We start from the raw sequence: 99,195 nt of genomic DNA, 5'->3' as shown, positions 1-99,195 counted from the left end.
GATGGTACTGCACCCGGGAGGGTGTGGGAGAGTAGGTCACCGCCGGAACACCATTCAGGTCGAGAGCCCCAACCACACGGTTGGGGCTCTCCCGCATTTAAACCACCAATACCAAAACCAACAGTTCCAACTCAGCTGGCCGGGTCGAACTGGAACTGCCTGACCTCTTGCGGGCAGCGGCAGGCGACGGCGATCTTCGCGGCCCACTCAAGTGCCGCCTCCCGCGACGGCAGCTCCAGCACGGTGTAGCCGCCGTTGGGCACCTTGTGGCCCGGGTACGTGCCGCCGGTGACGGTGCCGTCACCGGCGACGAGTACAGGGTCTACGTCCTCATCGATCCCGCCGGCGAAGACGTACACGCCCGCCGCCTTGGCCTCCTCGATGACGGCATGCGACGCTTCGACCACCGACTCGAATTCCTCCTCGGGGACTACCATGGCCTCACCGGGGAACGAGATCAGGTACTTCGTCATTCGAGGACTCCTTTGCTCCGGCGGCGCCAACCGCTGGCTAGTCTATGGGGCACCGCAATTGTGCCCAGACCGATTATGGCCCCGGCGCCCGACATGTGGTCAAGAGAGAGCGTCGGCGAAAAGCCCGCAGGAAGTGAGAGAGCGTCGGGGGAAAAGCGCGCAGGAAGTGAGAGAGCGTCTGACGGGGTTGGAACCCCTGGTGCGCCGCCGTCGTTGTACTGACTGGGCTTCGGGACGCCGGCTATCGGCACGTTCCATCAATGATTGGGAGACACTTCATGACGGCACGAACCATCGTTATCACCGGAGCGAGCGACGGCATCGGCGCGTCCGCCGCGCGGACGCTGGCCAAGGCAGGGGAGCGGGTAGTCGTCGTGGGGCGTTCCGCGGAAAAGACCGAGGCGGTGGCACGCGAGATCGGCGCTGACTACTTTGTCAGCGACTTCGCTGACCTATCCCAGGTGCGCACGCTGGCGAGGCAGCTGAAAGAGAAGTACCCGCGGATCGACGTGCTTGCGAACAACGCCGGCGGGATCATGGGCAAGCGAGAGCTGACCGTGGACGGACACGAGAAGACCTTCCAAGTGAACCACCTGGCGCCGTTCCTGCTGACGAACGAGCTCATGGAAGTGCTGACGGCAAGCAACGCGACGGTCATCAACACGTCGAGCGCTGCGAACGCGTTCGGACACGTGGACATTGAGGACCTTGACGCGGCCGGCAAGTACTCCACCAACAAGGCCTACGGCACTGCCAAGCTCGAAAATATCCTCTTCACCACCGAGCTGCACTACCGGTACAACGCTGCCGGCATCGCCACGGCCGCCTTCCACCCGGGCGGCGTCGCCACCAACTTCGCGGCGGAATCGACCAGCTGGTTCCGTTTCGCCTACAAGACATTCATCAAGCGGTTCATGCTCACCCCCGATCAGGGCGCAGACACCCTCGTGTGGCTAGCGACCACTAAGCCGGGGCACGACTGGGTCTCCGGCGCGTACTATGCCAAGCGGGCGCTGGCCAAAGCCAACAAGCAGGCTTACGACGCCGGGCTGGCCCGGCAACTGTGGGACCGCAGCGAGGCGCTGGTCAGCACGGACAGGATCGACCAGCTGAGCTGACCCTGCGCCGGCGGCGCAGGGTCCATTGAGGCACTTTGGCGGGAACCTGTCTCCGCCTCAGGCCTCGAGGTGAACGCCCTGCAGCTCGTCAATGGCGTCCGCCGAGCGGAGCAGCGCAAGCTCCAACCCTGATTCCGGTTCCGGATGGGAAAACAGATACCCCTGCAAGGAGTCGCAGTTCAGATTGGTCAGGTAACCGGCCTGGGCCCCGGTCTCGATTCCTTCCGCTGTCACCGTCAGGCCCAGGCTGTGGGCCATGTTGATCATTGAGCTCAGGATGGGTAGTTTCTCCGCGCCGGTACGGACCATGGAAACGAAGGAACGGTCTATCTTCACCGCATCCACGGGAAGTTCCTGCAACCGCCCCAGCGAGGAGTAGCCGGTGCCGAAGTCGTCCAGCGCCACCCGCACGCCCGCGTCGCGGAGCGCGTTGAGTTGCCGGATCACGTGTGCGTCCGGATCAAAGAAGACGCTCTCCGTCACTTCCAGCACCAGCTGCCGCGGATCCGTGGCGCAGGAGGCCGCCAGGCGCAGGACGCCCTCGGCGAACTGGCAGTCCTTGAGCTGCACCCCCGAAATGTTGACCGCAACGGAGTGTCCGGGATCCTCAGACAGCCAGGGTTGCAGCTCAACGAAACTATGCCGCATGACCTGCATGCCGATCGCCGAGATCAGGCCGCTGCGTTCTGCCGTCGGAATGAACTGTCCGGGCGGAATCATCTCACCGTTGCGTTTCCACCGGGCCAATGCTTCGAACTGCACCACCTCGCCGAGTTTCGGTGAAATCACCGGCTGGTAGTGGACCATGATCTGCCCGGCGTCGACCGCTAGCCGGAGGCCGGCTTCCATGTCCGTCCGCTGGACCAGCGCCGTCATCATGTCCGGCTCGAACCTCATGTACCGGTTCTTTCCGGCCGCCTTCGCCGCATACATGGCGACATCAGCCTGGCGGAGCAGCTCGGAGGCCGCCACCGCGTCCTGGCCCGCCGAGGCCAGGCCCAGGCTGAGGCTGGGGCGAAGCATGGTTCCGTCGATCCACATGGGGACGTTCAGAGAGGCCACGATGGATTCCGCCACCGCATCCGGTTCAGGGGAGCCGGTCAGCAGGACAACGAACTCGTCTCCGCCGAGACGGGCCACCGTGTCGTCGGGACGGACGCAGGACCTCAGCCTGCGTGCCACTTCCGTCAGCATCTCGTCACCGGCATGGTGGCCCAGGATGTCGTTGACTTCCTTGAAATCGTCCAAATCCAGTAGCAGGACATCCACGGTCCCAGCCGGCCCGTCCCGGAGCGATTCAGCCAACTGGTCATGGAATAGCTTGCGGTTGGCAAGCCCGGTCAGGGGGTCCTGGAACGCCAGGGCCTTGAGCTGGGCTGCCTGCTCGGCCAGATCGGCCATCGCCCGCTTCGCCTGGTCCTGGGCAGCCAGCCTGGGGGTCACGTCGCGGAAGCTCCACACGCGTCCCACCACTTTTTCCGCCACCTTCTGCGGACGGGAGTACCGTTCGAAGGTCCGGCCATCGAGGAACTCCAGAACGTCGTTGCTCTCAGCAAGCGGGTGGGCATAGAGATCGTGCACTTTGTCCAGGAACCCTTGAGGATTCTTCAGGAGCCCGAGCACATAGCCGATCACCGCTTCATCATCGTGCGTCGTCAGCAGCCCGCGCGGAATGCCCCACATGGACACGAATTGCTCGTTGACACCGGCGATTTGGCCGTCCGTTCCGACAACGAGAATGCCGTCGGCCGTCGACTCAAGGGTGGCGCTCAGAAGGGATACGGCCTCGCGGAGTCCGTCGTCGGGTTCTTCACGATGGGTCATGTCCCGCACCGACACGGACATGCAAAGGCCGGCGGCTGTTTCCAAGACACCGCACGCTATCTCGCCCTTGAACTCCGTGCCGTCCTTCCTGAGCCCGTACGCCTCGAACGGCGAACCGAAGCCGGACTCCGGACCACCGACACGAAGGGCCTTGAAGAGGCGCTGGAATCCCAGGCGGTAGCCCTCAGCAAGAATGATTCGGTGATTATGGCCGACCAGTTCCTGCCGTGAGTAGCCGAACACCCGCTCAGCGGCCGGGTTCATAAGCACCACGGTGCCGTCCTGGGCCAGCACCAACAGGGCGTCGGGCAGCGAATCAACGATGGCCTGATAGTCCTGGCCTGAAACTGCCCCCGGTTCCGGGCTTCCCTGCGGCGCCATCACAGCACCGTAAAGACAAAATGAGACCGCAAATTCTTCATGGCATGTCCTCCCCTCCGCACATCATAGAGGGCGCCGGGAAGAACCGCTTGTCACATGGGAAGCGGCGTCAGTGCAGATGAAGAGGGCCGGCTCCGTGGCTTCGGCGCGGTCCATCCCCGCGGGCCTTGATCGCCCGCGCCAGCGCGTGGAACAGCCTGGCTGTGAACCGGTACAAGCCCAGGGCCAGTGCCCCCACCCCCATCAGCAGGAGTTGCACCGACCCGGCCACCAGCAGGAGCAGAAGGGCGGGAATCAGCACGGGCAGCAGTATCAGGAAGGCCAGGATTAAAGCCGCAACGTAGCCGGCGGCGTAACTGAGGATCGTCGCCTGGTCCACCTGTACTTCGCCCCCAAACCTGATCGGCATGCCCTATTACTATAATAAGTAGACTTATGAGTCTGGGCCAGAGGTAGCGCAGAGACACTTCCAAGCGGCGGGATCAACCGGGCTGCGAGGCTTCAGACCCTGACCGCCCGTATCCGGCAACCTCAACGGCGGCACCCGTAGTGAGCCCGGTTCCCAAACCACGAACCGTCCAGCCTTCCGCCTGCCATGCCGCCGCGTCCAGCACATTGCGCGCGTCCAGCACCGTCCGCCGTCGTACCAGCGTCCCTGCATCCTCGGGAGACAAAGAACGGTATTCGTCCCATTCCGTCAGCAGCAGCACCAGCTCGGCGCCCTCAAGAGCCCGGTTGGTGCAGGCCTCGAAGCGCAGCTGCGGGTACCGCATCCACGCATTGTTGATGGCTTTCGGATCCGTCACGGTCACGTGTGCGCCGGCCTCGGCCAGCTGCAGGGCGACATCAAGGGCAGGGGAGTCGCGGATGTCGTCCGTGTCCGGCTTGAACGCCGCACCCAGCACCGTCACCGTCCGCCCGGCCAGGCTGCCGCCACAGAGCTGGCGGGCGATGTCCGCTGTCCTCGACCGCTGGCCCAGGTTGATGGCATCCACCGTTCCCATCCAGTCGTCCACCGACCCCACACCCAGCGCCGCGGCCTGGGTCCGGAAGCTGCGGATGTCCTTGGGCAGGCAGCCGCCGCCGAAGCCCAGCCCGGCATGCAGGTACCGGCTGCCGATCCGCGGATCAAGCCCCATAGCCTCACCCAGTTCGGTGACGTCCGCGCCGGAGGCATCGCACAGCTCGGCCATCGCATTGATGAAGCTGACCTTCGTGGCCAGGTAAGCGTTCGACGCCGATTTGATCAGTTCCGCCGTGGCAAAGTTGCATACCAGCCGCGGAATCCCGGTGCGCAGCAGCGGCTCGTATACGGCATCCAGGGCTGCCGTCACACCGCGGCCGGCACCGTTTGTCCGGTCGAACGCCGCAGCGTTGCCGCCCGGCACGCCGTAGACCAGGCGGTCCGGCACCAGGGAATCCTTCACTGCGGTGCCCTGCCGCAGGAACTCCGGGTTCCAGCCGAGCACCACATCCGGGCGCCCGGAAAGGATGCCGGCCAGCACATCGACAGTCCCCACCGGGACCGTGGATTTACCCACGACGGCGGAATGCGGGCCAAGGTGCGGCAGAACACTTTCGGTGGCGGCGAGCAGGTAGCTGAGGTCGGCGCCGTCGGACGTCTTGGACTGCGGCGTACCCACACAGAGGAAGTGCACCTCTGCGCCGGCCGCGTCCGCGAAATCCGTGGAGAACGTGAGCCGGCCGGTGGTCCGGCCGTCCTGCAGCAGCTCGTCCAGGCCAGGCTCGAAAAACGGTGCGAAACCGCGGGCCAGTTGCTCCACCTTGGCGGCGTCGACGTCGATGCCCACCACGGTGTGGCCCATCGACGCCAGCGTTGCCGCGTGCACGGCGCCAAGGTAGCCGCAGCCGATGACGGAAATCTTCACAGTATTGCTCCTCGTTGGGTTTCGACAGGCTCAACCGCCGGCTCACCGGCGATCACCGCTCGGTAATGGCGGACCAGCTCCGCGCTCAGCGCCGGCCACGTCCGCCCCTGGACCGATGCGTGGGCTGCCGCGGCGAACGCGCGGCGCTTGGCGTCGTCGCCCATCAGGTCCATGACATGGGCACGCAGCCCGGCAAGGTCGCCCGGTTTGTAGAGCCAGCCCGTGCGGGAATTCTCCACCAGATCCAGCGGACCGCCGCGGCCCGTGGCCACCACCGGCACGCCCGATGCCATGGCCTCCTGGATGGTCTGGCAGAAGGTCTCGAACTCGCCCGGATGCACGAACAGGTCGAAGGACGCCACCGCCCTGGCGAGCTGCTCGCCGCCCAGGAACCCCGCAAAAACGGCGTTCGGCAGGGCCCCCTGCAGCGCCTCGCGCTGCGGGCCGTCACCGACGATCACCAGCCGGGTCCCCGGCACATCGGCCAGCACGGCCAGATCCTCCACCTGCTTTTCAACGGCCAGCCGGCCCACGTAGCCGATGATCCGCTCGCCGTCCGGGGCAACGGATGCCCGCCACCCGTCGTCGCGCTTTCCCGGCGCAAACCGCGCGGTATCCACACCGCGCCGCCACATGTCCACCCGCAATACCCCGCGGCCGCGCAGTTGGTTCAGCGCGAAAGTGGACGGCACCAGAGTCCGGGAAGCCAGCAGGTGGATGTTCTCCACCCGGTTCCAGGCCCAGTTCTCCATGAACGGCACACCGTAGCGGGCCGCGTAGCTGGGGACCTCGGTCTGGTAGATCGCCACTGTGGGAATGCCCAGTTGGTGGGCCGCCTGCACTGCCCGCCAGCCAAGTACGAACGGGGATGCGAGGTGGACAACGTCAGGCGCGTAATCGGCAAGGATTCTCTTGACCCGGTTCACACCGCCCAACGCCACCCGCACGTTCGTGTACCCGGCCAGCGGCACGGACGGGAGCCGGTGCACGAACGCGCCGTGCACCACATCCAGGACCTCTGTGTCCTGTGTCGACGGGGCGATCACCATCACGTCATCGCCCCTCTCCTGCAGATGCTCAAGCACCCGAAGGATGGAGTGTGTCACCCCGTTCATCAGTGGCAGGAATGATTCAGCAACAATTGCGATCCTCACACCTCCACGGTGCGGGCGGTGCGTTGCGCCGAGGGGGAGCGGGCATGACGGGCAAGGGAAGGTTGGGTTAACAGCGGGGCTGCCTTGAGGCGCGACGGCGGCGGCACACGACGGCGGCGGCACACGACGGCGGCGGCACACGACGGCGGCGGCGCTCGCCGCCGGGGGCTCCCAGTGGTAGCCGTCCTGGTGGGCCTCCGATTACATGACCCGGTAAATTACAGGGCCCGGATGCTGCCCCTTGACACCCCCAGGCAGACAAGGGACAGCATCCGGACCGGCCTGATGATCAGCGGCCTGCCGCCGAACCCGCCCGGCCCATGGGGTCGGGCCAGTTGCCGATGCGGGACTGCATGGGGTCGGGCCAGTTGCCGATGCGGGACTGGGCGGGTGCGGAGCGGACAATCACGGTGGCGCTGGAAAGCTGGGTGTGGACGGACATGACTTTTCTCCTGACTGAGTTTTCTATTCCGTACGCCGATGGCGTCGGTGGTGGCCATGTTCTGCCTGAAAAAGCGCAGAGGTGACCTGCTCAGTCGGGGGAAGACCCCGGATCAAATGACGGGCTCGCGGCCAGGATGAGGGCGGCGTCCGGCACGAGGCAGCGGCCGGCATCGTGCAGCAAGTCCCAGAACCCGTCGACGTCGCCCGACGCCTCGGCGCCGGCGCTGCCCGTGCCTGACGCCGAGCCGGACTGGTTCTGGACGCCCGCGAATCGGAACCCCCCTTCGCGGGCAGGTTCGTCAGCCGGCGTGGGCCCGGCGGAAACCACATAGCCGATGGTTGCTGCCAGCGCTCGCACAGCGTGCGTATTCGCCAGGAACTGCAGCGAAGAAAGCGCGCTCCTGACCAGCTGCGGCGCACCTCCTGCGGGCAGGACTCGGGCAACGCTGGAGGCTGCCTCAACGCCGCTGGTGGCTGCCGCCCGTTGTGAGGGAAACTCCGACGGCGGGACTCGGGTTCCGCTTAAGAGACCGGGCGCGGCCGTGTCCGGATTCTGCCCTGGAACCTGGGGCGGGATCTTTGGCCGTGGAAGTGTGGACACGGGCTCCGTCGGAAGGGGCGCCGTCGGCACATGGAGGTCCGGCAGGGTGGAAGCGAGGGAATCCACCACCGACCCGAGCTCGTCCACTGTGCCGGTCACCGAATCTGTGACCGTATCAACGAGCGGCGCGGCCGGAAGGAGCGGAGCGGCGGTGTCCATCACGTCGCTGACGACTTGAGTCGTCCCGCTGAGCACAGGATCCACAACGTCCACGACGATCGCAGCAGTGCGGACGGCCGGAGTTGGGACGTCATGGACAGCCTGAACGGGAGGTTCGTCGGGTTCCTGAACGGCTTGCGGCTCGGCGTACGGGACGATGTCCTGGACGAGCGACGCGGCCGCCTGCCCAATCCCGCCCAGCGGGTTCGGAGCATCAGAGGCGGCATTCGCCGGGCCGGCGGCCAACGCCAGCCAGGAACCGGTCAGAACGACGGCGAGCAGGAGCGGGCGCACGGAAGACCGGCAACGATCACGGAAAGTACGCACCATCCAGATCACCCCCCAGAGGCAATGGAAAATCAGGATACGCCCGGAGCTGTCTCACCGTCCAGACCTCCACGCTTGCGGACCGGAAGACGGCGGACCGGGAGCGTGCCACCGACCGGTGAGCGGGGTTCTCTGCAGCCGGATCGGGACGCCGTAAAATTGATAGCAGAGGTGTTCCAGTGATGTCCGGGCCAATCGTCGTCGTCCTGATTTTCCTTGCCGTCGTTGCCCTGCTGGGGGTGATCGGAACGGTGGTGGTGGTCCTGCGCGACGGCCGGGGGATCCTGCCGCGGGAGGAGTCCGAACGGCCCTGGATGGCGGGCAACCTGCCCAGCGTTCCGTACTCCCTCTGGAAGTTCTGATCCCGTCCGCGGATGCCGGCAGCCACGGTTGTCGGTCGCTCACGTCTGCTGGCCACAGGCGCCGAGCGGCGCCTGACGCGCGACTTACCGCCCGCCGTCGTGCCTCAACACCTCCGGCAGTTCATCCACATAGACCGTCTGCGGCGGATCAAAATAGATCACCAGCACTTCATCACCCACCGCATACACACTGGTCTTGTCGAACGGGTGTGCATGGAAAGCCATGATGCCGCCGAGGTAGGGCAGCATGACTTCGCCGATGGTGCCCGGGCCGATGCGCCCAGTCACCCGCCCGATCTTGCCGGTGAGGCTGCGGTCGACGTCCTTACGCATCAGGGGCTTTCGCCGGACGTTTGCCTTCCCTGCTGTTCCTCAGCGCCGAGGAGAGGGCCGGGAGGTAGTCGCCCACCTGGGCGAGGATGCCGCCGAGCATCTTGTTGACGCCTTCCCCGCCGTTGAGCACCGTCATCTGTCCCACGTGCGAGAACGGCTCCGCCGCAGCTGCGATGATGGCCGGCATGTTCTCGGCGAGCTGCTGCGAAATAACAGCGTCCTGGTTGGTCCCGAGGGCCTCGGCGCGTGCTTTGATGCCCTCCGCTTCCGCCAGCGCCTTCGCCTTGATGGCAGAGGCGGCCGCATCACCGCGCGCCCGGGTGGCTGCAGCTTCCGCCTCGCCGGTGACCTTGGTGGCCCCTGCCGCGGCCGCAGCAGCGGTGGCATTTGCCTGGGCCTGGAGTTCCGTCCGGCGGGCGTTCACCTGGGCTTCGAGTTCGGTGCGGCGGGCAAGCGCCTCGGCGGCGCTGATGTCGGCCGCCTTCTGGCCCTCGGCGTCCGTGCGCTTGGCGTAGGCCTTGGCGTCGGCGGGCTTGCGGATGGTGGTTTGGAGCTTCTGCTCTTCGCGGTCAGCCTCAAGCTTGGCCACCTCGGTTTCCTGGACCACCACCTGCTGCCGTGCGGTTGCATCCGCCAGCGGACCGGCCTGGGCGGCGTTGGCCTTGGCCCGTTCGGCGTTGGCCTGCGCCACGGACTGCCGGATGGCCGAGACACTCTGCGCATCGGCAATGAGTGCGGCGGCCTCCGCTTCCTTCTCCGCCGCCTCGCGGTTCCTGGTGGCCTCGGCAATCCGGGCTTCCATCTTCACTTGGGCGATGTGCGGCTTGGCGATGTTCTGGATATAGCCAGTGGGGTCCTGCAGGTCCTTGATCTGGAGCGAATCCACCACCAGGCCCAGCTTCTCCATTTCCACGCCGCTGGCGCTGCGGACCTGCGAACCGAGCTTGTCCCGCTCGCGGATGATTTCCTCCACAGTCATGCTGCCAATGATCGACCTCAGGTGTCCTTCAAAGACGTTATATACCTGGCTTTCCATTTTGGGTTGCTGGCCCAGAAAGCGCCTGGCCGCATTTGCAATGAAGGGCGGGGCGTCGCCGATTTTGTAAATAACAACACCCTCCACAATTACCTGTATGCCCTGCGAGGTAACACAGGAAACTTTGAGCTCAGTTTCGTTCAGGGTGAGTGACAGGGTCCGTACTGTCTGAAGCCCGGGAAATACCAGCGCACCCTTGCCGGTGACGATCTTGAAGTCCATTCCGGCCCGTGTTTCCAAGGTTCCGCGGGTCAAACCCGAGATGATCAGGGCCTCGTTGGGTTCGGCCACCTTCCACATCAGCTTTATAGCCACCCAGACAAAGCCGACGACGAGAACCGCCCCGATGATGGCGGCAATTAGCGGGAAGAATGCTGACAAGTCCGGCATGGCCAGGTCCTTTCGAGGGTGTGGATCAGGCATTGCGGTAAAGCCCCAATATTCCAGCTGTTCGTTCCTGGAAGGCCGGAATGCGGGTAATTCCGGACGGCCGGGCCAGCTGTTGTAGACAGTCTGATCGGCGCCCGCTGCGAAGTCCAGCAATTGGGCTCGACCGGGGGAAGAAGGCCCCTGTTGTGGTGCCTGCAGACGTGTAATGGTGGGACATGGGTCCGAGGACTGATCCGGAGAGGACACTTGCCATGCGTGGACTTTCCGGATGGACACTCCGGGTCGCGTGGGACACCTGGCGTGCTGAGCGCGGGGGCCCGGAGGCGATCAAACGCCTGCAGCAGGCCCGCCTTGCGGAACTCGTGGAGTTCGCCCGGTCCGCGTCGCCGTACTATCGCCGCCTTTACCGGGACCTCCCGGACACGGTCACCGGGCCGAACCAGCTTCCGCCGGTGGGCAAACGGGAGCTGATGGCGAACTTCGACGACTGGGTGACGGATCCGCACATCTCGTTGGCGAAGCTGAAGTCGGAACTGCTCTCCGACCTGTCACAGCTGGGCAGACTCTACGGCGGGCAGTACCTGGTGGTGACCACGTCCGGCACGTCAGGTGAGCCGGCTGTCCTGATCCATGACCGGTTCTCCTGGGTGATGGTGAACGTGGTGGTCCGGATCCGGGAACGCCGCACTCTAGTGAGGGCCTCGGAAGTGCGGCACTTTCTGCTCCGAGGGCTGCGGGCGGCGGCCCTCGTGGCGTCTGGCGGCCACTTCGCCGGCGTCGTGTTGACCGAAAACGCCCGACGTCGGGCCCCCGCCATTGCCCGGCGCCTCCGGGTCTTCTCGGTGCTGAGGCCGCTGCCCGAGCTGGTGGAGGAACTCAACACCTTTAGGCCGACCCTGCTGTTCGGCTATCCGAGCGCGGTGATCCAGCTGGCCGCGGAGCAGAAAGCCGGGCGCCTCGGGATCCGGCCCGTCCTGGCCATTTGTTCCGGCGAGAATCTGTCCGCAACCGGACAGGAATCCATCGAAGCGGCGTTCGGCTGCCGGGTCACCCAACGCTATCTTTCCTCGGAGGTCCCGGCACTGACCAGCCAGTGCCGGCACGGCGCTTTCCACATCAACACGGACTGGTACATCCTCGAACCCGTGGACGCGAACTACGTGCCGGTCCCGGCAGGCACCACCTCCCACACGGTGCTCGTCACCAACCTGGCCAACCGGGTGCAGCCGCTGATCCGCTACGACCTCGGTGACCGGGTAACGCTCGCCACGGAACCGTGCCCGTGCGGCAGCTCGTTTCCATCCGTTAGCATCGACGGCCGGACGGGAGACCTCGTCTCCTTTGCGGCACCGGACGGGACCGCCGTGACAGTCCTTCCGCTCGCACTCGGCACGGTGATCGAGGAGACGCCAGGCGTGCGCAGGTTCCAGGCCATCCGCACGGGACCGGGGAACCTGACAGTGCGGCTCGAGGCGTTGCCGGGTGCTGCCTTGGCCGGAGTCCGCTCGGCGGTGACGGAGCGGTTGGACGAGTACTTCGCTGCCGTTGGCGCCGGATCGGTGGCGATTGAGCATGCAGACGAGCCGCCCCGGCCCGACCGCAGCGGCAAGTTCCGGCAGGTTTGGTCCGCACGGTGAGGTGACGGCGGCTTAAGCGCGAACGGACAGTTGAGGCCCCGAACGGCGGGGCCTCAACTGTCCGTTCGCGCTGATTTAGTGGGTGGGTTCTGCCACCGGCTCGGCCGCCACCACGGGGTGGTCGCGGCCGAGGTTCCCGAGGGCGGAGGCACCCTGCGGCGAACCCAGCTCCTCGAAGAACTCCACGTTGGCACGGATGTAGTCGGCCCACTCATCGGGAACGTCGTCCGAGTAGTAGATCGCCTCCACCGGACACACCGGATCGCACGCACCGCAGTCCACGCATTCGGACGGGTGGATGTACAGCGAGCGTTCACCCTCGTAGATGCAGTCCACCGGGCATTCCTCGATGCAGGCCTTGTCCTTCACATCCACGCACGGCTGCGCGATCACATACGTCATGGTGCGCTACACACCGGTGTAAACGGTTTTGCCCCAGGTAAAGAAGTCCAGCGCGGACTTCCCCTGCTCGCGGAACGTGTTGGTGGAGGAGTCCTTCACGCCGCCGAACGGCACGTTCAGGTCCAGTCCCGCCGTCGGCCGGTTGACCTTGACCACGCCGGCCTGTGCCCGGGCGGAGAAGTCCGTGGCGAGCTTCAGCGAATCAGTACAGATGCCGGCGGTGAGGCCGTAGCGGGAGTCGTTGATGGCGGCCAGCCCGGCCTCGTAATCGGCAACTTCCAGGACCGCGACGACGGGGCCGAAGATCTCCTCGGTGACGGCGGCGTCGTCGAACGGCAGGTCCGTGAGCACGGCGGCGGGGAAGTACAGCGGACGGTCCGCGTCGCCGTCGTGCGTTTCGTCCAGGATCCCGGAGCCGGTCAGCAGCGTGGCTCCGCGTTCGACGGCGGAACGCACCGCCGCGGTGTTCTGCGCGAACTGCTGGCCGCTCACCACAGCCCCCATCGGAGCGTCCATGCCGTCGCCGGCGGTGTACTGCGCGGCTTCCTCGGTCAGGGCGTCAAGGAACGCGGTGCGGATGCCCGGGGTGACGTAGACGCGGGAGGTTGCGGTGCAGGCCTGGCCGGTGAGCCCGAACGCGCCGCCGGCAACCACCTTGGCGGCCTTGCGGGCGTCGGCGTCGTCGAGGACCAGGACGCCGTTCTTGCCGCCCATTTCCAGCTGCACGCGGGCGCGGCGGGCGTTCAGGATTTCCTGCAGTCCCAGCCCCACATTGGTGGAGCCGGTGAAGGAGAGCCCGGCGATGCGCGGGTCGCGGGCCAGGGCGTCGCCCACCACGCGGCCCTTGCCGTGCACCACGTTGAACACGCCGGCGGGCAGCCCGGCATCCTGCAGGGCGCGGGCGAGGTGCGTGGCGGAGAGCGGGGTGAGTTCGGCCGGCTTGATAACGACGGCGTTGCCGCTGATCAGCGCCGGTGCGGACTTCCAGGCCGGGATGGCGATGGGGAAGTTCCACGGCGTGATCAGCCCGACGACGCCGAGCGGCTCGCGACGGGTGGTGATGGTGGTGTCCGGCAGGCCGCTGGGCAGCACTTCGCCGGTGGCGGCCCAGCCGAGCGAGCCGAAGAAGCGCAGCACGTCCGAGGCACGCTTGACCTCGCCCTTTGCCTCGGCGAGGGTCTTGCCTTCCTCGCGGACCAGATCCTCGGCGATGGCGGTCTGGCGTTCGATCAGCAGGTTTCCGGCTGTGATGAGGATGGCGCCCCGGGACGGTGCGGGCAGTGCCGCCCATCCCGGCTGCGCTGCCGCGGCGGCCGTGATGGCGGCGTCCACGTCCGCGGCGGTGCCGCTGGGGGAGAGGGCTGCGAGTTCGCCCGGGCGGGCCGGGTTCATCCGCTCTGTGTCGGCCTCGCCGAGCCATTCGCCGTTGATGAGGTGCCGGGCGGTGATGAGTTCGCGGTCGGTGGAGGTGGTGACGTCGGTGGCTGTGGAAGTCATGGGGTTCCTTTGGGAATCGTGGGGAGGTCTGCGGAGCTACAGGCTGCGGATCAGGCCGCCGTCGCAGCGGAGTGCGACGCCGGTGATGTACGACGCCGGGGCGCTGCAGAGGAACGCGGCGGCGGCGCCGAACTCTTCCGGCTCGCCGTAGCGGCGGGCGGGGATGGTCTTGCGGGATTCGAGCTGGATGTCCTCCACCGTGGTGCCGCGGCGCTTGGCGGCGGCCTGGTCGAGCTCAGCCACCCGGTCCGTGGCGATGCGGCCGGGAAGGAGCATATTGACTGTGACCGAGTCCAGGGCCACCTCGGCGGCGAGGGTCTTGAGGTAGCCGGCCAGTGCGGCCCGGCCGGTGTTGGACACGGCCAGGTTGGGCAGCGGCGCCACCACTCCGCTGGACCCGACGGCCAGGATGCGGCCCCAGCGCCGTTCCCGCATGCCGGGAAGCACCTGCGAGATCAGGGCGTGGTGCGGCTTGACCAGCAGCTCGAACGCGGCGGCGATGTCCTCGGAGCTGAGCGTCGCCGCGGCACCGGGCTTGGGGCCCGGACCGTTGAGCACCAGGATGTCGATGGGGCCGAGGTCCGCCACTGTCTGGTCGACGGCGGACTCGATGCCTTCCGGCGTGGTGAGGTCCGCCTCGATGGCGATGGCTCCTGTGCCGTACGCCGTATGGAGGTCGGCGGCGATCTCCTTGGCGCGATCGCGGCGGCGGCCAATGACCGCCACGCGGACGCCCTCGGCGGACAATGCGCGGGCCACGGCGAGGCCCAGGCCGCCGGTGGAGGCGGCCACCAGGGCGGTTTTTCCGGCGATTCCGAGGTCCATCAGTAACTCCCTACAGTGGTGTGGCGGTTGGCTGCAGCTGACTCAAGCGCGGCGGCGGCTTCCCGCAGGTGCGTGAGCATGCTGTAGCGCAGCCTCTCGGGGAACTCCGCGGCAGGAGCCCGGACGCCCGAATCCTTGATGAGTCCGCGCTTCCGCAGGCACTCCTTCCGGACGGCCAGTGCGATTTTGGCCTGCTGCTCGAAGTTGACCAGAGGCAGGTACGGCAGCAGCTGGTCGCGGGCGGCCTCGTAGCCGTCGCGCTGCCAGGCGCGGACACAGGCAATCAATGCTTCGGGATAGGAGAACCCGGTCATGGCGCCCGCTGCGCCGGCCATGAGCTCGTCCAGCAGGCCCTGCCCGCCCAGCCCGCCGAAAACGGAAACCTCGACGGCGGCCGTCAGCTCCGCGATGGCCACGCTGGTGGGCGGCGCTTCGGCCTTCACCGCGACCACGAAACTGCACCACTTCACCGCGGAAATAAGGGCCGAGGTGCTGATACTGACGCCGCTGGCCAGCGGATAGTCCTGCAGGACCACCTTCGCGCCGGTGGCCCGGTGGATGGCGTCCAGGTGTGCGATCACCACTTCGGGCCGGGCGGAGTTGGCCTGCACCATGACGGCCGCAAGGCGCTCGCCGGCCACGGCCTGGGCTGCCTTGATTTCGTCGATGGCGGGCCGGGTGGCCAGCGCGGTGATGCCCACCACCAGCGGGAGGTCCGTGCATTCGATGGCGATGTCGAGCACCTGGCGGCGCTCCTCCGCGGTGAGGGCCGCGGCCTCGCCGAACACACCCAGGACCGTCAGCCCCGTGGCGCCGATGGCTTCGTAGTGCTCCACCAGTTCGGACAGGCTGTCCAGGTCCACGTCCAGGGTGCTGCCCTGGAACGGCGTTGCCACTACGCCCCAGACGCCGGGAGCCAGGGACTCGCGTTCCTGTGGTTCGCGGGGATCGTTCCCGGCTGCATCATTCTGTGGTTCGTTCATGGAATCCTCCTCGAAAATTGTTGGGGGTCAGCGGCCGGGCCAGACCGGCGGCCGCTTTTCCTGGAAGGCGCGGACGCCTTCGGCCGAGTCCTCGCTGTCGAGCGCCGCCATCAGGGCCGGCAGGCGGAGCCCGCGGGCCTCCTTGGCAGTGAGGTGCTGCGTCTGCGTGACCATCTGCTTCACGGCCCGGACGGAGGTGGGGGCGCAGGCAAGGATCTGGTCCACCCAGCGCTGCACCGCGGCGTCGAGCTCTTCTGCCGGGACCACCTCGTTGACCAGTCCCATGGACTGCATTTCCGCGGCGTCAGCTTTCCGGCCGGTCAGCAGCATGCCCATCGCCTGGGTGTAGGGGATGCGACGCACCAGCTGGTGGATGCCGCCGTCGAGCGCCAAACGCCCCACCCGGGGTTCCGTCAGCCCGAACCTGGCGTTCTCTGCCGCCACCACGATGTCCGCGCCGAGCACGATCTCCATGCCGCCGCCCAGTGCGTAGCCGTTCACCCGGGCGATCACGGGCACATCCAGCGATGTTCGAAGGCTAAGCCCGCCAAAACCGTTTGGGTCCAGGCCGGCCCAGTACTCCAGGCCGGTCTTGTCCACGGCCGAGGCGGACATGTCCGCCCCGACGCAGAAGGCACGCGTGCCCGCACCCGTGATGACCACGGCGCGGACGTCGGTGTCCTGCTCCAGCTGCGCCCAGATCTCGTTGAGCCGGGCCTGCGCAGTGCCGTCAACGGCGTTTAGCACGTGCTGCCGGTCGATCACCACCGTGGCCACATGGTTCTCGATGGTCAGGGTGACCTGGTCCACTGGTGAGGGGGCAGCGGAAGCGGCGCCCGCCGTCGTGCTTTCCACAGAAGTTGCCGTCACCGCAGGACCCCGAGTTCCTGAAGACGCTTGATGGTGGCCTCGTCGAAGCCGTTCTCCAGCAGGACCTCCACGTTGTGCTCGCCCAGCCGGGGCGCCACGCGGCGGACGGTAGGAGGGGTGGCGGAGAGCCGGATGGGCGCGTTGAGCATGCGCACCGTTCCAACTCCGGGGTGTTCGGCCTCGACGATCATGCCGTTGGCTTCGGTCTGCGCATCGGCGAGGGCCTGTTCCAGGGTGTGGACGGGGGCGTTGAGCAGCCCCTGGTCCTCCAGCTTGCCGGTCCAGTACTCGGTGGTGTTCGTGGCGATGCGCTCGCGGAAGATGGCCTGCAGCGCCGGCTTGTGCGCGAACTGCTGCTCCAGGTTTGCGAACTCGGGCCGCTGCGTCAGGTCCTCGTCCAGCCCGAGGGCTTCGGAGATGCGGGCCAGCGGGTCCGGGGTGAAACCGCCCACCATGCACACGGCACCGTCGGTGGTTTCGAACACGCCGCTGAGGGGCATGGCGCCCCAGTTGACCTCGTAGCCGCGGTTGAGCTGCATGCACGCCTCCTGCATCTGCAGGTGCAGCATGGAGTCGTACATGGTCACCTCCACTTTCTGGCCGACGCCGGAGGTTTCACGGGTGCGCAGCGCCAGCAGGATGCCCTGCATGAGGTGCATGCCGGTGATGTAGTCGCACAGCGTGGTGGGGTAGATGGACGGTTTCTGGTCGTCCGATTCCCGCCGCCACATCACACCGGAGTAAGCCTGCGCGATCGCGTCCTGGCCGCCCTTGTGCGAGTACGGTCCCACGGGGCCGAAGCCTGTGCCGGAGGCCCAGATAATGCCCGGATTCTCGGCCTTGAGTTCCTCGTAGCCGAATCCCATCCGTTCCATGACACCGGAGCGGAAGTTGCTGACCACCACGTCCGCGTCCGCCATGATGGCGTGCAGTACGTTCCGGCCTTCCTCGGTGCGCGTGTCGATCGAGACGCTGCGCTTGTTCCGGTTGATGGACAGGAAGATCGGGTTGTCCTGGCCGTCCTTGTCCGGGAACGAGTTGCGCGAGATGTCCCCGGCGCCGGGGCGTTCCACCTTGATGATGTCCGCGCCGTAGTCGCCCAGCATCTGCGTGCAGGACGGCCCCATGAACACCTGGGTGAAGTCCACGATCTTGATGCCGTCCAGCGGCAGCGGGGTAGTGGTGGGTTCAGCAGCGGCGGCCGGTGCCGCCGTCGTGCGTTCCAGCTCTGTCGTTTCCAAAGTCACCGTGCTCATGCCGGCACCGCCGCTTCGGCGTCAACGGTGGCGTTCGACGACGGGACGTCGCCCGGGTCGGCGCCGTGCCGGCGCATGCCCTGCTGGATGTCCAGCGCGGACACGTCGCGGACCAGGAGGCCGTTCTCCACAGCGAGGGCTGCGGCGACGCCGACGGCCTGGCCCATGGCCATGCAGGGCGGGATTTCGCGGGACATCTTCTGCGCCTCGGGGGTGGCGGAGTAGTGCCGGCCGGCGACGAGGAGCTGATCCACTTCCTTGGGCAGCAGCGAGCGGTAAGGGTAGTAGTAGTCGCGGCCGCGGGCCACGGTGTCGGCGAAGTGGCGGCGCTGCGTGACGTCGTCCTTGGTCATGACGTACTCGCCCTGCAGCAGCCGGGTCTGACGGACGCCCATCTGCGAGGCGACGTCCAGCATGTAGCAGTTTTCGAAGCCGGGCAGGTTGGCGCGGACGTAGTCCACGGCCTCGGAGATCCGGTCGCGGGCGGCGAACTCTGCGGCGGTCATGTCCGCCGGGTCCGTGCCGTCGAAGCCGGTCATGTGCGGGGCGTTGCACCAGACCACGCCGTCGATGGGGGTCTTGAGCCACCACAGTTCCCAGGCGCCGCCGAGGAGGCGCTTGATCTTGCGGTTGATGGCGCGGGCTTCCTTCGGGTTGGCCTGCTCGAAGGCTTCGGCGGCGTTCGTGTTCACGTTGCCCAGGCGGAAGACGAGCGTGGTGAGGTAGTTGTCCTTGGCGTAGCTGGCGCCGGCCCGGGAGGCGACGTCGATGTCGCCGGTGGTGTCGATGACGACGTCCGCCATGAAGGCCTGCGGGCCCAGTTTTGTTTCGCAGATGACGCCCTTGATCACGCCGTTGTCCACGATGGGGCGGGAGAACCAGGAGTGCAGGCGGAGGTCCACGCCGGCCTCGCGGACCAGGTCGTTGGAGACGCGCTTCCAGCCGTCCGGGTCGAATGCCGCGGCGTAGCAGATGGGCTTGGGGCTGGTGTGGGAGTGGAAATCGAAGGTGCCGTAGCGGCCCCACTTGTTCCAGAGTTCCTCGGAGGTCTTGCGGTCATCGGCCGGCGGGACGACGGCTAGGCCCAGCTTCTGCAGCCGTTCCACGTATTCGGAGACGATGCCCGTGACCGTGATTTCCTGGCCGTTGATCATGTCGTCCAGCACCAGCACCATGCCGCCGGAAGCGAGGCCGCCGAGGGATGAGTAGCGTTCCAGCAGGGTGACCTTGGCGCCGGAGCGGGCTGCGGTGACGGCCGCGGCCACGCCTGCGGGGCCGCCGCCGACCACGAGGACGTTGGAACGGGAGATGACCGGGGCGGTGAGGTCCGCCGTCGTGGTGCTGAGTTCCAGGGAGTTGAACGTTGCGGGGGAGGTCATGGGGAGTCCTTACTTTCCGACGAAGATGCCGTTGGAGCGGCGGGCGGCGAGGTAGAAAACGATGCTGAGGATGGAGAGAACGGCCACGTAGACCGGGAAGATCCAGCTGAGGTTCAGGGACTGGAACCAGACCAGCAGGTAGGAGGCGGTGCCGCCGAAGAGTGCGACGCCGATTCCATACCCCAGGGCTACGCCCGTGCCGCGGATGTTTTTGGGCATCAGGGAGGAGCTGACCACGTTGTAGAGGGTCATGTTCAGCACCAGGACGATGGAGCCGCCCAACAGGACTGCCGCGAAGCCGCCGATGCCCGGCTGGACGTAGAAGAGCATGAGGAACACCGACGGGATCGCCAGGATGCGGGTGATCAGGAACCAGCGGGACATCGACTTGCCGTCGGTCAGCTTGCCGATGATCCAGCTGCCTGCCACCAGGATGACGCCCAGGACCGTGGTGAGGGCGAAGACGGCGGTGGGGTCTTCCTTGAACCCGCTGCGGGCGGCGCTGGGAAGGCCAACGTTCCAGGCGTAGTTGTAGGCCTGTGCTGCGCCGACCACAAAGATGATGGCCAGCACGGAGAGCCAGTGCTTGCGGACTCCGGACCAGACGGCGCGGGGAGTGTTGCTGGCCATTTCCTCGGCCTTGAGGGTTTCCGGGAGCGAACGGCGGAGGTAGAGGACCACGAAACCGAAGAGGGCGCCGACGATGAACGGCACGCGCCAGCCCCACTCGGCCATGACGGCACCGCCCAGGACCAGGCTGCACAGGAAGCTGATCAGTGAGGCCAGCAGAATGCCGATATTCACGTAGAAGCTCATCAGGCCGGCGACATAACCTTCGCGGCCTTCGGGCGCCAGTTCCAGGGCATGGGACGTGGAAAGCGGGGCTTCGATGCCCGTGGAAATGCCCTGCAGCACGCGGCAGACCAGCAGGATGATGCCGGCCCACGCGCCGATCTGCTGGTAGCTCGGGGTGACGGCGATGATCAGCGTGGTGCCTGCCATGAGCATGATGGACAGCAGCATGACCCGGCGGCGGCCCACGCGGTCGGCCAGGGTGCCGAGCAGGATCCCGCCCAGCGGACGGAAGGCGAACCCGACGGCGAACACGGCCAGCGCGTTCAAGGTGGCGGAGAGCGGATCGGTATTGGGGAAGAAATTGGGCCCGATGAAGGCAGAGAGGAGGCCGAAGACCATCCAGTCGTACCACTCGAGGGCGTTGCCGAGGCCGAGGCCCAGCAGGCCCTTGCGGACCTCGGGGGTGAATTTTTCGTGCTTGGTGCGGGACGAGGGGGAGGGGGACGTGACGGCGTTGTCCGTCTCTTGGGGGTCTGCCGTTTGTGTTTCGAGCATGGAAGTGTCCTTACGCTTACGCCGCAATGGGCGTGGGAGGGTATGACGCAGGAACGCCTGTTGGAAAAGGCGCTTCGTGCGAACGATGCAAGGAGTGTCTGCGGCCACGGTTCGTGTCCGGACAGTTAGGGTAAAACGCAGGTGCCGGTTGGGGACGGCAGTGCTACCACGCGTGTGGTGCGTTGACCCAGATGGCTACGCATACCTCTTCGTAGCTGTTCTTGTACCAGTGCGGGATCTCTGAGGAGTACGTGATGGAGTCGCCCTCCTCAAGGCTGTAGCAGACGCCGTCCAGGAAGACGTCCTTGCGGCCCGAGATGATGTAGCAGAACTCCTCACCGCTGTGGGTGAAGGGTGTGCCGCTGGTGTCATGCCCCGGGGGCGTGCTGATCCACTGCGCTTCGATGTTTCCGTCGCGGTTGGGGGTCAGCAGTTCGTGAATTGCTTCGCCCACCGACTCGCGGGTCACGTTTTTCAGGTTGCGTCGGTCCGACTTTCGAACGACGGGGGACTTGGATTCATCCTGGCCAATGAAGAACCTCCCTACGGGGACGTCCAATCCGTGGGCCAGCTGTGCCAGCGTGGTGAAGGAAGGGTTGGCCAAGCCGCGTTCGATCTGGCTGACGATTGCCTGGCTGAGGCCGGTGATGTCCGAGAGCTGGGCCAGGGTCATGCCCTTGGCCTTCCGCATGGTGCGCACCTTGTTTCCGACGGTCGCCAGAAGTTCGCTGGTGGCCGGTGGGGCGGGTGTCTCGGTGGTCATTGCCGCATCCTTCGTTGGTGAGCTAACTCACACAACTATAGTGAAGATTTTTAGCGAGTCAATGATTCTTCTTGATTAAAGTGAAAATCTTTACAGGAGTGCAGATTCTGGGCCTCCACTGCCCGCGATCCCGCCCCGGCCGCCGTGCCCTTTAAAGCAAAAAGCTGGTGCAGCCGCCTGCGCCTACGCAGGGCAACTGCACCAACCGGTGGTTAAAACATTCAGATTGCTATGAAGCGTTCCTCATTAGCGGCTCCTTATGTCCCGGCTACGCGATCCGGGCTACCTGCGGTCCTCGGCCAGATGCCTTGAGAGGATCCAGCCGGCGCCAATCATCACCACACCCAGCACCATGAGGGTCCAGCTATCCAGCGTGTTCAGCGACAGGAAATTGGCCGCCGATCCCACTCCGACACTGAGCCCGAAGATGCTGAGGACGATGTACAGCGCGCCAAAGCCCATAAGGAAGTTCCGGGCGCCCATTCCATTGCGGGACATTGCCCAGCCTGTTGCACCGATGACCAGCTGCACAATGTTCAGCAGCATGGATACCTGGAACAGGTTGAGGAACATGGCGTGCGAATCAGGCCCCAAGAACCTTAGTTCGCTGTACTGCTGGGTAATGCCCGGGATAAACGCCAGGACACCCGCCAACATCAGGACAATACCTACACCCATGCCAACGTTCTGGACGTCGGTACGCCCGAAGTGAACGCCATGTGCATGTGGCGATGCGGTAGTCATTTTTCTGCCTCCAACCACTGATTGCGGACAATCCAATTTTACGGCTCAGTAACGAAAAAAGCGCTGGGGGATGGGGAGTTCTGCCCAGCGACAGGACGGTCCCGTTCTGCTGAACTGGCAGGACCATGAGCCTTGTAACACCGATCCTCCGAACCCTGCTGGCCGTCGTCGTGCTTATCTCCGCCGCCGGCTGCAGCGTGGCCGTGCCGGCCGGGACAGCGCCTGCTATCGGGATACTGAGGATGGGCGAACCGGGGCACCTCAACCCCGGCCCCCTCAACCCCGGCCCCCTCAACAGGGCCGAGCAGCTCCTGCCCAAGGTGAACGCGCAGCCGTGGGCGGCGCCGCTGCCCGTGGTGGTGCAGTCGGCCGGCAAGGACATGCAGTGTTCCATCAGCGCCGACGCTGCTGCCTGCCACCTGCTCACGGAAGTCCCGCCCCGGCCCGGTGACATCAAGGGCCAGTGCACGGGGGTCAGCGAGTACTTTGGCGGATATGCGGTGGTAACGCTCGACGGCGGCGCCCAGTACGGGCTGTGCGGCAACGGAACGTCGCCCATGGAGGCGGAGGAAGTGGCCGGACCGGCGTTCCCGGGGCCGTGGATCCAGGACGGCCAGACCGTGCGGCTGGGCAACATCGTGTGCGAACGGGCGCCGGGCGCCATGACCTGCGCGCATCTTCGGACGGGCCACGGCTTCATGATCAGCACGGACAACTACGAGCTCTGGTAACTCCGGGCTTTGAGCCTGTCGCACACGGGCCCGGGGCGCCTCCCGTGACACCATGGAACACGATGAAACTGCGCGCTGATCAGACCGGAGACCGTGGCATTCCCATGCCCTTGTGGCTGCAGGGGGCGCTCGAGTCGGCGCAGGCGGCGGTCATTTCCGCGCTGGTGGTGCTGGCGCCCATCGTCGCCGTGTGGGCAACGGCCGGATTCCAGAACAACAACTTCGACGCCCTGGCCCGGCTTGGCGGCCAGGCCTGGCTGCTGATCCACGGCGTGCCGCTGCATCTGACGACCGTGGCGGGGGAAGCCGCGGCGCAGCCGGAATCGGGCACGCTGTCGCTGATCCCGCTGGGCCTCACGCTCATCCCGTTCCTGCTGGCGTGGCGGGCGGGCCGGCGCCTGGCCCGGGCCTCGTACACGGACCAGCTGTGGCAGGCCCTGCTGGGTTCCTGGCTGGTGTATGCCGGCTTCGGGATGGCGACTGGCTTCGTGTGCCGCACCGACGACGTCGCCATTTTCCTCTGGTTCGCCGGGCTGATGCCGCTGGTCCCGTTCGGCCTGGGCATGGTGGTGGGTGCCCGGCGCGAAGCGGGGTCCTGGAGCCGGCTCATCGGCGTCGACGCTGTCGACTGGATCGCCCGCACCAGCCAGCATTCCCGCTGGGCCGGTTCCTACCTCGGCTCCGCGGTCAAAGCCGGCTTCGTGGCCCTGATGGCCGCGTTCACCATGTCCGCCGCGCTGCTTGCGGTGGACCTCTTTATCCACTGGGACCTGGTGATCGCCGTGTATGAAGGGCTCGACGCCGGCGCAATGGGCGGTGCCGCGCTCACCATCGCGCAGCTCGGCTTCCTCCCCAACCTGGCCGTCTTTGCGCTCGCCTGGACCTCCGGGTCCGGCTTCGCCCTGGGCGTCGGCTCGCAGGCCGGCCCGCTGGGAACCGCGGTTGGCCCGCTGCCGTCCATTCCGGTGTTCGCCGCGCTGCCCTCCGGATCACTGGATTACGGCTTCGTGGCCCTGGTGGTGCCGGTCCTGGCCGGTGCACTGGCAGGCTGGTGGTTCCTGCGCGAAGGCGAAAACCACTTCGACGAATGGCTGTCCATCAAGGTCCGTTCCCGCTGGTTCACGGCATCGGCGTCAACCGTCGTTCTTGGAGCAATCATCGGCGTCGCGGCGGGCCTGATGGCGGGAGGGCTGGCCTGGATGGCCCGCGGGTCGGCCGGGATCGGCCGCCTCACGGACATCGGCCCGGACCCGCTGGGCACCGCGCTGTGGGTGGCCACCGAGGTGGCCATCGGCGTCGTGATCGGCTACGCGGCGGGACCGTGGCTGGAACGCCAGCAGAAACTGCGTGAAGCGGACCTGGAAGTGTCCAAGCCGTAGGAGGTGCCGCCGTCGGGCGTTACTTTCCTTAGGATCAGCGGAGCTGGGCGGGAAGGGACTTCTGCAGCTGCGTCTGGCACTGGGTAAGTGCCTGCTGGGTCAGTGCGCTGCGGGAGCACTGCTGGAAGTCGCGGACCTGGTTGAAGAACACCGCGGAGACCAGGATCAGCAGCACCATCACCGCCGACACCACCAGCCCCGAGATGGTCCCGAAAAGGACCAGCTTGGATTCCTTGAGCTTGATGGCCCGGACCAGCACCATAACGCCGAGCACGATGCTCGCGGCCGTCAGGATGGCGGTCAGCCACACGTAGGTGACGTCCAGCTGATAGACGAAGAAGGCGCCCAGGACGGCCACGATAAATGCACGGAACAGGTTGTGCGTCTTCAGCAGCGACGTCTTCGCGGCCTCGGTGAGGGGTTGCCGGGCCTGCTGGGGACCTGCGGGGTCCTTCGGGGGGTTCATGTTTTCCAGCCTACGCGAGCGGCCCCATAAGCTAGAGCCATGCGCATCGTTGTCCTCGTGTCCGGTACCGGCTCCAACCTCCAGGCCGTCATTGACGCCGTCAAGGCGGGCGAGCTGGACGTGGAGATAGCCGCCGTCGGCGCTGACCGGCCCGGGACCTACGGCGTGGAGCGTTCGGCGGCCGCCGGAATCCCGACCTTCGTAGTGGACTTCAAGTCCTACGCCGACCGTGCGGACTGGAACTCGGCGCTGACCGAAGCAGTGGCCGCATATGCGCCCGACGTCGTGGTGTCGTCTGGGTTCATGCGGATCGTCAGCCCCGAGTTCATCGACGCGTTCGGCGGGAAATACCTCAACACGCACCCGGCCCTGCTGCCTGCTTTCCCCGGAGCCCACGGTGTCCGGGACGCCATGGCCTACGGCGTCAAAGTCACGGGCTGCACGGTTCACTGGGCCGACGCCGGCGTGGACACAGGCCCCATCATCGCCCAGGAAGCCGTGGCCATCCGCGACGACGACACCGAGGACACCCTGCACGAACGCATCAAGGTGGTGGAGCGCAGGCTCCTGGTCTCGACCCTGGCGCAGCTCGCCGCGGCCTAATTCTTGTCGTGTGCGCACCCAACTGACTGGCACTTAACGTCGTGAAACGCGGTTTTCACGACGTTATCTGCGAGTCAGTTGGGTGATCGTGCGCAGTTCTGTGGATAACTCCTGAGTGCGGGCCCGGCGTTTGAAATCATGAGGAATGCGAGATCCGAACCCACTGCCCGCCCCGCTGGGTGATGCACCCTTCACTGTCTACGAAGCTGTCGACGCCGGCGTGACTCCCGGGCGTCTTAGGTTCCGTGAACTGCGCGTCCCAAGCCGCGGCGTCCGCATCCCAAGTACCGGGGAGCCTCTCGACCGGCTCAAGCTCGTCAGGCCGTACATGGTGGTGACCCCGTTCTCGGCGGCCTCGCACACCACGGCTTTTGTATTGTGGGGGCTTCCGGGGTACCTCCCAAATCGGGACGATGAGCGGATACATATCTCGCGTCCTGACACGATGGCTATTCCGCGTCGCCGAGGCGTGGTGGGGCATGTCGGGCAGTTCTTTTCCGACGAGGTCGTCAACCTCGGAGGCTTGTTGATTACCACCCCTGCACGGACCTGGCTGGATTGCTCACGGAAGATGAGCATCAATGAACTGACCGTTGTGGCAGATCACCTGCTGAGGATTCCCCGGCCCGAATTCGACGCCCGAACGGAGCCGCACGCCACGCTGGAGGAACTCGCGGACATGCTGGACCGGCACAAGGGAACTCCCGGCATCCGCAAAGCCCGGCTCGCTTTGGAACAGGCGCGCGTGGGAGCGGATTCGGCGCCGGAAACCCGCCTGCGGCTGGCTTTGGAGAACGCGGGCCTGCCGGAGCCCGAACTGAACGTTCCCGCGGAGCTGCGTCCCGGCGTCGTGCGTCAACCGGACCTCGCCTATCCGGAACACAAAGTGGCGGTGGAGTATGACGGCGACGGGCATTCCGAGGCGGCGCAGGTTATCCGGGACATCGCCCGTGAAGAGGATTTCAGCCGTGGCGGGTGGACACTTGTCCGGATATCCAAGCGGCATATGGTCAACGATGCCCGGCCGGCGGTGGCAAAGGTCCGCACGGCACTCGTGAGCCGCGGCTGGGTGCCCAAGTGACTGGCAGTTAACGTCGTGAAAAGCGCGTTTCGCGACGTTAACTGCCAGTCAGTTGGGGGAGCGGGGGCTTGCTTGGCGAATGAGCCGCTTACGTCAGCGTGCGCTGCTTGGTCTCGGGGGAGAAGAACGCCATCCACAGCACCGACAGCAGGACCAGGCCGCCGGCCAGCGCGAACGACGTCGCCAGGCCCAGCTGTGGCCACAGGATAGAGGCGAAAATCAGCGGGCCGAAGCCTGCCCCCAGCCGGGAGAACGTGGACGCCCAGCCGAAACCCGTGCCGCGCAGGTCCGTCGGGTACAGCTCGGAGACGTACGTGTACAGCACTGGGATGGCCACCTGCACGATGAAGCCGAACACCAGCAGCCAGAACACAGCGGCCGACGGGATGTCCACCACGAATGCCACGATCACCAGCGTCAGCGCCGACAGCGGCCCGGTAATTGCCAGGATCCACTTGCGGCCCACCCGCTCAACCAGCACTGCGGCCACCACCACACCCAGGAGCCCGACGGCGGCCATGGACGCCGTCGTGAGGAACGCCTTGTAGTCCTGGAAACCGGCGCCGATGAGGATCCGCGGCATCCACGTCAGGGACAGGTAGTAGACCAGCAGGATGCTGAAGAACAGGGACCAGGCGGCCGCGGTGATCTTCCAGTTGAAACGCCAGACGCGGACCAGCTGGAGCCAGGCGCTCCCGGCGGAGAGCCGCGGGGCATCCTGTGCTTCAGGCAGGCTGTAGGCGCGGGGCTCGGCGCCGGTGGCCTTGACCAGGTCGTCGATGACCTTGGCGGCCTCGTCGCGGCGGCCCTTGCGGATGAGGAACAGCGGAGACTCGGGCACGCTGCGCCGCACCCAGAACACCAGCAGGGCCGGCAGCACCATCACCAGCATGGTCAGCCTCCAGTCCGCGAACGCGGCCACGAGCCAGGCCGAGACGAAGCCGCACAGCGCGGCGCCCACCGGCCACCAGCCGTCCATCGCCGTGAGCACTCTGCCGCGCTGCTTCCGCGGCGTGAATTCACCGACCAGGGCGTAGTCCACGGGAATGCACCCGCCCAAGCCGAAACCGGCCATGAAACGGAACACGCAGAACCAGATGAAATCGGGGGAGAAGGCACCCAGCACCGTGAAGAGGGAGAAAATCAGCAAGGTGGCGGTGAAGGCCTTCTTGCGTCCGATAGTGTCCGCGATGGTGCCCCAGGCGAACGCGCCCAGCGCCATGCCGACCAGGTTCGCCGTTCCGATCCACGCGGCGTCGCCGGGGGACAGCGCCCAGTGGGTGGACAGCAGCGGAATGAGGATCCCGTTGAGCGTCACATCCCAGGCATCGAACATAAAACCCAGGCCGCCGATCAGGAAGATCCGGCCCTGGACCTTCCACCGCCACGGCAGTTCCTGGACCACCTGTTCGCCGTTGGGCACAGTGGTGTAAGTATTCATCTCGGCCTCCTGGGAAAACTCTACGTCGCAGTGGCGGGTCTGCGCGCGGCCTTCACACACCGGCACGCAGGGAGGGCATCCGGCGGGACGCGATAAACTGGCCTCATCCCCACCAACCGCGGCACCCACCGTGTCAAAAGACGGAGACCTTTGTGAGCTTTACGCAGCTAGACCGTGTTCCCATCCGCCGAGCCCTGATCTCGGTCTACGACAAGACCGGTCTGGAGGAGCTCGCGAAGGGCCTGCACGAAGCAGGCGTCAAGATTGTTTCCACCGGGTCCACCGCGAAGAAGATCGCTGCCGCCGGCATCCCGGTGCAGGAAGTCGAGGAAGTCACCGGCTCCCCGGAAATGCTCGACGGCCGTGTCAAGACGCTCCACCCCCGCGTCCACGGCGGCATCCTGGCCGACCGCCGGGTTCCCGCCCACATGGAGACGCTGGCCAAGATGGAGATTGAGGCGTTCGACCTCGTCGTTGTGAACCTCTACCCGTTCGTGGATACCGTCAAGTCCGGTGCCGCGCAGGACGACGTCGTCGAGCAGATCGACATCGGAGGGCCCGCAATGGTGCGCTCCGCGGCGAAGAACCACGCTGCTGTCACGATCGTCACGGATCCGAACTTCTACGGCGATGTTGTCCGCGCCGCCGCCGAGGGCGGTTTTGACCTGAAGACCCGCCAGCGCCTGGCCGCCAAGGCCTTCGCGCACACCGCCAGCTACGACAACGCCGTGGCCACCTGGACGGCCAGCCAGTTCCTCGACGAGGACGGCGACGGCGTGATTGACTGGCCCGCTTACGCAGGCGTGGCCCTGGAGCGTTCCGAAGTGCTCCGCTACGGCGAAAACCCGCATCAGCAGGCCGCACTGTACGTTGACGGGGCTGCTCCGGCCGGCATCGCCCAGGCGGACCAGCTGCACGGCAAGGCCATGAGCTACAACAACTACGTCGACGCCGACGCCGCCCTCCGCGCCGCGTTCGACTTCGCCGGTCCCGCCGTCGCCGTCATCAAGCACGCCAACCCGTGCGGCGTGGCTGTTGGCTCTGCTGACGCGGCGGACCCCATCGCCGACGCCCACGCCAAGGCCCACGCCTGCGATCCCGTCTCCGCGTTCGGCGGCGTCATCGCGTCCAACCGCACGGTCACAGCCGGCATGGCTCGCACCGTGGCGGGCATCTTCACCGAAGTGGTCATCGCCCCGGACTTCGAGGACGAAGCCGTGGAGATCCTCTCCAAGAAGAAGAACATCCGCCTGCTGGCACTCCCCGAGGGCTACGGCCGCTACCCGACGGAGTTCCGCCAGGTGTCCGGCGGCATGCTGGTGCAGGCCACCGACAAGGTGGACGCTGAGGGCGACAACCCTGCGAACTGGACCCTGGCGGCCGGCGAAGCCGCAGACGACGCAACGCTGGCAGATCTGGCGTTCGCCTGGACCGCCTGCCGCGCGGCCAAGTCCAATGCCATCCTGCTGGCGAACCACGGCGCCGCTGTAGGCATCGGCATGGGCCAGGTCAACCGGCTCGATTCCTGCAAGCTGGCCGTGGAACGCGCCAACACCCTCGGTGTGACCGTGGAGTCCGAGGTTGAGGGTGCCGGCGGTGCCTCGAACGCAGACGCGTCCGGCGCTCCCGAGCGGGCCCGCGGTGCGGTGGCTGCTTCCGACGCCTTCTTCCCGTTCGCAGACGGCCTGCAGATCCTGATCGACGCCGGCGTCCGTGCCGTGGTCCAGCCCGGCGGTTCCGTCCGGGACGACGAGGTCATCGCCGCGGCCAACGCCGCCGGCATCACCATGTACTTCACGGGTGCGCGGCACTTCTTCCACTAGGAAGACGGACAGACCCAGTCACCGGCTCCGGTGGTTGAGCCTGTTGAAACCCTGACCGCGTACGACGGCGACCGCCCCCGGGAGGGGACGGTCGCCGTCGTCGTTTATTCAGTTAGTCCCCGTCGGGTTCGTGGTCAGCCTCAGGTTGGGGGAGCCGGACCTCGCGTGGTTTCGCGTCGGCCAAGCGCTCCGGCGTCCAGTAGGCGAGGATATCCTCCGGCGCCTGGCTGATCTCGCTGCGGCTCACGGCGTCGTCATTCGAGGACCCTTGATCCGAAGGTTCGTGTTCCGCAGCGGCATTATCCGTAGTCACGGGCTGTCAGTTGGCGGACGATGCACTCGAGTAGGCCTGCTGGATGACGGAGCCCCAGTACGGTCCGTACATGACCTGGGACCGGCTGCCGTAACCGTAGCTGTTGATGGAGTTCTGGTACCCGGCGGAGCTGGTGCCGATGAACCACGGGCCGCCCGAGGATCCGCCGGTCATGTCGCAGGGGATGCCCTGGGACTGGAACTGCGGGTTGTAGGGGTCGTTGCTGGCCGGCCCGGTGCAGCTAACGAGTGACGAACCGTCGAACGGCGCCGCTGCGGGGTAGCCGTAGGACTTGTATGTCAGGCCGCGGGCTGCGTTGAACTGGACACCGGAAGCGCCAACGACGTCGGCAAGGCTCTGGCCGTTGAGCGGTGAGACCACGGCGAAGCCCGTGTCGTACTGCATGTCGCCCGCGGAGCTCCACTGCGTGGGGGCATACAAGGCCTTGGCTGCCCACTTGCCGTAGGGGGCGGCGCCGTCCAGGTAGGCCGGGACGAAGATGAAGTTGGTGGCGAAGGCGCCCGGGCCCTCGTTGATGCAGTGGCCGGCGGTGGACACGGTGCTCTTGTTGGTGGACACCACCGAGTTGCCGGAGCAGACGTAGTTGCTGCCGCCCAAGGTGAAGAAGACCTTGCCGATGTGGGACACCGGACTCTCGTCGGCGTGCAGGGGTGCGGGTTTGCCGTTGCCTGCCTTGCCGGCAATCTTGGTGCTGGAACCCTTTTCCACGGCGGCGGCCGGGGAGGCGTTACCGCGCTGCAGCGCTTTGCTGGCGAGCACGTCGCCGGGGACAGCGGCACGCATGCGGTCAGCGGTCCAGTAGTTGGCGGCACTTGTGCTGTCCACTGACTGGCTGGCAACCTGCCCGCCGTCCTGGGGAGACGGGGCCTGCGGGGATGCAGGCGCGGCAGTAGCTCCGGCAGCTGCACTGACGGCAAGCAGGGCGGCGGCGGACAGGCTCAGGAGGCTGGTGGCCAGAGACTTCGATTTCGTCATGGGTGTCCTCAACAGAAAGTTTGCGCCGGCCTCAGGTGGTGGCCGCCGCTGGTGGAGATCAACCTACCCACTGTGACAATTGTTGTAAATAGATACTCAAGTTTCGTATTGTGCCTGGTGGGATGTGGTTTCCGTCTCTCCGCGAGCCGGCCAGTACGACCGTCGGGGGCATGCTACGCGTCGCTGAACGCCACGATGGGCGCCGACGCGCCCTGCTCGGGTAAGTTAAGAATGTTGAAATAACGCCAGAGTTCCAGATGTATGTATACCTTCAGGAGACGCCCCACCAATGGCCAAGATTATTTATACCCACACTGACGAAGCGCCCATGCTGGCCACCTACTCGTTCTTGCCGATTATCGAGGCCTACGCGTCGACTGCCGGTGTGGAAGTGGAGACCCGCGACATCTCCCTCTCTGGCCGCATCATCTCCGTGTTCGGTGACTACCTCACCGAAGAGCAGCGGATCAGCGATGCCCTGGCCGAACTGGGTGCCCTGGCAAAGAAGCCGGAAGCCAACATCATCAAGCTGCCCAACGTCAGCGCCTCGATTCCGCAGCTGAAGGCCGCGATCGCCGAGCTCCAGTCCCAGGGCTACGACCTCCCGGACTACCCTGACAACCCGTCCTCCGACACCGAGACGGACATCCGCTCGCGCTACGACAAGATCAAGGGCTCGGCCGTCAACCCGGTCCTGCGCGAAGGCAACTCCGACCGCCGCGCGCCCCTGTCCGTGAAGAACTACGCCCGCCAGAACCCGCACTCCATGGGCGCCTGGACGCCGGAGTCCAAGACCAACGTGGCCACCATGGGTGCCGAGGACTTCCGCGCCAACGAAAAGTCGGTGGTCATCGAAGCTGATGACACCGTCAAGATCCAGCTGGTCAAAGAAGATGGCACCGTCAAGGTCCTGAAGCGCGGGTTCCCCGTCCTGGCCGGCGAGGTTGTTGACGGCACCGTGATGCGCGCCGCCGCCTTGGACGAATTCCTGGCAGCCCAGGTTGTCCGCGCCAAGGAAGAAGGCGTGCTGTTCTCTGCACACCTGAAGGCCACCATGATGAAGGTCTCGGACCCCATCATCTTCGGCCACGTGGTGAAGGCCTACTTCACTGAACTGTTCGACACGTACGGCGAGCAGCTTGCCGCCGCAGGCCTGAGCGCCAACAACGGCCTGGCCTCCATCCTGGGCGGACTCGAAGAACTTCCCGAAGACGTCCGCGAAGGCGTCCAGGCTGCCATCAAGAAGGGCCTCGCCGAAGGCCCCGCACTGGCGATGGTGGACTCGGACAAGGGCATCACCAACCTGCACGTTCCGTCCGACGTCATCGTGGACGCCTCCATGCCCGCGATGATCCGCTCCTCCGGCCACATGTGGGGCCCGGACGGCAAGGAAGCCGACACGCTGGCCGTCCTTCCGGACAGCAGCTACGCCGGCATCTACCAGGTTGTCATCGACGACTGCCGCGCCAACGGCGCCTTTGACCCCACCACCATGGGCACCGTGCCGAACGTAGGCCTCATGGCCCAGGCGGCCGAGGAATACGGCAGCCACGACAAGACCTTCGAGATCCAGTCGTCCGGCGCCGTCCAGCTCGTGGACAGCAAGGGCAATGTCCTGATCGAACACCAGGTGGCCCCGGGCGACATCTGGCGTGCCTGCCAGGCCAAGGACGTGCCGATCCGCGACTGGGTCAAGCTGGCCGTCACCCGCGCCCGTGCCTCCGAAACCCCCGCTGTGTTCTGGCTGGATGAAGAGCGTGCCCACGACGCCAACCTGATTGCCAAGGTCAAGGAATACCTCAAGGAGTACGACACCGAGGGCCTCCAGATCGAGATCATGTCCCCGGTCAAGGCCACGGCCTTCACTCTCGAGCGCATCCGCAAGGGCGAGGACACCATCTCGGTGACCGGCAACGTGCTCCGCGACTACCTCACGGACCTTTTCCCGATCCTCGAACTGGGCACCAGTGCCAAGATGCTCTCCGTGGTTCCGCTGATCAACGGCGGCGGACTCTTCGAGACCGGCGCCGGCGGCTCCGCCCCGAAGCACGTCCAGCAGCTGCTGAAGGAAAACCACCTGCGCTGGGACAGCCTGGGTGAATTCCTGGCCCTCGCCGTCAGCTTCGAGCACCTCGCCACCACCACGGGCAACAAGCGTGCCCAGGTTCTCGCCGACACACTGGACCGGGCCACCGGCACGTTCCTGCTCGAGAACAAGTCCCCCCGCCGCAGCGTCGGGGAACTCGACAACCGCGGAAGCCACTTCTACCTCGCCAAGTTCTGGGCGCAGGAGCTGGCCAAGCAGACCGACGACGCCGAGCTGGCCGCCGATTTCGCCGCTGTGTCCGAGGCACTGACCTCCAACGAAGACACCATCGTCGCCGAGCTGCTCGCGGTTCAGGGCTCCCCGGTGGACATCGGCGGTTACTACCACCCGGACGTTGCCAAGGTTGCCGCGGTGATGCGTCCGTCCGCGAAGTTCACCGAAGTGCTCTCGGGACTGGCCAAGTAGCCGGACCCGCCAAAACGCAGAACGCCCCGCCTCCCATCACGGGAGGCGGGGCGTTCTGCTTGCCTGAAGGCTACTGCGAAGTGCCGGCTGCTGCAGCTAGCGCTGGACGTGCTTGCCGAACGGAGGCTCGGTGGCCATATCCGGATCCGTGTTCACGGGCTGCTCCGTGGGCACGGCGTCATAGCCCACTTCCTCCTCGAGGGGAACGGCGGTCGCGGCGTCGAGCGGAATTTCCGCCGTCGTGCCGGCTGCTGTTGCCGCGCCGGCTCCGCTGACTGCGCCTTCGCTGACGCGCTCCCGCCACGCGCCGGTCTCCACTTCGCGTTCCTCGATGAACTTCTTGAAGCGTTTAAGGTCCGAGGCCACCTGGCGGGAATCAAGGCCCACCGCCGCCCCCACCTTTTCGACCGCGGAGTCGGGCTCCCAGGCGAGTTCCACGCTGACCTTGGTTTCAGTCGGGTTGAGTGCTTCGAACCATACTGTTCCGGCGTTGCGGGGCTCGTCGATGCTCTCCCACGTGACGCGCTGGTCCGGCTGCTGGACGGTGATCCGGGCGTCGTATTCCCTCTTGACGCCACCGATGCTGGTCTGGAAGTGCACTGTGGTGTCGTCGAGCTGCCGCACGTCTTCCACGCCGCTCATGAAGTGCGGGAAGTCCTCGAACTGGGTCCACTGGTTGTAGGCCTGGCTCAGCGGGACGCTTACGTTGATGGATTCCTGGACAGTTGCCATGCGTACATCACTCCTTCAGCTGGCGGGCCGGTGGCCCGTGGTTCTGATCTCGTTGCGGGCTTCGTGGGCACGCTTAACAAACCTAGCGACATTCGCGGCAAATAGTAAGTTTACTGATGAAAAAATGCGGTACGGCTACCCGGGAGCGGAGGCCGACGGCGGGATCCCCGGTCGGCGGATCCTTCTTACCGAACGCTCCAGGTGGTTCCGGCCGCCGTCACCGGCGTCAGCGTCCTGAGGCACCTTTGCCCTTTTCCCCTTTTCCTGGGACTACTTGAGCGGGTGCAGGTGCGGGGGCGGGGACTTCGGCAGCGGGAGCAGGGGCTGCTTTCGCTGCTTCTGCCGCCGCCGCATCGGCTGCTGCCTTGGCAGCTGCTGCCGCGTCGGCCTGGGCCTTCGCTGCGGCCTGCGCAGTAGTGAGGTCCGCCCGCACGGCCTCGATGGCCTTCATGATGCTCTGATGGCGTTTGAACGACACGCTTCCCTCGGCCGCTGAAGCGTCAAGCTGCACCACGAGTTCGTCGAGCGACTTGAGGGCGCCGGATGTGTCGTTGCCGGCCGCGGACTGTGAAACCGTTAGCACCTTTGCCTGCAGTGTCTGAGCGGCATCAGGTTCCAGATCGGGGGCCGTGGAACTGCAGCCGGCGAGGGCCGCCGAAAGCAGGCCGGCCGCGATTAGCGTCCGCCAGCGGCGAGGCGGCACCATACGAAGGCGGTTGTCTGCACACGACGTCACGGTTCCACACTCTTCTGTAGTTGCTCCAGGTGTTCTCCCAGCGTGCCGGTAACTGCAGGGTACTGAACAGGCTCCGGCGCGTTGGGCGTGTTGACCGTCAGAAGAATCAGGGCGCCCACCACGAAGAGGGCGAACGCGGCCAACACAGCAGCTAGCTTGCGGCGGCCCGCGGCGCGGATACGGGCGCGGGGCGGGCCGCCGCGGCTGGCCGCCAACTGGGCCGTTGTGCGGGCGCCGGTCCCCGATTCCATTTCCTTCGTGCTGTCCGGGAGCACGAGGGGCGGCCGCGACGGCGGTGCCGGAAGAATGCGCGTCGGTTCCTCGGACACGGTGCCGGGCACTGACGCCGGGGAGACCAGGGCCTGCCGAAGGGCGGTCTCGAGATCAGCCGCCGTCGGGCGGTCCATGGGGTCTAGTGCTGTCATGGATGTGATCAGGGTGGCCCACTCGACCGGAACATCGCCGGGGATTTCCGGGGCTCGGTGCAGGCGCGCCACCGCAGATTCAATTGCGCTGCCTGGGTACTCCACGGCTCCCTTAATGCACTCCAGCAACACGAGGCCAAGGGAGTAGATGTCGCTGGCGGGACCAAGATCGGCGCCCCGTGCCTGTTCCGGGCTCAGGTATGCAGCCGTTCCCACCATGGTCCCGGTGGCGGTCAGGCGGGTGCCGTCGACGATCCTGGCAATGCCGAAATCGGTCAGTTTGGGGCGCAGGGGCTCTCCGGGGCGGACCTGTACCAGGAGGATGTTGGCTGGCTTGATGTCACGGTGGATGATGCCCAGGTTGTGGACGTACGCCAGGGCATCGGCCACGCCGGCTCCGATCACTGCCAGTTCATCCAGTGGGACGGGGCTGTGACGGATCCTGCTGCGGAGGTCCTGCCCCTCAACCAGTTCCATCGTGAGGAACGGGCGGGGCTCTTCAGGCACGCGCGAGTCGATTCCGGCGTCGAACAGCGTCACGAGGCTGGGGTGGTTCAGGGTGGCGAGCAGCTGAATCTCGGCTTCCTGACGCTTCAGCTCGTCCGCGTCAGCCGATTGCGGGGCAAAGAGCTTCAATGCCACGTCGCGGCCAAGGTTCTCGTCCCTGGCCGTGTACACCGAGGCCATGCCGCCGCGTCCGATGACCTCGCCGAGGCGGTATCGGCCGGCCAGGACCTCCGCCGTTTGACTGGGCGAACTCTCCACGATGTCCCCATCCTTTTCAGCGTTCCCTCGGAACGCGCTCTAGAGAATGATACGGGGACGGGTATGCATTTTCATAAGGGTACTTGGTAGTTGGGCCTCCTCGGGGGGAAATGGCCGTGCCCGGAGGGCTGACCCGGAGAGCCCTGAGCGGCTTTCCGGGCCAGTCCAGTCCGTGGCCCAGCTGGCTTGGCGGGCAGGGCGACGGCGATGCCGGCCCCCGCCCGCCGGCAGCTTAGGCCTTCCTCCGCCGGGCCAGGACCAGCATGATGATCATGCCGCCGGCGAGGAGGAGAAGGGCAGCGATTGCCAGCTCAAGGTTGGCTCCCGTGTTGGCCAGCATCGGTGAATTGGAAGCTGCCGTGACCTTGGCACCCGTGCCGGTCGGCGTTGGAGCCGACGAATTCATACCGGTTCCGGTAGCGGCACCGCCCGGGTTGTTGACGCTCGGGACGTTGCCGCCTGGTTCGATGCCACTTGCAGGAGCACCCGGGACGGTGCCACCCGGGACGGTGCCGCCGGGGACCGTGCCGCCGTTTGCAGGACCTCCGGTGGAAGGACCTCCAGTGGCTGGTCCACCGATACCCAGATCTACGCCGAGGTCGATCCCAAGGTCAACGCCAAGGTCGCCTGAGCTGTCGGTGCCCGTGTCGGTTGATCCGCCAACACCGAGATCGACTCCCAGATCAACGGCGGTATCCGTGCCGTTGTTCGCGAGGAGACCGAGCCCCAGGTCGACGACGGCGTCAAGATCTGCTGTCGCGTTGTCGCCTGCAGTGCCGGTATTGGTGCCGAGATTGACGTCCAGCACCGCGGCGACGTCGGCGGCGGTGGTGTCAGAGCCTGCCGTCCCAATGCTGCCGTTGCCCACGTTGACGTCCGCGATTGCTCCGAGGTCGGCCGTGGTGGTGTCGGTTCCTGTGGTCCCTGAATCTGTGCCGACCCCGAGCCCCAGGTCGACGACGGCGTCAAGGTGCCGTTGCCCACGTTGACGTCCGCGATTGCTCCGAGGTCGGCCGTGGTGGTGTCGGTTCCTGTGGTCCCTGAATCTGTGCCGACCCCGAGCCCCAGGTCGACGACGGCGTCAAGGTCTGCTGTCGTATTGTCGGTTCCTGCAGTGCCGGTATTGGTGCCGAGATTGACGTCCAGCACCGCGGTGACGTCGGCGGCGGTGGTGTTAGAGCCTGCCGTCCCAATGGTGCCGTTGCCCACGTTGACGTCCGCGATTGCTCCGAGGTCGGCCGTGGTGGTGTCGGTTCCTGTGGTCCCTGAATCTGTGCCGACCCCGAGCCCCAGGTCGACGACGGCGTCAAGATCTGCTGTCGCGTTGTCGCCTGCAGTGCCGGTATTGGTGCCGAGATTGACGTCCAGCACCGCGGCGACGTCGGCGGCGGTGGTGTCAGAGCCCGCCGTCCCAATGCTGCCGTTGCCCACGTTGACGTCCGCGATTGCTCCGAGGTCGGCCGTGGTGGTGTCGGTTCCTGTGGTCCCTGAATCTGTGCCGACCCTGCCGTTGCCCACGTTGACGTCCGCGATTGCTCCGAGGTCGGCCGTGGTGGTGTCGGTTCCTGTGGTCCCTGAATCTGTGCCGACCCCGAGCCCCAGGTCGACGACGGCGTCAAGATCTGCTGTCGCGTTGTCGGTTCCTGCAGTGCCGGTATTGGTGCCGAGGCCAAGGTCCACGACTGCAACGAGATCGGCCGTGCTGTTTTCCGGCGTTGGGTCACCCAGTAGGCCCAACGACGAGTTGGCGGCAACTGCCGCTGAGACCGTGGCGGTAGTGCCGGACATGAGACCGTCGGAACCGCTTGTTGTATCCGCTGCACTGGCAGCGGTGGAGCCGAGGGCTAGGAGCCCGCCGGCGAAGAGGGTGCTGAGCAGCCCTCTGCGGATATTTGCGTGCATGGTGATATCTCCTGAAAGTTGTTTGTCGGGCGCCCATGGCAGCCCGGATGGCCGTTTTCTGCGCAGGGCGCAGGGAAGCCCTAACTAGTCAGGAGATGAACCGGGGTCGAAAGACACCGGCGCAGGGGAATTCTGCAGGGGGCCGCTGACCGGGACTGCGTGACTCAGCGGAACGTCGATGTGAAAGTCAGAAAGCCAGGCCGCGCCGCCGGCACCGCCGCCTGCGGATTGGCTGCTTCCCGACCCGGAGCCCGGAACAGCCGGCAGCGCAGCGGGGTCCGGGGTTCCGGGCTCCGGGTGCGGAGCTTCGAGGCTTCCGGCATGCGGAGCCGCTGGCGGCGTACCAGAACGATTTGAGGCATGCAGGACAGCTGATTTATCGACGTCGGCGACGGGCAGTTCGCGGGAACTTTCAGCGTCTGCGCGAACGTTCAGGACCAAAGATGGTGCGTCCTCGCCAGCGGATCCACCTTCCGAGGCGGAGAGGCCCGGAACAGTCGGAAACGCTGCTGCGGCACCATAATCCGGAAGCAAATCAACACCAGGCAGCAGATCGCCAACCGGCTCCACGACGGGATCAAGCGCGGGAACGGCTTCGCCGGCCGCCGGCAATGCCTGCTTGGCTATTTCGACGACGATTCCGTCGGCCGCCTCGACAACCGGTGCCGTGGCGGCGCCGATGGTGCCGGCCGGGACAATCTGGTTCACCAGCGGGACGGCTTCAATCAGCTGGTCAACGGTGCCGGTTGCAGAACCGGTGAGGGGCAGGAGGAGGGCGGTAGGTTCAGCCGCGCTTGGCTGGGCGGGAAGTACGGCACTGCCCGCATCAGCCGCGCCCGGAGCGATAGAAGGTGCCACAGCGACCAGGGTGCCCGCGAGAGGGTTGACTGCGGCTTGGGTTGCTGAGGAGACAGAAGGGCTGACGTTCCCTAGTAATGAACCGGGATCTGATGCGACGTCAGCGCTGGCGCCGGCGGCTGACAGGGTCAGCCAAGCTGTGGCTGCTGCGCCGGCAAGGAGCAAAGGACGGAGCGCGCGCCATGACAAACCTTCCATGTGCACCACCCCCCGGCTCCCCGAAAAATCGACGATTGCCTACAGCCTAGGCACGACCTAGATCTGGAGTCCAGAGGTTCACGACAAATAATCCGGCGAATTGATTATTTCCCGCCCATTCAAATCGGGGTTAGTGGGCATCATTCGGGTAGCTCACGCCCAGCTGCGCACGGACCCCGTCGAACAGCCGCATGACATTCAGCGAATCCTCGAGCGGCATGACCGGGCTCTCCGTAAGCCCTTGCTGGATACACCTGGTGACCTCGCGGAGCTCGTAAGAATAACCGCGGCCCACAACGTCGAAGTGCTCGGTGCGCGGTTCCGCCATGCCGACCCTGACCAGGATTTCCCTGGGATTGTTGATGGACCCCATGGTGTGTAGATAGCCCAGGCTCCCCGCGACGGTGGCTGCGCGCGGACCGTAGGCCATCAGCGACGACGTCAGCTGGGCCTGCCCGCCGTGGTGGTACTCCAGGGTTAACGCATTCTGGGTGTCCACGCCGTCGTCGTTCACTGATCCCGTAGCGCTGACGGCCTGCGGGAAACCCAAGGTGCCCAGAGCCCACAGCAGGGGATACACCGTCAGGTCAAGGAGGGCCCCACCGCCGTCTTTGAGAGCCCACAGCCGTGCGCTGGGGGAGTAGACCGCCGGGAAGCCGAGATCCGCGGTGACCCACTGGACTGTCCCGAGTTCCCCGGACGCCGCGATCTCGAAGGCCCGCTGCATGCTCGGCAGGAAACGGCTCCACATCGCTTCCATCATGAAAAGATTCTTGGAACGCGCGAGGTTCACAAGTTCCGCGGCTTCCCGCGCGTTGATGGTCAGCGCCTTTTCGCACAGCACGTGCTTGCCCGCCTGGAGGGCCGCCAGCGCAACTTCGTAGTGCTGGGCGTGCGGAGTGGCCACATAGACGACGTCCACGGAGTCGTCGGCGAGGAGCCGCCGGTAACCCGGCGCGCCGTCGTCGTCCCCGTACGCCCTGGCAAAACCGTACTCTGCCGCGAAAGCATCAGCCGATTTTTGGCTTCTCGAGCTGACCGCATACAGCTCCGCATCAGCGAGAAGGGCAAGGTCCTGCACCATCGACCGGGCGATACTGCCTGTCGCCACTATTCCCCACCGCAGCGGACGTCCGGTGGAAGAACGGGGATCCTGGTCGGACTGGCTGAATAGCCACGGCTTCGCGATGGGGGCACTCATTGTGCCATCCTCTCACCCGACTGCGGGAGCGGTAGGGAATTACCCGCAGGAAGTGAGGGAGGATCCGAATTTTTCGCGCGAAAAGTGAGAGAGCGTCAGATTAAAGGCGGCAGGAGCTGAGAGAGCGTTTGGGATTCGCCCTGCTCAGCTCCCGCTTGCGCCCCGGGTCCGTTACACCGTTTACGCCGTAGCGGCCGATGCCACCTTGGTGCGGGCGGGCTCTTCGGTGAGGCGGCCCTGCTGGAGCCGGAAGCGGCGGTCGGTCTTGTTGGCGAGCTGGCGGTCGTGCGTGACCACCAGGATGGTGGTGTTGTGGTCGCGGCTCAGCGAGCTGAGGAGTTCGATGATGTGTTCGCCGGTCTGCTCGTCCAGGTTGCCCGTGGGCTCGTCGGCGAGGATGAGCTTGGGCTCATTGGCCAGTGCCCGGGCAATCGCCACGCGCTGCTGCTCGCCGCCGGATAAACGGTTGATGCGGCGCACGTGCTTCTCCGGATCCAGCTGCACCTGCTCCAGCAGCTCCTTGGCCCGGGCCAGCCGCACAGCCTTGCGCACTCCGGCGAACTCCATGGGCAGCATGACGTTGTCCACGGCGGACAGGTTGGGGATGAGGTTGAACTGCTGGAACACGAAGCCGATGTCGCGGCGCCGGTATTCGGTCAGCTTGCCGTCCGGCATGCTGGCCAGGCTGACGCCGTTGACGACGACGTCTCCGCTGGTGGGTTTGTCCAGCGCACCCAGCAGGGACAACAGGGTGCTCTTGCCGCTGCCGCTTTTGCCCACGATGGACGCGAACGTGCCCTGTTCGAGTTCGAAGCTGACGTCGTTGACGGGTTTGATGGTGCGGTCGCCGGACTTGAAGGTGCGGACGAGATTCTTGACTTCGATCATGGTTACTCTCCTCGGAGGACTTCGATGGGGCGGATGCGGGCGGTCAGGAGTGCAGGAAGCAGGGCTCCGATAATGGCCACGCCGAACACTGCGGCGATACCGGCGGCGATCACGCCGGGGGAGGCGCTCGCGGTGACGGTGGTCAGCAGCTGCGACGCTCCGCCGAACGGACCGCCCTGGCCGCCTGGAAGGCCGGCGCCGCCGCCGGGGAACCCGGCCGCCCCGCCAGGCATGCCGCGCCCGGTGGTTGCCGCCGTCGTCGTACTGGTGTTGGAACTGATCAGCGCGGAGGCGATGCCGCCGCTGGCGAAGGAGGCGACGGCGGCGCCCACCACGCTGCCGAGCGCCACGAGAACCAGCGCCTCCAGGACAAACTGGAGCCCGATGGTGCGGTTGGGGGCGCCGATCGCCTTGAGCACACCGATTTCACGACGGCGCTCGCGGACCAGCATCACCATGATCAGCAGGATGATCAGGCCGGCCGTGCCCAGTGCCGCGACGAACGCGATGAACGAGATGTTCTTGACGCTGTCCAGCGAGCTGACGGCGGTTTCGAGGTTCTGGCCCTGGGTGACGTCGGCCTTGTCGGTGCCGAGCGCGGACTGCAGGGCGGTCTTGGTGGAATCGACGTTTTCCAGGGTGTCCACCGTGACGATCATGGTGGAGAGCTCGCCGGGCAGTTCGGCCAGCGTCTGGGCGGAGGGGAGGGTGACGTAGAGGGCGTTGTTGCCGAACGTGGTGCCGGCGTCGAACAGGCCGGCCACGGTGTAGGTCTGGTCGTTGATGGTGAATGTGGAACCGACCTTAAGGCCGTTCTTTTCCGCAAGGGTGGTGCCGAGGAGCGCGGTGGCCGATTCCGCGGTGTAGTCGCCCAGGCCGGTGCCTTCGGTGATCGCCAGGGCCTTGCCCGTGCTGTCCACCTCGGCGCCGACTCCGGTGGCCGTGATAGGCAGACTGCGCACCGGCTGGGCGGTTCCGGTTGATCCGCTGGTTCCCTCGCTGGCCTGGTTGCGGTTGCCGAGCGTTCCGGCGTCGATGGCGGCGGTGAGGCTGGTGGTCAGCGTGGTGGTGGATTGCCCGCCGGGTCCGCCCTGGCCGCCGCCGGGTCCGGCCGCCTGGGTACCGGAGGCTTGTGCTGCCGCTTCGGTGGCGTTGCGCAGCCGCAGCGCCTTGGTGCCGACGACGCTGGTGACGTTGGGTACGGCGGCCGCGGTGGCGGCCTGCTCTGCCGTGAGCGGTTCGCCGCCGCCTTCGAAGCCCTGGCCGCCGGCCGGATTGACGGTCAAAACGGTGCCCACGGATGCGTTCAGTTCAGCGACTTTGGCGGCAACCGCCTGGTTGGCCACCAGCATGGACAGGGCCAGGCCGATCGCCACGGCCAGCACTGCCACCACGGCCCCGGTCCGGACCTTGTTTCTGAAGGCATTGCCTATACTTCGGGCGAGGACGCTCACGGTACTCCTAGAATCTCTGGCCGGACGGAATGACCGGCTGCTGATCCAACAGTGGTGCGCTTGGCTGTGCGGAGAACGGGCCGAAGCTATGTTTGCGCTGTGAAGGCCGGCGCCCGGGCGACGGCCGAGGGCTGAAGGAGGCAGGCTGCAGGTATGCGGAACCGGGGTACGCAAAAGCCCCGGCCCACCCTCTCGGGTGAGCCGGGGCTCGTCACTGCGGTTGGAGGCGCCTCAGCGCGGAATTACTTGGTGATCGGGCCGAGTACCGGATCGTCCACGTAGGCCGTCTTGACGTTCTCCTTGGTCACGATCACCGGATCCAGCAGGTACGCCGGAACGGTCTTGACCTTGTTGTTGTAGGACTTGTCATCGTTGATCTCAGGCGTCTTGCCGGCCTGGATGTCCTTGACCATGGTGATTGCGTGCTCAACGAGCTTGCGGGTGTCCTTGTTGATGGTGGAGTACTGCTCGCCGGCCATGATGGACTTGACGGACTCAACCTCGGAGTCCTGGCCGGTGATGATCGGAAGCGGCTTGCCGGCGGCCTTGACGGAGGTCAGGACTGCACGGGCCAGGGTGTCATTCGGGGACAGGACGCCGTCCAGGGACGCGGTGCCGTAGCTGCCGGTCAGCAGGGTGTCTGCGCGACGCTGGGCGTTCTCAGCCTTCCAGCCCTGGGTGACAGCCTGCTCGAACGAGGTCTGGCCGGAGACAACCTTGAGGGTGCCGTCGTCGATCTTCGGCTTGAGGACGCTCATGGCGCCGTCGAAGAAGACCTTTGCGTTGGCGTCATCCGGGGAACCGGCGAAGAGCTCGATGTTGTAGGGGCCGGAAGGCTTCTTGGCCTTCATGCCGTCCAGCAGCGCCTGGCCCTGGAGTTCGCCCACCTTGAAGTTGTCGTAGGCCACGTAGTAGTCCACGTTCTCCGTGTTCAGGAGCAGGCGGTCGTAGGCGATGATGGTGGCGCCGGAGTCCTTGGCCTGCTTGAGCTGCGTGCCCAGCTGGGCGCCGTCGATGGCACCCACGATGATGACCTTTGCACCCTTGGTGACCATCGCGCTGATCTGGTTCTGCTGCTCGGAGACGCCGCCGTTGGCGAACTGCACATCGGCCTTGAACCCGGAACCGTTCAGGCCGTCGTTGAACAGCTTCTCGGCCAGCACCCAGTTTTCACTGGTCTTCTGGGGGAGGGCGACGCCGATCGAGGAGTTCTTGGGGAATGCCTCGCCGCCGCTGCTGCCACCTGTGGTGCCGGTCTCGGCGCGGCCGCAGGCAGTCAGCGCCAGTGCCGCAATAGCAGCGATTGCTGCTGCCTTTCCTGCTTTACCAATCATTTGCATTGCTTGGTTCACTTTCTATAGATGGTGTGCGGAGAATCGTGGGGAAGCGCTCAGGCTTCCTTGCGGATGGCGTCCTTCGTGGCTGTCGTCTCATCCGGCTGGAGCTCGCTGCTGCTGCGGCCGAAGTTCTTCATCATCATGCCGATGATTGATTTCTTGCCCTGGGTCTTGTTGTAGACGTCGAAGGCGACGGCGATCAGGAGCACGAGGCCCTTGATGATCTGGGTGAGGTCGGCACCGACGCCCAGGAGCTGCAGGCCGTTGTTCAGGACAGCCATCACCAGGCCACCAACGATCGAGCCGATCACGGTGCCCACGCCGCCGGTCACGGCAGCGCCGCCGATGAAGACGGCTGCGATGGCGTCCAGTTCCCAGCCGACGCCGTCGAACGGACCGGACGCGGTGGAGCGGCCCACGAAGATCATGCCTGCCAGGCCGGCGAGGATGGACATGTTCATCATGACCAGGAAGTTGACCTTCTTGGACTGCACGCCGGACAGCTCGGCTGCGTGCCGGTTGCCGCCAACGGCGTAGATGTGGCGGCCAACGATGGTCTTGGAGGAAATGAACCCGTAGATGAGGACCAGGACGGCCAGGATCAGGCCCGGGATCGGGAAGGACGTTCCCGGACGGCCGGTGGCGAACAGGTACGTGGCGTACAGGATGGCACCGCAGATCAGGACGAGCTTGAGGATCATTACCCAGGCCTCGGGGACTTCAGCGCCGAGGGCAATGGCCCGGCGGCGTGAACGGACTTCGCTGAAGATGACGAAGGCAACGGCCAGCAGGCCCAGCAGCAGGGTGAGGTTGTTGTATCCCGTGGACGGCCCCACCTCGGGGAGGTACCCGGAGCCAAGGTACTGGAAGTCGTTGGGGACCGGGATGGTGTTGGACTTGCCGACGAACTGGTTGAAGCCGCGGAAGAGCAGCATGCCGGCCAGGGTCACGATGAAGGCGGGGATGCCCACATAGGCGGTCCAGAACCCTTGCCAGGCCCCGATCAGAGCCCCGAGGGCCAGGCCGAGCAGTACACCGGCGTACCAGGGGATGCCCCAGTCACGGATGGCCAGGGCCACGGTAACGCCGACAAAAGCTGCCACCGAGCCCACGGAGAGGTCGATGTGGCCGGCGATGATGACCAGCACCATGCCGATGGCCAGGATCAGAATGTAGGAGTTGCCGTTGAAGAGGTTGATGACGTTGCCCGGGGTGAGCGTGCGGCCCTCGGTGAAAATCTGGAAAAAGACGATCAGTGCAACCAGGGCGAAGATCATGCCGAATTGGCGGGTATTGCCGCCAAATAGCTTCTTGAGCGCGTTCATTGTTTCGGTCCTTGTGTCTGGAAGGTTCTGGAGGTATCCAGAAGGTCAGGCGGCGGTCTTGCGGGCGGATGTCATGAGCTTCATCAGGCTTTCCTGGCTGGCTTCATCCTTGTTCAGGACACCGGTGATGGCGCCTTCGAAGATGGTGTAGATGCGGTCCGAGAGTCCCAGCAGCTCAGGCAGTTCGGAGGAGATCACGATGACTCCCTTGCCCTGGTTGGCCAGCTGCTGGATGATGCCGTAGATCTCGTACTTGGCGCCCACGTCGATGCCGCGGGTGGGCTCGTCGAGGATCAGCAGGTCCGGATCGGTGAACATCCACTTGGCGAGCACCACCTTCTGCTGGTTGCCGCCCGAGAGTTTGGCGACGCCTTCTTCCACTGAGGGCGTCTTGGTGCGCAGGGACTTGCGGTACTGCTCCGCAACCGTGAATTCCTTGTTGGGGTCCACGATGTTGTGCTTGCTGATTTTCTTCAGGTTCGCCGCGACGGTGGTGGTCTTGATGTCATCGAGGAGGTTCAGTCCCAGGGACTTGCGGTCCTCGGTGACGTAGCCCAGCCCGGCGTCAATCGCGTGGCGGACGGAGCGGAGGGTGATCTCCTTACCGTCCTTGTAGATGTGGCCGGAGATGAACCGTCCGTAGGAGCGGCCGAACACGGAACGGGCGAGCTCGGTGCGACCGGCGCCCATGAGCCCGGCAAAACCGACAATCTCGCCGCGGCGGACGAAGAAGTTGGAATTCTTGCAGACGAGGCGGTCCTGGATCTGCGGGTGGCCCACGTTCCAGTCCTTGACCTCGAAGAACACCTCGCCGATTTTCGGTTCGTGGTCCGGGAAGCGTGACTCCAGCGTGCGGCCCACCATGCCCTTGATGATGCGGTCCTCATCCACGCCGTCGGCCTTCACGTCGAGGGTCTCGATGGACTTGCCGTCACGGATGATGGTGATGGAGTCCGCGATCTGTTCGATCTCGTTCAGCTTGTGCGAAATGATGATGGACGTGATGCCGCGGCCCTTGAGCCCCAGCATGAGGTCCAGCAGGTGCTGGGAGTCGGATTCGTTCAGGGCTGCCGTGGGCTCGTCGAGGATCAGGAGCTTTACTGATTTGCTCAGCGCCTTGGCGATTTCGACGAGCTGCTGCTTGCCGACGCCGATTTCCTTGATGGCGGTATCGGGATCCTCCCGCAGGCCCACCCGGGCGAGCAGTTCAGTGGACCGCGTCCGGGCCTCGGCCCAGTCGATGATGCCGCGTTTGGTGGGCTCGTTGCCCAGGAAGATGTTCTCCATGATGGAGAGCTCCGGGATGAGCGCCAGTTCCTGGTGGATGATCACGATGCCGGCATGCTCGCTGGCCCGGATGTCCTTGAACTGCTGGACTTCGTTCTGGTAGACGATGTCGCCGTCGTACGTGCCGAACGGATACACACCGGACAGGACTTTCATGAGGGTGGACTTGCCGGCGCCGTTCTCGCCGCAGATGGCGTGGATCTCGCCGGCCTTCACCCGCAGGCTCACCTCGGACAAAGCTTTAACGCCGGGGAATTCCTTGGTGATGGAGCGCATCTCGAGAAGAATCGGATCGCTTTGCGTGGTCTGGGACGTCATTTGCCCTTACGCCTCCAATGCATGACTTCGTTGTCCGCCCTGCAAACCGCAGGGCCGTCTGATGAAAAAGTAAACTTGATCACAGCCGTTGTCGTCAAGTCTTTAACGCAACAGCCAGATAACGAATAGGTTCAGGAGCGGCGGATTCCCGCATGCTGGAAAACGAGGGCGGCCGCCCCGAGGGCCTCCGCCCGGTCGCCGAGTGAGGACATTGTCAGCGTTGTGGTCTCGCCGATGACGGGCACCGCGTGGCGCACCAGGCCCCGCCGGATGGGGTCCAGGAGCAGGTCTCCCAGCCCCGCCAGGGGACCGCCCATCACAATGACTTCAGGGTTGATGAGGTTGGCCACGTTGCCCAGGGCACGGCCTACGGCCAGGCCGGCGTCGTCGATGACACGCAGTGTCGCGGAGTCCCGCTCCAGCGCCTTGCGGACGATGTCCTCCGCGCTGAGCGGTTTCTCCTCGCCGCGGCTGAGGAGCTCGATCATGGTGGTTGTGGAAGCAATGGTTTCCAGGCACCCCCGGTTCCCGCAGCGGCAGATGAGGCCGTGCTCGTGGATAGTGGCGTGGCCGATTTCGCCGGTGATGCCCACGTTGCCGTAGTACGGGGCGCCGTTGAGGATCAGCCCGGCGCCAATGCCCGAGCCGATCTTCATGAACATCAGGTTGCTGATGCCGCTGTGGGGTCCCCACGTGACCTCTGCCAGGGCGCCAAGGTTGGCGTCGTTGTCAATGAACACGGGGAAATTCAGGGTCTCTTCAAGGTAGTGCAGGATGTTGATGCCCACCCACTCGGGAAGGATGGCCCCCTGCGCCACAGTGCCCGTCCGGCGGTCAATGGGGCCCGGGATTCCGACGCCGGCGCCTACTATGGCGCTGCGTTCCACGCCGCTTTCCGCCAGCAGTTTGGCAAGGAGTTCGACGGCGGCCCGGATGCCTTCGTCGGCGTGATGGCCTAATGGCAGCAGCACGGATTCCTCGGCGATGATGTGGTAACTCAGGGTTGCGAGGACCACTCTGAGGTGCCGCCGGCCGAAGTCGATACCCACGGCGACCGCCCCGTTGCTGTTGAGCCGGACGTTCAGTGCACGCCGGCCGGAGCTGGTGATCGGCTCCGTGGACGCCAGTCCGGCGTCCTGCATGATCTTGACGATGTTGGAGACCGTGGCGGTGGACAAACCGGTCTGCCGGGCGAGTTCCGCCTGGGTTGATGGACCGTTCAGGAGGCACTCGATGATCCGTTGCTGGTTCAGGTGCCTCAGGGCGGACTGTGAACCAGGGTTCTTGGTTCGGCTCCTCGTTGAGCGCGGTGATGAGGGCATGCAATGAAGCGTGCACCATCTGCACCGTTGTAGTCAAGAAGTTAACGCAAGGCGCCATTGCAGGACCCTTGCCGCACGCACGGACGTTCCGCACTGCGGGCCCCGGTTTCCGGGCGGAAATGCACCTACGGCACAGTCTGCACCCTCGCTAGGCTGGTAGGAAGAGGCTGCAAGAAGAGGCGGCCCGCGTTTCCCGCGGGCATCCCGGAGACTATAGAGGTGGTAACGGTGCTGCTGGCACTCCTGCAGGCGAACGCCGCTGTACTTGATGTGGAAACCAACTGCGGGGCAATTGACGACGCCGCCCGGTCGGCCGCGTCCGCCGGGGCGGGGGTGCTGCTCACCCCGGAGCTGTTTCCCGTGGGGTATGCGCCCCTCCGGGTCCGGTCCGGACTGGATCCCGCAAGCCTTCCGGCCATCCGCCGGACGCTGGCCGGCATCGCGCGGAAGAATCGCATCGCCCTGGTGTACAGCCTGCCCGCCGTCACCGCGGACGGCCGGTGGCAGATCACCTCCACGCTGGTGGACCGAGAAGGGGCCGAGGTGCTGAACTACGCCAAGGTCCACTTGTTTGGCGAGGAGGAGCGCACGGCGTTCAGCCCGGCCGCCGAACCTCCCGCCGTCGTGGACTTCCAGGGCATCAAAACGTCCATGGTGATCTGCTACGACGTCGAGTTTCCCGAAGCCGTTCGTGCCGCCGCGGTCCGCGGCGCAGAACTGCTCCTGGTTCCCACGGCCCTGTCCCGGGGATTCGACTCCGTCCCGCAGGTCCTGCTGCGCGCAAGGGCTCTGGAGAGCCAGCTGACCGTGGCCTATGCCAACCACTCAGGGGAGGAAGACGGCTGTGAGTTCCTGGGCGGCAGCGTCATCGCCGGTCCCGACGGCTCCCTGCTGGCCGCTGCAGGACCGGCGCCGGAACTGCTGTACGCCGAGGTGTCCGCCGCCAGCGCCCGCAACGCGCGGGAAGCCGTGCCGTACCTCAGGGAGCGCCGGCCGGAGCTTTACTCGGACTGGGAGGGCGCGGCTTCCGTTGCCGGCGGGGATTCGTCCACGTACTGAAGGGCGAACCAGAGCTCCGCGCGGACCTGGGCCTGGTTGAGATCGGTCTCCAGAAGCTCGGCCACGGCGTTGATCTGCCGGCGGACGCTGTTCCGGTGCAAGCCCAGGGCTTTCGCCGTGGCGTCCCAGCTCCCGTTCTCTCCGAGCCACGTCCGCAGCACCGCCAGCTGGGCGGCGCGCCGCTCGGGATCCTCCTGGCCAAGAACCGGCTCCAGCAGGCGTGCCGCCAGCATGGTCCCGGCCTCGCGGCCAAGCAGTCCGGCCACGGACCAGGTCACCTCGTCCACGCGGGCGCTCCTGCCGGTTGCCTGAACCCGGGCGCGCAGCGACGTCACCCGCCGGTACGCGGACGCCAAGGCCTGGAACTCGGTGGCATCCCCGATCACCAGGCGCCAGCCGAGTTCCTCCGCCTCTGCCAGCAGGGCATCGTCGACCTTGAGGCGGGTGATGGCGGCAAAACCGTAGTCAGTGATCTCCACCAGCTTGGTGTCGAATATGCGGCGCCACTGCAGGAGTTCCCGGACGGGGCTGTCTCCCGCAGGACCGCCGGGTTCCGCTTTCACACCCTGGACAACCCGCAGGTGTGCCGAGCGCGTGGAGGAGATGCTCTGCGCCAGGAGGTCTTTGAGGCCGTTGATGTGCTTCGTGCCGCCGGAGGCCACGCTGTCCGGATGCAGCAACAGCGCGGTCGCGAGCTGGCTGGGTGCCAGCGAGCCGCTGGTCCGCTGCCGCACCAGCAGTTCCAGGAGCCCCACCACCGAGGACACCACGCTGTTCTGGGCCGGCGTGAGCGGTCCGCCGGAGCCCAGGATCAGCGCGCCGAGGTTGGCATCCCGGGTGCTGCGGAGCGGGTGGCCGAACACCGTGGACGGCCGCGGTTCCTCGAGGGACTCCATCTCAACCCGGGGGCCGCTGCCGCCCAGTAGCCGTTTCAGCAGCGGCTGCAAAGCGGAGAGTTCGACGGCGGCGGGCGGGGACTGGTTGCCGGCCGGGCCGGCAGCGCCAGTTCCGCTGCTGTTGCCGCTTCCGCCGTCGGCCGCGGCCCGGGCGCGGATCCTGCCGTCGGCCCCGACGAGCAGCGCCCAGACCGGAACCCGCTGCACCAACGCCGCCAGGAGTTCGTGCTCCGGCCTGGCCGACAGGACCGCCCGCATCAGCTGGCGGTTGGTGTCCGCCAGTTGCCGGAACACCCTGGCGTTGTCCGACTCCAGCAGCTGCGAGAACGCCAGTCCGATCGCCGCAAACGGAACAGTCCTGGGAAACTCCACCAGGGTCAGGTTGTGGCGACGGCATGCCGCCAGCACGGTCCCGGGCACGGCGTCGAAGTACGGCTCCAGTCCGAACCCCAGGGCCCCCACCCCGGCGCCGACCAGCCGCTGCACATAGGCGTCCACCTTTCCCTCGCGGCCGCCCTCGCCGAGGAACGGCAACCCGGCGGTGAGGATAAACTCGCCGTCGAGAAGGTAGGGCGTCGGATCCTCCAGTTCGCTCGGCTCCACCCAGCGGAGCATCCCGGCACCGTTGCCGCCGTCGTGGAGTATTCTCAGCTCCGGCGGCAGCTTCTGCAGGAACTGCTCCAGCGTGACGAAGCCGAGCCGCTCGACGGCTGCCTCAGGCGCCACCGGGAGCACCGGCTTCCTGGTAGTCCGGGCACTCGTAGGCGCGCGGCAGGCGCGGGGCAATCCGGTTGATGATCTCGTCGCCGTGGCTGCCGATCGCCGCGCCCCAGTCATCGGCGCTCGCGGCCCCGGTGCGCGGATCGCCAAATAGCACAGCTGTGTCACCAACGGCCACGCCCAGGGAATCCGGGCCCAGGTCCACCATGAACTGGTCCATGCAGACCTTGCCGATCACCGGAACCCGGCGGCCCCCGACGAGGATCAGGCTGCGGCCCGTGATGCCCTTGGGGATCCCGTCCGCATAGCCCAGCGGGATCAGCCCCAGATACCGCGGCTCGTGCGTGATGGCCTGGTGCTCGTAGCTCACGCCGGTCCCGGCCGGCACTTTCTTCACCAGCACCACCGGGGCCGTGACCGTCAGGGCGGGGCGCAGGCCGAAGTCGGCCGGAGCCAGGTGGTCGGCCGGAGCCAGCCCGTAGAACGCCAGGCCGGCCCGCACCATGTCGAAGGCGAATTCCGGCCGGTCAAGGATGTTGGCCGAACTCGAGACGTGCCGGAGAGCCGGTTCCAGGCCCGCCGCCCTGGCCGCACGGACGGCTTCTTCGAAAGCCTCCACCGCCGCCAGATTGGCCGGGTGTGCCGGAACGTCGGCCCAGGCCAGATGCGTCCAGACGCCGCGCACGCAGAGCGTGCCGTCACGCTCCGCCGCCCGGGCAGCGGTGACGAGTTCCGCCCAGTCCTCCGCCCGCGCCCCGCCGCGACTCAGCCCCGTGTCCAGTTCAAGATGGACGACGGCGGGACGGCCCAGCTGGCGGGCGATGCCGGCCACGACGTCGAGCTGGGCGACGCTGCCCAGCGACACGTCGACGTCGTACGCCAGCGCTTCCCGGATTGTCTCGCTGGAGGCGGATGCGAGGTACAGCCAGGACAGTACCGGAGCGGTGATGCCTGCGCGGCGCAGGGCGATCGCCTCATGAAGCTGCGCCGTTCCCAGCCAGTCCGCGCCGGCCGACAGTGCCGTCCGGGCGACGTCAACAAGTCCGTGGCCGTAGGCGTTGCCCTTCACCACCGCCATGAAGTGGGGTGCCGCGGAGCGCTGGCGGAGAGTGCGGATGTTGTCTGCGATGGCCGAAAGGTCAACGCTGACCTGTCCGGTGAGCGCCGCGTTCCGCGTGCCCTCGGTGTGTGCATTAAGTCTCATGCCAGAAGACTATAGGTCATTTTGCACAACGATGAGAGGTGGCTCACAAACCTAAGCTGTACCAGGGGAAAGCCGCTAACTACTCACGAACGGACGTCAATGATGACTGTGCCTACACTCACCGGCCGGCCGCCGGCAGCTGCCCGCCGTCCGGACCTGGCTGCACAACTGCTGCGCCGCAAGCCGATCGGCCAAATGGTCAGCGAGGCCGACAACGGCCATGGCGGCACCAAGCTGGTCCGCAGCTTCGGAGTTCTGCAGCTGACCATGATCAGCGTCGGGGCCACGCTGGGAACCGGCATCCTGGTCATCCTCGGCGAATCCGTGCCGCTGGCCGGTCCCGCCATCTGGATTTCGTTCGCCATCGCCGGGCTCGCCGCCCTGCTCTCGGCCGTGTCCTACGCCGAAATGGCCGGCCTGGTCCCGGTGGCGGGCTCCAGTTACTCCTACACCTACGCCACGATGGGCGAAGGCATGGCCTGGATCTGCGGCTGGTGCCTCGTGCTGGAGTACGCGGTGTCGGTGGCCGCCGTGGCCGTCGGTGCAGGCCAGTACGTGAACGAGACCCTCGCGGTGTTCGGGCAGGTCCTGCCGGATGCCGTCTCGCAGCCGCCCGGTGACGGCGGCATCATGAACATCCCGGCCATGGTCATCGTGGTCCTCGCGACGATCCTGCTGGTTCGCGGGGCCAGGGAGAGCGCCTGGATCAACACCGCGATCGTGGTGATCAAGGTAGGCATCCTCCTCTTCTTCTGCGCCGTCGCATTCACGGCCTTCAACGCCGGCAACTTCGAGCCGCTGCTGCCGATGGGCGCGGCAGGCGTCTCGGCCGCCGCCTCGACGGTCTTCTTTTCCTACATCGGCTTCGACGCAGCCTCCACGGCCGGCGAGGAAGCGCGCAATCCCAAAAGGGACCTGCCGCGCGCCATCATGCTTTCCATGGTGATCGTCACCACCATCTATGTCCTCGTGGCTGTCGCCGCCATCGGCGCCCGTCCCTGGGGCTGGTTCGACGGCACCGAGGCCGCCCTGGTGAAAATCCTCGAGGAAACCACAGGCCAGCCGTGGATCGCCCTGGTCTTCGCCGTCGGCGCCGTGCTGGCCATCGCCAGCATCGTCCTGACCGTCCTCTACGGCCAGACCCGCATCCTGCTCTCCATGTCCCGCGACGGCCTCATCCCCAGGATCTTCGGCCGCGTCTCCTCCCGCACCGGCACCCCGGTTGCCGGGACCGTGATCGTGGGCGTCCTCGTGGCCCTCACGGCCGGGCTGGTTCCGCTCGGTGACCTGGCGGACGCCACCAGCATCGGCACCCTGTTCGCCTTTGCCCTGGTCAACGTGGCCGTCATCTACCTGCGCCGCAACCGGCCCGAACTCAAGCGCACCTTCCGCGTGCCGCTGTTCCCGCTGACCCCCATCCTCGGCGCGCTTATGTGTGCGTACCTTATGGCCAACCTCGGCGCCGACACCTGGGCCGTGTTCGGCATCTGGATGCTAGTGGGCCTCGCAGCCTACTTCGGCTACGGCCGGAAGCACTCCAGGGTGGCGGCGCTGGGCCACGAGGAATACCGTGAACTGAGCGGGCGCGAATCTTCACCACTGTCCACCCCCGAACCGACGAAGGCAGACCTTTCATGACCATCGCCACCGAACTGCCGGCCAACAACCCCGCTACGGCCCCGGGCCCCGAAGCCGCCTCCGCCGCGGGCCGGGCTGCCGACGCCCCCATCACCATGCTGAACCCGGACTTCCCGTTCAGCTACGACCACTACCTCGCGCACCCGGACGGCCTCGGCTCGGTCCCGCCAGAGCTGTACGGCACCCAGGTGGCCGTGGTCGGCGCGGGCCTGTCCGGCCTGGTCACGGCCTACGAACTGATGAAGCTGGGCCTACGCCCGGTCATGTACGAGGCCGACCAGATTGGCGGCCGGCTGCGGACTGCCAGCTTCCCGTCGGCTCCCGGCGTGGTGGCGGACCTCGGCGGCATGCGGTTCCCGGTGTCCGGCAAGGCGTTCTACCACTACGTGGAACTGCTGGGCCTGCAGACCCAGGAGTTCCCCAACCCGCTGGCCCCGGTCACCTCCAGCACCGTGATTGAACTGGCCGGGCAGAAGCACTACGCGAGCACGCCGGCGGACCTGCCGCCGTTCTTCCGTGAAGTGGCGGACGCGTGGAAAGCGGCAGTGAACGACGGCGCCCGCTTCAGTGAGATGCAGGACGCCATCCGGGCGCGGGACACGGCCCGGATCAAGGAGATCTGGAACGAACTCCTGCCGCTGATGGACGAACAGACGTTCTACGGCTTCATCGCGGCCAGCGAGTCCTTCAAGAAGGCCGGCTTCGCGCACCGAGAGGCATTCGGGCAGGTGGGGTTCGGCACCGGCGGCTGGGATACCGACTTCCCCAACTCGATCCTCGAAATCCTCCGCGTCGTCTATACCGACGCCGATGACCAGCATCGCCTGATTGCCGGGGGAGCGCAGCGGCTCCCCGAGGCGCTGTGGCAGCACGCGCCGTCGGGCATGGCCCACTGGCCGGAAGGAACGTCACTGGCGTCGCTGCATTCAGGCTCCCCGAGGGGCGCCGTGGACCGCATCAGCCGGGACGCCAACGGCGACCTGCGCCTGCGCGAACGCTGGGGCCGGGAGGCGAGCTATCCCGCCGTCGTCACCACGTGCCAGTCCTGGCTGCTGTCCACCCGGATCCACACCGAGGAAGCACTGTTTCCGGCGGAGCTGTGGACGGCGATCGAGCGCTCGCACTACATGCAGTCCTCCAAGACCTTCGTGATGGTGGACCGCCCGTTCTGGAAGGACACCGATCCCGCTACGGGCCGGGATGTCCTGTCCATGACCCTGACCGACCGGCTGAACCGCGCCACCTACCTGCTCGACGACGGTCCGGACAAGCCCGCCGTCATCCTGCTCTCTTACACGTGGAACGACGACGCGCTGAAGTGGCTGGCGCTCGACGCCGACCAGCGGGTGGAGCTCATGCTGCACTCCCTGGAGCAGATCTACCCGGGCGTGGACATCGCCAGCCACATCATCGGCCAGCCCATCACCGTCTCCTGGGAAGCGGACCCCAACTTCATGGGCGCCTTCAAGGCGAACCTGCCCGGGCACTACCGTTACCAGCAGCGGCTGTTCACGCACTTCAAGCAGGACAAGCTGCCGGAAGCCCAGCGCGGGATCTTCCTGGCCGGCGATGACGTGTCCTTCACCGCCGGTTGGGCCGAGGGCGCCGTCACCACCGGCCTCAACGCGGTGTGGGGCGTGGTGAACCACCTGGGCGGCCGGTCAGCCGCCGGGAACCCGGGACCGGGCGAGCTGCTGGACGCACTGGGACCGATCAGCCTGGACTAGCCCGGGCTGCTGACCCTGTTAGCCGGCGTGAAGCTCCCGGTGCGCCTGCGCGAGCTCGCGGTAGTGGGCGGCGTTGCGCTTCACGCCGTCGAACTCCTCGTCGGTGAGTTCACGGCGGACCTTCGCCGGGACGCCGGCCACCAATGACCGGGGCGGGATGACGGTTCCTTCAAGGACCACGGCGCCGGCGGCCACCAGGGAGCCGGCGCCGATCACCGCACCGTTCAGGATGGTGGCGCTCATGCCGATGAGGCAGTCGTCCTCGACCGTGCAGCCGTGCACCACGGCACTGTGGCCGACGCTGACGCGGGCCCCGACGCTGCACGGGAATCCCGGGTCGGCATGCAGCACAACATTGTCCTGCAGGTTGCTGCCCTCACCAACGGTGATGGCGGCGGTGTCGGCCCGCACGGAGACACCGTAGAACGCGCTGGCGTCCGCGGCGAGGGTGGCTTTGCCGATCACGGAGGCGCTGGGGGCGACGAAGACTGATGGGTGGACGTCCGGGCTGGTGCCGGCGAAAGGATAAAGAGGAGCCATGTGCCCAGCCTAGGACACTGCTCGCGCCGGCCTTCGGAAGCAGGCTCCACAGGCGGGCTTTGTGACCTAGTGACGCCGCCGACGGGTCTCACTACCATTGGGGCCATGGAACTACGGGATTTTGGCCCGTCAGGGCTGCAGCTGCAAGGACTTCACCTGCGGCCGGACGGTGGCGGAGTGCCCGGCCGGTTCCGCCGGCTGATGCGGCGGATTGAGCAGCTGGAGGCCCTTGACCCGGCTGTCCGTGCGGTCGAGCCGCCGGCTGGCCGGCTGGTCCGCAACCGGCGTCTTCGCAGCTTCCTGCACGGCGATGCAACCGGAATACCGCTGCACGGCATCCTGACCGACGCACCATTCGGCGCATGGTTCATGGCCATGTACCTGGACCTGTACTCCGACCCCGGGACGCAGCGGGCGGCCACCCGGCTGGTGGGCCTTGGCGTTCTGGCCGCGGCGCCCACCGCACTGACCGGATGGGCCGAGTGGGCGTTGGCCGGCCGCGGAACGAAGCGGGTTGGCATCGTCCATGCCGGTTTGAATGGTGCGGTCGTGCTGATTTTCGCCGGGTCCTGGGCCGCGCGGCTCCGGGGCCGCCGCAACCTCGGCGTCGGCCTGGCGCGCGTCGGGGCTCTCGTCCTAATGGCGAGCGCTTTGCTGGGCGGATATATGGGCAGCGGCCGCCGGGGAGCGCAGACCCTCCCCGCTTCCCCAACTGACTCGCACTTAACGTCGTCAATCGCGGATTCCGCGACGTTAAGTGCTAGTCAGTTGGGTCAGGGCGGGGGAGTGCGGAGGACCAGGAACTGGTAATGCTGCGTCCAGTGGCCGGCACCCGGCCCGGACTCCGCGCCCGTGCCTTCCGGCCACGTCACGAATTCCTCAATCTCGCCGTGCCGGCCGAAGATCCGTTGGAGCGCCGCGTCGCTGCGGCGGCTGAAAAAGCGCGGCGGCTGGATCTCGTCTTCGGGGTTGAGGACCTCTTCATCGTCACCGGACCAGAGCCCGACGGCGATCGGCGCCCCCGGCGCGGCCACCCGCACGAGTTCACGGACGACGTCGTCGATGTCCTTGTTGGGGATGTGCAGCAGCGTGCTCATGGTCCACAGTGCCGGGAAAACGCCGTCGGCGAAGGGCAGGCTCCGCACACTCGCGACCGAGACATTCAGCCCCTTGGACGTAGCCAGCCGCACCTGTTCCTCGGAGAGGTCCACACCCGTGTAATGGACGCCGGCCTGGACGAACTTGAGGCCGTCGAGGCCCCCGCCGGAGCCGATTTCCAGTACGGCGTGCCTGCCTTCGGCCTTCAACCGGGCGATGAACCGTTCCCGCTGCTGCACCCGCTGCGGAGTCAGGGGATGCTCCGGATGAAGGAGGGCGCGCTGGTTGTAGAACGCTGCCAGCCGGTCCTCGCCGCTGCGCCCCAGGGTTCCGGACTCCTCCATGGCCGGCGCCACGTCCTGCCCGACCCTAGTTGAAGACGACGGTGCGGTTGCCGTCCAGCAGCACGCGGTGCTCGGCGTGCCACTGGACGGCCTGGGCCAGGGTGCGGCCTTCCACATCGCGGCCCATCTGCACGAACTGTTCCGCGGTGCGGCGGTGGTCCACGCGGATGACTTCCTGTTCGATGATGGGCCCTTCGTCCAGGGCGGCCGTGACGTAGTGCGCCGTGGCGCCGATCAGCTTGACGCCGCGGGCATGGGCCTGGTGATACGGCCTGGCACCCTTAAAGGACGGCAGGAAGGAGTGATGGATGTTGATGGCCTTGCCGGTGAGCTCCGTGCAGAGCTCGTTGGACAGGATCTGCATGTAGCGGGCCAGGACGGTCAGCTCGATGTCCTGCTCCGCGATGATCTTGCGCAGCTGGTCCTCTGCCTGGACCTTGGTGTCCGCAGTGACCGGGATGTAGTGGAAGGGAATGCCGTAGAACTCCGCCAGCCCGGCCAGGTCCTGGTGGTTGGACACGATGGCGGGGATCTCGATGGGCAGCGTGCCGGAGCGCTGCAGGAACAGGAGGTCGTTGAGGCAGTGCGCCGACTTGCTCGCCATCAGCAGCGTGCGGACCTTCCGGCCGGCGGGGTTGAGGCTCCACTGCATGCCGAAGGCCTCCGTCACGGGCTGCAGCGCGGCGTGGACTTCTGCCTGCGACGCGTCCGTGGTGGCTTCGACGCGCATGAAGAACGTGCCGGTTGCGTGGCTTCCATACTGCTGCGAGTCCGTAATATTGCAGCCGGCCACGAGCAATGCTCCCGCCACGGCATGCACGATGCCGGGCCGGTCCGGGCAGGAGAGGGTCAGAACATAAGCGGAGGTCAGCTGGTCTTCAGTCACGAATAACAGCCTACCCGCGCCGGAGGCAGCGCTCTCAACGCGATTCGGACAGGACTCGGACGGGATTCACGCGGGATTCCGACGGGATTCGGAAAGGTTTTGATAGGCTTATCCGGTCGCAACTGGCGTTGGATGGCTAACCATCAGGGAGCGGCATTGACGAAGACCACGGATCGTACGCCTGGGCCGAGGGTCATGTTTTGCCGGCCGGCAGTTTAACCGCTGCCGTTCCTCTGCGATGTCCTGCCCTCAAGCGGGTTGCCCTCACCGGGTTTCCCCGTAATCAAGGGGCCGGGCAACGTCACAGCCGGTAGCCTGACCTTAGCAGCGCCCATCCCTAGCCAGGAGTTATTCGTGACTACTTCTCCGACTTCCGTTAGCACTTCCTCCACCGTCAGCAACCTGCCGTTGGCGGAGCTCGACCCCGAGATCGCCGCAGTACTGGACCAGGAGCTTGGCCGCCAGCGCGGCACCCTGGAAATGATCGCCTCGGAAAACTTCGCCCCGCGCGCCGTCATGGAAGCCCAGGGCTCCGTCCTGACCAACAAGTACGCCGAGGGTTACCCGGGCCGCCGCTATTACGGCGGCTGCGAATACGTGGACATCGCTGAACAGCTGGCGATTGACCGCGTCAAGGACCTGTTCGGCGCAGAGTACGCCAACGTCCAGCCGCACTCCGGCGCCCAGGCCAACGCCGCCGCACTGTCCGCCATGATCACCCCCGGTGACAAGATCCTGGGCCTGTCCCTGGCTCACGGCGGCCACCTGACGCACGGCATGAAGCTCAACTTCTCCGGCAAGCTCTACAGCGTGGCTGCCTACCAGGTGGAGCAGGACAACTTCCGCATCGACATGGACAAGCTCCGCGAGCAGGCCATCGCCGAGAAGCCGCAGGTCATCATCGCCGGCTGGTCCGCCTACCCGCGCCACCTGGACTTCGCAGCCTTCCGCTCGATCGCCGATGAAGTCGGCGCGCTGCTCTGGACCGACATGGCCCACTTCGCCGGCCTGGTGGCCGCGGGCCTGCACCCGAGCCCGGTGCCGTACTCCGACGTCGTCACCTCCACGGTGCACAAGACCCTCGCAGGCCCCCGCTCCGGTGTGATCCTGGCCAAGCAGGAATGGGCCAAGAAGCTCAACTCCAACGTCTTCCCCGGCCAGCAGGGCGGACCGCTCATGCACGTCATCGCCGCAAAGGCCGTTGCCTTCAAGATCGCCGGCACCGCTGAGTTCAAGGAGCGCCAGGAGCGCGTCCTCGAGGGCGCCAAGATCATCGCCGACCGCCTGAACCAGGCTGACGTCGCAGAAGCAGGCGTCTCCGTGCTCACCGGCGGCACCGATGTGCACCTGGTCCTGGTGGACCTGCGCAACTCGCAGCTGGACGGCCAGCAGGCAGAGGACCTCCTGCACTCCGTGGGAATCACCGTGAACCGCAACGCTGTTCCGTTCGACCCCCGCCCGCCGATGGTCACCTCCGGCCTGCGCATCGGTACCCCGGCACTGGCCACCCGCGGCTTCGGCGCCGAGGAATTCACCGAGGTGGCCGAGATCATCGCCACCGCCCTGAAGGCCGGCTCCGCCACCGATATCGAGGCCCTGCAGGCCCGCGTGGACAAGCTCGCCGCCGACTTCCCGCTCTACCCGCAGCACGAACAGTGGTGAACCCGTCCATGGCGCAGACCGCGAAAATCCTTGACGGCAAGGCAGCTGCAGCCGCCATCAAATCCGAGCTGACCGAGCGTGTCGCGGCACTGCAGGCCCGCGGCGTCACCCCGGGCATTGCCACAGTGCTCGTTGGCGCGGACCCTGCCTCGCAGCTGTACGTGTCCATGAAGCACAAGCAGTCTGTGGAGATCGGGATGAACTCGATCCAGCGTGAGCTTCCGGCCGATGCGACCCAGGCCCAGGTTGAGGACCTCATTGATGAACTCAATGCGGACCCCGCCTGCCATGGGTACATCGTGCAGCTGCCACTGCCCAAGCACCTGGATACCGACGCAATCCTCGAGCGGATCGACCCCGCCAAAGATGCAGACGGCCTGCACCCGACCAACCTCGGCAGGCTGGTGCTCAACGTCAACGGTGAGATCACCTCGCCGCTGCCATGCACGCCCCGCGGCGTCATTGAGCTCCTGGAACGCAACGGATACAACCTGGCCGGCAAACACGTTGTGGTGGTGGGCCGTGGTGTCACGATCGGCCGCACGATCGGCCTGCTGCTGACCCGGCGGGCAGTGAACGCCACCGTCACGTTGACGCACACCGGCACCGAGAACCTCTCGGAGCTGCTGCGGCTGGCGGACGTCATTGTGGGCGCGGCGGGTGCCAAGCACATCGTCAAGGCTTCGGACGTGAAGCCGGGCGCGGCGCTGCTCGACGTTGGTGTCACCCGTGAAACCGATCCCGAGACGGGCAAAAGCAAGGTCCATGGCGACATCGATCCCGCAGCTGCCGAGGTGGCCGGCTGGATCTCGCCGAACCCCGGCGGCGTGGGTCCCATGACCGTGGCCCTGCTGATGACCAACGTGGTCGAAGCCGCGGAACGCAAAGCTGCGGCGGAACGCCACGCGGGCGTCGCCTAAGCTACACGGAATGCAGGCAGGGCGCCTACTCCCGCGGGAGTAGGCGCCCTGCGCCGTTAAGCGGACGACGCGGGTACGCCGCCGCCGCTAGGCTCGGAGTATGCCGCGCCGATTCCAGGGTCCGCCCACCGCCTTCGTGGTGATCGCCGTGGCCGTTGTCCAGGTCGTGGGCACAGTCTTCGCCGCTGCGCGGCAGCCCGAGCACCGGCCCCTTGACGTGCTGGCTTTCGTGCTGCTTCTCGCCGGCCCGGCGGCGCTGTCCCTGCGCCGGCGCTGGCCCGGCGTGATGTTGCCTGCGGCTGCTGCGGCGACGATCCTCTACCTTGCCGCAGGCTACCCGTGGGGTCCTGTCCTGCTGTCCCTGGCGCTGGCCATCGTCTTCTCGGCGGCCGCCGGACGACGCTGGCAGACCTGGACCGTGGCCGGGACCTGCGCGGCGGCGCTGGCTGCCTTCTTTATGGCCAGCGGGGACGAAGGCGCCCTGATCCGCGCCGTCGCCGGAACGTCCTGGCTGGTGATCCTGGTGCTGCTGGGGGAGGGTGCCAGGTTCCGCCACGAGCGCGTGGCCGAAAGGCGGCGGCAGCGCGAGTCCCGGGAGCTGGCCGCCCGGGACGAATACCGGCTCGCCCTGGCCCGGGATATCCATGACGTTGTGGCGCATTCCCTGTCCCTCATCAACGTCCGCGCATCAGTGGCGCTGCACCTGGGGGACCGGGACCCGGAACAGTTCCGTCCCGCCCTGGAAGCCATTAAATCGGCCAGCAAAGAGTCACTGGACGAAGTCCGCCAGCTGCTGGGCGTGCTCCGGGATGACGCGCCGCTCCGCCCTGCATCGGGTCCCGGGCTGCGTAAACTGCCCGAGCTCGCCGAGAACGCGCGGCGCACGGGACTGGACGTGAAGCTGGACATCCGGACGGATCCCGGCACCGGCGGGCCGCCCGCCGCAGCCGAAGAGGCCGCGTACCGTATCGTGCAGGAGGCCCTCACCAATGTGGTGAGGCACGCCGGAGCCCGCAGCACCGCCGTCGTGGTTGAAATTCCGGCGGACGGACCCGACGCCGGACGCCTCACCGTTACGGTCGACGACGACGGCCGCGGAGCTGCCGGGGCACCGGAAGGCAACGGGCTGCGGGGGATGCGGGAACGCGCCGCTGCGCTGGGCGGCAGCGTGCGGTTCCTGCCGCTCAACCCGGGCTGGCGGCGACGACGCCGTGAGGCTGGCCGCCCGCGAGAGGCCCGACGTCGTGCTGATGGACATCCGCATGCCGCAGGGCGACGGGCTCGAGGCGACGCGCACGATCCTGGCCGACCCGGCGCTTCCCGGAACGCGGGTCATCATCCTCACCACCTTCGAACTTGACGAGTACATCGCCGAGGCTGTGCGCGCCGGTGCCGCCGGCTTCCTGGTCAAGGACACAGAACCGGAGGAACTGCTCCGAGCGGTCCGCGTGGTGCACGACGGCGACGCCCTCCTGTCGCCGTCGGTGACCCGCCGGATCATGGCCCAGCTGGCCGTGCAGTCCTATGCGACAGGCAAGCCGTCCGACGCCGCACTGGACCGGATTACCGAACGCGAACGGGAAGTGCTCCGGCTGGTGGGGGAGGGACTGAACAACGCGGAGATCGCCGGGCGGCTCTTCATCACGCCGCTGACCGCCAAGACCCATGTCTCCCGGATCATGACCAAGCTGCAGGTACGCGACCGCGCTCAGCTGGTGGTGCTGGCTTATGAGTCGGGCCTGGTCCGCCCCGGCTGGAGCATCTAAGGAACCCGGCTGCCTCCCCGGGTAGTAGGGCGTACGCCGCAAGTGCCTCCCGCCGCCGGACGACGGCGCAGCGCGCCGAAACCAGACTTGAAGCGGAGCCGAAATCCGGCTCGCAGAGAGAGTCTGGAGCTGACATGCTGACTGCAATAAGCACTGCTTTTGGGACCGTCCCCGCCCACGCGCCGTGGTACGACGGCGGCTTCTCACCCTGGTTCCTGCTGTTCCCGCTGTTCTGGATCCTGGTGATAGGCCTGCTAATCTTCGTTGCCCGGCGCACTTGGCGGACTAACCACCGCTGGGCTGCCCGGCAGGGCGGCGAAGGGGTGCTCCGGGAACGCTACGCGCGCGGCGAAATCGATGAGACGGAGTACCGACAGCGCCTGCAGGTCCTGCGCGGCGAGGAAAAGTAGGCGGGTTCCGGCGGCCCCGATTGCGGGTCGCCGGGTCCGCGGCCGACGCGACAAAATCGAATGGATTTTTTGAGATCGAACTCTTTATTTGTTCGAACGTGCGTACTAACGTGGGGTGAGTGCCTGAACTTGTGTCCAACGAAGAACTCTCAAGCCAACAATCCCGCAGCCAGCCCCAGGGCGACCAGATGCAGTACGTCATCACCGCCGAAAACCTCACCAAGACGTACGGCGACGTCACCGCCGTCGACGGCATTTCCTTCAGCGTTCCCGCCGGTGAGGCCTTCGGCCTGCTTGGTCCCAACGGTGCCGGCAAGTCCACCACCATGAAGATGATCGGCGGCGTCTCCCAGCGCACGTCCGGAAGCCTGTCCATCATGGGGCTGGATCCGGAAAGCCACGGGCCGGAAGTCCGCGCCCACCTCGGTGTTGTGCCGCAACAGGACAACCTCGACGAGGAACTCAGGGTCCGCGACAACCTCCTGGTCTACGGCCGCTACTTCGGACTGCCCATGAGCTACCTCCGGCCCAAGGCCGATGAGCTGCTGGAGTTCGCCCAGCTGACGGACAAGGCGAAATCCAAGGTGGACGCGCTCTCCGGCGGTATGAAGCGGCGGCTGACCATCGCGCGCTCGCTGATCAACGAACCCCGGATCCTGCTGCTGGACGAGCCCACCACGGGCCTGGACCCGCAGGCCCGGCACATCCTCTGGGACAGGCTGTTCCGGCTTAAGGAGCAGGGCGTCACGCTCATCCTCACCACGCACTACATGGACGAGGCGGAACAGCTGTGCGACCGCCTCATCGTGGTGGACAAAGGACGCATCATGGCCGAGGGCTCGCCGGCCAGCCTCATCCGCGAGTACTCCACCCGGGAAGTCCTGGAGCTTCGCTTCGGATCGGAACGCAACGCCACCATCGGCGCTGAGCTCGAAGGCATTGGCGAACGGCTGGAGACGCTTCCGGACCGGGTGCTGATTTACGCGCACGACGGCGAGGCGGCCCTGGAGCAGGTGTCGGCCCGCGGACTCCGGCCGGTCACCTCACTGGTGCGCCGGTCGTCCCTGGAGGATGTTTTCCTCCGCCTCACCGGCAGGAGCCTCGTTGACTGAGCAGCCTTCGCCGTCCGTGGCGGACGCAGGCGGCCGCGGACCTTCCGTGCTGCGCGCCCACTCGCCAGCTGTGTCAGCGGCCCGCGCCCGCCGCTGGGGAGCCTTCTACTACGCGGAGCAGGTCCTCCGCGTCATGAAGAGCTACGGCTGGACCATCGTGATGTACGGCGTGGGCCAGCCTGTGGCCTACCTGTTTGCCATGGGGGTGGGCCTGGCCACGCTGGTGGACACGAGCAGCGAAGGAGTGTTCGGCGGGGTCAGCTACCTCGCCTTCATCGCCCCGGCACTGCTGATCTCTGCGGCGGTTATGACAGCGGCCAATGAATTCACGTTCCCGGTGATGGACGGGTTCAAGTGGCGGCGGGTGTACTACGGCCCGCACGCGTCCCCGCTCACGCCTGAGCAAATCGCCGCGGGCCACATCATGGCCGTGACCCTCAGGTTCCTGCTGCAGTCGGCCATCTACTTCGCGGTGGTGGCCCTCTTCGGTGCGTCACCCAGCGGCTGGGGCTGGGTATCCGTCCTGGTGGCCACCCTCGCCGGGCTCTCCTTCGGCCTTCCCCTGATGGCGTATGCCGCCTCCATCAAGGAGGACAAGGGCCAGTTTGCCATGGTGATGCGGTTCATTGTGACCCCGTTGTTCCTGTTCTCCGGAACGTTCTTCCCGCTCGATTCCCTGCCGCTCGTGGTGCGCTGGATCGGCTGGATTTCTCCGATCTGGCACGGCACTGAGCTGGGCCGTGTCTTCAGCTACGGCTATGACGAGTCGCCGTTGCTGACCATGCTGCACATCGTGTTCCTGGTAGGCCTCGCCGTGGCGGGGTGGCTGCTGACAAAACGCCAGTTCGTCAGGAGGCTGGGGCAATGAGCATTCTGTCTGAAAGTCACAACCCGGGCGGCCACAGCGTGACCGAGGCCGCGCGGAACCGCCATTTCGGGCCGATGTACTCCCGGAACGTCAGGGCTGTCATTGCCCGCGGGCTGATGGCCACGAAGAGCAGCAACTGGATGGTGATGCTCTCGGGCTTCTTCGAGCCGGTGTTGTACCTGATCTCGATGGGCGTGGGCCTGGGGGCCATCGTGGGCGCCGTCCACGGACCCGGCGGCCAGGAGATCAGCTACGCCGCCTACATTGCGCCGGCGCTCCTCGCCGTGTCCGCGATGAACGGCGCCGTGTACGACTCCACGTGGAATGTCTTCTTCAAGATGAACTTCGCCAAGCTGTACCAGGGAATGCTCTACACCTCACTGGGTCCGCTGGACGTGGCCATGGGGGAGATCTTCCTGGCATTGCTGCGGGGCCTGCTCTACGCCACCGGATTCACCGCAGTCATGGGCGTTATGGGACTGATCACCACGCCATGGGCCATCCTCATGATTCCGGCCTCGGTGCTGATCGCCTTCGGTTTCGCGAGCTTCGGCATGGGGATCACGAGCTTCATGAAGACGTTCCAGCAGATGGACTGGATCAACTTCGTGATGCTGCCGATGTTCCTCTTCAGTGCCACGTTCTACCCGCTCAGCGTCTACCCGCAGTCCATCCAGTGGCTGATCCAGGCAATGCCGCTGTGGCACGGTGTGGAACTGCTCCGGCAGATCAGCGTGGGAATCTTCACCCCTGCCACGGCCATCCACATCGGGTATTACCTGGTGATGATCGTGCTGGGGGTCATGCTCACGGCCGGCCGCCTGCGCAAGCTGTTCCTGAAATAACGTTCGCCCGGGGTGGAAGCGTCCATTTTCCTGCTCCGGCGTTTGAGACAATGGACCCATGCGAACTTTGGGTAACCCTCACTCTGCGTCCAACCCGGCCAAGGGCGGGTTCTCCATGCTGCGTATCAGCGGTCCGGGAATGATGGTGTTTGTCGTCGCCTTCGTTGTGGCCGTCATCTTTGCTGCCAACCAGAACGACGTCGTGGGCTGGGTGGTGGCGATCATCGCCGGCTTCTGGCTCGCGCTGGCAGCGTTCGTCGTCTTCAGCATCCAGAAGGCGGCCAAGAAGGCGACCGTCAAACTCAACGAAGCGCAGAACGCCTTCAATGCAGCCACCGGCCGGGCGCCGTCGTCCGGCAGCGCCGATCACGGCGGCACACGACTGGTCCGGTCGCGTAGCGAAGCCGACGAAGTCCGGGACATGAAACTGGACCATTCCTTCAAGATCGTCCAGGTCCAGGTGCGCGTCGTCGAGCAGGAACGGGCCAAGGGCGCAGCATCGGACCATGACACCATCCGCCGCGCACTGGAGACCATCGAAATCACCGCCACCAACGCCAGGGACATGATCAAGTCCTCCGGTGGCGCTGACGAACCGGTCAGCGGAACCATCATCGACTAGAGTGGAGCGGGTGATCTCGGCATTGAAGAAGGACCACCTTCGTATCGCATCAGTAAACGTCAACGGCCTCCGCGCTGCCTACCGGAACGGTATGGCGGAGTGGCTTGAGCCGCGCGAGGTGGACATCCTCTGCTTGCAGGAGGTCAGGGCACCGGACAAGATCGTCCGCGAACTCCTGGGCGACGGCTGGTTCATCCTGCACGAGGAAGCCGAGGCCAAGGGCCGCGCGGGCGTGGCCATTGCCTCCCGCGAGGAACCGCTGGCTACCCGCTCCCACATCGGCGACGATTACTTTGCCACCGCCGGACGCTGGGTGGAGGCGGATTTCCGCGTCAGGGATGCCGCCGGTGCTGCCGCCCAGTTGACCGTAGTGAGCGCCTACGTTCACTCCGGTGAGGCCGGGACCCCGAAGCAGGACGACAAATTCCGGTTCCTGGACGTCATGACCACCCGCCTTCCGGAGCTGGCAAAGCACAGCGACCATGCCCTCGTGGTGGGTGACCTGAATGTTGGCCACACGGAGCTGGATATCAAGAACTGGAAGGGCAATGTGAAGCGCGCCGGTTTCCTCCCGGAGGAACGCGCCTACTTTGACCGCTTCTTTGGCGATGAAATCGGATGGAGGGATGTCCACAGGGGCCGGGCGGGAAACGTAGAAGGCCCCTACACCTGGTGGTCCCAGCGCGGCAAGGCCTTTGACACCGACACAGGCTGGCGCATCGACTACCACATGGCCACCCCCGCCCTCGCTGCCGCTGCAATTTCGGCAGTGGTGGACCGGGCTCCGTCATGGGACACCCGCTTCTCCGACCACGCCCCGCTGGTAGTGGACTACCAGCTCTAAGCCCGAAGGTTTTTCTCACAATGACTAGCTCGACTACCCCGGTGACCAAGAAGCGCATCCTTTCAGGTGCCAAGCCCACAGCGGACTCCCTGCATCTGGGCAACTACATTGGCGCCGTCCGCAACTGGGTTGACATGCAGGCGGAATACGACGCCGTATTCTTCATTCCCGACCTCCACGCCATCACCGTGGATTTCGAACCGGCAGAGCTGGCCAAGCGCACCCGCGTGGTGGCTGCCCAATACATTGCGGCCGGCATCGACCCGGACAAGAGCATCTTCTTCGTCCAGTCGCATGTCCCCGAGCATGCCCAGTTGGCCTGGGCGCTGAACTGCATCACCGGCTTTGGCGAAGCCTCCCGGATGACGCAGTTCAAGGACAAGACGCAGAAGTCGGGAACGGAGTCCGCAACACTGGGCCTGTTCGCCTACCCGACCCTGATGGCCGCGGACATCCTTCTGTACCAGACCGACCTCGTCCCGGTCGGCGAGGACCAGCGGCAACACCTGGAGCTGACCCGAAACCTGGCCCAGCGCTTCAACACCCGCTTTGGCCAGACGTTCACGGTGCCTGAGGCCACCATCCTCAAGGCCACCGCCAAGATCTACGACCTCCAGAGCCCGACTGCCAAGATGTCGAAAACAGGCGGCTCGCCCCACGGTTCCATCCAGCTCCTGGAGGACCCCAAGATCGCCGCGAAACGCATCAAGTCCGCCGTGACAGACACCGGAACGGAAATCCGCTTCGACGCCGAAGCCAAGCCCGGCGTCTCCAACCTGCTCACCATCTATTCGACGCTGACGGGGAAGTCCGTGGCCGATCTTGAGGCGGAATACCAAGGCAAGATGTACGGCCACCTCAAGAAGGACCTGGCCGACGTCATGGTGGACTTCATCACGCCCCTCCGGGACCGCACCAATGAACTCATGGCGGACCCGGCCGAGCTGGACAGGCTACTGGCCCAGGGCGCCGAACGTGCCCGCGAAATCGCCTCCGTGACCCTCGGCCAGGTCTACGAGCGGATGGGCTTCCTGCCGTCCCTGAGCCTTGCAGGAGTCCGCTAGCCCCATGTCGTCCGTCAGCAAAGTCACTGCAAACGAAAACTCCCCTGCATACCGCGGCGAGGGAAAATTCGTTGACGCCGATGATAACGCTGCCATGGTCCGGGGCACTGAGCCGGGTAAGCGCCAGGCCAGGACCGACGGGATGAGCGTCGGCGTCATCCTGGGGTTTCCACCTGACATTGCCGAGGAACTGCGGCGCTGGCGGGCCTCCTTCGGGGACCCCATGGCCGGTGTCATCCCCGCGCACATCACACTGGTCACCACCACCCCCACCAAAGACTGGGAAGCTACCCGATGCCATGTCCGCGAGATCGCGCGCAGGCAGGAGCCGTTTACCGTCACCATCGCGGGGACTGGCTCCTTCCGGCCCGTATCCCCGGTGGTCTTCCTGAAGGTTGAAGACGGTTTTGGTGACTGCGTGAAGCTGCACGAACAGCTGCAGACCGGGCCGCTGGAACGGGAACTGCCTTTTGCCTACCACCCGCATGTGACCATTGCCCACGATGTCGCGCCGGAGAGCCTGGATGAGGCCGAAACGGTGCTGAAGGATTACCGGGCCACCTTCCCTGTGGTTAGCATGGGGCTGTACGAGCATGACATCAATGGCATTTGGCAGCTACGGGAAGAACTCGACTTTGGTATCGAAACTGACCACCCCCGAGGCGCGTCCGGCTCCGGCGACGCAGGCCGCACAGGGGGCGCAGGCCGCGAATAATCCTCCGCTGCCCACGGAGCGCGCCCGGCTGAAGCTGGAAGTGAGCCGGAAGAAGGTCGACTGGAGCAAGGCACGCAGGTCCGGCGGCGGCCCCGTGGCGGGGCTGATGGCAATGTTCCAGTGGCTGCTGGCCCGGCTGAACGCCTTTCGTCCCATGCGCGCATTCCAGCACTACAACCTGCAGCACGGGCCGCTCATGGCCGCCGGCATCGGCTTCAACATGTTCTTCTCCATCACCGGCCTGCTGGCCACGGGCTTCTCCGTGGCGGGGCTGCTGCTGAGCGGCCAACCGGCGCTGCTTGACCGGATCGTCAGCAGCGTGGCGACCAGCGCGCCGGGCCTCGTGAAGGTTGACGGCGGCGACGGCCTGGTGGACCCGCAGGACCTGCTGAATCCTGCCGGCCTTGGATGGACCGCGGTGATCGCGGCCGTCGTCACCATCGTGACCTCCCTCGGCTGGATAGCAGGTGTCCGGGAAGGCCTGCGGGGCGTGATGCAGCTCGGACCGCTGAAGATGAATCCGGTAGTCCAGAAGCTGCGGGACACCGGCACGTTGCTGCTGCTTGGCGTGGCGCTGGTGCTCAGCGCCGGCGCTTCCTTGATCTTCGGTACCGCAGCGGGATGGGTCACTGAGCAGCTGCAGTTGGATCCGGTGATGGCCTGGCCGCTGACCACGGCCATCAAGGTGGGAGTGCCGCTGGCGTTGGGCTGGGTCACCGCGCTGATCATGTTCAGGCTGGCGGCGGGTCTGAAACTTACCCGGCAGGCGTTACTCGAAGGAACCGTCCTGTCGGCCGTGGGTACCACTGCGCTGCAGATCTTCAGCACGGAGCTGCTTGCCAACGCCGGCCGTAACCCGATTCTCGCGCCGTTCGCGATCATCATCGGGCTGCTTATCTGGTTCAACCTGGTCAGCCAGGTCTACCTGGTCTCCGCGGCATGGTCCGCCATCCGGGAAGAGGACCTGAAGAACGCCCCGTCAGCCAAGGCAACGACCGGGTGGGGTTCGCGCCAGGTCCAGCCGGGAAAGACTCCGGTGGAGCGGGAACGCAAGGGCCTGGCTATCGGCCGGCGTCGAGGTACTGATCGGCCCACGCGGAAATAATCTTCGCCGCACGGGCGGCCTGGCCCTTGCCGGTCAGCAGGTGATCGCTGCCTTCCAGGGAGACGAAGCTGCGCGGGTGCCGGGCCGTCTGGAAGATGGTGCTGGCGTTCTCGATCCCCACGGTGTTGTCCGTGGGGGAGTGCAGCACCATCAGGGGTTTGTGCAACTGCTTGATGCAGTCCGTCAGGTCCGCGTTCTCCAGGTCCTCGACGAAGTGCCGGCGGATCTCCACGCGTTTGCCGCCGAGGTCCACTTCCGCGCTGCCTTCACTCAGGATCCGGTCCAGGGCAGCGTCAAAGACATGGGCCACATGCTTCGGCGAGAACGGCGCCCCCACGGTGGCCACGGCGTCGAGCTCCGGAATCTCCTTGGCTGCTGCCAAAACGGCGGCACCGCCGAAGGAATGCCCCACCAGCAGCGAGACCGGCTTCCCTTCGGTCCGCATGAACTCTGCCGCCTTGACGGTGTCCGCCACCTTGTGGCTAAAGGAACCTTCGGACCAGAACCCTGCGGAATCGCCCAGGCCCAGGTTGTCGAAGCGCAGCATCCCCACGCCGTTGTCAGCCAGCGCCTTGCACATCCGGGACGCCGACGGGCTGTCCTTGCCCAGGGTGAACCCGTGCGAGAACACGCCCCAGCCCTTCACCGGTCCTTCCGGGATATCGATGATGCCGGAGAGCAATTCTCCGGTGGATCCTTCGAAGCTGACTTTTTCGGAGCGGGACATGGGGGGACCCTTTCAGTTGGTGCCGGTAAATTGCCGTGAAACTACGACGGCGCCCCCACCTGAAAGGTGAGAGGCGCCGTCGTCGTACTTCTTTTGGTTCCGGTGGTGCTAGATCTTGCGGGACAGAATTGCCTGCTTGACCTCGGCAATGGCCTGCGTGACCTGGATGCCGCGGGGGCATGCCTCGGTGCAGTTGAAGGTGGTGCGGCAGCGCCACACGCCTTCCTTGTCGTTGAGGATTTCCAGGCGCATGTCGCCGGCGTCATCACGGGAATCGAAGATGAAGCGGTGGGCGTTGACGATCGCTGCCGGGCCGAAGTACTGGCCGTCGGTCCAGAACACCGGGCAGGAGGAGGTGCACGCGGCGCACAGGATGCACTTGGTGGTGTCGTCGAAGCGTTCGCGGTCCTCGGCGGACTGCAGGCGTTCCTTGGTGGGCTCGTGGCCCTTGTTGATAAGGAACGGCATGACTTCACGGAAGGACTGGAAGAACGGCTCCATGTCCACGATCAGGTCCTTCTCCACCGGCAGGCCCTTGATGGGCTCGACGGTGATGGGCTTGGTCGTGTCCAGGTCCTTCAGCAGGGTCTTGCACGCGAGGCGGTTGCGGCCGTTGATGCGCATGGCATCGGAGCCGCAGACGCCGTGGGCGCAGGACCGGCGGAAGGAGACGCTGCCGTCAATTTCCCACTTGACCTTGTGCAGGGCATCCAGCACGCGGTCGGTGCCGTACATGGTCACCTTGAAGTCGTCCCAGGTGGCGTCCTCGGAAACTTCCGGGTTGTAGCGGCGCACGCGCAGGGTGACGTCGAACGTCGGAATCTCTCCGCCGCCTCCGATGTGTGCGGGCAGTTCGATCTTTGAGGCTGGCTCAGCAAGTTCGGCGGACATCTTAGTACTTCCTCACCATCGGCTCGTAGCGGGTAAAGACAACCGGTTTGGTGGCTAGGCGGATGCCGGCGATTGCCTCTGCAGAGCCGTCCGCCGGGGCGTGGTCGTCCTTGTACGCCATGGAGTGCTTCATGAATTTTTCGTCGTCACGTTCCGGGAAGTCCTCGCGGAAGTGTCCGCCGCGGGACTCTTCACGGTGCAGGGCTGCAACCGTCATGACCTTGGCCAGTTCCAGCAGGAAGCCCAGCTCAACGGCCTCGAGGAGGTCCAGGTTGAAGCGCTTGCCCTTGTCCTGGACGCTGATGTTCTTGTACCGCGCCTCGAAGGACTCGATGTCCTTGAGAACCTGGTTCAGCGTGTCTGCCGTGCGGAACACCTGCATGTTGGCGTCCATGGTGTCCTGGAGTTCCTTGCGGATCACGGCCACCTTTTCGTCGCCGCTGCCGTTGCGGGCGATGTCCAGCAGTTCGATGGTGTACGCCTCCGGGTCCGCCGGGAGCTCCACGAAGTCAGCTGTCTTGGCGTACTCCGCAGCGGCGATGCCGGCGCGCTTGCCGAACACGTTGATGTCCAGCAGCGAGTTGGTGCCCAGGCGGTTGGAGCCGTGGACCGAAACGCAGGCCACTTCACCGGCCGCGTAGAGGCCCGGCACCACGGTGTCGTTGTCCTGCAGGACCTCGGTGGTGATGTTCGTGGGGATGCCGCCCATGGCGTAGTGGGCCGTCGGGAACACCGGAACCGGCTCCGTGTACGGCTCCACACCCAGGTAGGTGCGGGCAAACTCGGTGATGTCCGGCAGCTTGGCATCGATGTGCGCCGGCTCGAGGTGGGTCAGGTCAAGGAGCACGTAGTCCTTGTTGGGTCCACAGCCGCGGCCTTCGCGGACTTCGTTGGCCATGGAGCGGGCCACGATGTCGCGGGGTGCGAGGTCCTTGATGGTGGGGGCATAGCGCTCCATGAAGCGTTCACCCTCGGAGTTGCGCAGGATGGCGCCTTCGCCGCGGGCTGCTTCAGAGAGGAGGATGCCCAACCCGGCAAGGCCGGTCGGGTGGAACTGGAAGAACTCCATGTCCTCCAGGGGGATGCCGCGGCGGAACGCGATGCCCATGCCGTCGCCGGTCAGGGTGTGCGCGTTGGAGGTGGTCTTGAAGACCTTTCCTGCGCCGCCGGAGGCGAACACCACCGACTTGGCCTGGAACACGTGCAGTTCACCGGAAGCAAGGTCGTAGGACACGACGCCCGCAACACGCTTCTGCTTGTAGGGCGTGCCGTCTTCGCGGACTGCGTCCTCTTCGACCGTCAGGAGGTCCAGGACGTAGTACTCGTTGTAGAACTCCACGTTGTGCTTGACGCAGTTTTGGTACAGGGTCTGCAGAATCATGTGGCCCGTGCGGTCAGCCGCATAGCAGGCCCGGCGGACCGGAGCCTTGCCGTGGTCACGGGTGTGGCCGCCGAAGCGGCGCTGGTCAATCCGTCCTTCCGGCGTGCGGTTGAACGGCAGACCCATCTTTTCCAGGTCCAGCACGGCGTCGATGGCTTCCTTCGCCATGACCTCGGCCGCGTCCTGGTCCACCAGGTAGTCGCCGCCCTTAATCGTGTCGAACGTGTGCCACTCCCAGTTGTCTTCCTCGACATTGGCCAGTGCCGCACACATGCCACCCTGCGCCGCACCGGTGTGCGAGCGGGTGGGGTAGAGCTTGGTCAGTACTGCTGTGCGCGCGCGCTGACCGGATTCGATCGCGGCGCGCATGCCAGCGCCACCGGCACCGACGATGACGACGTCGTACTTATGGACCTGCATACCAGATGCTCTTTCTCTCAAAATTCGCTATAAAACCACGGGCGGGCGGAGCCCGCACCGTAAAACCGTTGACCCGCTCAGCGCGGGCACAGCTGATCCCCCCGGAAGGGAAGGTGCCGCTAGGCTGCGGGGCAGAAGCCGCCGGGCAGCGGTACGCCGTTGACGTCCACCGGGCACGGGTTGAAGGTGAAGATCACCAGGGTGCCCAGGATGATGATGACGGTTGTTGCGGCGTAGAGGACGATCTTCAGCCAGAAGCGGGTGGAGTCCTTCTCGGCGTAGTCGTTGATGATGGTGCGGACGCCGTTGGTGCCGTGCAGCATGGCCAGCCAGAGCATGGCCAGGTCCCAGAACTGCCAGAAGGGATCGGCCCACTTGCCGGCCACGAAACCGAAGTCGATAGCGTGGATGCCTTCGCCCACCAGGAGGTTAACGAAAAGGTGCCCGAAGATCAGGACCACCAGGACAACGCCTGAAAGCCGCATGAACAGCCAGGCCGCCATTTCGAAGTTGCCCTTGGAGGCACCGCTGCGGCGGTACTTGGGGGCAATCAATCCTGCGCCCGGCTTCCCGCCGTCTTTTCCGCTGCGGGGACTCTGAATGGTTGCAGTCATGGCTTAGTGACCTCCGAAGGCGAGGGAAAGGTGGCGGATGGAGAAGCCCACCATGACGATGACCCAGAGGATCAGGACCGTCCACAGCATCTGGCGCTGGTACTTCGCGCCCTTCTTCCAGAAGTCGACGGCGATGATCCGCAGGCCGTTGAAGGCGTGGAAAACAATCGCTGCGACGAGGCCCGTTTCACCCAGGGCCATCAGGGGGTTCTTGTAGGCGCCGATCACGGCGGTGTATGCCTCTGGGGACACGCGCACCAATGAGGTGTCCAGCACATGGACCAACAAGAAGAAAAAAATCACTACACCGGTAATGCGGTGTCCAACCCAGGACCACATGCCTTCACGGCCGCGGTACAAGGTGCCAGCTGGTTTTGTCGGCACTGAATAAACCTCCCTGCAACACAGCGGCGCTGGCATGGGATCCACGCGGGGGGAACGCCTGCTGCGAGAGCACTCGTAAGCTCAAGCCTAAATCTAGGCTTCGCTCACAGCTTATTCAATTCAGGAACTCCTAGGTGACGCCTCCCCGCGCGGTTTTTGCGCATTTTTGAGACGAACGCCACATTAAGGCCGTCGGCGGGGCGCGGAGGGGCGGCATCTGCCGGTATCCGCGTGGTGGTCGGCTAAAGTAGGCCTTGATGACTACAGACATAGTGACAAGCCGGAATTCACCGCTGGACCGTTTTATTGCGGTAATTCCTGCAGGCGGAGTGGGGACCCGCCTCTGGCCCCTGTCACGTGCAGCAGCCCCGAAGTTTCTTCACGACCTCACCGGTTCAGGCAGCACGCTGTTGCGGGCCACCTACGACCGCCTGGAGCCGCTTGCCGGCAAGGGCGTGCTGGTTGTTACCGGCGTGGCCCACCGGAGCGCGGTGTGCGGCCAGCTTCCCGAGGTCCAGGAATCCAACCTCGTGCTGGAAAGCGAGCCCAAGGACTCCGGCGCGGCCATCGGCCTCGCGGCAGCCATCCTGTACCAGCGGGACCCGGAGACCATCATGGGTTCCTTCGCCGCGGACCAGGTGATCAGCCCGGACGACCTCTTCCAGGACGCTGTGCGTGAGGCCATCTACACGGCGGCGTCCGGCAAGATCGTCACCATCGGCATCAAGCCCACGCACCCGTCCACCGGGTTCGGCTATATCCGTGCGGGCCAGAAGCTGTCCATCGAGAACGCCCCGAGCGCGCAGGCCGTGGTGGAGTTCGTCGAAAAGCCCAGCGAGGACGTCGCCCAGCAGTATGTCGACAGCGGAGAGTACGTCTGGAACGCAGGCATGTTCGTCGCGCCCGTGTCACTCATGCTGAAACACCTCGAAGAAAACCAGCCGGAACTCTTCAAGGGGCTCACGGAGATCGCACAGGCCTGGGACACTGACGAACGCGACGAGGTCACGGCCCGCGTTTGGCCCACGCTTCCGAAGATCGCCATCGACTACGCGGTGGCGGAGCCTGCCGCGGCGGCCGGGGACGTCGCCGTCGTGCCTGGCACTTTCCGTTGGGACGACGTCGGGGACTTTGCCTCCGTGGGCCGGCTCAACAGTGCCAGGGAAGTGGACGATGTCACTGTCCTCGGCGAAGGTGCCCGAGTCTTTACCGAAAACGCCAGCGGCGTGGTTGTCACGGACACCAAACGCGTTATTGCACTGATCGGCATCAAGGACGTGGTTATCGTTGACACGCCGGATGCCCTGCTGGTCACCACCATGGCGAACTCCCAGCGGGTTAAAGCCGCCGTGGACGCGCTCAAGGCCAGCGGCGACACCGACGTCCTCTAACTTGGATCCGGCCCAGGCCTTCCCCGCCGCGGGAAAGCCTGGGCTGAGCCGTTTCCGGCGCCGGGAGCCGGCTCCCGGATCCGTAACCTCCGACACTGATGCTGGTATTCGGAGCAGCCTCGCTAGAGTTGTTTCGTGCGCAATTACACTACTGAAACCGAGCCCACCGCCCTCGTGGGGCCGTGGCTGGAGCCGCTGCTGCCGGAACTGATCGATTTCCGCCGTGACCTCCATGCGCATCCGGAGCTGTCCTTCAAGGAGTTCCGGACCACGAACAAGCTGGCGGACCGGCTCGAAGCGGCAGGGCTCAAGCCTCGCCGGCTCGAAGGCACAGGCCTCACGGTCGACGTCGGTGAGGGCCCTATTGCCACGGCACTCCGCGGTGATATCGATGCCCTCCCCATCATTGAGGAAACAGGGCTGCCGTTTGCGTCCAAGAACCACGGCGTCACCCACGCCTGCGGCCACGACGTCCACACCACCACCATGCTCGGTATCGCGCTGGTGCTGCACCGCATGCACCAGGAATCCCCGCTGGGCGGCACGGTCCGGATCATTTTCCAGCCCGCCGAGGAAACCATGCCCGGCGGAGCGCATTCCTGCATCGAACAGGGCGTGCTCGAGGGTGTGCCGCGCATCCTGGCCCTGCACTGCGACCCGCGAATCGACGTGGGCAAGATCGGCACCCGGATCGGTGCCATCACGTCAGCCTCGGACACCATCAGGATCGAGCTTTCCGGACGCGGCGGCCACACCTCCCGGCCGCATCTGACGGAGGACCTCGTGTTCGCGCTGGCGCAAATCGCCGTCAACGTTCCGGCCGTTCTGTCACGCCGGGTGGATGTCCGTAGCGGCGTCTCCGTCGTTTGGGGGCACATCTCGGCCGGCTCGGCACCCAATGCCATTCCCGGCACCGGCTACATGGCAGGGACCATGCGGTGCCTGGACCGCGACGCCTGGCACAGCGCCGGCGAACTCCTGGATGAAGTGGTCCACCAGGTGGCGGCGCCCTACAACGTGGACGTCCGGCTGGAGCACACCCGCGGTGTTCCGCCGGTAGTCAACTCCGAGCATGAAACCGCGCTCATCGAAGCGGCAGCCCGCGCCGAAATCGCCGAAAGCGCCGTCGTGCTCACGCCCCAGTCCATGGGCGGAGAGGATTTCGCCTGGTTCCTGGCCGAGCTGCCCGGCGCGATGATGCGGCTGGGCACCAAAACGCCCGGCGGTGAGGAATACGACCTTCATCGGGGTGACTACATCCTCGACGAGCGTGCACTGGGCTACGGCATCCAGGTCCTGACCGCCGCAGCGCTCCGCACCATCCGCGACCTTTAAATCCCCACCCCCGAAGCGCGAACGGACACTTAAGCCCCCCGCCCCGCAGCGCGAACGGACAGTTGAGGCCCCGACCCGGGGCCTCAACTGTCCGTTCGCGCTGCTGCGGGGCCGGAAGTGCCAGTTTGCGCTCTCTTTCGGCGCGGATGAGTTGTGCACAATCTAATTGTGCGATATCGTTTCATCCATGACCGACGCTCCCAGACTCAACGCCCCCCGCCTGAACCGGCAGGTGTGCTTCGCCCTGTACTCCGCGTCGAAGGCGGCCACTGCCGTGTACCGGCCCATGCTGGACCAGCTGGGCCTGACCTATCCGCAGTATTTGGTCATGCTGGTGCTCTGGGAGGACCAGCCCCGCAGCGTCAGGGAGCTGGGGGAGGAGCTGGGCCTGGACTCAGGCACCCTGTCCCCGCTGCTGAAGAGGCTTGAGTCGCTGGGACTGGTGGAGCGCAGGCGTTCCACCGAGGACGAGCGGCGGGTGGAGGTCTTCCTGACGGACTCCGGCGCTGCGCTCAGCGCCCGGGCCAACGCCATTCCCCAGCAGCTCGCAGACGCCGCCGGCCTGTCCGCGGCAGAGCTGGACCAGCTCCGGGAGACCCTGGGCCGGCTTACGGCCGCCCTCCATTCCTCCGTTTGAACCCAGCTTGAACCCAGCTTGAACCCAGCTTGAACCCCGGCGGAGCGCCTGGTGGACACTGGCCAGCCGGAAATTTTCATCCCAACAGAACGGAAACCACGTGAAGACTCTTTACACAGCTGAAGCACTCGCCTCGGGCGAAGGGCGGGACGGGAACGCCCGCACCAAGGACGGCAGGCTTGACGTCACTCTGGCCAGCCCGGTGGAACTGGGCGGCAACGGCCAGGGCACCAACCCCGAACAGCTCTTTGCCGCCGGCTATGCCGCGTGCTTCCACTCCGCCCTGCGACTGGTGGGCCGGAAGGAAAAGGCCGACCTCACGGATTCCGCGGTGGCAGCCAAGATCCACTTCGGCGCGCTCGAGGACGGCGTGGGCTATGGCCTGGCCGCTGAGCTCGAAATCGCCCTGCCTGCGCTGGACCTGGCGACGGCGGAGGCCCTCGTGGCCAAGGCGCACCAGATCTGCCCTTACTCGAATGCCACCCGCGGCAACATCAACGTCGACATCAAGATCCTGGAGGTGGCCGCATGAGCGCCAACACCGCAACCCTTCCCCGCGCCACCCGCGAAATCCAGCTGGCATCCCGTCCGCATGGCCGCCCCGTCCCGGAAAACTTTCGCCTGGCCGAGTCCGACCTCGCGGAACTGCAGGACGGCCAGGTGCTGGTCCGCAACCAGTTCATCTCCGTCGACCCCTACATGCGCGGCCGCATGAACGACGTCAAGTCGTATTCGGCACCCTTTGCGCTTGATGCAGCGCTCGACGGCGGCGCCGTCGGTGAGGTGATCGCGTCCCGATCGGATGAACGCAAGGTGGGGGACGTCGTCGTGCATTCCCTCGGCTGGCGCGAATACGCCGTACTGGACGCCGCCGCCACGTCCCTGGCGCGCACCGACCTGGCCCCGGCATCAGCGTTCCTCGGCGCCCTGGGCATGACGGGCCTGACGGCATATGCAGGCCTCCTGAAAGTCGCGGAATTCAAACCCGGAGAGGTGGTCTTCGTTTCGGGGGCAGCAGGTGCCGTCGGTTCGCTCGTGGGGCAGATCGCCAAGGCTATGGGTGCTTCCCGGGTTATTGGCAGCGCAGGGTCGCCGGAAAAGGTGGCGCGCCTGCTGGAGCTCGGCTTCGACGCCGCGTTCAACTACAACGACGGCCCGGTGGCCGCGCAGCTCGCGGCAGCAGCCGGGGAGCGCGGGATTGACGTGTACTTCGACAACGTCGGCGGCGAACACCTGGAAGCGGCGCTGTCCGCGCTCACGGTCGGCGGCCGCGTGGCCATGTGCGGCGCCATTGCGCAGTACAACTCGACGGAACCGACACCCGCTCCCCGGAACCTCATGCTGGCCATCGGCAAGCAGCTCACGCTCAGAGGATTCCTGGTCGGCGGCTATTGGCAGCACATGGCCGAGTTCGTGGCGACCGTGTCCGCCTGGGTGGCTGACGGTACCGTCCGCTACGACGAGACGGTAGTGGACGGCCTCGAAAACGCCCCGCAGGCCTTCATGGACCTCCTCGACGGCGCCAACACCGGCAAGATGCTGGTCCGGCTCTAGGAAATGGACATGACTTGCGGTAGCGGCTACCGGTAGGTAACAAGTTCTCAACGATCTCCGCGTCCGGGTGCCCCTGTGGTACCCGGACGTGTTCCAGGCCACTAAAGTAACTGTCATCAGTGCGCCTCGGCGCAGTGCTGCGAACCCATCAGTGAAAACAGAATTTCAGTGTGGAGCATTCGAAACGGACACTCATTGAACACCCGTCGTAGCGCCTATCTCTTTGTTCCTGGAGGAAAATTGAAGAACTCACTGCGTGCAACCCTCAAGCGCGGTTCAATGACCGGCGTCGCCACCGCCGGGGCGGCAGCTCTCCTGCTGACCGGCTGCGGGGCCGCCCCGGAAGCCGGCAGCACCGCAAGCGCCACCGCAAGTGACTACACGGGCTGCATCGTGTCCGACTCGGGCGGATTCGACGACCAGTCGTTCAACCAGTCCTCCTATGAAGGCCTCAAGAAGGCTGAGAAGGACCTTGGGATCAAGGTCAACCAGGTCGAATCAAAGACCAACAACGACTTCGAGCCGAACCTCCGCGCCATGGTCACCGCAGGCTGCGACCTGACCGTCACCGTCGGCTTCCTCCTCGGCGACGCCACCAAGGCGCAGGCAACGGCCAACCCGGACAGCCACTTCGCCATCATCGACTTCGGCTACGAGACCCCCATCAGCAACGTCAAGCCGATCATCTACGACACCGCCCAGGCCGCCTTCCTCGCCGGGTACCTGGCTGCAGGCTCCACCAAGACCGGAACGGTGGCCACCTTCGGCGGCATCAAGATCCCCACCGTCACCATCTTCATGGACGGCTACGCCGATGGCGTCAAGTACTACAACGAGAAAAAGGGCAAGGACGTCAAGGTCCTTGGCTGGGACAAGGCCAAGCAGGACGGCAGCTTCACCGGTGACTTCGAAAAGCAGGACAAGGGCAAGCAGCTGACCCAGAACTTCCTGGACCAGGGCGCCGACATCGTGATGCCTGTTGCCGGCCCCGTGGGCAAGGGCGCAGGCGCCGCGCTGAAGGAAGCAAAGGCTGCAGGCAAGGACGTCAAGCTCATCTGGGTTGACTCCGACGGCTTCCTGACCGCTCCGGATTACAAGGACCTCATGCTCTCCTCCGTCATGAAGCAGATGGGCGAAGCTGTTGAGACCGTTGTAAAGGAAGACAAGGACGGCAAGTTCAGCAACACGCCGTACGTCGGAACCCTCGCGAACGACGGCGTGCAGCTGGCTCCGTTCCACGAACTTGAGTCCCAGGTTCCCGCGGACCTGAAGACTGAACTGGAACAGATCAAGAAGGACATCGTTGACGGCAAGCTGAAGGTCGAGTCGGCAGCGAGCCCGAAGGCCTAACTTCCTCCGCAAAGCGCCACCACCCGGTTGGTCACTGACTTCCGGGCGGTGGCGCTTTTCGTTGGGCGTCAGCTTTTCCGAGGAGCGCCGCCCGCTCCGCCAAGGGCTGCAGGCACTAGGCTGGTGCTGCAGCCACATATCCCGTCCGGGCACATTTTCCGGACGCTTCGAGATTGGTCAGAGTTTTGAAACTTGAACTCAGAGGGATCACCAAACGCTTCGGCTCCCTTATTGCCAACGATCACATCGATGTGGTTGTTGAACCCGGGCAAATTCATTGCCTGCTTGGTGAAAACGGCGCTGGCAAATCCACGCTGATGAATGTCCTGTACGGACTTTACGAGCCCAGCGAGGGCGAAATCCTGGTGGATGGCGAGGCCGTCACCTTCCGCGGCCCGGGCGATGCCATGGCTGCAGGCATCGGCATGGTGCACCAGCACTTCATGCTGGTTCCCGTGTTCACTGTTGCGGAGAACGTGGCGCTCGGCGCCGAAACCACCAAAGCCGGCGGCTTCCTCAACCTGGATGACACCCGTCGGAAGATCAAGGAAATCTCCGACAAATACGGTTTCGACGTCGACCCCGACGCCCTGATCGAGGACCTCCCCGTGGGCGTCCAGCAGCGCGTGGAAATCATCAAGGCACTGGTCCGCGATGCAAAGGTGCTCATCCTCGATGAACCCACCGCCGTGCTGACACCGCAGGACACCGACGAACTCCTGGACATCATGCGCCAGCTGAAAAGCAACGGCACCTCGATCGTCTTCATCTCGCACAAACTTCGCGAAGTGAAGGCTGTTTCCGACACCATCACGGTCATCCGCCGCGGCAAAGTGGTGGGCGCTGCGGATCCCGGCGCGTCCACCACCGAGCTTGCCTCCATGATGGTGGGCCGCGCAGTGAACCTGACCCTGGACAAGGCCCCGGCGAAGCCGCAGGAAACCACGTTCCAGGTCAAGGACCTCACCGTGATCGCCCCCACCGGCCAGCATGTGGTGGACGGCATCAGCTTCGACATCGCCCGCGGCGAAATCCTCGCCGTGGCAGGTGTGCAGGGCAACGGCCAGACAGAACTCACCGAAGCCATCCTTGGCCTGCAGGAACGCTGCCACGGGTCAATCCTGCTGGACGGCGAGGAGCTCCTGGGCCACAGCGTCAAGGAAGTACTCCGGGCCGGCGTCGGCTTCGTTCCGGAAGACCGGACCGTTGACGGGCTCATCGGCACCTTCTCGATCGCGGAGAACCTGGTCCTGGACCTTTACGACCAGGCGCCCTACGCCAAAGGCATCAGCATGAGCCCGGCCAGGATCCTGGAAAACGCCAAGTCCCGGATCGACGAGTTCGACGTCAGGACACCTTCCGGATCACTGGCCGCGGGAACGCTTTCCGGCGGAAACCAGCAGAAAGTGGTCATGGCCCGGGAGCTGTCCCGGCCGCTGCGGCTGTTCATTGCCTCCCAGCCCACCCGCGGCGTGGATGTGGGATCCATCGAGTTCCTGCACAAACGCATCGTGGCTGAACGCGACCGGGGCACTCCGGTGATGATTGTGTCCACCGAACTCGATGAAGTGATCGAACTCGCGGACCGGATCGCCGTGCTCTACAGAGGCAAGCTGGTGGGCATCGTGCCCGCAGGCACCGGCCGCGACGTCCTGGGCCTGATGATGGCGGGGCTTTCCCCGGAAAGCGCCCACGCGGACACCGCCCACGCGCCCGTACAGACTTCCACCTCCGGTGCCGAAGGAGGCGACCATGAGTGAACAGGACAAGCCCAAGCACGTGGCTGACGAAAATACAACGGAAAGCCCGGCCACCCGGGCACCGGAAGGCCGGGCACCGGAAAAGACTGCACCCGGACCCAAGACGCCGGCCGAAGACGCAGCAGCCGCGACCGCACTGGACACAGCCGGCGGGGCGATGCAGCCCTCGGCAGTTCCCGTCTCGGCCCAGAGCGGCATTGTTCCTGGCGGTGCGGACACGTTGGTCCGGCGGATCTTTACCGGCAGCGGCATCGTGTCGGTGCTCGCCGTCCTGCTTGCCCTGATCCTCGGCGGACTCCTCATCGCCAGCACGGACAAACAGGTGGGCGCCACCGCGAGCTACCTCTTTGCCCGCCCCTCGGACTTCCTCTCGGCCGTCTGGACTGCCGCGACCCGTTCGTATGTCGCGCTGTTCCAAGGCTCGGTGTTCAACCCCCGCGGCTCCAGCGTCGCTGTGCAGTTTGCTCCGCTGATGGAAACCCTCACCATCGCCACTCCGCTGATCACGGCCGGCCTCGGCGTCGCACTGGCATTCCGCGCGGGCCTGTTCAACATCGGTGCGCAGGGACAGATCATCATGGCCGGCATCCTCGCCGCCTGGGTCGGCTTCGCGCTGCACCTGCCGCTGGGCCTGCACCTGCTGCTGGTCCTCATTGCCGGCATCGTGGGCGGTGCCCTCTGGGGCGGACTCGTGGGCCTGCTGAAGGCCCGCACCGGGGCCCACGAGGTCATCCTGACCATCATGTTCAACTACATCGCCCTGTACTTCCTGCGCTACCTCCTGAACACGCCGGCCTTCCAGCGGCCGGGGGAGTCCAACCCCATCTCGCCGATCCTGGATCCCAGCGCCGTTTATCCGCAGATCCTCGGTACGCAGTACAGGCTCCACTTGGGCTTTCTCCTGGCCATCGCCGCCACCGTTTTTGTCTGGTGGCTGCTCAACCGCTCCACCGTCGGCTTTGAATTCCGCGCAGTCGGGGCCAACCCCAAAGCGGCTCTGACTGCGGGCATCAACGTGCCCCGGGCCACGGTCCTGGTCATGGCGATCGCCGGTGCCCTTGCCGGCATGTCAGGCGTGGCGCAGGTCGCGGGAACCGAAAAGGTCCTGACCGACGGCGTTGCCGCGACCTACGGTTTCGATGCCATCACCGTTGCACTCCTGGGACGTTCGACGCCGTGGGGCACCTTCGCTGCCGGGCTTCTGTTCGGCGCCTTCCGCGCCGGGGCGGTGCAGATGCAGATCCAGACGGGAACCCCGATCGACATTGTGCTCGTGGTCCAGTCCCTGATCGTTCTGTTCATCGCGGCGCCGCCGCTGGTGCGTGCCCTCTTCGGGCTCAATCCCCGCAAGAAGAAGGCCGCAACGGCCGGTAAGTCCAAGAAGGCAGCCACCACCGGAGGTGCAGCATGAGCACAACAGCAACATCGCCCGTTCCGGGAAAGCCGCAGCAGGGAAAACAACAGCCGGGAACACCGAAGTCGGCCAGCGAGAAAGCCCCCGCAGTTTCGGCAAAGCCCGTGACCTGGAAGGTGCCGGTCCTGCTTGCCGTGCTCGGCGTCGTCGCCTTCATCTTCTTCGGTGTCATGGGACCCAACCAGACGGCCAGGTTCGGGATCTCCTCAAGCGGCGACTTCTTCCAGCTTCCGGCCATCGAAGTGCCCGCCTTCCTGGGCGGAATCGTCCTGTCGGTCCTGATGCTGGGCCTGGCCGGTTATGCCGTGTACCTCAAGACGCGGAACGAGGCCTCTCCCGGCTGGCTGCCCATCGTCTTTATCGTGCTCTTCGTGGCAGCGTTCCTGATCTGGGTGGTGGGCGGCGCCCGCACGCCGAGCATCTCGCTTGCCGGGCTCATCGCCGGTTCCGTGACCCTCGCGGTCCCTCTCGTGTTCGGCTCCCTTTCCGGTGTTCTTTGCGAACGCGTCGGCGTCGTCAATATCGCCATTGAGGGCCAGCTGCTCGGCGGTGCATTCACCGCCGCAATGGTGGCCACGCTGACCAAGAGCCCCTTCGTCGGGCTGCTGGCAGCGGCAGTGGCCGGCGCCGTTGTCTCCATGGTGCTGGCAGTCTTCAGCATCAAATACCTGGTCAACCAGATCATCGTGGGCGTGGTGCTCAACGTCCTGGTCTCCGGCCTCACGGGCTTCCTCTTCAGCACGGTGATGCAGGCCAACAAGGCCCAGTTCAACTCACCGGGCCGGCTGCCCATCATCGACATCCCCGTGCTGTCCAGCATCCCGGTGATCGGCCCCATCCTCTTTAAGCAGTCCGTCGTGGGGTACCTGATGTACATTGCGGTCATCGTGGTGTGGATCGGCCTCTTCAAGACGAAGTGGGGCCTGCGGGTCCGGGCCGTCGGAGAACACCCGCAGGCGGCGGACACCATGGGCATCAAGGTCAACGCCACCCGCTTCTGGAACGTCACCCTCGGCGGTGCAGTTGCAGGCATCGGCGGTTCCTTCTTCACCCTGGTGGCCATCGACAGTTTCACCAAGGAGATTTCGGGCGGACGCGGCTTTATCGCGCTTGCCGCGCTGATCTTCGGCCGGTGGAACCCGATCGGTGCCTTCTTCGCCGCGCTGCTGTTCGGCTTCGCGGACAACCTGCAGAGCATCGTGACCATCATCGGCACTCCCGTTCCGAGCCAGTTCATGGCCATGCTGCCGTACCTGGTGACGGTGCTTGCCGTGGCCGGACTCGTGGGCCGCTCCAGGCCTCCGGCCGCCAGCGGCATACCGTACGTCAAGGGTTGATGGCGGTGGAACGCAACACGGTGGACTGGACGGCGCTCGAAGCAGCCGCCGTTTCCGCCATGAAGAACGCGTATGCGCCGTATTCGAAGTTCGCGGTGGGGGCGGCTGCCCTCACCGCGGACGGCCGGATCGTCAGCGGCTGCAACGTGGAAAACGCCAGCTACGGACTGACCCTGTGCGCCGAATGCGCCCTCGTGGGCAACCTGCACATGACCGGCGGCGGCAAGCTGCGCGCCTTCTACTGCGTGGACGCCGGCGGCAACGTCCTGATGCCCTGCGGGCGCTGCCGCCAGCTGCTGTACGAATTCCGGGCGGCCGACATGGAACTCATGACCACGCACGGAATCAAGACAATGGGCCAGGTGCTACCCGATGCCTTTGGTCCCCAACACCTGGAGGAACCCCGGTGACACACACCCCAAGCAACACGGAAGCGTTCGACGCCGTCGACATCATCCGCATCAAGCGGGACAAGGGCGTCCTGAGCCCGGCCCAGATCGACTGGACCATCGACGCCTACACCCGGGGCGCCATTGCCGACGAGCAGATGGCTGCCTTGAACATGGCCATCCTGCTCAACGGCATGGACCGCGCGGAAATTTCGCGGTGGACCGCTGCGATGATCGCCTCCGGCGAACGGATGGACTTCTCCGCCCTGCGGCGTCCCGACGGCGGCGTGAAGCCGACGTCGGACAAGCACTCCACCGGGGGAGTGGGGGACAAGATCACGCTCCCGCTGGCACCGCTGGTGGCTGTCTTCGGCGTGGCCGTTCCGCAGCTCTCCGGGCGGGGACTCGGCCACACAGGCGGCACCCTGGACAAGCTGGAATCGATCCCGGGGTGGCGGGCAGCACTCAGCAACGACGAAATGATGGCCCAGCTGCAGGACGTCGGGGCCGTGATCTGCGCCGCCGGCGCGGGTCTGGCGCCCGCCGACAAGAAGCTCTATGCCCTGCGTGACGTCACGGGAACGGTGGAGGCGATCCCGCTGATTGCGTCCTCCATCATGAGCAAAAAAATCGCCGAAGGCACCGGCTCGCTGGTCCTGGACGTCAAGGTGGGAAGCGGTGCCTTCATGAAGGACGAGGCCCGCGCCCGGGAACTGGCCGAGACCATGGTGGCCCTGGGCAAGGACGCCGGCGTCAACACGGTGGCCCTGCTGACGAACATGGACACGCCCCTGGGCCTCACCGCCGGCAACGCCATCGAGGTGGAGGAATCCGTTGAGGTGCTGGCCGGCGGCGGCCCGGAAGACGTCGTCGAACTGACGGTCCGGCTGGCCGAGGAAATGCTGGCCTGCGCCGGAGTCCACGATGCAGACCCCCGCGCGGCGCTCAAGGACGGCCGGGCCATGGACGTGTGGAACCGCATGATCGAGGCGCAGGGCGGGGATCCCCGGGCCAAGCTCCCCGTTGCCAGGGAATCCGAAGTCATCTACGCTCCGGCCGACGGTGTCCTCGTAGAGCTCGACGCCCTGGCGGTGGGCGTTGCCGCCTGGCGGCTGGGTGCAGGCCGCGCGCGCAAGGAGGACCAGGTCCAGGCCGGCGCGGGCGTCAGGCTGCACGCCAAGCCCGGTGCCGTGGTCCGTGCCGGAGAACCCCTGATGACGCTGCTGACAGACACACCGGAGAAATTCGGCCGCGCCAAGGAGGCCCTTGAAGGGGCCGTTGTGGTTGCGCCGGAGGGCTCCCGGCCGGCGCAGAAGCTCATCATCGACCGCATCGCCTGATCCCGTGACCCTTCCCGGCCGGTTCCCTTCGGGGGCCCCACGGCCTGCCCGCAGACCGGCCGGGGAGAAAACGGGCGGCCCCGGCCGTTAGGAAACTGTGCAGGCTATCAACGACTTCATTCTCGCGGCGGCGGGGCAGCCCTGGGTGCTCTTCCTGGTGCTGGCTTGCTGCGTGATCGACGGGTTCTTCCCGCCGATCCCCAGCGAGTCGGTAGTCGTGGGCCTGGCGGCCGTGGCAGCGACCGCGGACGTCCCCAATCCCTGGCTGCTGATGCTCGTGGCCGCGCTGGGTGCCTTCAGCGGCGACAACATCGCCTACCTGATCGGTCGCAAGGTGGGTACCCGCAGGTGGGGGTGGATGCGCGGCCCGCGAATGCAGACCGCCTTCCACTGGGCCGGGAATGAACTGAGGAAACGGCCGGCGTCCCTGGTACTCGTGGCCCGCTTCGTCCCGATCGGACGGGTTGCCGTCAACCTGACGGCGGGTGCCACGCACTTCGCGCACCTGCGTTTCGTGGGCTTGACAGTATTGTCCGCAGCCCTGTGGTCCTCGTATTCAGTATCCATCGGCCTGTTTTTCGGGCAGTGGTTCGAAGACAACCACCTGCTGGGCGCCACCATCGCCATCGTCTGCGCGATCCTGCTCGGCATCATCGTGGACATCCTGATCAGCCGCCTCCGCGGCCGGCTGCCTGAGAAACCCGCGGAAGAATCAGCGGCAGGCCCCTGACCTGCTGTGGGGGCCGCCCTGCAAACTGCCGGGAGACACATGACGGCGGGTGAGCTTTCGCGGCTCTAGCGTAGCGGATTATGCCGCTGCCATGGGACACTAATAGCGATTTCCGTCACTTCATAGGAGCAGGGCCCCGCGTGGAATTTATCAATGAGGCAGTGCTCCATGCCGCAGGCCAATGGTGGATTTATCCCATCCTGCTGGTGTTCTTTTTTGTGGACGGTTTTGCGATGGTTGTCCCCAGCGAAACACTCATCGTGGCCCTTGCGGCGTTTTCACGCCAAAGCGGTGAACCCAATCTCTGGATCCTCGGCGCTACCGCCCTGGTCGGTGCCATCGCCGGAGACAACATGGCCTACATGCTCGGCCGGAAGATCGGGCTTGAACGCTGGCGCTGGATGCGGAAGCCCAAGGTTCAAAAGGTCTTTGCCTGGGCCCACTACGAGTTGGAGAAGCGCGGCGCCGTCCTGATCTTCACGGCCCGGTACATCCCGTGGGGCCGCGTGGCGGTCAACTACGTTGCCGGCACCACCGCTTTCCCGCACCGCAGGTTCTTCGTCCTGGATGCCTTTGCCTGTGTCACATGGGTGGGTTACTCAATTGGGATTGGCCTGCTCGCCAGCTCCTTCCCGTTGCTGCATGACAACCCGCTGCTCGGGGCCGGCATTGCCGTGGTGTTCGCCATCATCCTCGGCATCATCATCGACCACCTGCTGCGCTGGTGGCATAAGCGGCTGGGCCGCCACGATCATGTTGCATCCGGCCAGGAATCCGGTAAGGAATCAGCGGCAGAACAGGGTGCCCGTGCTGAGCGGGAGGCGGTGGTGGAGATCGCGCCGTTGGCCGTTCCCGCCGTCGTCGAAGTGGAAACGCGCCGCTGAACCGGGGCCGCCGCTAAAGCCACCGCTTTCCGGGTGGCGCCGGACGCCGTCCGACCCTAAGGTTGGTACGTGACTGAGCCTATTCTTGACGCTGCCCCTGCCATCGACTTCGACCTCAAGAGCCTCCCCAAGGTATCCCTGCACGACCACCTGGACGGCGGCCTGCGCCCGGCCACCATCATCGAACTGGCGGAAGCCGTGGGACACACATTGCCTTCCACCGATCCCGTGGCGCTAGGGGAGTGGTTCCGCGAATCCGCAGACTCCGGCTCCCTGGTCCGCTACCTCGAAACTTTTGACCACACGATCGCCGTGATGCAGACCAAAGAGGGCCTCTTCCGCGTGGCCAAGGAATTCGTGGAAGACCTTGCCGACGACGGCGTCGTGTACGGCGAAGTCCGCTGGGCACCGGAGCAGCACCTGCAGAAGGGCCTGACGCTGGACGAAGTGGTCGAGGCCATCCAGGAAGGGCTCGACGCCGGCGTGGACGCCGTCGCCGAAACCGGCCGGGAGATCCAGGTGGGCCAGCTCATCACCGCCATGCGCCACGCTGACCGCGGCCAGGAAATTGCCGAACTGGCCGTCCGCCACCGCAACAACGGGGCCGTGGGCTTCGACATCGCCGGAGCCGAAGACGGGTTCCTGCCGTCCCGCTTCCGTGATGCGTTCACATACCTCGCCCAGCACAATTTCCCCGCCACGGTCCACGCCGGCGAAGCAGCAGGCCTGGAAAGCATCCAGTCCGCCCTCGTTGACGGCCGGGCGCTGCGCCTCGGCCACGGCGTGCGCATCGCCGAGGACATCACCGTTGAGTTCGACGACGAAGACGCTGACGCAGAGACCGACGAAGCCGATGCCAACATCGGCATGGTCACCCTCGGCGAGCTCTCCAGCTGGATCCGCGACCGCGGCATCGCCCTGGAAATCTGCCCGTCCTCCAACCTCCAGACCGGCGCTATCGCAGGCTTCGGCGAAGGCATCGAAAGCCACCCGCTGGACATGCTGTACCAGCTTGGCTTCAACGTCACCATCAATACCGACAACCGCCTGATGAGCGGGGTGACGCTCACCGACGAATTCGAACTGCTCGTGGAGACGTTCGACTACGACCTGGACGACATCCTTGAGCTGACGCTCAATGCCGCCGAGGCCGCCTTCCTGCCGCTGGAGGAAAAGGAAGCACTCGTTGAGTACATCAACGACGCCTACGCCAATCTTGCCTAAGGAAGATTCCGTCCCGGTTTCCTCCCTGGTGGCCGTGATTGCCGCCCTCCGGGAGCACTGTCCCTGGATGGGGGCGCTGACCCACGAGTCACTGGTGGAGTACCTCCTTGAGGAGGCCTTTGAAGTAGCCGAAACAATCGAAACCGGCGCCGACGAGGCCGAGCTCCGAGGCGAGCTGGGCGACGTTCTGCTCCAGGTGGTGCTGCACGCCCGCCTCGCCGAGGAACGCGGCAGTTTCGGTTTCGACGACGTCGTCCGTGGCCTCACGGCTAAGATGATCCGCCGGAATCCGCACGTGTTCCGGCCGGACGGCTCGCTCCAGGACACTTTCCCGGCCAGCGTGGAGGAGATCGTCCGGAAATGGGACTCCATCAAGCGGGCCGAGAAACCGGAACGTGGTGATCCCTTCGAGGGAATTCCGCAAGGTCTCCCGGCCCTGGCCCGGGCCCAGAAGTCACTGGACCGGGCGGCAAGGGCCGGGTTTCGACGGGCTCAACGACCTATGGTTGAGCAGGCCAGTCCGGTGGTTGAGGATGTCCACCCGGTGGTTGAGCTGGTCGAAACCATGGACGCCGAGCAGCAACTCGGCGAGCTGCTGCTCGCCGTCGTGGCCGCTGCCCGGACCAGGGGTTTTGACGCCGAACGCGCCCTCCGCGCGGCAGTCCGGCAATATCAGGACAGCCACCGCCCCATTAACCCAGCTGCGCCACGGACGGGATCATGACGTCCGGGTGCTGGATAGGTTTCCGTAACCTGCACCACTCTCGACTACGCTAGTCCCTGACGAGGACGTCGAGTTTTTCCGCTAGTTTCCCAGTAAATCGCTTCACCATAAGGAGCATATTCATGGCGCTTATCGATGCCATTCACGCCCGCGAGATCCTCGATTCCCGTGGCAACCCGACCGTAGAAGTTGAAGTCCTGCTTTCCGATGGCCAGATCGGCCGCGCAGCAGTGCCCTCCGGCGCCTCCACCGGCGAACACGAGGCCGTGGAACTCCGCGATGGAGACAAGGGCCGCTACCTTGGCAAGGGCGTCCAGAAGGCCGTCGACGCCGTCATCGACCAGATCGCACCGGCACTGACCGGATTCGACGCCACGGACCAGCGCAGCATCGACCAGGCCATGATTGACCTGGACGGAACCCCCAACAAGGGCAAGCTCGGCGCCAACGCCATCCTGGGTGTTTCCCTGGCCGTGGCCAACGCCGCTGCAGCGTCCGCTGACCTGCCGCTGTACAAGTACCTGGGCGGCCCTAACGCGCATGTCCTGCCCGTTCCGCTGATGAACATCCTCAACGGCGGCTCGCACGCCGACTCCGACGTGGACATCCAGGAATTCATGATCGTCCCGATCGGCGCCGAGACCTTCTCCGAGGGCCTGCGCTGGGGTGTCGAGGTCTACCACAACCTCAAGTCCGTCCTGCAGGCCAAGGGCCTCTCCACCGGCCTGGGCGACGAAGGCGGCTTCGCGCCGAACCTGCCGTCCAACCGTGCCGCACTGGACCTGATCCAGGAAGCCATCAAGAACGCCGGCTACACCCCGGGCAAGGACATCGCCCTGGCCCTGGACGTCGCCTCCTCCGAGTTCTTCAAGGACGGCGCCTACCAGTTCGAAGGCAAGGCCCTTTCCGCCACCGAGATGAGCGCGTACTACGCCGAGCTCGTGGCCGACTACCCGCTGGTTTCCATCGAGGACCCGCTGGACGAGAACGACTGGGAAGGCTGGAAGACCCTCACCGACAGCATCGGTGACAAGGTCCAGCTCGTGGGCGATGACCTCTTCGTCACCAACCCGTCCATCCTGCAGCGCGGCATCGACACCAAGACCGCGAACTCGCTGCTCGTCAAGGTCAACCAGATCGGTTCCCTGACCGAGACGCTGGACGCCGTGTCGCTGGCCCAGCGTGCCGGTTACACCACCATCACCTCGCACCGCTCCGGCGAAACCGAGGACACCACCATTGCTGACATCTCCGTTGCCACCAACGCGGGACAGATCAAGACCGGCGCCCCGGCCCGCTCCGAGCGCGTCGCCAAGTACAACCAGCTGCTGCGCATCGAAGAGGAACTCGACGACGCCGCACGCTACGCCGGACGCAGCGCTTTCCCGCGTTTCAAGGGCTAGCATCCAAAAAAACAGCTGACCGGTGGCTATGGTTGAAAGACCATGGCCACCGGTTTTTGTTTGTGGTCCGCTTTTGAAGGAGTGTCATGGCCACCCGCCGTCCCAAGGTTCCCCGGGCTACGCCCGCGGCGCGTCAGTCAAAGGACGCCGACGACGGCGCTGACGTCATCCGCGCCGATTTCGGCGCGACGCGGCACCTGCCCGCTGCCGGGGAGGCGAAATCGCCCGCCGCGAACACACCGGCCGGGCGAGGGCCCGCTGCGCAAACGCCCGTGACCAAATCGCCCGCTGCACAAGGAAAGTCCACCACTGCCGGACGGCTGGGGGCTTCGGTCAAGGCCGGGGTTGCCGCCGGCAGACAGGCGGCCCGCCGTCCGGACGGCAGCAAGCAGCCCGGCCAATCCCCGGGTAGCGACGTCAGGGAAGGGGCGGATAACCAGGATCCGGTGCCTGCCAAGGCCTTTTCCGGCCGGATGCTGGCGCTGGCCGTCGTCATGATTGCCATCACCATCATGCTGGCCCCCACCGTCAAGATCTTCATCGACAAAAGGGCGGAGATCGCAGCACTGGAGGCGGATATCGCGGCACGGAAAGCGGAGCAGGAGGGACTGAAGCTCCAGGTCTCCCGGTGGCAGGACCCCAACTACGTGAAACAGCAGGCCCGCGACCGCATTAACATGGTTATGCCGGGAGAGACCGGCTACTGGGTGTTTGGCAGCGATCTGCCGGCCGGGACCGCCAGTGGCCAGGGCGGCACAGGATCAGCACAGGACCCGGCAAACCTGCCATGGGTGGACTCGCTTTGGGAGTCCATCAGGCGCTCGGCAACAGACTAGAGGCGGTGCCCTCCGCCGGCTTTCCCACGGGTCAGCCTCCAAGGGCAGGAAGGCGGCCGCGCCAGTGGACCAGCAAGCAGTAGGCGACAACGCTCCGGACGGGCATCCGGCAAGAAACGAGGCCTCGACCGTGCCCGGGTACAGCCACCCGTCCGCCCGCGACCTGGACGTCCTGAGCCGCCAGTTGGGGCGTCCCGTGCGCGACGTCGTCGAAATTCCCGCCCGCTGTGTCTGCGGCAACCCCTTGGTCGCGGCGACGTCGCCGCGGCTCAGCAACGGAACCCCGTTCCCCACCACGTTCTACCTGACCCACCCGGTCATCACATCCGCGGTGTCGCGCCTTGAGGCAGCCGGCCTGATGAACCGGATGAACGAACGCCTGGCCGGGGACTCCGGACTCGCCGCCAGCTACCGTGCCGCCCACGATGCGTATCTGGTTTCCCGTGCGGAAATCGGCGAGCGGTCCGGCATCGGCGCCGTGCCCGAGATTGACGGCATCTCTGCCGGCGGCATGCCCACCCGGGTCAAGTGCCTTCATGTCCTGGTGGGCCATTCTCTTGCTGCCGGTCCCGGAGTCAATCCGCTGGGCGATGAAGCACTCGAGGCCATCAGCGAATGGTGGACCGCGGACCGTTGCTACTGCGACGGCGCGTGGGACACCGGCGGGGAAGCGCCCTCACGGGACCTCAGCCGGCACGGGCCGCAGGGCCTGCCCGAGATCGTGGGCCGTCCGGCACCCGCGCGCAACACGCAGCGGAACGCTGAAGAGAACTACGCTGAAGAGCAAACTGACAACTCCACGGAGGCCGCCAAGTGACCCGCGTTGCCGCCATCGACTGCGGAACCAATTCCATCCGGCTCCTGATCGCCGACGTGGCCGGGAACGGGAGCAGCCCGAAGCTGACCGACGTTGTGCGCGAAATGCGTGTGGTCCGGCTGGGCCAGGGCGTGGACGCAACCGGAGAGCTGGCCCAGGAAGCCCTGGACCGGACCTTCGCAGCCACTACCGACTACGCCGCGCTCATCCGCGAACACGGGGCCGGGAAGGTCCGCTTCGTTGCCACCTCCGCCACGCGCGACGCCAGCAACCGCAAGGTATTCGTGGACGGCATCCGCGAGATTCTCGGCGTGGAACCTGAAGTGATTACCGGCGACGAAGAGGCTGCCCTGTCCTTCGCCGGTGCCAGCAGTGTACTTCCGTCCCGCGGCACCGACCCTGTCCTTGTGGTGGATCTCGGCGGTGGAAGCACCGAATTCGTGCTCGGTGACGCCAACGGCGTCATCGCCGCCAAGTCCGTTGACGTCGGCTGCGTCCGGATGACGGAACGCCACCTCCGCAACGACCCGCCGTCGCCGGAGCAGGTCACTGCGGCGGAAGCCGACGTCGACGCCGCCATCAGCGAGGCGGGACTGGCCGTTCCGCTGGACCGCACCACCGTCGTCGTCGGCGTGGCGGGGTCCGTCACCACCATTACGGCCCACGCGCTCCGGTTGCCGGAATACTCGCCTGCGGCAATCCACGGCGCGGAGCTGCCTCTTGAGGCTTTTGGCGAGGCGTGCACGGATCTGCTCGGGATGACTAAGGCCGAACGGGCCGGACTTCCCTACATGCATCCGGGCCGGGTGGACGTCATCGGTGCCGGCGGACTGGTCTGGCGGCGCGTGCTGGAGCGCCTCGCTGAAGTAACGGAGGGAAGGATCACTTCGGCTGTCGCCAGCGAACACGATATTCTCGACGGAATTGCCCTGAGCATCAGCTAGACGTGGCATCAGCTCATGACTTCGCACGTACAGCCGATTGGACCCGAATGACCAGAGCAACAACCCGCTGGGGCCGGATGGCCTCTGCCGTGACTGCAATTGCCCTGGCCACAGGCAGCCTGGCGACGTCGCTGATCGCTGCACCGGAAGCCCGTGCGGATTCATGGCGGGACAAGCAGTACTGGCTGGCCGAGTCCGGCATCACCAAGGCATGGGAGGTTTCCAAGGGCGCCAACGTCAAAGTTGCCGTCATCGACAGCGGCGTGGATGCCAAGCACCCCGATCTGAAGGGCGCCGTGGTGGGCGGGAGCGACGCCTCCGGGGCAGGCAGCGCGGACGGGCAGAAGAGCATCGGCTCGAAGCCTGAGCACGGCACACTGGTGGCAACCATGCTGGCCGGCCGCGGGCACCAGCCGCCGAAGTCCACGGCGAGCCCCGCACCCGGCGCCACTGCTGCACCCGGCCCCGACGGAATCGTAGGCGTGGCTCCGGAAGCGCAGATCCTGTCAGTGTCCACGTGGCTTGGTTCCCAGAACCCCGGCGGGAAGACCGACCAGGAACAGATTCCGGCGGCCGTCCGCTGGGCCGTGGACAACGGCGCGCGCGTGATCAACATTTCGCTGGGCAGCACCTCGCCCGAATGGCCGCAGAGCTGGGACGCAGCGTTCCTCTATGCCGAGCAAAAGGACGTGGTCATCGTGGCCGCCGCGGGCAACCGGGTGGGCGGCAACGTCCAGGTCGGAGCGCCGGCAACCATCCCGGGCGTCCTGACCGTGGCGGGCCTGAACCGCGAGGGTGCCGCCAGCATCGATTCGTCCTCCCAGGGCATCAGCATTGGCGTGGCCGCACCGGCCGAAAACCTGATCGGCGGGATGCCCGGGGACGGCTATGCGGAATGGGCCGGCACATCCGGCGCCACACCGATTGTGTCCGGCGTGGCGGCGCTGATCCGTTCCAAATGGCCGGAGATGTCGGCCAGTCAGGTCATCAACAGGATTGTCACCACGGCCAAGGATGCCGGGGCGCCGGGCAAGGACCCCATCTACGGGTTCGGCGTGCTCAACGCGGAAGCCGCGCTAAAGGAGGATGTGCCCGAAACGAAGGTGAATCCGCTGGGTACCGTGGCCGACTGGATCAGGATCCACCGTCGGGGCGAGGCGGCCGCAACCGCCCCCGCCGCAGAGCCCGCCGACAGCCCCACCAGCGCGCCTCCCACACTGCCCGTGGCCACGGTACCGGTGGCTGAGGCGCCGTCCCAGCTGGACAGCGCCGTGCCGGCCGTGGTGGTCATCGGCTTCGGGCTGCTGTTCGCGGGCATCATCGGGGGCGCCGCATTCCAGCTGCGGCGGGCCACTAGGAACCCCGGAAATGTGCCCGACGAGCCGGAGACCGGGGTACTGGACAAGGTGGACTCGAACGGAACGTAACGGCGACGATTTAGTTAGTGAAGATTTTCACAAACTACTGTATTCTTGAGTCATGGCAACAACCCCACAGCTCCAGGACCGTCCCAGGGTACTCGTCGTCGGCGGCGGGTACGTCGGCCTGTACGTAGCCCTCAAACTGCAGAACAAGATCGCGAATGCCGGTGGCATCGTCACCGTCGTTGATCCGCTGCCCTACATGACTTACCAGCCCTTCCTGCCGGAAGTTGCCGGCGGAAACATCGAGGCGCGCCACGCTGTCGTCTCGCACCGTCAGCACCTGAAGCAGACGGAACTTATCCAGGGCCGCGTCACCTCGATCGACCATGCCAACCGGACCGCCGTGGTTGCCCCGTCCGACGGCGGACCGAACTTTGAGGTGCCCTATTTCGACGTCGTCATGGCCGCAGGCGCCATCACCCGCACGTTCCCCATCAAGGGCCTGGCGGACAAGGGCATCGGCCTGAAGACCATCGAGGAAGCCGTTGCGCTGCGCAACAAGGTCCTCGAGCGGATTGAAGCCGGTTCCACCATCACCGATCCCGCAGAGCGCGCCCGTGCCCTCACCTTCGTGGTGGTTGGCGGCGGCTTCGCCGGCATCGAGTGCATCACCGAGATGGAAGACCTCGCCCGTGCGGCGGTCAAGAACAACCCCCGCGTCAAGCAGGAGGAAGTCCGCTTCGTCCTGGTCGAAGCCATGGGCCGCATCATGCCCGAGGTCACGGCCAAGCAGGCCGACTGGGTTGTGGAGCACCTGCGCAGCCGAGGCATCGAGGTCCTGCTGAACACCTCGCTGGACAATGCCGAGGGTTCCCTGAAGCTCATCAACCTTCCGGACAAAACCCCCGCCCAGGAATTCGAGGCGGACACCCTTGTCTGGACTGCCGGTGTGCAGGCGAACCCGATGGTCCGCTCCACCGACTTCCCGCTGGAGCCGCGCGGACGCGTCCGCGTTCTTCCGGACCTGCGCGTCGCAGGCGACGAAGGCATTATTGAGAACGCCTGGGCCGCCGGCGATATCGCCGCCGTTCCGGACCTCACGGGCAGCGGCCTGCCCGACGGTACCTGCGTGCCGAACGCGCAGCACGCCCTTCGCCAGGCCAAGCGCCTCGCAAAGAACCTGTGGGCCTCCCGCTGGGACAAGGAGCTCAAGGACTACAAGCACAAGAACCTGGGCGCCGTTGCAGGCTTCGGCGAATGGAAGGGCGTTGCCAACATCAACCTCCTGGGCCGCATCGGGCTCAAGGGTCCGCTGGCCTGGCTGGCGCACCGTGGTTACCACGGCATGGCCATGCCCACGTTCGAGCGCAAGTTCCGCGTGATTTTCAACTGGATCCTGAGCTTCTTTGTTGGCCGCGACACCACCCAGCTGATCGACCTGGAGAACCCGCGCGGAGCCTTCGTATCCGCAGCCGCTCCGGCGCCCAAGCCGGCTGCTGCTCCGGCCGCACCGGCGGCTGACAAGCCGGCCGAATCCGGCAGCAACAGCGGTCAGAAGCAGACCGTCTCGGCTGACACCAAGTAGCTGCGCAACTCCGTCAGCGGCGGCCGTTCCCCCCGGGGAACGGCCGCCGCTGTTGTTTAATGGCTCAATGACTGGTGAAAAGGACATCCGGACCCTGCTGGCATCCATCCATCCCGTGCTGCGCGAGGGGGAATATGTATATGTCCTGTGGCCGTACGGCCGGCCCCTCGTGCCGGGCATCGAAGCTGCCGTCCGGGAAGCGGAAGGGCTCACGGTAGTGCTGCCCCGGGCCGAAGCGGACAGGCTGAAGCTGCGCTACGACTTTGTAGCCGCCTGGATCACGCTTCAGGTGCATTCGTCACTTGAAGCTGTCGGACTGACAGCGGCCGTCAGCGCGGCGCTTACCGACGCCCGCATCAGCTGCAACGTCCTCGCCGGGTTCCATCACGACCATCTCCTGGTTCCGGTGGCCGACGCCGACCGCGCCCTGGAAATACTGCACGAACTTGCCGCCCAGAGCTCCGACCAGCCCGCGCCCGCTCCCGCACTCGTCCTGCGTACCGAACAGTCGGCGGACAGGCCGGCGATCCTGGAACTCACGGCGGCGGCTTTCTCGGTGTCGCCGGCAACGGGGCTGCCCGTGGACGGCGAACCGGTGGAAGTGGGGTTGCTGAAGCAGTTGTTCGACTGTGACGAGTACCTGCCTGAGTTCAGCATCGTTGCGGAACAGAACGGCGAAGTCGTGGGCCACGTGATCAGCACCCGGGGCTGGGTGGGGGACCTTGAGCTGCTGGGCCTCGGCCCCATCGGCGTGGTGCCGCGGTTGCAGCGGCACGGCATCGGTTCGGCCCTCATCCAGGAAACCGTGGCCCGCGCGAATGCCGCGGGGGAGAGGGGCATCGCTTTGCTGGGCGGCCCGGAGTACTACTCCCGTTTCGGCTTTGTGCCGTCGGTCTCGCTGGGCATCGACCCTCCGACGGCCGAGTGGGGGGACTCGTTCCAGGTGCTCCCGCTCGCTGTCTGGCCCGGAGGCATCCACGGGACGTTCCGGTACGCCGCGCCCTTTGAGCGGCTCTGACGGGATACCATTGACCGGGCGCCCCAGTAGCCCAATTGGCAGAGGCAGCGGACTTAAAATCCGCGTGTTGTGGGTTCGAGTCCCACCTGGGGTACAACTTTTCTTTTCCATGCCCCGTGGTGTCCCATATGCAACGACTGTTATAAGGATGTGACCATAGTCACTTATGTTCGCGGGGAATTTGCACTAGCTTGAATCTAAATCAGGTACACCTGGTAATTCGCATCAAAGGCCGTTCGCACCTTTCGATCGAGGAGACTCTCAATGATTTCACTCCCCCAGGCGGCGCCGCGTGTCGCTAAGCTCACAGCGCTTAGCATCGGCGTCGCCCTTCTGGCTACGGCTTGTGGCGGCTCGTCCACCCCGAGTTCGACAGGCTCCACCACTCCCGCAGCATCCGGAATTGC

Annotated in this window: 93 protein-coding genes, 1 tRNA gene and 2 pseudogenes (1 of these 96 cut by a window edge); 50 read left to right on the top strand and 46 right to left on the bottom strand. The window is 65.8% G+C overall.

The features are described from left to right. Positions 1 to 131: 131 nt before the first annotated feature. Complete coding sequence (locus tag ASF98_RS17380) at positions 132 to 473, bottom strand: YciI family protein (RefSeq protein WP_055804320.1); 342 nt, start codon at positions 471 to 473, stop codon at positions 132 to 134. A gap of 278 nt (positions 474 to 751) precedes the next feature. Between ASF98_RS17380 and ASF98_RS17375 the strand changes: the two genes are divergently transcribed. After that, entirely contained in the window at positions 752 to 1,591 is an 840-nt protein-coding gene (locus ASF98_RS17375) for an SDR family NAD(P)-dependent oxidoreductase (protein ID WP_055804317.1), read from the top strand. A 57-nt stretch (positions 1,592 to 1,648) separates the two neighbouring features. On the opposite strand, the gene ASF98_RS17370 is transcribed toward ASF98_RS17375, so the two are convergent. The 6 genes from ASF98_RS17370 to ASF98_RS17350 all read right to left on the bottom strand — a co-directional run bounded on the left by ASF98_RS17370 (position 1,649) and on the right by ASF98_RS17350 (position 8,373). Next, entirely contained in the window at positions 1,649 to 3,796 is a 2,148-nt protein-coding gene (locus ASF98_RS17370) for a sensor domain-containing protein (protein WP_055804314.1), read from the bottom strand. Between the two features lie 109 nt (positions 3,797 to 3,905). Then, a complete protein-coding gene (locus tag ASF98_RS17365; RefSeq protein WP_055804312.1) occupies positions 3,906 to 4,205 on the bottom strand; it encodes a hypothetical protein in 300 nt (99 codons plus the stop codon). A 73-nt stretch (positions 4,206 to 4,278) separates the two neighbouring features. Continuing rightward, on the bottom strand, positions 4,279 to 5,685 hold the full coding sequence (locus ASF98_RS17360) for a UDP-glucose dehydrogenase family protein (protein WP_055804309.1): 1,407 nt from the start codon (positions 5,683 to 5,685) through the stop codon (positions 4,279 to 4,281). After that, positions 5,682 to 6,839 carry a glycosyltransferase family 4 protein gene (locus ASF98_RS17355; protein ID WP_055804307.1) on the bottom strand — a complete coding sequence of 386 codons (1,158 nt, stop codon included), beginning with the start codon at positions 6,837 to 6,839 and terminating at the stop codon, positions 5,682 to 5,684. Before ASF98_RS17355 ends, ASF98_RS17360 begins: the two co-directional genes overlap by 4 nt. 289 nt (positions 6,840 to 7,128) lie before the next feature. After that, on the bottom strand, positions 7,129 to 7,281 hold the full coding sequence (locus ASF98_RS24225) for a hypothetical protein (protein ID WP_156372449.1): 153 nt from the start codon (positions 7,279 to 7,281) through the stop codon (positions 7,129 to 7,131). 90 nt (positions 7,282 to 7,371) lie between these two features. Next, positions 7,372 to 8,373, bottom strand: coding sequence for a hypothetical protein (locus tag ASF98_RS17350; RefSeq protein ID WP_156372448.1), 1,002 nt, complete (start codon positions 8,371 to 8,373; stop codon positions 7,372 to 7,374). Positions 8,374 to 8,552: 179 nt separating this feature from the next. Here ASF98_RS17350 and ASF98_RS17345 point away from each other — a divergent pair, with 179 nt between their 5' ends. Next, complete coding sequence (locus ASF98_RS17345; protein ID WP_055804302.1) at positions 8,553 to 8,732, top strand: hypothetical protein; 180 nt, start codon at positions 8,553 to 8,555, stop codon at positions 8,730 to 8,732. 84 nt (positions 8,733 to 8,816) lie between these two features. Here ASF98_RS17345 and ASF98_RS17340 read toward each other — a convergent pair whose 3' ends face one another. After that, the gene (locus tag ASF98_RS17340) at positions 8,817 to 9,065 is read right to left on the bottom strand and encodes a hypothetical protein (protein WP_055804300.1); all 249 of its coding nucleotides are present in this window, start codon (positions 9,063 to 9,065) and stop codon (positions 8,817 to 8,819) included. Beyond that, on the bottom strand, positions 9,058 to 10,491 hold the full coding sequence (locus ASF98_RS17335) for a flotillin family protein (RefSeq protein ID WP_055804298.1): 1,434 nt from the start codon (positions 10,489 to 10,491) through the stop codon (positions 9,058 to 9,060). The genes ASF98_RS17340 and ASF98_RS17335 overlap by 8 nt, the downstream gene beginning before the upstream one ends. A gap of 251 nt (positions 10,492 to 10,742) precedes the next feature. Between ASF98_RS17335 and ASF98_RS17330 the strand changes: the two genes are divergently transcribed. Next, the gene (locus ASF98_RS17330; protein WP_055804295.1) at positions 10,743 to 12,128 is read left to right on the top strand and encodes a phenylacetate--CoA ligase family protein; all 1,386 of its coding nucleotides are present in this window, start codon (positions 10,743 to 10,745) and stop codon (positions 12,126 to 12,128) included. Positions 12,129 to 12,203: 75 nt separating this feature from the next. On the opposite strand, the gene fdxA is transcribed toward ASF98_RS17330, so the two are convergent. The 10 genes from fdxA to ASF98_RS17280 form a co-directional block, all read right to left on the bottom strand. After that, positions 12,204 to 12,530, bottom strand: a complete 327-nt coding sequence (gene fdxA / locus ASF98_RS17325; protein ID WP_055804291.1) for a ferredoxin — start codon at positions 12,528 to 12,530, stop codon at positions 12,204 to 12,206. Positions 12,531 to 12,536: 6 nt separating this feature from the next. After that, a complete protein-coding gene (locus ASF98_RS17320; RefSeq protein ID WP_055804288.1) occupies positions 12,537 to 14,027 on the bottom strand; it encodes an aldehyde dehydrogenase family protein in 1,491 nt (496 codons plus the stop codon). Positions 14,028 to 14,063: 36 nt separating this feature from the next. Next, positions 14,064 to 14,852 carry an SDR family oxidoreductase gene (locus ASF98_RS17315; RefSeq protein ID WP_055804285.1) on the bottom strand — a complete coding sequence of 263 codons (789 nt, stop codon included), beginning with the start codon at positions 14,850 to 14,852 and terminating at the stop codon, positions 14,064 to 14,066. Continuing rightward, positions 14,852 to 15,835 (bottom strand): dihydrodipicolinate synthase family protein, encoded by a 984-nt coding sequence (locus ASF98_RS17310; protein ID WP_055804282.1) that lies wholly within the window; start codon positions 15,833 to 15,835, stop codon positions 14,852 to 14,854. Before ASF98_RS17310 ends, ASF98_RS17315 begins: the two co-directional genes overlap by 1 nt. Before the next feature lie 27 nt (positions 15,836 to 15,862). Then, a complete protein-coding gene (locus ASF98_RS17305; RefSeq protein ID WP_235506059.1) occupies positions 15,863 to 16,705 on the bottom strand; it encodes an enoyl-CoA hydratase-related protein in 843 nt (280 codons plus the stop codon). Further along, complete coding sequence (locus ASF98_RS17300) at positions 16,702 to 17,961, bottom strand: CaiB/BaiF CoA transferase family protein (RefSeq protein ID WP_055804279.1); 1,260 nt, start codon at positions 17,959 to 17,961, stop codon at positions 16,702 to 16,704. Before ASF98_RS17300 ends, ASF98_RS17305 begins: the two co-directional genes overlap by 4 nt. Further along, entirely contained in the window at positions 17,958 to 19,340 is a 1,383-nt protein-coding gene (locus ASF98_RS17295) for an FAD-dependent oxidoreductase (protein ID WP_055804276.1), read from the bottom strand. Before ASF98_RS17295 ends, ASF98_RS17300 begins: the two co-directional genes overlap by 4 nt. Before the next feature lie 9 nt (positions 19,341 to 19,349). Beyond that, entirely contained in the window at positions 19,350 to 20,690 is a 1,341-nt protein-coding gene (locus ASF98_RS17290) for an MFS transporter (protein ID WP_055804274.1), read from the bottom strand. 163 nt (positions 20,691 to 20,853) lie between these two features. Beyond that, the gene (locus ASF98_RS17285; RefSeq protein ID WP_055804271.1) at positions 20,854 to 21,453 is read right to left on the bottom strand and encodes a helix-turn-helix domain-containing protein; all 600 of its coding nucleotides are present in this window, start codon (positions 21,451 to 21,453) and stop codon (positions 20,854 to 20,856) included. Positions 21,454 to 21,735: 282 nt separating this feature from the next. Continuing rightward, on the bottom strand, positions 21,736 to 22,197 hold the full coding sequence (locus ASF98_RS17280; RefSeq protein WP_055804268.1) for a DUF4383 domain-containing protein: 462 nt from the start codon (positions 22,195 to 22,197) through the stop codon (positions 21,736 to 21,738). A 125-nt stretch (positions 22,198 to 22,322) separates the two neighbouring features. Here ASF98_RS17280 and ASF98_RS17275 point away from each other — a divergent pair, with 125 nt between their 5' ends. Further along, positions 22,323 to 22,928: a hypothetical protein gene (locus ASF98_RS17275; RefSeq protein WP_055804266.1), complete on the top strand. Its 606-nt coding sequence runs from the start codon at positions 22,323 to 22,325 to the stop codon at positions 22,926 to 22,928. Positions 22,929 to 22,990: 62 nt separating this feature from the next. Next, entirely contained in the window at positions 22,991 to 24,307 is a 1,317-nt protein-coding gene (locus ASF98_RS17270) for a cell division protein PerM (RefSeq protein ID WP_055804264.1), read from the top strand. Between the two features lie 34 nt (positions 24,308 to 24,341). On the opposite strand, the gene ASF98_RS17265 is transcribed toward ASF98_RS17270, so the two are convergent. Beyond that, complete coding sequence (locus ASF98_RS17265) at positions 24,342 to 24,773, bottom strand: hypothetical protein (protein WP_055804261.1); 432 nt, start codon at positions 24,771 to 24,773, stop codon at positions 24,342 to 24,344. A 39-nt stretch (positions 24,774 to 24,812) separates the two neighbouring features. Between ASF98_RS17265 and purN the strand changes: the two genes are divergently transcribed. Continuing rightward, positions 24,813 to 25,376 carry a phosphoribosylglycinamide formyltransferase gene (gene purN, locus ASF98_RS17260; RefSeq protein ID WP_055804258.1) on the top strand — a complete coding sequence of 188 codons (564 nt, stop codon included), beginning with the start codon at positions 24,813 to 24,815 and terminating at the stop codon, positions 25,374 to 25,376. A 145-nt stretch (positions 25,377 to 25,521) separates the two neighbouring features. Further along, positions 25,522 to 26,457, top strand: a complete 936-nt coding sequence (locus tag ASF98_RS17255) for a hypothetical protein (protein ID WP_055804255.1) — start codon at positions 25,522 to 25,524, stop codon at positions 26,455 to 26,457. Positions 26,458 to 26,545: 88 nt separating this feature from the next. Here ASF98_RS17255 and ASF98_RS17250 read toward each other — a convergent pair whose 3' ends face one another. Then, complete coding sequence (locus ASF98_RS17250; RefSeq protein WP_055804252.1) at positions 26,546 to 27,898, bottom strand: MFS transporter; 1,353 nt, start codon at positions 27,896 to 27,898, stop codon at positions 26,546 to 26,548. A gap of 152 nt (positions 27,899 to 28,050) precedes the next feature. Between ASF98_RS17250 and purH the strand changes: the two genes are divergently transcribed. Then, positions 28,051 to 29,721 carry a bifunctional phosphoribosylaminoimidazolecarboxamide formyltransferase/IMP cyclohydrolase gene (gene purH, locus ASF98_RS17245; RefSeq protein WP_055804248.1) on the top strand — a complete coding sequence of 557 codons (1,671 nt, stop codon included), beginning with the start codon at positions 28,051 to 28,053 and terminating at the stop codon, positions 29,719 to 29,721. Positions 29,722 to 29,833: 112 nt separating this feature from the next. On the opposite strand, the gene ASF98_RS24220 is transcribed toward purH, so the two are convergent. Both ASF98_RS24220 and ASF98_RS17240 read right to left on the bottom strand, forming a co-directional pair. Beyond that, positions 29,834 to 30,034, bottom strand: coding sequence for a hypothetical protein (locus tag ASF98_RS24220; protein WP_156372446.1), 201 nt, complete (start codon positions 30,032 to 30,034; stop codon positions 29,834 to 29,836). A gap of 6 nt (positions 30,035 to 30,040) precedes the next feature. Next, a complete protein-coding gene (locus tag ASF98_RS17240; RefSeq protein WP_055804245.1) occupies positions 30,041 to 31,030 on the bottom strand; it encodes a trypsin-like serine peptidase in 990 nt (329 codons plus the stop codon). A 289-nt stretch (positions 31,031 to 31,319) separates the two neighbouring features. On the opposite strand from ASF98_RS17240, the gene ASF98_RS17235 reads away from it, so the two are divergent. Then, positions 31,320 to 33,542 carry an NADP-dependent isocitrate dehydrogenase gene (locus ASF98_RS17235; RefSeq protein ID WP_055804243.1) on the top strand — a complete coding sequence of 741 codons (2,223 nt, stop codon included), beginning with the start codon at positions 31,320 to 31,322 and terminating at the stop codon, positions 33,540 to 33,542. A 96-nt stretch (positions 33,543 to 33,638) separates the two neighbouring features. Here ASF98_RS17235 and ASF98_RS17230 read toward each other — a convergent pair whose 3' ends face one another. The 13 genes from ASF98_RS17230 to ASF98_RS17175 form a co-directional block, all read right to left on the bottom strand. Next, complete coding sequence (locus ASF98_RS17230) at positions 33,639 to 34,274, bottom strand: SRPBCC family protein (protein ID WP_055804240.1); 636 nt, start codon at positions 34,272 to 34,274, stop codon at positions 33,639 to 33,641. A 226-nt stretch (positions 34,275 to 34,500) separates the two neighbouring features. Then, positions 34,501 to 35,010, bottom strand: a complete 510-nt coding sequence (locus ASF98_RS17225; protein WP_055804238.1) for a hypothetical protein — start codon at positions 35,008 to 35,010, stop codon at positions 34,501 to 34,503. Further along, positions 35,007 to 36,203, bottom strand: coding sequence for a serine/threonine-protein kinase (locus ASF98_RS17220; RefSeq protein ID WP_055804235.1), 1,197 nt, complete (start codon positions 36,201 to 36,203; stop codon positions 35,007 to 35,009). The genes ASF98_RS17225 and ASF98_RS17220 overlap by 4 nt, the downstream gene beginning before the upstream one ends. Before the next feature lie 229 nt (positions 36,204 to 36,432). Beyond that, positions 36,433 to 36,606 (bottom strand): hypothetical protein, encoded by a 174-nt coding sequence (locus ASF98_RS24215; protein WP_156372445.1) that lies wholly within the window; start codon positions 36,604 to 36,606, stop codon positions 36,433 to 36,435. A gap of 182 nt (positions 36,607 to 36,788) precedes the next feature. After that, positions 36,789 to 38,102, bottom strand: coding sequence for a hypothetical protein (locus ASF98_RS17215; RefSeq protein WP_055804232.1), 1,314 nt, complete (start codon positions 38,100 to 38,102; stop codon positions 36,789 to 36,791). An 84-nt stretch (positions 38,103 to 38,186) separates the two neighbouring features. Then, positions 38,187 to 38,960 carry a hypothetical protein gene (locus ASF98_RS17210; RefSeq protein WP_156372444.1) on the bottom strand — a complete coding sequence of 258 codons (774 nt, stop codon included), beginning with the start codon at positions 38,958 to 38,960 and terminating at the stop codon, positions 38,187 to 38,189. A 328-nt stretch (positions 38,961 to 39,288) separates the two neighbouring features. Then, positions 39,289 to 40,359, bottom strand: coding sequence for a Gfo/Idh/MocA family protein (locus tag ASF98_RS17205; protein ID WP_055804226.1), 1,071 nt, complete (start codon positions 40,357 to 40,359; stop codon positions 39,289 to 39,291). Positions 40,360 to 40,539: 180 nt separating this feature from the next. Beyond that, positions 40,540 to 41,247 (bottom strand): ABC transporter ATP-binding protein, encoded by a 708-nt coding sequence (locus ASF98_RS17200; RefSeq protein WP_055804224.1) that lies wholly within the window; start codon positions 41,245 to 41,247, stop codon positions 40,540 to 40,542. A gap of 2 nt (positions 41,248 to 41,249) precedes the next feature. Further along, entirely contained in the window at positions 41,250 to 42,701 is a 1,452-nt protein-coding gene (locus ASF98_RS17195) for an ABC transporter permease (protein ID WP_055804222.1), read from the bottom strand. Positions 42,702 to 42,943: 242 nt separating this feature from the next. Beyond that, entirely contained in the window at positions 42,944 to 44,041 is a 1,098-nt protein-coding gene (locus ASF98_RS17190; protein WP_055804214.1) for a substrate-binding domain-containing protein, read from the bottom strand. Between the two features lie 50 nt (positions 44,042 to 44,091). Continuing rightward, positions 44,092 to 45,363, bottom strand: a complete 1,272-nt coding sequence (gene mmsB / locus ASF98_RS17185) for a multiple monosaccharide ABC transporter permease (protein ID WP_055804212.1) — start codon at positions 45,361 to 45,363, stop codon at positions 44,092 to 44,094. A gap of 45 nt (positions 45,364 to 45,408) precedes the next feature. Continuing rightward, the gene (mmsA, locus tag ASF98_RS17180; protein WP_055804210.1) at positions 45,409 to 46,968 is read right to left on the bottom strand and encodes a multiple monosaccharide ABC transporter ATP-binding protein; all 1,560 of its coding nucleotides are present in this window, start codon (positions 46,966 to 46,968) and stop codon (positions 45,409 to 45,411) included. A 131-nt stretch (positions 46,969 to 47,099) separates the two neighbouring features. Continuing rightward, complete coding sequence (locus ASF98_RS17175) at positions 47,100 to 48,290, bottom strand: ROK family transcriptional regulator (protein WP_028270515.1); 1,191 nt, start codon at positions 48,288 to 48,290, stop codon at positions 47,100 to 47,102. 228 nt (positions 48,291 to 48,518) lie between these two features. Between ASF98_RS17175 and ASF98_RS17170 the strand changes: the two genes are divergently transcribed. Then, positions 48,519 to 49,349, top strand: a complete 831-nt coding sequence (locus tag ASF98_RS17170; RefSeq protein WP_055804398.1) for a nitrilase-related carbon-nitrogen hydrolase — start codon at positions 48,519 to 48,521, stop codon at positions 49,347 to 49,349. Here ASF98_RS17170 and ASF98_RS17165 read toward each other — a convergent pair. Continuing rightward, entirely contained in the window at positions 49,292 to 50,971 is a 1,680-nt protein-coding gene (locus ASF98_RS17165) for a PucR family transcriptional regulator (RefSeq protein ID WP_055804397.1), read from the bottom strand. The two genes, ASF98_RS17170 and ASF98_RS17165, sit on opposite strands and share 58 nt — an antisense overlap. Further along, positions 50,961 to 52,169, bottom strand: a complete 1,209-nt coding sequence (gene alr / locus ASF98_RS17160) for an alanine racemase (protein WP_055804208.1) — start codon at positions 52,167 to 52,169, stop codon at positions 50,961 to 50,963. The genes ASF98_RS17165 and alr overlap by 11 nt, the downstream gene beginning before the upstream one ends. Positions 52,170 to 52,271: 102 nt before the next feature. On the opposite strand from alr, the gene ASF98_RS17155 reads away from it, so the two are divergent. Together ASF98_RS17155 and ASF98_RS17150 are read left to right on the top strand one after the other, a co-directional pair. Then, the gene (locus ASF98_RS17155) at positions 52,272 to 53,807 is read left to right on the top strand and encodes an amino acid permease (RefSeq protein WP_055804205.1); all 1,536 of its coding nucleotides are present in this window, start codon (positions 52,272 to 52,274) and stop codon (positions 53,805 to 53,807) included. Then, positions 53,804 to 55,534 carry a flavin monoamine oxidase family protein gene (locus tag ASF98_RS17150; RefSeq protein WP_200939395.1) on the top strand — a complete coding sequence of 577 codons (1,731 nt, stop codon included), beginning with the start codon at positions 53,804 to 53,806 and terminating at the stop codon, positions 55,532 to 55,534. The genes ASF98_RS17155 and ASF98_RS17150 overlap by 4 nt, the downstream gene beginning before the upstream one ends. Before the next feature lie 18 nt (positions 55,535 to 55,552). Here ASF98_RS17150 and ASF98_RS17145 read toward each other — a convergent pair whose 3' ends face one another. Then, complete coding sequence (locus ASF98_RS17145; protein ID WP_055804202.1) at positions 55,553 to 56,074, bottom strand: gamma carbonic anhydrase family protein; 522 nt, start codon at positions 56,072 to 56,074, stop codon at positions 55,553 to 55,555. A 105-nt stretch (positions 56,075 to 56,179) separates the two neighbouring features. On the opposite strand from ASF98_RS17145, the gene ASF98_RS17140 reads away from it, so the two are divergent. After that, entirely contained in the window at positions 56,180 to 56,884 is a 705-nt protein-coding gene (locus tag ASF98_RS17140; RefSeq protein ID WP_200939394.1) for a DUF2231 domain-containing protein, read from the top strand. On the opposite strand, the gene ASF98_RS17135 is transcribed toward ASF98_RS17140, so the two are convergent. Continuing rightward, on the bottom strand, positions 56,848 to 57,516 hold the full coding sequence (locus ASF98_RS17135) for a class I SAM-dependent methyltransferase (protein WP_055804199.1): 669 nt from the start codon (positions 57,514 to 57,516) through the stop codon (positions 56,848 to 56,850). The genes ASF98_RS17140 and ASF98_RS17135 overlap by 37 nt on opposite strands. Before the next feature lie 25 nt (positions 57,517 to 57,541). After that, the gene (purU, locus tag ASF98_RS17130) at positions 57,542 to 58,402 is read right to left on the bottom strand and encodes a formyltetrahydrofolate deformylase (RefSeq protein ID WP_055804196.1); all 861 of its coding nucleotides are present in this window, start codon (positions 58,400 to 58,402) and stop codon (positions 57,542 to 57,544) included. A gap of 354 nt (positions 58,403 to 58,756) precedes the next feature. On the opposite strand from purU, the gene glyA reads away from it, so the two are divergent. The 13 genes and pseudogenes from glyA to ASF98_RS17060 all read left to right on the top strand — a co-directional run bounded on the left by glyA (position 58,757) and on the right by ASF98_RS17060 (position 70,335). Continuing rightward, a complete protein-coding gene (glyA, locus tag ASF98_RS17125; RefSeq protein WP_055804193.1) occupies positions 58,757 to 60,064 on the top strand; it encodes a serine hydroxymethyltransferase in 1,308 nt (435 codons plus the stop codon). Between the two features lie 8 nt (positions 60,065 to 60,072). Then, positions 60,073 to 60,984 carry a bifunctional methylenetetrahydrofolate dehydrogenase/methenyltetrahydrofolate cyclohydrolase gene (locus tag ASF98_RS17120; RefSeq protein ID WP_055804391.1) on the top strand — a complete coding sequence of 304 codons (912 nt, stop codon included), beginning with the start codon at positions 60,073 to 60,075 and terminating at the stop codon, positions 60,982 to 60,984. A gap of 100 nt (positions 60,985 to 61,084) precedes the next feature. Then, a pseudogene (locus ASF98_RS25080) lies at positions 61,085 to 62,143 on the top strand (sensor histidine kinase); the annotation flags it as partial. A 40-nt stretch (positions 62,144 to 62,183) separates the two neighbouring features. Next, positions 62,184 to 62,750 (top strand): annotated as a pseudogene (locus ASF98_RS17105) (response regulator); the annotation flags it as partial. A gap of 134 nt (positions 62,751 to 62,884) precedes the next feature. Then, complete coding sequence (locus ASF98_RS17100; RefSeq protein WP_051628801.1) at positions 62,885 to 63,160, top strand: SHOCT domain-containing protein; 276 nt, start codon at positions 62,885 to 62,887, stop codon at positions 63,158 to 63,160. A gap of 188 nt (positions 63,161 to 63,348) precedes the next feature. Next, positions 63,349 to 64,272, top strand: coding sequence for an ABC transporter ATP-binding protein (locus ASF98_RS17095; RefSeq protein WP_028270502.1), 924 nt, complete (start codon positions 63,349 to 63,351; stop codon positions 64,270 to 64,272). Then, positions 64,265 to 65,140: an ABC transporter permease gene (locus tag ASF98_RS17090; RefSeq protein ID WP_055804184.1), complete on the top strand. Its 876-nt coding sequence runs from the start codon at positions 64,265 to 64,267 to the stop codon at positions 65,138 to 65,140. The genes ASF98_RS17095 and ASF98_RS17090 overlap by 8 nt, the downstream gene beginning before the upstream one ends. Further along, a complete protein-coding gene (locus ASF98_RS17085; protein ID WP_055804181.1) occupies positions 65,137 to 65,985 on the top strand; it encodes an ABC transporter permease in 849 nt (282 codons plus the stop codon). Before ASF98_RS17090 ends, ASF98_RS17085 begins: the two co-directional genes overlap by 4 nt. A 58-nt stretch (positions 65,986 to 66,043) precedes the next feature. Further along, positions 66,044 to 66,607, top strand: coding sequence for a hypothetical protein (locus tag ASF98_RS17080; RefSeq protein ID WP_055804179.1), 564 nt, complete (start codon positions 66,044 to 66,046; stop codon positions 66,605 to 66,607). Between the two features lie 10 nt (positions 66,608 to 66,617). Next, a complete protein-coding gene (locus tag ASF98_RS17075) occupies positions 66,618 to 67,451 on the top strand; it encodes an exodeoxyribonuclease III (protein ID WP_055804384.1) in 834 nt (277 codons plus the stop codon). Positions 67,452 to 67,471: 20 nt separating this feature from the next. Continuing rightward, positions 67,472 to 68,515 (top strand): tryptophan--tRNA ligase, encoded by a 1,044-nt coding sequence (gene trpS / locus ASF98_RS17070; protein WP_055804176.1) that lies wholly within the window; start codon positions 67,472 to 67,474, stop codon positions 68,513 to 68,515. A gap of 94 nt (positions 68,516 to 68,609) precedes the next feature. After that, positions 68,610 to 69,230, top strand: a complete 621-nt coding sequence (locus ASF98_RS17065) for a 2'-5' RNA ligase family protein (protein ID WP_055804381.1) — start codon at positions 68,610 to 68,612, stop codon at positions 69,228 to 69,230. 106 nt (positions 69,231 to 69,336) lie between these two features. Then, the gene (locus ASF98_RS17060; protein WP_055804378.1) at positions 69,337 to 70,335 is read left to right on the top strand and encodes a YihY/virulence factor BrkB family protein; all 999 of its coding nucleotides are present in this window, start codon (positions 69,337 to 69,339) and stop codon (positions 70,333 to 70,335) included. On the opposite strand, the gene ASF98_RS17055 is transcribed toward ASF98_RS17060, so the two are convergent. The 5 genes from ASF98_RS17055 to sdhC form a co-directional block, all read right to left on the bottom strand. Continuing rightward, a complete protein-coding gene (locus ASF98_RS17055) occupies positions 70,292 to 71,062 on the bottom strand; it encodes an alpha/beta hydrolase family protein (RefSeq protein WP_055804173.1) in 771 nt (256 codons plus the stop codon). The two genes, ASF98_RS17060 and ASF98_RS17055, sit on opposite strands and share 44 nt — an antisense overlap. A 108-nt stretch (positions 71,063 to 71,170) precedes the next feature. Continuing rightward, positions 71,171 to 71,953, bottom strand: coding sequence for a succinate dehydrogenase iron-sulfur subunit (locus tag ASF98_RS17050; RefSeq protein WP_028270493.1), 783 nt, complete (start codon positions 71,951 to 71,953; stop codon positions 71,171 to 71,173). A gap of 1 nt (position 71,954) precedes the next feature. Then, entirely contained in the window at positions 71,955 to 73,754 is a 1,800-nt protein-coding gene (sdhA, locus tag ASF98_RS17045) for a succinate dehydrogenase flavoprotein subunit (protein WP_055804171.1), read from the bottom strand. 119 nt (positions 73,755 to 73,873) lie between these two features. Beyond that, positions 73,874 to 74,368 (bottom strand): succinate dehydrogenase hydrophobic membrane anchor subunit, encoded by a 495-nt coding sequence (locus ASF98_RS17040; RefSeq protein WP_055804166.1) that lies wholly within the window; start codon positions 74,366 to 74,368, stop codon positions 73,874 to 73,876. Positions 74,369 to 74,371: 3 nt separating this feature from the next. Then, positions 74,372 to 74,752, bottom strand: a complete 381-nt coding sequence (sdhC, locus tag ASF98_RS17035) for a succinate dehydrogenase, cytochrome b556 subunit (protein WP_081818859.1) — start codon at positions 74,750 to 74,752, stop codon at positions 74,372 to 74,374. A gap of 257 nt (positions 74,753 to 75,009) precedes the next feature. Here sdhC and ASF98_RS17030 point away from each other — a divergent pair, with 257 nt between their 5' ends. From ASF98_RS17030 to ASF98_RS16915, 24 genes are all read left to right on the top strand, one after another. Beyond that, entirely contained in the window at positions 75,010 to 76,143 is a 1,134-nt protein-coding gene (locus ASF98_RS17030; protein ID WP_055804163.1) for a mannose-1-phosphate guanylyltransferase, read from the top strand. 135 nt (positions 76,144 to 76,278) lie between these two features. After that, on the top strand, positions 76,279 to 77,478 hold the full coding sequence (locus tag ASF98_RS17025) for an amidohydrolase (RefSeq protein WP_055804160.1): 1,200 nt from the start codon (positions 76,279 to 76,281) through the stop codon (positions 77,476 to 77,478). A 187-nt stretch (positions 77,479 to 77,665) separates the two neighbouring features. Next, a complete protein-coding gene (locus tag ASF98_RS17020; protein ID WP_055804375.1) occupies positions 77,666 to 78,115 on the top strand; it encodes a MarR family winged helix-turn-helix transcriptional regulator in 450 nt (149 codons plus the stop codon). Positions 78,116 to 78,215: 100 nt separating this feature from the next. Continuing rightward, complete coding sequence (locus ASF98_RS17015; protein WP_043479330.1) at positions 78,216 to 78,647, top strand: organic hydroperoxide resistance protein; 432 nt, start codon at positions 78,216 to 78,218, stop codon at positions 78,645 to 78,647. Next, positions 78,644 to 79,669, top strand: coding sequence for an NADP-dependent oxidoreductase (locus ASF98_RS17010; RefSeq protein WP_055804157.1), 1,026 nt, complete (start codon positions 78,644 to 78,646; stop codon positions 79,667 to 79,669). Before ASF98_RS17015 ends, ASF98_RS17010 begins: the two co-directional genes overlap by 4 nt. A 240-nt stretch (positions 79,670 to 79,909) precedes the next feature. Beyond that, entirely contained in the window at positions 79,910 to 81,019 is a 1,110-nt protein-coding gene (locus ASF98_RS17005) for a BMP family lipoprotein (protein ID WP_442854048.1), read from the top strand. Between the two features lie 185 nt (positions 81,020 to 81,204). Next, the gene (locus ASF98_RS17000) at positions 81,205 to 82,779 is read left to right on the top strand and encodes an ABC transporter ATP-binding protein (protein WP_055804151.1); all 1,575 of its coding nucleotides are present in this window, start codon (positions 81,205 to 81,207) and stop codon (positions 82,777 to 82,779) included. Beyond that, positions 82,772 to 84,190 carry an ABC transporter permease gene (locus ASF98_RS16995; RefSeq protein WP_055804148.1) on the top strand — a complete coding sequence of 473 codons (1,419 nt, stop codon included), beginning with the start codon at positions 82,772 to 82,774 and terminating at the stop codon, positions 84,188 to 84,190. The genes ASF98_RS17000 and ASF98_RS16995 overlap by 8 nt, the downstream gene beginning before the upstream one ends. After that, positions 84,187 to 85,530, top strand: coding sequence for an ABC transporter permease (locus ASF98_RS16990; protein ID WP_055804146.1), 1,344 nt, complete (start codon positions 84,187 to 84,189; stop codon positions 85,528 to 85,530). The genes ASF98_RS16995 and ASF98_RS16990 overlap by 4 nt, the downstream gene beginning before the upstream one ends. Before the next feature lie 5 nt (positions 85,531 to 85,535). Next, on the top strand, positions 85,536 to 85,940 hold the full coding sequence (locus ASF98_RS16985; RefSeq protein WP_442854047.1) for a cytidine deaminase: 405 nt from the start codon (positions 85,536 to 85,538) through the stop codon (positions 85,938 to 85,940). Continuing rightward, positions 85,937 to 87,259 (top strand): thymidine phosphorylase, encoded by a 1,323-nt coding sequence (locus ASF98_RS16980; protein WP_055804140.1) that lies wholly within the window; start codon positions 85,937 to 85,939, stop codon positions 87,257 to 87,259. The genes ASF98_RS16985 and ASF98_RS16980 overlap by 4 nt, the downstream gene beginning before the upstream one ends. Before the next feature lie 97 nt (positions 87,260 to 87,356). Next, a complete protein-coding gene (locus ASF98_RS16975) occupies positions 87,357 to 87,989 on the top strand; it encodes a DedA family protein (protein ID WP_055804137.1) in 633 nt (210 codons plus the stop codon). Between the two features lie 140 nt (positions 87,990 to 88,129). Beyond that, a complete protein-coding gene (locus tag ASF98_RS16970) occupies positions 88,130 to 88,873 on the top strand; it encodes a DedA family protein (RefSeq protein ID WP_055804134.1) in 744 nt (247 codons plus the stop codon). A gap of 69 nt (positions 88,874 to 88,942) precedes the next feature. Beyond that, entirely contained in the window at positions 88,943 to 90,097 is a 1,155-nt protein-coding gene (locus ASF98_RS16965; protein WP_055804132.1) for an adenosine deaminase, read from the top strand. A gap of 67 nt (positions 90,098 to 90,164) precedes the next feature. Then, the gene (locus ASF98_RS16960) at positions 90,165 to 90,821 is read left to right on the top strand and encodes a MazG family protein (RefSeq protein WP_235506061.1); all 657 of its coding nucleotides are present in this window, start codon (positions 90,165 to 90,167) and stop codon (positions 90,819 to 90,821) included. 122 nt (positions 90,822 to 90,943) lie between these two features. Then, entirely contained in the window at positions 90,944 to 92,224 is a 1,281-nt protein-coding gene (gene eno, locus ASF98_RS16955) for a phosphopyruvate hydratase (protein ID WP_055804127.1), read from the top strand. An 86-nt stretch (positions 92,225 to 92,310) separates the two neighbouring features. After that, positions 92,311 to 93,060, top strand: coding sequence for an FtsB family cell division protein (locus tag ASF98_RS16950; RefSeq protein ID WP_055804124.1), 750 nt, complete (start codon positions 92,311 to 92,313; stop codon positions 93,058 to 93,060). 130 nt (positions 93,061 to 93,190) lie between these two features. Next, a complete protein-coding gene (locus ASF98_RS16945; RefSeq protein WP_055804371.1) occupies positions 93,191 to 93,877 on the top strand; it encodes a DUF501 domain-containing protein in 687 nt (228 codons plus the stop codon). Beyond that, positions 93,874 to 94,821: a Ppx/GppA phosphatase family protein gene (locus ASF98_RS16940; protein WP_055804121.1), complete on the top strand. Its 948-nt coding sequence runs from the start codon at positions 93,874 to 93,876 to the stop codon at positions 94,819 to 94,821. The genes ASF98_RS16945 and ASF98_RS16940 overlap by 4 nt, the downstream gene beginning before the upstream one ends. A 47-nt stretch (positions 94,822 to 94,868) precedes the next feature. Next, complete coding sequence (locus tag ASF98_RS16935) at positions 94,869 to 96,248, top strand: S8 family serine peptidase (RefSeq protein WP_235506058.1); 1,380 nt, start codon at positions 94,869 to 94,871, stop codon at positions 96,246 to 96,248. Positions 96,249 to 96,300: 52 nt separating this feature from the next. Then, positions 96,301 to 97,770, top strand: a complete 1,470-nt coding sequence (locus tag ASF98_RS16930; RefSeq protein WP_055804115.1) for an NAD(P)/FAD-dependent oxidoreductase — start codon at positions 96,301 to 96,303, stop codon at positions 97,768 to 97,770. Positions 97,771 to 97,837: 67 nt separating this feature from the next. Then, positions 97,838 to 98,788, top strand: coding sequence for an N-acetyltransferase (locus ASF98_RS16925; protein WP_055804112.1), 951 nt, complete (start codon positions 97,838 to 97,840; stop codon positions 98,786 to 98,788). 20 nt (positions 98,789 to 98,808) lie between these two features. Then, positions 98,809 to 98,882: transfer RNA gene (locus tag ASF98_RS16920), tRNA-Leu, on the top strand. A 170-nt stretch (positions 98,883 to 99,052) separates the two neighbouring features. Next, positions 99,053 to 99,195: the 5' end (the start) of an ABC transporter substrate-binding protein gene (locus ASF98_RS16915; protein WP_055804108.1), read on the top strand. The gene runs 1,207 nt beyond the window's last position; the window shows 143 of its 1,350 coding nt (coding positions 1-143); the start codon lies at positions 99,053 to 99,055; its stop codon lies beyond the right edge, outside the window.

Source organism: Arthrobacter sp. Leaf337, assembly GCF_001423745.1.
Lineage (GTDB): Bacteria > Actinomycetota > Actinomycetes > Actinomycetales > Micrococcaceae > Arthrobacter.
The sequence above is the reverse complement of the archived record's forward strand: the minus strand, read 5'-3'. Positions and strand labels throughout refer to the sequence as shown.

Bases quoted from the DNA above. Each gene is read 5' to 3' on its own strand.
- ASF98_RS17380 (WP_055804320.1), bottom strand. From the start codon at position 473: ATGACGAAGTACCTGATCTCGTTCCCCGGTGAGGCCATGGTAGTCCCC.
- ASF98_RS17375 (WP_055804317.1), top strand. From the start codon at position 752: ATGACGGCACGAACCATCGTTATCACCGGAGCGAGCGACGGCATCGGC.
- ASF98_RS17370 (WP_055804314.1), bottom strand. From the start codon at position 3,796: ATGGCGCCGCAGGGAAGCCCGGAACCGGGGGCAGTTTCAGGCCAGGAC.
- ASF98_RS17365 (WP_055804312.1), bottom strand. From the start codon at position 4,205: ATGCCGATCAGGTTTGGGGGCGAAGTACAGGTGGACCAGGCGACGATC.
- ASF98_RS24225 (WP_156372449.1), bottom strand. From the start codon at position 7,281: ATGTCCGTCCACACCCAGCTTTCCAGCGCCACCGTGATTGTCCGCTCC.
- ASF98_RS17350 (WP_156372448.1), bottom strand. From the start codon at position 8,373: ATGGTGCGTACTTTCCGTGATCGTTGCCGGTCTTCCGTGCGCCCGCTC.
- ASF98_RS17345 (WP_055804302.1), top strand. From the start codon at position 8,553: ATGTCCGGGCCAATCGTCGTCGTCCTGATTTTCCTTGCCGTCGTTGCC.
- ASF98_RS17340 (WP_055804300.1), bottom strand. From the start codon at position 9,065: ATGCGTAAGGACGTCGACCGCAGCCTCACCGGCAAGATCGGGCGGGTG.
- ASF98_RS17335 (WP_055804298.1), bottom strand. From the start codon at position 10,491: ATGCCGGACTTGTCAGCATTCTTCCCGCTAATTGCCGCCATCATCGGG.
- ASF98_RS17330 (WP_055804295.1), top strand. From the start codon at position 10,743: ATGCGTGGACTTTCCGGATGGACACTCCGGGTCGCGTGGGACACCTGG.
- fdxA (WP_055804291.1), bottom strand. From the start codon at position 12,530: ATGACGTATGTGATCGCGCAGCCGTGCGTGGATGTGAAGGACAAGGCC.
- ASF98_RS17320 (WP_055804288.1), bottom strand. From the start codon at position 14,027: ATGACTTCCACAGCCACCGACGTCACCACCTCCACCGACCGCGAACTC.
- ASF98_RS17315 (WP_055804285.1), bottom strand. From the start codon at position 14,852: ATGGACCTCGGAATCGCCGGAAAAACCGCCCTGGTGGCCGCCTCCACC.
- ASF98_RS17310 (WP_055804282.1), bottom strand. From the start codon at position 15,835: ATGAACGAACCACAGAATGATGCAGCCGGGAACGATCCCCGCGAACCA.
- ASF98_RS17300 (WP_055804279.1), bottom strand. From the start codon at position 17,961: ATGAGCACGGTGACTTTGGAAACGACAGAGCTGGAACGCACGACGGCG.
- ASF98_RS17295 (WP_055804276.1), bottom strand. From the start codon at position 19,340: ATGACCTCCCCCGCAACGTTCAACTCCCTGGAACTCAGCACCACGACG.
- ASF98_RS17290 (WP_055804274.1), bottom strand. From the start codon at position 20,690: ATGCTCGAAACACAAACGGCAGACCCCCAAGAGACGGACAACGCCGTC.
- ASF98_RS17285 (WP_055804271.1), bottom strand. From the start codon at position 21,453: ATGACCACCGAGACACCCGCCCCACCGGCCACCAGCGAACTTCTGGCG.
- ASF98_RS17280 (WP_055804268.1), bottom strand. From the start codon at position 22,197: ATGACTACCGCATCGCCACATGCACATGGCGTTCACTTCGGGCGTACC.
- ASF98_RS17275 (WP_055804266.1), top strand. From the start codon at position 22,323: ATGAGCCTTGTAACACCGATCCTCCGAACCCTGCTGGCCGTCGTCGTG.
- ASF98_RS17270 (WP_055804264.1), top strand. From the start codon at position 22,991: ATGAAACTGCGCGCTGATCAGACCGGAGACCGTGGCATTCCCATGCCC.
- ASF98_RS17265 (WP_055804261.1), bottom strand. From the start codon at position 24,773: ATGAACCCCCCGAAGGACCCCGCAGGTCCCCAGCAGGCCCGGCAACCC.
- purN (WP_055804258.1), top strand. From the start codon at position 24,813: ATGCGCATCGTTGTCCTCGTGTCCGGTACCGGCTCCAACCTCCAGGCC.
- ASF98_RS17255 (WP_055804255.1), top strand. From the start codon at position 25,522: ATGCGAGATCCGAACCCACTGCCCGCCCCGCTGGGTGATGCACCCTTC.
- ASF98_RS17250 (WP_055804252.1), bottom strand. From the start codon at position 27,898: ATGAATACTTACACCACTGTGCCCAACGGCGAACAGGTGGTCCAGGAA.
- ASF98_RS17240 (WP_055804245.1), bottom strand. From the start codon at position 31,030: ATGACGAAATCGAAGTCTCTGGCCACCAGCCTCCTGAGCCTGTCCGCC.
- ASF98_RS17235 (WP_055804243.1), top strand. From the start codon at position 31,320: ATGGCCAAGATTATTTATACCCACACTGACGAAGCGCCCATGCTGGCC.
- ASF98_RS17230 (WP_055804240.1), bottom strand. From the start codon at position 34,274: ATGGCAACTGTCCAGGAATCCATCAACGTAAGCGTCCCGCTGAGCCAG.
- ASF98_RS24215 (WP_156372445.1), bottom strand. From the start codon at position 36,606: ATGAATTCGTCGGCTCCAACGCCGACCGGCACGGGTGCCAAGGTCACG.
- ASF98_RS17215 (WP_055804232.1), bottom strand. From the start codon at position 38,102: ATGCACGCAAATATCCGCAGAGGGCTGCTCAGCACCCTCTTCGCCGGC.
- ASF98_RS17205 (WP_055804226.1), bottom strand. From the start codon at position 40,359: ATGAGTGCCCCCATCGCGAAGCCGTGGCTATTCAGCCAGTCCGACCAG.
- ASF98_RS17200 (WP_055804224.1), bottom strand. From the start codon at position 41,247: ATGATCGAAGTCAAGAATCTCGTCCGCACCTTCAAGTCCGGCGACCGC.
- ASF98_RS17190 (WP_055804214.1), bottom strand. From the start codon at position 44,041: ATGCAAATGATTGGTAAAGCAGGAAAGGCAGCAGCAATCGCTGCTATT.
- mmsB (WP_055804212.1), bottom strand. From the start codon at position 45,363: ATGAACGCGCTCAAGAAGCTATTTGGCGGCAATACCCGCCAATTCGGC.
- mmsA (WP_055804210.1), bottom strand. From the start codon at position 46,968: ATGACGTCCCAGACCACGCAAAGCGATCCGATTCTTCTCGAGATGCGC.
- ASF98_RS17175 (WP_028270515.1), bottom strand. From the start codon at position 48,290: ATGCCCTCATCACCGCGCTCAACGAGGAGCCGAACCAAGAACCCTGGT.
- alr (WP_055804208.1), bottom strand. From the start codon at position 52,169: ATGAGACTTAATGCACACACCGAGGGCACGCGGAACGCGGCGCTCACC.
- ASF98_RS17155 (WP_055804205.1), top strand. From the start codon at position 52,272: ATGACTGTGCCTACACTCACCGGCCGGCCGCCGGCAGCTGCCCGCCGT.
- ASF98_RS17150 (WP_200939395.1), top strand. From the start codon at position 53,804: ATGACCATCGCCACCGAACTGCCGGCCAACAACCCCGCTACGGCCCCG.
- ASF98_RS17145 (WP_055804202.1), bottom strand. From the start codon at position 56,074: ATGGCTCCTCTTTATCCTTTCGCCGGCACCAGCCCGGACGTCCACCCA.
- ASF98_RS17140 (WP_200939394.1), top strand. From the start codon at position 56,180: ATGGAACTACGGGATTTTGGCCCGTCAGGGCTGCAGCTGCAAGGACTT.
- ASF98_RS17135 (WP_055804199.1), bottom strand. From the start codon at position 57,516: ATGGAGGAGTCCGGAACCCTGGGGCGCAGCGGCGAGGACCGGCTGGCA.
- ASF98_RS17120 (WP_055804391.1), top strand. From the start codon at position 60,073: ATGGCGCAGACCGCGAAAATCCTTGACGGCAAGGCAGCTGCAGCCGCC.
- ASF98_RS17100 (WP_051628801.1), top strand. From the start codon at position 62,885: ATGCTGACTGCAATAAGCACTGCTTTTGGGACCGTCCCCGCCCACGCG.
- ASF98_RS17095 (WP_028270502.1), top strand. From the start codon at position 63,349: ATGCAGTACGTCATCACCGCCGAAAACCTCACCAAGACGTACGGCGAC.
- ASF98_RS17085 (WP_055804181.1), top strand. From the start codon at position 65,137: ATGAGCATTCTGTCTGAAAGTCACAACCCGGGCGGCCACAGCGTGACC.
- ASF98_RS17080 (WP_055804179.1), top strand. From the start codon at position 66,044: ATGCGAACTTTGGGTAACCCTCACTCTGCGTCCAACCCGGCCAAGGGC.
- trpS (WP_055804176.1), top strand. From the start codon at position 67,472: ATGACTAGCTCGACTACCCCGGTGACCAAGAAGCGCATCCTTTCAGGT.
- ASF98_RS17065 (WP_055804381.1), top strand. From the start codon at position 68,610: ATGGTCCGGGGCACTGAGCCGGGTAAGCGCCAGGCCAGGACCGACGGG.
- ASF98_RS17060 (WP_055804378.1), top strand. From the start codon at position 69,337: ATGGCAATGTTCCAGTGGCTGCTGGCCCGGCTGAACGCCTTTCGTCCC.
- ASF98_RS17055 (WP_055804173.1), bottom strand. From the start codon at position 71,062: ATGTCCCGCTCCGAAAAAGTCAGCTTCGAAGGATCCACCGGAGAATTG.
- ASF98_RS17050 (WP_028270493.1), bottom strand. From the start codon at position 71,953: ATGTCCGCCGAACTTGCTGAGCCAGCCTCAAAGATCGAACTGCCCGCA.
- sdhA (WP_055804171.1), bottom strand. From the start codon at position 73,754: ATGCAGGTCCATAAGTACGACGTCGTCATCGTCGGTGCCGGTGGCGCT.
- ASF98_RS17040 (WP_055804166.1), bottom strand. From the start codon at position 74,368: ATGACTGCAACCATTCAGAGTCCCCGCAGCGGAAAAGACGGCGGGAAG.
- ASF98_RS17030 (WP_055804163.1), top strand. From the start codon at position 75,010: ATGACTACAGACATAGTGACAAGCCGGAATTCACCGCTGGACCGTTTT.
- ASF98_RS17020 (WP_055804375.1), top strand. From the start codon at position 77,666: ATGACCGACGCTCCCAGACTCAACGCCCCCCGCCTGAACCGGCAGGTG.
- ASF98_RS17010 (WP_055804157.1), top strand. From the start codon at position 78,644: ATGAGCGCCAACACCGCAACCCTTCCCCGCGCCACCCGCGAAATCCAG.
- ASF98_RS16995 (WP_055804148.1), top strand. From the start codon at position 82,772: ATGAGTGAACAGGACAAGCCCAAGCACGTGGCTGACGAAAATACAACG.
- ASF98_RS16990 (WP_055804146.1), top strand. From the start codon at position 84,187: ATGAGCACAACAGCAACATCGCCCGTTCCGGGAAAGCCGCAGCAGGGA.
- ASF98_RS16960 (WP_235506061.1), top strand. From the start codon at position 90,165: ATGGGGGCGCTGACCCACGAGTCACTGGTGGAGTACCTCCTTGAGGAG.
- eno (WP_055804127.1), top strand. From the start codon at position 90,944: ATGGCGCTTATCGATGCCATTCACGCCCGCGAGATCCTCGATTCCCGT.
- ASF98_RS16950 (WP_055804124.1), top strand. From the start codon at position 92,311: ATGGCCACCCGCCGTCCCAAGGTTCCCCGGGCTACGCCCGCGGCGCGT.
- ASF98_RS16935 (WP_235506058.1), top strand. From the start codon at position 94,869: ATGACCAGAGCAACAACCCGCTGGGGCCGGATGGCCTCTGCCGTGACT.
- ASF98_RS16930 (WP_055804115.1), top strand. From the start codon at position 96,301: ATGGCAACAACCCCACAGCTCCAGGACCGTCCCAGGGTACTCGTCGTC.
- ASF98_RS16925 (WP_055804112.1), top strand. From the start codon at position 97,838: ATGACTGGTGAAAAGGACATCCGGACCCTGCTGGCATCCATCCATCCC.